General features: G+C 66.1%; 109 protein-coding genes and 1 tRNA gene (1 of these 110 only partly in view). 30 read left to right on the top strand and 80 right to left on the bottom strand.

Annotated features, from left to right (window positions below):
* Nucleotides 1-1118, top strand: the 3' portion of a protein-coding gene (locus ABE485_RS09340; RefSeq protein ID WP_346515005.1) for an acyl-CoA dehydrogenase family protein. Its footprint begins 34 nt before the window's first position; 1118 of the gene's 1152 nt are visible here — the last part of the coding sequence; its start codon lies off the left edge, out of view; it ends in the stop codon at nucleotides 1116-1118.
* On the opposite strand, the gene ABE485_RS09335 is transcribed toward ABE485_RS09340, so the two are convergent.
* The 8 genes from ABE485_RS09335 to ABE485_RS09300 all read right to left on the bottom strand — a co-directional run bounded on the left by ABE485_RS09335 (nucleotide 1111) and on the right by ABE485_RS09300 (nucleotide 9595).
* The gene (locus ABE485_RS09335; RefSeq protein ID WP_346515004.1) at nucleotides 1111-1761 is read right to left on the bottom strand and encodes a TetR/AcrR family transcriptional regulator; all 651 of its coding nucleotides are present in this window, start codon (nucleotides 1759-1761) and stop codon (nucleotides 1111-1113) included. The two genes, ABE485_RS09340 and ABE485_RS09335, sit on opposite strands and share 8 nt — an antisense overlap.
* A gap of 5 nt (nucleotides 1762-1766) precedes the next feature.
* Nucleotides 1767-2921, bottom strand: coding sequence for a thiolase family protein (locus ABE485_RS09330; RefSeq protein WP_346515003.1), 1155 nt, complete (start codon nucleotides 2919-2921; stop codon nucleotides 1767-1769).
* Nucleotides 2918-4762, bottom strand: coding sequence for an AMP-dependent synthetase/ligase (locus ABE485_RS09325; protein ID WP_346515002.1), 1845 nt, complete (start codon nucleotides 4760-4762; stop codon nucleotides 2918-2920). The genes ABE485_RS09330 and ABE485_RS09325 overlap by 4 nt, the downstream gene beginning before the upstream one ends.
* Entirely contained in the window at nucleotides 4759-5553 is a 795-nt protein-coding gene (locus ABE485_RS09320; protein WP_346515059.1) for an ABC transporter ATP-binding protein, read from the bottom strand. Before ABE485_RS09320 ends, ABE485_RS09325 begins: the two co-directional genes overlap by 4 nt.
* A gap of 64 nt (nucleotides 5554-5617) precedes the next feature.
* Entirely contained in the window at nucleotides 5618-6799 is a 1182-nt protein-coding gene (locus tag ABE485_RS09315; protein WP_346515001.1) for an ABC transporter substrate-binding protein, read from the bottom strand.
* Between the two features lie 52 nt (nucleotides 6800-6851).
* Complete coding sequence (locus tag ABE485_RS09310) at nucleotides 6852-7889, bottom strand: branched-chain amino acid ABC transporter permease (RefSeq protein WP_346515000.1); 1038 nt, start codon at nucleotides 7887-7889, stop codon at nucleotides 6852-6854.
* Between the two features lie 3 nt (nucleotides 7890-7892).
* Complete coding sequence (locus ABE485_RS09305) at nucleotides 7893-8771, bottom strand: branched-chain amino acid ABC transporter permease (RefSeq protein ID WP_346514999.1); 879 nt, start codon at nucleotides 8769-8771, stop codon at nucleotides 7893-7895.
* Nucleotides 8771-9595 carry an ABC transporter ATP-binding protein gene (locus ABE485_RS09300; RefSeq protein ID WP_346514998.1) on the bottom strand — a complete coding sequence of 275 codons (825 nt, stop codon included), beginning with the start codon at nucleotides 9593-9595 and terminating at the stop codon, nucleotides 8771-8773. Before ABE485_RS09300 ends, ABE485_RS09305 begins: the two co-directional genes overlap by 1 nt.
* A gap of 254 nt (nucleotides 9596-9849) precedes the next feature.
* On the opposite strand from ABE485_RS09300, the gene ABE485_RS09295 reads away from it, so the two are divergent.
* Entirely contained in the window at nucleotides 9850-10653 is an 804-nt protein-coding gene (locus ABE485_RS09295; RefSeq protein ID WP_346514997.1) for an enoyl-CoA hydratase/isomerase family protein, read from the top strand.
* Between the two features lie 2 nt (nucleotides 10654-10655).
* On the opposite strand, the gene ABE485_RS09290 is transcribed toward ABE485_RS09295, so the two are convergent.
* The 3 genes from ABE485_RS09290 to ABE485_RS09280 are packed head-to-tail and all read right to left on the bottom strand — an operon-like array spanning nucleotide 10656 to nucleotide 13644.
* Nucleotides 10656-11441, bottom strand: coding sequence for an enoyl-CoA hydratase/isomerase family protein (locus ABE485_RS09290; protein WP_346514996.1), 786 nt, complete (start codon nucleotides 11439-11441; stop codon nucleotides 10656-10658).
* The gene (locus tag ABE485_RS09285; protein WP_346514995.1) at nucleotides 11438-12649 is read right to left on the bottom strand and encodes a CaiB/BaiF CoA transferase family protein; all 1212 of its coding nucleotides are present in this window, start codon (nucleotides 12647-12649) and stop codon (nucleotides 11438-11440) included. Before ABE485_RS09285 ends, ABE485_RS09290 begins: the two co-directional genes overlap by 4 nt.
* Before the next feature lie 20 nt (nucleotides 12650-12669).
* Nucleotides 12670-13644 carry a Bug family tripartite tricarboxylate transporter substrate binding protein gene (locus tag ABE485_RS09280; protein ID WP_346514994.1) on the bottom strand — a complete coding sequence of 325 codons (975 nt, stop codon included), beginning with the start codon at nucleotides 13642-13644 and terminating at the stop codon, nucleotides 12670-12672.
* Nucleotides 13645-13766: 122 nt separating this feature from the next.
* Between ABE485_RS09280 and ABE485_RS09275 the strand changes: the two genes are divergently transcribed.
* On the top strand, nucleotides 13767-14705 hold the full coding sequence (locus ABE485_RS09275) for a LysR family transcriptional regulator (protein ID WP_346514993.1): 939 nt from the start codon (nucleotides 13767-13769) through the stop codon (nucleotides 14703-14705).
* A 3-nt stretch (nucleotides 14706-14708) separates the two neighbouring features.
* On the opposite strand, the gene ABE485_RS09270 is transcribed toward ABE485_RS09275, so the two are convergent.
* The 11 genes from ABE485_RS09270 to uvrB all read right to left on the bottom strand — a co-directional run bounded on the left by ABE485_RS09270 (nucleotide 14709) and on the right by uvrB (nucleotide 24289).
* Nucleotides 14709-15593 carry a methylglyoxal synthase gene (locus tag ABE485_RS09270; protein WP_346514992.1) on the bottom strand — a complete coding sequence of 295 codons (885 nt, stop codon included), beginning with the start codon at nucleotides 15591-15593 and terminating at the stop codon, nucleotides 14709-14711.
* 167 nt (nucleotides 15594-15760) lie between these two features.
* A complete protein-coding gene (gene iscX / locus ABE485_RS09265; RefSeq protein WP_006225292.1) occupies nucleotides 15761-15955 on the bottom strand; it encodes a Fe-S cluster assembly protein IscX in 195 nt (64 codons plus the stop codon).
* A complete protein-coding gene (gene fdx / locus ABE485_RS09260; protein WP_013394592.1) occupies nucleotides 15955-16296 on the bottom strand; it encodes an ISC system 2Fe-2S type ferredoxin in 342 nt (113 codons plus the stop codon). The genes iscX and fdx overlap by 1 nt, the downstream gene beginning before the upstream one ends.
* A gap of 9 nt (nucleotides 16297-16305) precedes the next feature.
* The gene (hscA, locus tag ABE485_RS09255) at nucleotides 16306-18168 is read right to left on the bottom strand and encodes a Fe-S protein assembly chaperone HscA (RefSeq protein WP_346514991.1); all 1863 of its coding nucleotides are present in this window, start codon (nucleotides 18166-18168) and stop codon (nucleotides 16306-16308) included.
* A gap of 72 nt (nucleotides 18169-18240) precedes the next feature.
* The gene (gene hscB, locus ABE485_RS09250; protein WP_346514990.1) at nucleotides 18241-18753 is read right to left on the bottom strand and encodes a Fe-S protein assembly co-chaperone HscB; all 513 of its coding nucleotides are present in this window, start codon (nucleotides 18751-18753) and stop codon (nucleotides 18241-18243) included.
* A 3-nt stretch (nucleotides 18754-18756) separates the two neighbouring features.
* A complete protein-coding gene (iscA, locus tag ABE485_RS09245; protein ID WP_346514989.1) occupies nucleotides 18757-19080 on the bottom strand; it encodes an iron-sulfur cluster assembly protein IscA in 324 nt (107 codons plus the stop codon).
* Nucleotides 19081-19082: 2 nt separating this feature from the next.
* Nucleotides 19083-19487: a Fe-S cluster assembly scaffold IscU gene (iscU, locus tag ABE485_RS09240; protein ID WP_006225297.1), complete on the bottom strand. Its 405-nt coding sequence runs from the start codon at nucleotides 19485-19487 to the stop codon at nucleotides 19083-19085.
* A gap of 33 nt (nucleotides 19488-19520) precedes the next feature.
* Nucleotides 19521-20732 carry an IscS subfamily cysteine desulfurase gene (locus tag ABE485_RS09235; protein ID WP_346514988.1) on the bottom strand — a complete coding sequence of 404 codons (1212 nt, stop codon included), beginning with the start codon at nucleotides 20730-20732 and terminating at the stop codon, nucleotides 19521-19523.
* 18 nt (nucleotides 20733-20750) lie between these two features.
* Complete coding sequence (gene iscR / locus ABE485_RS09230) at nucleotides 20751-21290, bottom strand: Fe-S cluster assembly transcriptional regulator IscR (RefSeq protein ID WP_043517520.1); 540 nt, start codon at nucleotides 21288-21290, stop codon at nucleotides 20751-20753.
* A gap of 191 nt (nucleotides 21291-21481) precedes the next feature.
* Nucleotides 21482-21973 carry a low molecular weight protein-tyrosine-phosphatase gene (locus tag ABE485_RS09225; RefSeq protein ID WP_006386176.1) on the bottom strand — a complete coding sequence of 164 codons (492 nt, stop codon included), beginning with the start codon at nucleotides 21971-21973 and terminating at the stop codon, nucleotides 21482-21484.
* Between the two features lie 249 nt (nucleotides 21974-22222).
* Nucleotides 22223-24289, bottom strand: coding sequence for an excinuclease ABC subunit UvrB (uvrB, locus tag ABE485_RS09220; RefSeq protein ID WP_346514987.1), 2067 nt, complete (start codon nucleotides 24287-24289; stop codon nucleotides 22223-22225).
* Between the two features lie 75 nt (nucleotides 24290-24364).
* On the opposite strand from uvrB, the gene ABE485_RS09215 reads away from it, so the two are divergent.
* Both ABE485_RS09215 and lexA read left to right on the top strand, forming a co-directional pair.
* Nucleotides 24365-25564, top strand: a complete 1200-nt coding sequence (locus ABE485_RS09215) for an amino acid aminotransferase (protein WP_346514986.1) — start codon at nucleotides 24365-24367, stop codon at nucleotides 25562-25564.
* Between the two features lie 156 nt (nucleotides 25565-25720).
* Nucleotides 25721-26371, top strand: a complete 651-nt coding sequence (gene lexA / locus ABE485_RS09210) for a transcriptional repressor LexA (RefSeq protein ID WP_346514985.1) — start codon at nucleotides 25721-25723, stop codon at nucleotides 26369-26371.
* 97 nt (nucleotides 26372-26468) lie between these two features.
* On the opposite strand, the gene lon is transcribed toward lexA, so the two are convergent.
* The 5 genes from lon to ABE485_RS09185 form a co-directional block, all read right to left on the bottom strand.
* The gene (gene lon, locus ABE485_RS09205) at nucleotides 26469-28919 is read right to left on the bottom strand and encodes an endopeptidase La (protein ID WP_346514984.1); all 2451 of its coding nucleotides are present in this window, start codon (nucleotides 28917-28919) and stop codon (nucleotides 26469-26471) included.
* Nucleotides 28920-29176: 257 nt separating this feature from the next.
* Nucleotides 29177-30475: an ATP-dependent Clp protease ATP-binding subunit ClpX gene (gene clpX / locus ABE485_RS09200; protein ID WP_346514983.1), complete on the bottom strand. Its 1299-nt coding sequence runs from the start codon at nucleotides 30473-30475 to the stop codon at nucleotides 29177-29179.
* Between the two features lie 102 nt (nucleotides 30476-30577).
* A complete protein-coding gene (clpP, locus tag ABE485_RS09195; protein WP_346514982.1) occupies nucleotides 30578-31231 on the bottom strand; it encodes an ATP-dependent Clp endopeptidase proteolytic subunit ClpP in 654 nt (217 codons plus the stop codon).
* A 4-nt stretch (nucleotides 31232-31235) separates the two neighbouring features.
* Nucleotides 31236-32546 carry a trigger factor gene (gene tig / locus ABE485_RS09190; RefSeq protein WP_346514981.1) on the bottom strand — a complete coding sequence of 437 codons (1311 nt, stop codon included), beginning with the start codon at nucleotides 32544-32546 and terminating at the stop codon, nucleotides 31236-31238.
* A gap of 165 nt (nucleotides 32547-32711) precedes the next feature.
* Nucleotides 32712-33467, bottom strand: a complete 756-nt coding sequence (locus ABE485_RS09185; protein ID WP_346514980.1) for a M48 family metallopeptidase — start codon at nucleotides 33465-33467, stop codon at nucleotides 32712-32714.
* Nucleotides 33468-33728: 261 nt separating this feature from the next.
* Here ABE485_RS09185 and ABE485_RS09180 point away from each other — a divergent pair, with 261 nt between their 5' ends.
* Nucleotides 33729-34274: a TIGR00645 family protein gene (locus ABE485_RS09180; protein WP_346514979.1), complete on the top strand. Its 546-nt coding sequence runs from the start codon at nucleotides 33729-33731 to the stop codon at nucleotides 34272-34274.
* A gap of 96 nt (nucleotides 34275-34370) precedes the next feature.
* Here the strand turns inward: ABE485_RS09180 and ABE485_RS09175 are convergent, their stop codons facing one another.
* From ABE485_RS09175 to ABE485_RS09155, 5 genes are all read right to left on the bottom strand, one after another.
* On the bottom strand, nucleotides 34371-34577 hold the full coding sequence (locus tag ABE485_RS09175; protein WP_006220187.1) for a cold-shock protein: 207 nt from the start codon (nucleotides 34575-34577) through the stop codon (nucleotides 34371-34373).
* A 333-nt stretch (nucleotides 34578-34910) separates the two neighbouring features.
* Nucleotides 34911-35474 (bottom strand): DUF924 family protein, encoded by a 564-nt coding sequence (locus ABE485_RS09170; RefSeq protein WP_346514978.1) that lies wholly within the window; start codon nucleotides 35472-35474, stop codon nucleotides 34911-34913.
* A 139-nt stretch (nucleotides 35475-35613) separates the two neighbouring features.
* Nucleotides 35614-35817 carry a cold-shock protein gene (locus tag ABE485_RS09165; RefSeq protein WP_006220190.1) on the bottom strand — a complete coding sequence of 68 codons (204 nt, stop codon included), beginning with the start codon at nucleotides 35815-35817 and terminating at the stop codon, nucleotides 35614-35616.
* A gap of 371 nt (nucleotides 35818-36188) precedes the next feature.
* A complete protein-coding gene (locus ABE485_RS09160; RefSeq protein WP_346514977.1) occupies nucleotides 36189-36509 on the bottom strand; it encodes a hypothetical protein in 321 nt (106 codons plus the stop codon).
* A gap of 93 nt (nucleotides 36510-36602) precedes the next feature.
* A complete protein-coding gene (locus ABE485_RS09155) occupies nucleotides 36603-37001 on the bottom strand; it encodes a hypothetical protein (RefSeq protein ID WP_346514976.1) in 399 nt (132 codons plus the stop codon).
* Between the two features lie 128 nt (nucleotides 37002-37129).
* Here ABE485_RS09155 and ABE485_RS09150 point away from each other — a divergent pair, with 128 nt between their 5' ends.
* Nucleotides 37130-37429 (top strand): DUF2513 domain-containing protein, encoded by a 300-nt coding sequence (locus ABE485_RS09150; RefSeq protein WP_346514975.1) that lies wholly within the window; start codon nucleotides 37130-37132, stop codon nucleotides 37427-37429.
* A 20-nt stretch (nucleotides 37430-37449) separates the two neighbouring features.
* On the opposite strand, the gene ABE485_RS09145 is transcribed toward ABE485_RS09150, so the two are convergent.
* From ABE485_RS09145 to ABE485_RS09135, 3 genes are all read right to left on the bottom strand, one after another.
* Nucleotides 37450-37722, bottom strand: a complete 273-nt coding sequence (locus tag ABE485_RS09145) for a hypothetical protein (protein ID WP_346514974.1) — start codon at nucleotides 37720-37722, stop codon at nucleotides 37450-37452.
* Between the two features lie 149 nt (nucleotides 37723-37871).
* Nucleotides 37872-38258 carry a RidA family protein gene (locus tag ABE485_RS09140; RefSeq protein WP_346514973.1) on the bottom strand — a complete coding sequence of 129 codons (387 nt, stop codon included), beginning with the start codon at nucleotides 38256-38258 and terminating at the stop codon, nucleotides 37872-37874.
* A 26-nt stretch (nucleotides 38259-38284) separates the two neighbouring features.
* Nucleotides 38285-39442: a DSD1 family PLP-dependent enzyme gene (locus ABE485_RS09135; protein ID WP_346514972.1), complete on the bottom strand. Its 1158-nt coding sequence runs from the start codon at nucleotides 39440-39442 to the stop codon at nucleotides 38285-38287.
* 123 nt (nucleotides 39443-39565) lie between these two features.
* On the opposite strand from ABE485_RS09135, the gene ABE485_RS09130 reads away from it, so the two are divergent.
* Nucleotides 39566-40480 (top strand): LysR family transcriptional regulator, encoded by a 915-nt coding sequence (locus ABE485_RS09130; protein ID WP_346514971.1) that lies wholly within the window; start codon nucleotides 39566-39568, stop codon nucleotides 40478-40480.
* Between the two features lie 14 nt (nucleotides 40481-40494).
* Here the strand turns inward: ABE485_RS09130 and ABE485_RS09125 are convergent, their stop codons facing one another.
* Together ABE485_RS09125 and ABE485_RS09120 are read right to left on the bottom strand one after the other, a co-directional pair.
* Entirely contained in the window at nucleotides 40495-40893 is a 399-nt protein-coding gene (locus tag ABE485_RS09125) for a RidA family protein (RefSeq protein WP_346514970.1), read from the bottom strand.
* Between the two features lie 39 nt (nucleotides 40894-40932).
* Nucleotides 40933-42138 carry an MFS transporter gene (locus ABE485_RS09120; protein WP_346514969.1) on the bottom strand — a complete coding sequence of 402 codons (1206 nt, stop codon included), beginning with the start codon at nucleotides 42136-42138 and terminating at the stop codon, nucleotides 40933-40935.
* A 94-nt stretch (nucleotides 42139-42232) separates the two neighbouring features.
* Here ABE485_RS09120 and ABE485_RS09115 point away from each other — a divergent pair, with 94 nt between their 5' ends.
* Both ABE485_RS09115 and ABE485_RS09110 read left to right on the top strand, forming a co-directional pair.
* Entirely contained in the window at nucleotides 42233-42817 is a 585-nt protein-coding gene (locus ABE485_RS09115; RefSeq protein ID WP_346514968.1) for a TetR/AcrR family transcriptional regulator, read from the top strand.
* 102 nt (nucleotides 42818-42919) lie between these two features.
* A complete protein-coding gene (locus tag ABE485_RS09110; RefSeq protein WP_346514967.1) occupies nucleotides 42920-43228 on the top strand; it encodes a hypothetical protein in 309 nt (102 codons plus the stop codon).
* Between the two features lie 17 nt (nucleotides 43229-43245).
* On the opposite strand, the gene ABE485_RS09105 is transcribed toward ABE485_RS09110, so the two are convergent.
* The gene (locus ABE485_RS09105) at nucleotides 43246-43503 is read right to left on the bottom strand and encodes a hypothetical protein (protein WP_346514966.1); all 258 of its coding nucleotides are present in this window, start codon (nucleotides 43501-43503) and stop codon (nucleotides 43246-43248) included.
* A gap of 97 nt (nucleotides 43504-43600) precedes the next feature.
* A complete protein-coding gene (locus ABE485_RS09100) occupies nucleotides 43601-45241 on the bottom strand; it encodes an intermembrane transport protein PqiB (protein WP_430795406.1) in 1641 nt (546 codons plus the stop codon).
* Between the two features lie 216 nt (nucleotides 45242-45457).
* Between ABE485_RS09100 and ABE485_RS09095 the strand changes: the two genes are divergently transcribed.
* A complete protein-coding gene (locus ABE485_RS09095) occupies nucleotides 45458-45943 on the top strand; it encodes a GNAT family N-acetyltransferase (protein ID WP_346514964.1) in 486 nt (161 codons plus the stop codon).
* Here the strand turns inward: ABE485_RS09095 and ABE485_RS09090 are convergent.
* From ABE485_RS09090 to ABE485_RS09050, 9 genes are all read right to left on the bottom strand, one after another.
* Nucleotides 45940-46248, bottom strand: coding sequence for a DUF3892 domain-containing protein (locus ABE485_RS09090; protein WP_346514963.1), 309 nt, complete (start codon nucleotides 46246-46248; stop codon nucleotides 45940-45942). The two genes, ABE485_RS09095 and ABE485_RS09090, sit on opposite strands and share 4 nt — an antisense overlap.
* Nucleotides 46249-46314: 66 nt before the next feature.
* Nucleotides 46315-47172 carry a 3-deoxy-8-phosphooctulonate synthase gene (gene kdsA, locus ABE485_RS09085; protein WP_346514962.1) on the bottom strand — a complete coding sequence of 286 codons (858 nt, stop codon included), beginning with the start codon at nucleotides 47170-47172 and terminating at the stop codon, nucleotides 46315-46317.
* Between the two features lie 93 nt (nucleotides 47173-47265).
* On the bottom strand, nucleotides 47266-47829 hold the full coding sequence (locus tag ABE485_RS09080; RefSeq protein WP_346514961.1) for a cytochrome b: 564 nt from the start codon (nucleotides 47827-47829) through the stop codon (nucleotides 47266-47268).
* A gap of 125 nt (nucleotides 47830-47954) precedes the next feature.
* Nucleotides 47955-48695, bottom strand: a complete 741-nt coding sequence (gene aqpZ / locus ABE485_RS09075) for an aquaporin Z (protein ID WP_346514960.1) — start codon at nucleotides 48693-48695, stop codon at nucleotides 47955-47957.
* Nucleotides 48696-48970: 275 nt separating this feature from the next.
* A complete protein-coding gene (locus ABE485_RS09070; protein ID WP_346514959.1) occupies nucleotides 48971-49555 on the bottom strand; it encodes a glycerol-3-phosphate responsive antiterminator in 585 nt (194 codons plus the stop codon).
* 2 nt (nucleotides 49556-49557) lie between these two features.
* The gene (locus ABE485_RS09065) at nucleotides 49558-51114 is read right to left on the bottom strand and encodes an FAD-binding oxidoreductase (RefSeq protein WP_346514958.1); all 1557 of its coding nucleotides are present in this window, start codon (nucleotides 51112-51114) and stop codon (nucleotides 49558-49560) included.
* Nucleotides 51115-52791: a glycerol-3-phosphate dehydrogenase/oxidase gene (locus ABE485_RS09060; RefSeq protein ID WP_346514957.1), complete on the bottom strand. Its 1677-nt coding sequence runs from the start codon at nucleotides 52789-52791 to the stop codon at nucleotides 51115-51117.
* Nucleotides 52788-54329, bottom strand: coding sequence for an FGGY family carbohydrate kinase (locus ABE485_RS09055; RefSeq protein ID WP_346514956.1), 1542 nt, complete (start codon nucleotides 54327-54329; stop codon nucleotides 52788-52790). Before ABE485_RS09055 ends, ABE485_RS09060 begins: the two co-directional genes overlap by 4 nt.
* Nucleotides 54326-55783 carry an MFS transporter gene (locus ABE485_RS09050; protein WP_346514955.1) on the bottom strand — a complete coding sequence of 486 codons (1458 nt, stop codon included), beginning with the start codon at nucleotides 55781-55783 and terminating at the stop codon, nucleotides 54326-54328. The genes ABE485_RS09055 and ABE485_RS09050 overlap by 4 nt, the downstream gene beginning before the upstream one ends.
* Before the next feature lie 358 nt (nucleotides 55784-56141).
* On the opposite strand from ABE485_RS09050, the gene ABE485_RS09045 reads away from it, so the two are divergent.
* Entirely contained in the window at nucleotides 56142-56750 is a 609-nt protein-coding gene (locus ABE485_RS09045; protein WP_346514954.1) for a hypothetical protein, read from the top strand.
* Nucleotides 56751-56805: 55 nt separating this feature from the next.
* A complete protein-coding gene (locus tag ABE485_RS09040) occupies nucleotides 56806-57345 on the top strand; it encodes a hypothetical protein (RefSeq protein WP_346514953.1) in 540 nt (179 codons plus the stop codon).
* A gap of 62 nt (nucleotides 57346-57407) precedes the next feature.
* Here ABE485_RS09040 and ABE485_RS09035 read toward each other — a convergent pair whose 3' ends face one another.
* Entirely contained in the window at nucleotides 57408-57602 is a 195-nt protein-coding gene (locus ABE485_RS09035; RefSeq protein ID WP_346514952.1) for a hypothetical protein, read from the bottom strand.
* 301 nt (nucleotides 57603-57903) lie between these two features.
* Nucleotides 57904-57990: transfer RNA gene (locus tag ABE485_RS09030), tRNA-Leu, on the bottom strand.
* Nucleotides 57991-58037: 47 nt separating this feature from the next.
* Between ABE485_RS09030 and dapC the strand changes: the two genes are divergently transcribed.
* From dapC to ABE485_RS09005, 5 genes are all read left to right on the top strand, one after another.
* Nucleotides 58038-59234, top strand: coding sequence for a succinyldiaminopimelate transaminase (gene dapC, locus ABE485_RS09025; RefSeq protein WP_346514951.1), 1197 nt, complete (start codon nucleotides 58038-58040; stop codon nucleotides 59232-59234).
* Between the two features lie 24 nt (nucleotides 59235-59258).
* Entirely contained in the window at nucleotides 59259-60080 is an 822-nt protein-coding gene (dapD, locus tag ABE485_RS09020) for a 2,3,4,5-tetrahydropyridine-2,6-dicarboxylate N-succinyltransferase (RefSeq protein ID WP_008159467.1), read from the top strand.
* Nucleotides 60080-61219 (top strand): succinyl-diaminopimelate desuccinylase, encoded by a 1140-nt coding sequence (gene dapE, locus ABE485_RS09015; protein ID WP_346514950.1) that lies wholly within the window; start codon nucleotides 60080-60082, stop codon nucleotides 61217-61219. Before dapD ends, dapE begins: the two co-directional genes overlap by 1 nt.
* Nucleotides 61220-61325: 106 nt before the next feature.
* The gene (prmB, locus tag ABE485_RS09010; RefSeq protein ID WP_346514949.1) at nucleotides 61326-62222 is read left to right on the top strand and encodes a 50S ribosomal protein L3 N(5)-glutamine methyltransferase; all 897 of its coding nucleotides are present in this window, start codon (nucleotides 61326-61328) and stop codon (nucleotides 62220-62222) included.
* A complete protein-coding gene (locus ABE485_RS09005; protein ID WP_346514948.1) occupies nucleotides 62219-64153 on the top strand; it encodes an ABC-F family ATP-binding cassette domain-containing protein in 1935 nt (644 codons plus the stop codon). Before prmB ends, ABE485_RS09005 begins: the two co-directional genes overlap by 4 nt.
* Nucleotides 64154-64234: 81 nt before the next feature.
* Here the strand turns inward: ABE485_RS09005 and ABE485_RS09000 are convergent, their stop codons facing one another.
* From ABE485_RS09000 to ABE485_RS08990, 3 genes are read right to left on the bottom strand one after another with little or no spacing between them, the layout of a single operon-like run.
* Nucleotides 64235-64540, bottom strand: a complete 306-nt coding sequence (locus tag ABE485_RS09000; RefSeq protein WP_346514947.1) for a chorismate mutase — start codon at nucleotides 64538-64540, stop codon at nucleotides 64235-64237.
* A 5-nt stretch (nucleotides 64541-64545) separates the two neighbouring features.
* The gene (locus ABE485_RS08995) at nucleotides 64546-66840 is read right to left on the bottom strand and encodes a UvrD-helicase domain-containing protein (protein WP_346514946.1); all 2295 of its coding nucleotides are present in this window, start codon (nucleotides 66838-66840) and stop codon (nucleotides 64546-64548) included.
* Nucleotides 66837-67967 (bottom strand): DesA family fatty acid desaturase, encoded by a 1131-nt coding sequence (locus ABE485_RS08990; protein ID WP_430795408.1) that lies wholly within the window; start codon nucleotides 67965-67967, stop codon nucleotides 66837-66839. Before ABE485_RS08990 ends, ABE485_RS08995 begins: the two co-directional genes overlap by 4 nt.
* Here ABE485_RS08990 and ABE485_RS31225 point away from each other — a divergent pair.
* A complete protein-coding gene (locus ABE485_RS31225) occupies nucleotides 67893-68069 on the top strand; it encodes a hypothetical protein (protein ID WP_430795409.1) in 177 nt (58 codons plus the stop codon). The two genes, ABE485_RS08990 and ABE485_RS31225, sit on opposite strands and share 75 nt — an antisense overlap.
* Nucleotides 68070-68396: 327 nt before the next feature.
* On the top strand, nucleotides 68397-68792 hold the full coding sequence (locus ABE485_RS08985) for a hypothetical protein (RefSeq protein WP_346514944.1): 396 nt from the start codon (nucleotides 68397-68399) through the stop codon (nucleotides 68790-68792).
* On the opposite strand, the gene ABE485_RS08980 is transcribed toward ABE485_RS08985, so the two are convergent.
* Together ABE485_RS08980 and purN are read right to left on the bottom strand one after the other, a co-directional pair.
* Nucleotides 68776-70035: an RsmB/NOP family class I SAM-dependent RNA methyltransferase gene (locus ABE485_RS08980; RefSeq protein ID WP_346515058.1), complete on the bottom strand. Its 1260-nt coding sequence runs from the start codon at nucleotides 70033-70035 to the stop codon at nucleotides 68776-68778. The two genes, ABE485_RS08985 and ABE485_RS08980, sit on opposite strands and share 17 nt — an antisense overlap.
* 787 nt (nucleotides 70036-70822) lie before the next feature.
* On the bottom strand, nucleotides 70823-71479 hold the full coding sequence (purN, locus tag ABE485_RS08975; protein WP_346515057.1) for a phosphoribosylglycinamide formyltransferase: 657 nt from the start codon (nucleotides 71477-71479) through the stop codon (nucleotides 70823-70825).
* A gap of 134 nt (nucleotides 71480-71613) precedes the next feature.
* Here purN and ABE485_RS08970 point away from each other — a divergent pair, with 134 nt between their 5' ends.
* The 4 genes from ABE485_RS08970 (at nucleotide 71614) to coaBC (ending at nucleotide 77379) form a co-directional block, all read left to right on the top strand.
* Nucleotides 71614-72579 carry a bifunctional riboflavin kinase/FAD synthetase gene (locus ABE485_RS08970; protein ID WP_346514943.1) on the top strand — a complete coding sequence of 322 codons (966 nt, stop codon included), beginning with the start codon at nucleotides 71614-71616 and terminating at the stop codon, nucleotides 72577-72579.
* On the top strand, nucleotides 72569-75430 hold the full coding sequence (gene ileS / locus ABE485_RS08965; protein WP_346514942.1) for an isoleucine--tRNA ligase: 2862 nt from the start codon (nucleotides 72569-72571) through the stop codon (nucleotides 75428-75430). The genes ABE485_RS08970 and ileS overlap by 11 nt, the downstream gene beginning before the upstream one ends.
* Nucleotides 75431-75432: 2 nt before the next feature.
* Nucleotides 75433-75963: a signal peptidase II gene (lspA, locus tag ABE485_RS08960; protein ID WP_346514941.1), complete on the top strand. Its 531-nt coding sequence runs from the start codon at nucleotides 75433-75435 to the stop codon at nucleotides 75961-75963.
* A gap of 219 nt (nucleotides 75964-76182) precedes the next feature.
* Nucleotides 76183-77379: a bifunctional phosphopantothenoylcysteine decarboxylase/phosphopantothenate--cysteine ligase CoaBC gene (gene coaBC / locus ABE485_RS08955; protein ID WP_346514940.1), complete on the top strand. Its 1197-nt coding sequence runs from the start codon at nucleotides 76183-76185 to the stop codon at nucleotides 77377-77379.
* A 112-nt stretch (nucleotides 77380-77491) separates the two neighbouring features.
* Here the strand turns inward: coaBC and ABE485_RS08950 are convergent, their stop codons facing one another.
* The 6 genes from ABE485_RS08950 to ABE485_RS08925 all read right to left on the bottom strand — a co-directional run bounded on the left by ABE485_RS08950 (nucleotide 77492) and on the right by ABE485_RS08925 (nucleotide 82933).
* Complete coding sequence (locus ABE485_RS08950; protein WP_346514939.1) at nucleotides 77492-78481, bottom strand: Bug family tripartite tricarboxylate transporter substrate binding protein; 990 nt, start codon at nucleotides 78479-78481, stop codon at nucleotides 77492-77494.
* 117 nt (nucleotides 78482-78598) lie between these two features.
* Nucleotides 78599-79288, bottom strand: coding sequence for an AroM family protein (locus ABE485_RS08945; RefSeq protein WP_346514938.1), 690 nt, complete (start codon nucleotides 79286-79288; stop codon nucleotides 78599-78601).
* A complete protein-coding gene (locus ABE485_RS08940) occupies nucleotides 79285-80214 on the bottom strand; it encodes a DUF1177 domain-containing protein (RefSeq protein WP_346514937.1) in 930 nt (309 codons plus the stop codon). The genes ABE485_RS08945 and ABE485_RS08940 overlap by 4 nt, the downstream gene beginning before the upstream one ends.
* Complete coding sequence (gene pepE / locus ABE485_RS08935) at nucleotides 80211-80915, bottom strand: dipeptidase PepE (protein WP_346514936.1); 705 nt, start codon at nucleotides 80913-80915, stop codon at nucleotides 80211-80213. Before pepE ends, ABE485_RS08940 begins: the two co-directional genes overlap by 4 nt.
* A gap of 69 nt (nucleotides 80916-80984) precedes the next feature.
* Nucleotides 80985-81752 (bottom strand): IclR family transcriptional regulator, encoded by a 768-nt coding sequence (locus tag ABE485_RS08930; RefSeq protein WP_346514935.1) that lies wholly within the window; start codon nucleotides 81750-81752, stop codon nucleotides 80985-80987.
* Between the two features lie 140 nt (nucleotides 81753-81892).
* Nucleotides 81893-82933, bottom strand: coding sequence for a metal-dependent hydrolase (locus ABE485_RS08925; RefSeq protein WP_346514934.1), 1041 nt, complete (start codon nucleotides 82931-82933; stop codon nucleotides 81893-81895).
* 106 nt (nucleotides 82934-83039) lie between these two features.
* On the opposite strand from ABE485_RS08925, the gene ABE485_RS08920 reads away from it, so the two are divergent.
* The 3 genes from ABE485_RS08920 to ABE485_RS08910 all read left to right on the top strand — a co-directional run bounded on the left by ABE485_RS08920 (nucleotide 83040) and on the right by ABE485_RS08910 (nucleotide 84962).
* Nucleotides 83040-83678, top strand: a complete 639-nt coding sequence (locus tag ABE485_RS08920; RefSeq protein WP_346514933.1) for a DedA family protein — start codon at nucleotides 83040-83042, stop codon at nucleotides 83676-83678.
* Between the two features lie 13 nt (nucleotides 83679-83691).
* Nucleotides 83692-84216: a hypothetical protein gene (locus tag ABE485_RS08915; protein WP_346514932.1), complete on the top strand. Its 525-nt coding sequence runs from the start codon at nucleotides 83692-83694 to the stop codon at nucleotides 84214-84216.
* A 95-nt stretch (nucleotides 84217-84311) separates the two neighbouring features.
* The gene (locus ABE485_RS08910; protein ID WP_346515056.1) at nucleotides 84312-84962 is read left to right on the top strand and encodes a dUTPase; all 651 of its coding nucleotides are present in this window, start codon (nucleotides 84312-84314) and stop codon (nucleotides 84960-84962) included.
* Nucleotides 84963-85031: 69 nt separating this feature from the next.
* Here the strand turns inward: ABE485_RS08910 and ABE485_RS08905 are convergent, their stop codons facing one another.
* From ABE485_RS08905 to ABE485_RS08880, 6 genes are all read right to left on the bottom strand, one after another.
* Nucleotides 85032-86144: an NADH:flavin oxidoreductase/NADH oxidase gene (locus ABE485_RS08905; RefSeq protein WP_346514931.1), complete on the bottom strand. Its 1113-nt coding sequence runs from the start codon at nucleotides 86142-86144 to the stop codon at nucleotides 85032-85034.
* Nucleotides 86145-86251: 107 nt separating this feature from the next.
* On the bottom strand, nucleotides 86252-87022 hold the full coding sequence (gene ehuA / locus ABE485_RS08900) for an ectoine/hydroxyectoine ABC transporter ATP-binding protein EhuA (RefSeq protein ID WP_346514930.1): 771 nt from the start codon (nucleotides 87020-87022) through the stop codon (nucleotides 86252-86254).
* Entirely contained in the window at nucleotides 87019-87690 is a 672-nt protein-coding gene (gene ehuD / locus ABE485_RS08895) for an ectoine/hydroxyectoine ABC transporter permease subunit EhuD (RefSeq protein WP_346514929.1), read from the bottom strand. Before ehuD ends, ehuA begins: the two co-directional genes overlap by 4 nt.
* Nucleotides 87687-88340: an ectoine/hydroxyectoine ABC transporter permease subunit EhuC gene (ehuC, locus tag ABE485_RS08890; RefSeq protein ID WP_346514928.1), complete on the bottom strand. Its 654-nt coding sequence runs from the start codon at nucleotides 88338-88340 to the stop codon at nucleotides 87687-87689. The genes ehuD and ehuC overlap by 4 nt, the downstream gene beginning before the upstream one ends.
* Before the next feature lie 9 nt (nucleotides 88341-88349).
* Nucleotides 88350-89264: an ectoine/hydroxyectoine ABC transporter substrate-binding protein EhuB gene (gene ehuB / locus ABE485_RS08885; protein WP_346514927.1), complete on the bottom strand. Its 915-nt coding sequence runs from the start codon at nucleotides 89262-89264 to the stop codon at nucleotides 88350-88352.
* 177 nt (nucleotides 89265-89441) lie between these two features.
* Entirely contained in the window at nucleotides 89442-90596 is a 1155-nt protein-coding gene (locus ABE485_RS08880; protein ID WP_346514926.1) for an ABC transporter substrate-binding protein, read from the bottom strand.
* A gap of 291 nt (nucleotides 90597-90887) precedes the next feature.
* On the opposite strand from ABE485_RS08880, the gene ABE485_RS08875 reads away from it, so the two are divergent.
* Both ABE485_RS08875 and ABE485_RS08870 read left to right on the top strand, forming a co-directional pair.
* Nucleotides 90888-91313 carry an OsmC family protein gene (locus ABE485_RS08875; protein ID WP_346514925.1) on the top strand — a complete coding sequence of 142 codons (426 nt, stop codon included), beginning with the start codon at nucleotides 90888-90890 and terminating at the stop codon, nucleotides 91311-91313.
* A gap of 132 nt (nucleotides 91314-91445) precedes the next feature.
* Nucleotides 91446-92735 carry an Nramp family divalent metal transporter gene (locus ABE485_RS08870; RefSeq protein ID WP_346514924.1) on the top strand — a complete coding sequence of 430 codons (1290 nt, stop codon included), beginning with the start codon at nucleotides 91446-91448 and terminating at the stop codon, nucleotides 92733-92735.
* A 126-nt stretch (nucleotides 92736-92861) separates the two neighbouring features.
* On the opposite strand, the gene ABE485_RS08865 is transcribed toward ABE485_RS08870, so the two are convergent.
* Both ABE485_RS08865 and ABE485_RS08860 read right to left on the bottom strand, forming a co-directional pair.
* A complete protein-coding gene (locus ABE485_RS08865; RefSeq protein WP_346514923.1) occupies nucleotides 92862-93083 on the bottom strand; it encodes an XRE family transcriptional regulator in 222 nt (73 codons plus the stop codon).
* Nucleotides 93084-93237: 154 nt separating this feature from the next.
* Nucleotides 93238-93882 carry a TetR/AcrR family transcriptional regulator gene (locus ABE485_RS08860; protein WP_346514922.1) on the bottom strand — a complete coding sequence of 215 codons (645 nt, stop codon included), beginning with the start codon at nucleotides 93880-93882 and terminating at the stop codon, nucleotides 93238-93240.
* A gap of 134 nt (nucleotides 93883-94016) precedes the next feature.
* On the opposite strand from ABE485_RS08860, the gene ABE485_RS08855 reads away from it, so the two are divergent.
* Nucleotides 94017-95300 carry an MFS transporter gene (locus ABE485_RS08855; RefSeq protein ID WP_346514921.1) on the top strand — a complete coding sequence of 428 codons (1284 nt, stop codon included), beginning with the start codon at nucleotides 94017-94019 and terminating at the stop codon, nucleotides 95298-95300.
* 44 nt (nucleotides 95301-95344) lie between these two features.
* Here the strand turns inward: ABE485_RS08855 and ABE485_RS08850 are convergent, their stop codons facing one another.
* The 11 genes from ABE485_RS08850 to ABE485_RS08800 form a co-directional block, all read right to left on the bottom strand.
* Complete coding sequence (locus ABE485_RS08850) at nucleotides 95345-96073, bottom strand: ABC transporter ATP-binding protein (protein WP_346514920.1); 729 nt, start codon at nucleotides 96071-96073, stop codon at nucleotides 95345-95347.
* Complete coding sequence (locus tag ABE485_RS08845) at nucleotides 96070-96873, bottom strand: ABC transporter ATP-binding protein (RefSeq protein ID WP_346514919.1); 804 nt, start codon at nucleotides 96871-96873, stop codon at nucleotides 96070-96072. Before ABE485_RS08845 ends, ABE485_RS08850 begins: the two co-directional genes overlap by 4 nt.
* Nucleotides 96870-97958 carry an ABC transporter permease subunit gene (locus tag ABE485_RS08840; RefSeq protein WP_346514918.1) on the bottom strand — a complete coding sequence of 363 codons (1089 nt, stop codon included), beginning with the start codon at nucleotides 97956-97958 and terminating at the stop codon, nucleotides 96870-96872. The genes ABE485_RS08845 and ABE485_RS08840 overlap by 4 nt, the downstream gene beginning before the upstream one ends.
* On the bottom strand, nucleotides 97955-98806 hold the full coding sequence (locus ABE485_RS08835) for a branched-chain amino acid ABC transporter permease (RefSeq protein ID WP_369818557.1): 852 nt from the start codon (nucleotides 98804-98806) through the stop codon (nucleotides 97955-97957). Before ABE485_RS08835 ends, ABE485_RS08840 begins: the two co-directional genes overlap by 4 nt.
* A 229-nt stretch (nucleotides 98807-99035) precedes the next feature.
* Complete coding sequence (locus ABE485_RS08830) at nucleotides 99036-100181, bottom strand: branched-chain amino acid ABC transporter substrate-binding protein (protein ID WP_346514917.1); 1146 nt, start codon at nucleotides 100179-100181, stop codon at nucleotides 99036-99038.
* Between the two features lie 243 nt (nucleotides 100182-100424).
* Entirely contained in the window at nucleotides 100425-104246 is a 3822-nt protein-coding gene (gene putA, locus ABE485_RS08825) for a trifunctional transcriptional regulator/proline dehydrogenase/L-glutamate gamma-semialdehyde dehydrogenase (RefSeq protein ID WP_346514916.1), read from the bottom strand.
* Nucleotides 104247-104397: 151 nt separating this feature from the next.
* Nucleotides 104398-105093, bottom strand: a complete 696-nt coding sequence (locus ABE485_RS08820; protein WP_346514915.1) for a PqiC family protein — start codon at nucleotides 105091-105093, stop codon at nucleotides 104398-104400.
* 54 nt (nucleotides 105094-105147) lie between these two features.
* Complete coding sequence (locus tag ABE485_RS08815; RefSeq protein ID WP_346514914.1) at nucleotides 105148-106812, bottom strand: intermembrane transport protein PqiB; 1665 nt, start codon at nucleotides 106810-106812, stop codon at nucleotides 105148-105150.
* 38 nt (nucleotides 106813-106850) lie between these two features.
* Nucleotides 106851-108167: a paraquat-inducible protein A gene (locus tag ABE485_RS08810; RefSeq protein WP_346514913.1), complete on the bottom strand. Its 1317-nt coding sequence runs from the start codon at nucleotides 108165-108167 to the stop codon at nucleotides 106851-106853.
* Entirely contained in the window at nucleotides 108167-110479 is a 2313-nt protein-coding gene (gene clpA, locus ABE485_RS08805; protein ID WP_346514912.1) for an ATP-dependent Clp protease ATP-binding subunit ClpA, read from the bottom strand. Before clpA ends, ABE485_RS08810 begins: the two co-directional genes overlap by 1 nt.
* A gap of 55 nt (nucleotides 110480-110534) precedes the next feature.
* Nucleotides 110535-111942 (bottom strand): penicillin-binding transpeptidase domain-containing protein (locus ABE485_RS08800; protein ID WP_346514911.1); only part of this gene is annotated, 1408 nt, incomplete at its 5' end.

Raw genomic sequence — 111942 nt, 5'->3', positions numbered from 1 at the left:
AACTGCAGCACAGCATCCGCCGCTTCATGCAAAGCGAAGTGGCCCCCATCGTCGCCCGGCACGAAAAAGCGCGGACGTTTCCGTTCGAGCTCATGCCCCGCCTGGCCGCGCTGGGCTACCTGGGAGGCAACCTGCCGGAAAGCGACGGCGGGCACGGCATCGACATGCCCACCTGGGCCATGATGATGGAAGAGCTGGGCTACCACTGGCTGTCGCTGCGGACCATCGTCAACATCACCAACGGCTCCATCAAGCGCCTTGCCGCGCACGGCACGCCGGCGCAGAAAGAGAAGTACCTGAAGCCGCTGATGGAAGGCCGGCTGAAGGCCTGCACCGGGCTCACGGAACCCAACACCGGCTCCAACATCGCCGGCATCCAGACGCGCGCCGACCTGGTCGGAGACGAATGGGTCATCAATGGCCGCAAGCTGTGGATCACCAACGGCTGCGACGCGGACTTCGCGATGGTGGTCGCGCGCACCTTCAGCCCCACCTGCGAAGGCAAGCTGTCCACCTTCATCGTCGAACGCGCCATCGCCAACTACGACGTGCGCAAGCTCGACACGATGGTGCTGCGGTGCTCGGGCACGGCGGAGCTGGGCTTCAGCGACGTGCGCATTCCACGCGAGAATCTGGTCGGCGAGGAAGGCGCGGCGCTGGCCGGCACGCTGAAGGGCCTGGACGCCGCGCGCCTGAACATCGCCATGGGCGCGGTCGGCGCCGCGCAGGCTGCCCTGGACATGTCCATCGACCATGCCAGGCAACGCGAGCAATTCGGGCGTCCCATCGGCAGCTTCCAGCTCGTGCAAAAGCACATCGTCGACATGACCGTGCGCGTCGAGGCGGCGCGCGCCCTGGGCATGCGCGCCGCCCACGCGCTGGAAGCGGGCAAGGACGTGCGCCAGGCCTGCTCCATCGCCAAGCTGTACGCCACCGAGGCTGCTCACGAGGTTGCGAGCATGGCGCTGCAGGTGCACGGCGGGCTGGGCTATTCCGAGGAATACCCCATCGAACGGATCTTCCGGGACACGCGCGGCGGCATGATTCCCGAAGGCACCACCGAGATCCAGACGCTGATCGCCGGGCGCGAAATCCTCGGCATGAACGCCATCAGCTAGTCTGGCCGGCGTCGAGCGGCCACGCCCCCGCCCCCGCCGGCAGCGCCGGCAACGACGCCTGCAGCATCGCATCGATGAACGCGGCGGGCGCCAGCCGCCCGCCCGGCTTGTACCACTGCACCGTCAGGTTCATCGCCCCCAGCACGCAGCGCTTGATGACGCGCGCGTCGCCCCGGATCAGCCCCGCGTTCACCGCCGCGGCCACCACCGACTGCCACATCTCCTCGTAGCGGTCGCTGAGCACCTTCACGGCCGCCTGGCTGGGCGCGGACAGGCTGCGCCATTCGTACACCAGCGCATTCATCGCGTCTCCGCCGGCCCCGTGCAGCATGCTCCACATGTGGACGCGAAACAGCGCCGCCAGCCGGTCGGCCGGTGCGCCATAGCAGGCCAGCGCGCGGTCGCCATGGTCGATCACTTCCTGGATGCCGTTGTTCATGACCGCCACCAGGATTTCTTCCTTGCTGCGGAAATGATGGAACAGGCTGCCCGATTGCAGCCCGACGGCGCGCGCCAGTTCGCGAACCGTGGTGCGCTCGTAGCCGTGCTTGCTGAACAGCCTGCCGGCCGCCAGCACGAGCTCCCGGCGCCGCTCCGTATCCGAGCCGTCGTCGCGCGACGCGGCAGTTCCGGTCTTGCCCATGCGGCTCACAGCCTCTGGATGATGGTCGCGGTCGCCATGCCGTGGCCGATGCACATCAGCTGCATGCCCAGTTCGCCCTCGGTGGCCTCCAGCCCCGCCAGCATCTTTCCCATCAGTCCCGCCCCCGTCGCGCCCAGCGGATGCCCGTGCGCGATCGCGCCGCCCCACGGATTCACGCGCGACAGGTTGGCGCCCAGTTCGCGCTGCCAGGCCAGCACCACGCTGGCGAACGCCTCGTTGATCTCGATCCAGTCGATATCGTCCAGCGCCAATCCCGCGCGCGACAACGCCTGACGCGCGGCGGGAATCACGCCCGTCAGCTGCATCACCGGATCCGATCCGACCACCACGCGCGCCAGGAACCGCGCCCGCGGCCGCAATCCGTCGGCCAGCGCCGTGTCCTTGTCGGCCAGCAGCACCGCCGCCGCGCCGTCCGCAAGCTGGCTCGCATTGGCCGCGGTCACGCCGCCCTGCCCCGGCGCACGCATGGCCGGCGCCATGGCCGCCATCCGGGCTGCGTCCGTGGTCTCGCGGATGCCTTCGTCGCGTCCCGCCTCCTGCGTCGGACCCGGCAACAGCTCGGCATGCAATCCGGCGCGCGCCGCGGTCCACGCGCGCGCGTGGCTTTCGCGCGCCCACTGGTCCATCTCCGCCTGCGACAGCCCCCAATGGCTGGCGATCCGTTCCGCGCTCTCGATCTGGTGGATCAGCGGATAGCGTTCCAGCAGCGCGGGATTCAGGGATTCGAAGCCGCGAAACTCGCCCTGGCCCAGCGTCACGTCCAGGAACATCGGCACGCGGCTCATGCTTTCGACGCCACCGGCCACCACGTAGCGCATGTCGCCCGCCGCGATCGCCTGGGCGCCGAAGTGGACGGCCTGCTGGCTCGAGCCGCACATGCGGTTCAGCGCCACGCCCGGCACGGTTTCCGGCAGGCCGGCCAGCATCGCCGACAGCCGGCCGATGTTGGCGCCCTGCTCGCCCGCCTGGCTGACGCAGCCCGCGATCAGATCCTCAACCTTGTCCCCCGGCAGGCCGGCGCGTCCCAGCAGCCCCTGGACGGTCTGGGCCAGCAGCGCATCGGGGCGCGTCTGCGCCCACCAGCCGCCGCGCCGCCCGAAAGGCGTGCGCACCGCTTCCAAGATCACGGCTTCATTCATGCCGTCGTCTCCTCAACGTAGAGCGTTTCGATTTCGTCCGCATAGGTGCGATAGATGCTGGCGCGCCGGACCTTCATCGTCGCCGTCACCTCGCCGTCATCGTGGTCCAGCTCCTTGGTCAGCAGATGGAAACGCTTGATCTGCGCCACCGGCGCCAGCCCGGCGTTGGCGCGCGCCACCTCCTGCTGCACCAGTTCGCGCACCTGCGGGCATTCGGCCAGCGAGCGGAAATGCGTGAACGCGATGCGTCGCGACTCCGCCCACTTCCCGACCGTGTCGAATTCGAGCTGGATCAGGGCCGACACATACTTCCGGCCGTCCGCGATCACGATGCACTCCTTCACATACGGACTGCCCTTCACCGCGTTTTCGATCTCGGACGGCGTCAGGTTCTTGCCGCCCGCGGTGATCATGATGTCCTTCAGGCGGTCCACGATGCGCACGCGCCCGTCATCCTGGGCCACCACGTCGCCGGTGTGCAGCCAGCCGTCGCGCACGGTGTCGGCCGTGGCGTCGGGGTTCTTGTAGTACCCCTGGAACACCATGTCGCCGCGCACCAGCAGTTCCCCCGCCTCTCCCATGCGCCATTCCACGCCCAGGATAGGTTCGCCGACGGTGCCCACCTTCACGCGGTCCGGGTGCTGCCCGAAGATCATCCCGGTCGACTCCGTCAACCCGTAGACCTCGACCAGCGGCACGCCCAGCGTGCGGAAGTAGCGCACCACGTCCTGCGGTATCGGCGCCGCGCCCGTCATCGCCACCCGCACGCGGCGCAGTCCGATGAAATTGCGCAGCGCGCGCAGCACCAGCCAGTACCACAGCCAATAGGTCAGCCGTTCCCCGGGACGGTACTGCCGGGCGGATTTCTCAAGGAACGGCGCGCATTGCGCAAGCGCCTTGCGGTACAGCCACTGCTGCAAGGGCCGGGCTTCCTGCATCTTGATCGAGATCGCCGCGTGCAGCTTTTCCCATATGCGGGGAACGCCCAGGAAGATCGTTGGCGCGACCTCGCGCAGATCCTCCTGCACGGTGCGGATCGATTCGCCGAAATTCACCTGCGCGCCCAGGTAGATCGGCACGAAGGTGGACAGCATCTGCTCGGCCACGTGGCACAGCGGCAGGTACGACAGATGCACGCTGGACGCATCCATCGACAGCCGCTCGGCGATGCCCGGCGCCACGCCGCGCATGTTGCCGTAGCTCAGCATCGCGCCCTTGGGCTTGCCCGTCGACCCTGACGTGTAGATCATCAGCCCGGTGTCATCCAGCCGCTGGGCATCCAGCGATGCGTTCAAGCCGGCCAGCTCGGCGGCCTCGCGCCCGCGGCCGTCGGCCTCGACCTCGGCGAATGTCGCGATGCGCGCGCGGTCCTGCACCGAATATGAGCGCAGGCCCTTGGTTTCCATCACCACGATGCGCCGCAACAGCGGCAGCCGGGCGGCCACCTGCAGCACCTTGTCGGTCTGTTCCTGGTCCTCGCACACCACCAGCTCCACGTCGGCGTGCTCCAGCACGTAGCCCATTTCCTCGGCCGGGCTGGTGGAATAGACGCCGACGGCCACGCCGCCAGCCGCACCCGCGCCCATCTGGGTCAGCAGCCATTCGACGCGGTTGTCCGAGACGATCGCCACCCTTGCGCCGGCGCTCAGGCCCAGCGCGCGCAGGCCCAGCCCCACGTGGCAGGCGCGCTGCCAGTATTCGGCCCAGGTCAGGGGCTTCCAGATGCCGAAGTCCTTTTGACGGATGGCGATCGCCGACGGCTGCCGGCGCGCCTGTTCGCGCAGCATCTGCGGCAGCGTCAGCGCCGGCCAGGCGCCCGGGTCGGTATGCGCGTCCATCATGACAGCCAGCGCTTGCGGCGCTTGTAGTGTTTGATATCGCGAAAGCCGCGGGCCTCGCCCGATCCGCCCACGCCCAGGTAGAACTCGCGCACGTCGGGGTCCGCCGCCAGCCGCTCGGCCGTGCCGTCGATCACCACCTTGCCCGTCTCCATGATGTAGCCGTAATGCGCCACCGCAAGCGCCACGGACGCGTTCTGCTCCACCAGCAGCATCGACACGCCCTGCTCGGCATTGATCCGCGCAACGATGGAAAAGATGTTTTCGACCAGCATCGGCGACAGGCCCAGCGACGGCTCGTCCAGCAGCATCAGCCGGGGCTGCGCGATCAACGCCCGGCCGATGGCCAGCATCTGCTGCTCGCCGCCCGACAGATAGCCGGCCAGGCCGCGGCGCCGTTCGAACAGGCGCGGGAAATAGCCGTAGACCAGGTCGAAATCCACCCTCGCGCCGGCTCTTCCGGTCAGCGCGTAGGTCGCGGCCACCAGGTTCTCTTCCACGGTCAGGTCTTCGAACACCCGGCGCCCCTCCATCACGTGCGCCAGGCCCGAGCGCACCAGGTTCTGCGGCCTGGCGCCCGCGGTATCGCCGCCATTGAAGACGATCTGCCCGCGCACCAGCGCCCCGTCCTCCAGGTCCAGCAGCCCGGACACCGCTTTCAGCGTGGTCGACTTGCCAGCCCCGTTGCTGCCCAGCAGCGCCACGATGCTGCCTGCGGGCACCGACAGCGACAAGCCGCGCAGCACCTGCACCGCCTTGTTGTAGACGACCTCGATGTTATTGATATCGAGCACCGCCGGCGGCGTGGTTGCGCCGGCGGTTGCTGCGCGCGCGTCATGTCCCGGGTTCACGGCAGCCTCACTTGAGCACGATCCAGTCCGACGCCGGCACCATCTGCTTCTGCTTCACGTCGGCGCGGTAGATCCGGCCCACCGGAATGGAATTGCCCTTGATGGTGATGGGCACGCCGATCAGGCCGCCCGTATCGAAGTCCTTGATGCCGTCCAGCGCGGCCTTCATGTTGGCGGCGGTCAGGTCCTTGCCGGCGTCCAGCGTGCGCTTGGCCACTTCCGAGAACAGCATGGCGGCCAGGAAGCCCTGCATATAGCCGGTGCTCTGGTATTGCGGGCGCATTTCCCGGATCTTCTTGAGCATGGGCGCGTCCGCCGCCGTGTCGTAGTAGTAGCGGTACGGCATCACGCCCATGAAGCCTTCGGCGTCTTCGCCCATCTGCATCACGGTGGAATTGTCCATGGTCCAGAACGTGCCCATGTAGCGCGTCTTCAGGCCCATGCGCTTGCCCTGTCCGACGAACTCCGGAATCGGCGCCAGCACGTAGCCGTGGAAGATCGTGAAGTCCGGGTCGGCGCGGCGCAGCTTGATGACCTCGGTCGACACGTCCACGCTGCCGGGCGGCGTCATGATTTCGGTGGCGACCTTCAAGCCCAGTTTCTCGGCCACCGCGCGCGAACTGGCGATCGGGTCGCGGCCGAATTCGGTATCCGAGTACACGAACGCGACCTTGGCCCCCGGCTGCTCCTTGGCGATGTAGCGCAGCAGGATGCCGAACATTTCGGTGTAGTCGGGCCCCAGCATGAACTGGGCGGGATACTTCGCCGGGTCATTGAGCTCGGTTGCGAATGACGCGCCGGTCATCAGGATGTCGCCCGTCCGGTTGAGTTCGGCGTTGATGGTCTTGGAAAAGCCCGTCGAATCGCCGTAATAGAAGTTCACCTTGTTCTGGCTGGTGATCTTCTTGAACGCGGCCACCGACGCGTCCACCTTGTAGGCCGTATCTTCGGGCACGTAGCGCAGCTTGCGGCCCTGGATGCCGCCCTGGTCGTTGATGATCTTCACGTAGTCCGTGATGCCGGCGTGGATGCCCTGGCCGGCAAACGCGAACACGCCGCTCAGCGGAATCGATCCGCCCAGCACCAGATCCTCGGCCGCCTGGGCCGCGGGCGCCGCCGCCAAGGCCGCCGCCAGGCCCAACGGGGCCAACAACCTCGATAAACCGCTGCCTATCCGGATGCGCTTCATGGTTTGTCTCCTGGGTCTTATGGGTAGCCGCCGTCACGTCGGGTGCGAAACGCTACGTGCGAAATGGCCAGAGGTGAAAGAATCGGCGCACGCGCCGCCAGATTTCCGCGAGCCCATGCGGCTCGAAGATCAGAAAGCCCACGATCAGCAGGCCGAACACGATGGTGCGCACGGGCGAGATCAGCCGCAGCGCATCGCCGCCCACGGGCAGCCAGCCTACGACCAGCTTGAGGAACTCCGGCACCATCGTCATGAAAATCGCGCCCAGGATGGATCCCAGGATCGACCCCATGCCGCCCACGATGATGGCGGCCAGGAAGAAGATGGACATGATCAGCGGAAAGCTCTCGGGCGTGACCACGCGGAAGAAATACGCCCACAGCCCGCCAGCCACGCCCGCGTAGAACGACGACAGGCCAAAGGACAGCAGCTTGTAGCGCAGCAGCCGGATGCCCAGCACCTCCGCGGAAATGTCGCGGTCGCGGATGGCGATGAAGGCGCGGCCGATGCGCGTGCGGAACAGGTTCGCCGCGCCCAGCACCATCAGCGCCGTCACGGGCATGATCAGCCAGTAGATCTTGAACGAGGTGTCCAGGTCCATGCCCAGCACGCGGGCCGGCGGCACCTGCAGGCCGGTGGTCCCGCCCGTGAACTGCCAGTTCGCAAACACGAAATGCGCAATGAACGAGGCCGCGATCGTGGCGATGGCCAGATACAGCCCCTTTACCCGCAGCGAGGGAATGCCGACCAGCAGTCCGCCCAGCATCGCCACCACGCCCCCGCCCAGCAGGTTGACCACGACCGGCGTGCCCAAACGCAGCTCCATCACCGCCACGGTGTAGGCGCCCAGCCCCATGAATGCCGCCTGCCCCAGGCTGACCAGGCCGGTATAGCCGGTCAGGATGTTCAGCCCCGTCGCGCTGGCGATGTTGATCGCCACCAGGCACGCCAGGTACAGCCAATAGGCGTTCGCCATGAAGGGAAACAGCACCAGCGACGCCGCCAGCAGCGCCAGCCACACGTGCTGGGTGCGCGTGTCGAACAGCGCCTCGTCGGCCAGGTAGGTCTGCTTGGCGGTCGCGATACGCATGGATCAGAGCCTCTCGATTTCACGGGTGCCGAACAGGCCGTACGGCCTGGCCATCAGCACCACCACCAGCACGATGAAGGTGGCCAGCAGCTTGTACTCGCCCCCCATGTAGGCCCCCGCCCAGGCTTCCAGCAGGCCGATGAAGATGCCGCCGACCAGCGCCCCGGCCACGCTGTCCAGGCCGCCCACGATCACCACCACCAGCACCGACAGGCCGAACACGCCCATCGATGAGGAAATCCCGCCGATGGCGCCCACGATCACGCCGGACACCGCGGCGATCGCACCCGCCGCCACCCAGGCCAGCGAAAACACGCGCGGCACGTTGATGCCCATGGCGTAGGCCGCGCCCTGGTCGGACGCCGTGGCGCGCAGCGCCACCCCGCCGCGCCAGTAGCGGAACACCACCAGCACCAGCAGGGCCAGCACCACCGCCACCCAGAAGCCGTAGAAGACCTTGGGCGCGACGAACGCCTCGCCCACCATGACGGGCGCGCGCGGCATGAATTCGGGCAGGCGGCGCTGGTCGGCCGTCCAGATGAGCTCGACCGCGCCCACCAGGATGGAGGCCAAGCCCACGGTGATCATGAAGACGGAGATCGGCGATTCGCCCAGCATCGGCCGTATCGTCAGGCGCTCGACCACCGCACCCAGGGCGCCGGACACCACCACTGCGCCGACGATGGCCAGCCAGATCGGCCACGCCATTCCCGTGGCGAACGCGTAGAACACGTAGGCGCCCAGCATCAGGAATTCGCCGATGGCGATGTTGACCACCCGCGTCGCCTTGTAGACGATGACGAACGCCAGCGCGGCCAGGGCATACAGGCCGCCGCTGCCCAGTCCGGCCAGCGTGACCTCCAGGAAGAACAGCCAGTCCATCAGGCCGCCTCCCGCAGCCGCCGGCGCAGGTCGCCCACGTCGCCCGCGCCCAGGTACGCCTTGATGACCTCCGGATTGGCCTGCACCTCGGACGGCGTGCCGTCCGCGATGACCTGCCCGAAGTTCAGCACCACGACGTGGTCGGACAGATCCATCACCATGCCCATGTCGTGCTCCACCATCAGCACCGTCACGCCCCACTCGGACCGCGCATCCAGGATGAAGCGCGCCATGTCGTCGGTTTCCTCGCGGTTCATGCCCGCGACGGGTTCGTCCAGCATCAGCACCTTGGGATTCATCGCCAGCGCCCGCGCCAGTTCGACGCGCTTTTGCAGCCCGTACGACAGCGCCGCCACCGGCGCGTGGCGGATGTGGTCGATCTCCAGGAAGTCGATGATGCGTTCTTCGATGTCCGCCCGCAGCGCCATTTCCTCGCGACGCGCGCGTCCCAGATAGAACAGCGCGTCCAGCACATTGGTGCGCAGGTGCGCATGGCGGCCCAGCTTGATGTTGTCCAGCACCGTCATGCCGCGGAACAGGGCGATGTTCTGGAAGCTGCGCGCCAGGCCGAGCTTGGCGCGCTCCGGCGCGGGCATGCGCGTGATGTCGCGCCCTTCAAAGCGGATCTGCCCCGATGCGGGCCGGTAGAAGCCGGAGATGGTGTTGAACAGCGAGGTCTTGCCGGCGCCGTTCGGGCCGATGACCGTGGTGATGGACCCGGGCGCCACGCGAAAGCCCACGCCGGTAAGCGCCTTGACCCCGCCGAACGCCAACGTCACCCCATCCGCCTCCAGCAAGGCAGGCCTGTCGGACTGATCCACCATTTGTCTCCTCGCTTTTTTTGCGAAGTTTTCTCGCCGCCTGGGGCGGACATTTTTTACGACGGTGAACCTGGCGAACCCGCGAGGCAGGAGATGCAACGAACCTGTCTTTACCTACGCCAGTACAGCGCCGGAAAATCGTTCTATGCGTTACGCTAAGCGTGCTCAAAACAAAACCAAGCAAGCGCTCGGTTCAGACCATAGCATCGCGGTTTTTGGATCGACAGTTGGTATTTACCCGAAAACGGAGACAAGCCATGACCCAGGAACTTCCGGTGTTCCAGACGCTGCTGCTGGAGACCGACGGCGCGCTCGCAACCATCACGCTGAATCGCGCGGACACCCTCAACGCCATCGACGTCGCCATGGCCCGAGACTTGCTTCGGGCCGCGCAATGGATCGAAACCCGCGACGCGGTGCGCGTCGTCGTGCTGCGGGCGGCAGGCAAGGCGTTCTGCGCGGGCGGAGACATCGGCATGTTCACCGGAGAGCCCGCGACGGTGCGGGCCACGCTGTCGGATCTGTTCACGCCGCTCAACGATTTCATCGCGCGGATCGCGCGCATGGAAAAGGTGTGGCTCGCGCAGGCGCATGGCGTGGCTGCGGGCGCCGGCCTGTCGCTGGTGCTGGCGTGCGACCTCGCCATCGCCGACGCGGGCACGCGCTTCATGACGGCCTACCTGAAACTTGGCGCCACGCCCGACGCCGGCATGACGCACGGCCTCATGCGCGCCGTGGGCCCCAAGCGCGCGCTGGACCTGCTGCTTAGGCACGACGCCTTCACCGCGGACGACGCGCTGGCATGGGGCATCGTCACGCGGACGGCGCCGGCCGGCACCCTTGCCGACGCGGCGCAGGCTTACGCGCAAGACCTCGCCCGCCATGCGCCGCACGGCATCGCGGGCGCCAAGGCTCTGCTGCGTACCGCCGCGCATGCTTCGCTGGAAACGCAGCTCGCCGAAGAAACGGCGCAATTCCTGCGATCCGCGGCACGCGCGGATTTTTCGGAAGGCGTCACGGCTTTCCGCGAAAAGCGCCCTGCCCGCTTTACCGGCCAGTAGCGCTAGCGCGGCTCGGCGGCGCGGGCCCAGTCCGGCGCGCGCTTCTGCACGAAGGCGCTCAAGCCTTCACGGGCCTCGGGCGTGGCGGCGGCGTTGCAGAACACCTCAACCGCCGTGGCGACCCTGCGCCGGTATTCATTGTCGTTGCTGTACACGAAGGCGCGCCGGCCCATCGCCAGCACCTGCGGCGGCTTGTCCGCCAGCGACCGCGCCAGGGCGCGCGCCTCGTCCAGCAGCCTCGCCTCGGGCGCAAGGCGCGTCACCAGTCCCATCGCGTGCGCCTCTTCGGCGCCGAAGGTGCGGCCGGTAAACAGCAGATCGAACGCCCGGTGTTTGCCGACGATGGCCGGCAGGTGCACGTAATGGATGGCGGGCAAGACGCCGACGTCGATCTCCGGATAGCCGAACGTGGCGGTGTCGGCGGCCACGATCATGTCGCTGGAAATCGCCACCGTCATGCCGCCGCCGCGCACGGCGCCGGACACCACCGAGATCGACGGCTTGGTCAGGTTGAACTGCGCGTCGTACAGCTTGATGTACAGCTTGGTCAGCAGCTCGTGCACGCGCGCGGGCGCGCTCTGCACCAGCTTCTTCATGTCCAGGCCGGCGCAGAACCGTCCGGGCAGGCCGCTGGCCAGCAGCACCGCGCGCACGTCGGGATCCGCGTTCGCCCGCTCCAGCGCGCCGATCAGTTCGTCCAGCACGTCCACGTCCAGCGCATTGACGGGCGCATGGCACAGATGGATCTCCGCGATGCCGTCGCGGACTTCATAACGTAGATGCTTCATGCCGCGCCTCCATTGCGGGTGTTCTGCTGGACGCTTCCGTCGGCCAGCATCGCTTCGATCTCGGATTGCGTATAGCCCAGTCCGGCCAGGACTTCGCGGCTGTGCTCGCCCAGCATCGGCGCCGGCAACGCGGCCTGGCGCCGCTGGCGGCCGAACCGTATCGGCAGTCCCACGTTCCGCACTTCGCCCAGCACCGGATGCTGGCTGGTCACGATGAGCTCGCGCGCAGCGACCTGAGGATGAGCCAGCGCCTGGTCCAGCGTATGGATCGCGGAGCACGCAATCCCCGCGGGCTTGAGCAGTTCCAGCCATTGCGCGACCGTGCGCGTTTCGATCCGCGACTGCACCAGGGCAACGGTCGCATCGAAGTTCCTGACGCGATCGGCATTGGTCGCGAACTCGGTCGCGTTCACATGATCCTGCAGCCCGGCAACCGCGCAGAAGCGCTGCCATTGCGCATCGTTGCCCACGCCCAGCATCAGGTCGCCGTCGGCGGCCCGGAAGGCCTGGTATGGGCACATCGCCGGATGGCCGGTGCCCATGCGGCGAGGCACCTTGCCCGTGCGCCAATAATTCTGCGCCATGTAGGACATCAATCCCATTGACGTATCGAGCAGCGACACGTCCAGGTACTGCCCCTCGCCCGTCTGGCTGCGTTCCAGCAGCGCGGCCAGGATGCCGCTCAGCGCGAACGAGCCCGTGCCCAGGTCCACCGGCGAAAAGCTGGCGCGCGCAAAGTTTCCGCCCGGCTCGCCCATCGTGCTGATCATCCCGCTGAAGGCCTGCAGCATGACGTCGTAGCCCGGCTCCTCGCCCATCGGGCCCTCGCGGCCGTAGCCCGAGATCTCGCAATACACGATGCGGGGATTGATGCCGCGCAGCGTCTCGTAATCCACGCCCAGGCGCGCGGCGGTCTTGCCGCCGAATCCCTGCAGCACCACGTCGGCCTGCGCGGCCAGCCTGTGCACGACGGCGCGGCCCTGTTCGGTCTTCAGGTCCACCGCCAGGCTGCGCTTGTTGTGATTGACCGCCAGGAAGGTCGCCGACTCGCCGGCGTCCTGCGGCAGCCAGGCCCGCGTGTCGTCGCCCGTGCCCACGGGCTCGACCTTGATGACGCGCGCGCCCAGCTCGCCCAGATACTGCCCGCAGAGCGGTCCCGCCAGCACCTTGCTCAGGTCCAGGACCGTGATGTTCTTCAATGGAGTCATGCGATTCTCGCCCGGCGTATTCACTGTTCGGCCTTGAGCCCGATGGTGTTCGCGGCCTGCGTCCACTGGGCGGTTTCGTGCTTGAAGAATTCGTCCAGGCTCGCCGGCGCCACCTGGAACGCCTCCGCGCCGCGCTCCTGCATCGCCTTGCGGTAGGCCTCGCTGGCCACGACCTTGGCAACGGCGGCGCGCAGCTTCTGCACCACGTCGTCCGGCGTGCCCGCGGGCGTCTGCAGCGAGAACCAGAACTTGAGGTCCAGGCTGGGATAACCGGCTTCCTTCAGCGTCGGCACATCCGGCAGCAGCGGCGAGCGTTGCGCGGACGTGATCGCCAGCGCCTTGAGGCGCCCGCCCTGCACCTGCCCGATGCTGGTGGACATGCTGTCGAACAGAAAGTCGACCTGCCCGCCGATCACGTCGGTCACGGCATTGGCGCTGCCCTTGTAGGCCACGCCCACCGCCTGGAAATTCGCCAGCTTCTGCAGCGATGCGCCGTACACGTGCGGCGAGCTGCCCGGCCCGAACGTCGCGTAGCTCAGTCCATGCGGCGCGCTGCGTCCGCGCTCGACCAGCTCGGCCAGCGTCTTGACGGGCGTGCGCTCGGGGTTGACGACCAGCAGGTTGGGCATGGCGCCCGTCGTGCCGACGGGCACGTAGTCCTTCAGCGGATGCATCTTCGCACTGGGATACATCAGCGGATTGATGGCCTGCATGGCCACCGTGTTGTGCATCAGCGTGTAGCCGTCGGCCGGACCGTTCAGGACGCTCTGGTAGCCCACGTTGCCGCTCGCGCCCGGCTTGTTCTGCACGATGACCTGCTGCCCCAGTTCGCGCGCCAGCGGCTCCGCCACCAGGCGTGCGATGAAGTCGGTCGGCCCGCCCGCGGAAAACGGCACGACCAGCGTGATGGGCTTGGACGGCCAGTTGTCGGCGACGGCCGGCGCCGCCACGAATGCCGAGGCCAGGCACGCGGCAAGGATTTTGTTGAGCGTCATGATGTCTCCAGTGTTTTTTATCGGGATGGCGCTCATTATCCGAAGCGGCTTGATATATTAGAAATACCGTTTAAATATGCAGGCCATAATAAAAAAGTGATGGCCCTTCCGGAGCGCCGCCCATGTCCATGTCCATTCGCGCGATGCAATGCTTTGTCGCCGTGGTTTCAACGGGTTCGATCAGCCGCGCCGCAGCCGCCCTGCACGTGGCCCAGCCGGCGCTGAGCCTGCTGATCCGGAATCTGGAGGAAGATCTGGGCGTGGTGCTGCTGCATCGCAGCGCCCGGGGCGTCACGCCGACTGCCGCCGGCTCGCGCCTGCTGGCGCACGCCCGCGAGATCCTGGGCCGCATCGACGCGGCGCGTGCGGATGTGCGTGAAGACCTGAGCGCGCCGCGCGGGACGGTGTCGGTGGCCATGTCGATGTCCATGGCCAAGCTGCTCACCGTGCCGCTATTGCGGTTCAGCCTTCAGCACTGGCCCGGCGTTTATCTGAAGATCATCGAGTCCAGCACCGGGTACATCCCGGGCTTCGTCAGTTCAGGCCATGCCGACCTGGGACTCACGTTCAGCGACGAGGCGTCCGTCGACCTGCGGTTCCAGCACCTGATCGACGAAGAACTGGTGGTCGTGTCGCCGCCGGCCGCCAAGCCCGGCAGGAAACCGGCATCGGAACTGGCCGCGCTGCCGGCCATGAGCCTGCGCGCGCTAGCGGCGTTGCCGCTGGTGCTGCCCGGCAGTCCCCACAGCCTGCGCCGCTTGCTGGATCAATACCAGCAGCGCGAACGGGTCGAATTCCGCATCATTGCCGAGGCCAACGCCATCCCGCAATTGATCGAACTGGCCCAGGCCGGGGTTGCGCACACGATCCTGTCGCACGAGGCCGTGCGCCAGGAAGCCAGCCGCGGCGACGTGGTGCTGCGCCGCATAGGCAAGCCCAGATTGACCCGGCCGGTGTTTCTTTGCCGCTCGGACGTCCTGCCGGTGTCGATGGCGGCGTCGGCCGTCGCCGACCGCATCGCCCACATCATCACGCAATCGCGTCCCGCGTCGCCCGCTTAGCGGTCAGATGATCCGCTTTTCAACGGCTTGCGCCCAGCGCCGCGCCACCGTGGGCGACGTCGCGCAAGTGGCCGACTCCGTGACCACGCGCACCGCGCGTTCCAGCAACTGGATGTCGGCTTCGTGCTGGCGGGCCACGTGCGGGTCTTCAAAGAAGATGACGCGCTGGCATTGGTGCTCGAGCACCAGTTCCGCGATCTGCGCGTCGCCGCCCAGCGGCCCGCTCAGGTAGCGATGCACCCAGGGGGTGTCCTTGGGCCAGCCGCGCGACCAGGCCAGCTCGTTCAGGCGGCCGCCGGTGGTGCCCGTGGCCACGCGCCGCGCAAAGCGCGACAGGACGTCGAAGTGCTCGCTGGCGAAGGCGACCATTTCATCCTTGAGCGCATCGTGGGCGATCATCGCCAGCGTCTGCCCCGTGAAGTTGAAGTGGCGCGACACCGAGGCGTCCGGCGCCAGGCCGGCATGGATGCGTTCGACTTCCATCCATTCGATGGCGCCGGCCAGCGTCGAAATGAACGGGCGGCCGTGCGTGATGCACTGGCGCTTGAGCGCCAGCGCCTCCGGGAAAATCGACGAAGGATCGACGGGATCGATCAGGTAGATCGCGCCGTCGAACGGCGCCTGCCCGTCGCGCCCTTCGGTCACGCGCGCCACCAGCTTCATCAGGCCGCCCTCGCGGCCATAGGGATAGCGGATCAGCCCGCCATAGCCCTGCAGCATGCCCTCGCGCACGATCGCGTCATGGGTGCGGCCCACCGTGTGCAGCTGCACGCCCAGTTCACGTATCGTGGACGAGCACGCGCGCAGCCAAGTGAACAAGGCGGCATCGGGGGTTTCATGGTGCAGTCGATTGGCGGCCAGGCCAAAACGCAATTGGGCAGCGGGCATCGGTAGACTCGGGCTGGTAAGGACAACGTACGAATCCCCGATGATACCGTGGCCATCGCGACCGCGGCATGTCAGCCCTGGACTCCGCGCGCGCCCACGTCACGCCAGCCGCGTTGCGGCCCGCGCAAAAAAAACGCTCCACCAGGGAGCGTCTTCAGGCTTGGCGTTCAGTCCGCCTCGTCGATCCAGGCCATCTGGATGGCCTCCAGGATCTTCTCGCCGCAATGGGCGGGATCATCGCTGAATTCCGGCAGCGCCATGACCCATTCGCGCAGCTGCGTGAACCGCAGCGTCTTGGGGTCCACGTCCGGGTGCGCGTCCACCAGCGCGGCGGCGATATCGTAGGTGTCGGTCCACTTCATCAATGGCCCTCTTTCGCGTGGTTGATCGTGTACTTGGGGATTTCGACCGTCAGGTCGGCATCGGTCACCAGGGCCTGGCACGACAGGCGCGACGTCGGGGTCAGGCCCCAGGCCTTGTCCAGCAGGTCTTCTTCATCGTCCGTCGCGTCTTCCAGGGACGAATACCCTTGCTTCACCACCACGTGACAGGTCGTGCAGGCGCAAGAAAGCTCGCAGGCGTGCTCGATGTCGATATGGTTGTCCAGCAGCACCCGGCAGATCGACACGCCCTTGGGCGCGTCTTCGATCACCGCGCCTTCCGGGCAATAGTCGGGATGAGGCAATACAGTCAGTTTCGGCATAGCTTTTTATCAGGCGATTTCGTCAAGTTTGCGGCCGGCCAGCGCGGCGCGGATGCTGCGGTCCATCCGGCGCGCGGCAAATTCGTCCGTCGCGGCGGACAAGGCCTGCACGGCCTCGGTCACCGTGTCCACATCCTGGGCTTCCTGCGCCGCGATCGCGGCCTGGAGGCACTCGTCCACCCGCTTGCGCTCGTCGGCGTCCAGCAGGTCCCCGTCGACGGCCAGCGCCGCCTGCACGGACTCCACCAGCTGGCGCGCATCCACCTGCTGTTCGCGCAGCATGCGGGCCTTGGCGTCGGTATCGGCCTGGGCCACGCTGTCGGCCAGCATCCGCGAGATTTCATCGTCCGACAGGCCGTAGGACGGCTTGACGGACACCATGGCTTCGACGCCCTGGCTCTGTTCACGCGCGGTCACGCTGAGCAGACCGTCCGCGTCCACCTGGAAGGTCACCCGGATGCGGGCCGCGCCCGCCACCATGGGCGGAATGCCGCGCAGTTCGAAGCGCGCCAGCGAACGGGAATCCGCCACCAGGTCGCGCTCGCCCTGCACCACGTGGATGCTCATGGCCGTCTGGCCGTCCTTGAAGGTCGTGAATTCCTGGGCGCGCGCCACGGGGATGGTGCTGTTGCGCGGAATGATGCGCTCGACCAGCCCGCCCATGGTTTCCAGGCCCAGCGACAACGGAATCACATCCAGCAGCAGCCAGTCTTCACCGGGCGCGCGGTTGCCTGCAAGCAGATTGGCCTGCAGGGCCGCACCCAGCGCCACGACCTGGTCAGGATCCAGGTCGGTCAGGGGCTCGGTGCCGAAAGCCCGGGCCACGGCGGCGCGCACGACGGGCATGCGCGTCGCGCCACCCACCATGACGACGCCGCGCACGTCCGCCGCCTTGAGCGACGCATCGCGCAACGCGCGGCGGGCGCAATCCAGCGTGCGCTCGATCAGCGGCTGGGCCAGTGCTTCGAACTTGTCGCGCGTCAGGACCAGATCGACCTCGCGGCCGCCCGACAGCGTCAGCTTGAGAGCAGCCGTGTCGGCGTCGGACAGGGCCTCGCGGGCGGCGCGCGCCGCCATCAGCAGGGCTCGGCGATCCGCGTGCGACAAGTCGCCCGCGCTCAGCGTGGCCACGGCGTGATCCGCGATCAAGGCGTCGAAATCGTCGCCACCCAGCGCGGTGTCGCCGCCGGTGGAAATCACTTCGAAGACGCCCTGCGTCAGGCGCAGGATGGAAATGTCGAACGTGCCGCCGCCCAGGTCGTACACGGCGTACACGCCTTCGGCGGCGTTATCCAGCCCGTAGGCAATCGCCGCCGCGGTCGGCTCGTTCAGCAGGCGCAGCACGTTCAGCCCGGCCAGCCGCGCCGCGTCGCGCGTCGCCTGGCGCTGGGCATCGTCGAAATAGGCCGGCACGGTGATGACTGCGCCCACCAGGTCGTCGCCCAGCACGTCTTCGGCGCGCTGGCGCAGCACCGCCAGGATCTGCGCCGAAACTTCGACCGGGCTCAGGTCGCCCTGGGCCGTGCGGATGCGCACCATGCCGGGCGCGTCCACGAATTCATACGGCGCGCGCGAGGCGCGGGCCTCTTCCAGCGAACGACCCATGAAGCGCTTGACCGACACCACCGTGTTCAGGGGGTCTTCGGCCTGCTGGGCCAGCGGCTCGCGGCCGGTGGTGACCTTTCCGTCAGGGAAATAGCGCACCGCCGACGGCAGCAAGGCGTGGCCCTGGGCGTCGGGCAGCACTTCGGCAACGCTGCTGCGCACCGCCGCGACGAGCGAATTGGTGGTGCCCAGGTCTATCCCGACCGCCAGCTTGCGCTGGTGCGGCGCGGGCGACTCGCCGGGCTCGGATATCTGCAATAAGGCCATGATTCTATTTTTCTGGTCAGTAGGCCGCGCTGTGCCGGCGTCCGCATCGCGGGCGCCGCAGCGCGCCTTTGGCTATCCAGCGGGCTGCACGTGCGCCAGCTCTTGCGCCAGCTTTTCCACGAACATCCATTCCCGCACCTTGAGCCCGGCCGTCGCGTAGTCTTGCTCTTCGTCCAGCAAACGGGTCAGCGTGGCGCGCATTTCGGTGCGCGCGTCGTCCAGTTCGGATTGCAGTGCCTGCAAGGCGCCGTCGTCCTCGCGCGCATCGTCCAGCATTTCGCGCCAGGTCATCTGCTGCATCAGGAAAGCCGTGTCCATGGACGTGTTGCTTTCGGTCTGCAGGTCCACGCCCGCCTGTTCGCACAGGTAGCGCGCGCGCAGCAGCGGATCCCTCAACTGGCGATAAGCCTCGTTGGCGCGGGCCGCCCACTGCATGGCCACGCGGCGTTCCGCGGGGCTGGCCGTGGCGTAGCGGTCGGGATGCACCTGTGCGGCGACGGTGCGCCAGGCGCTTTCGAGCGCCTTGGCGTCCAGGTCGAAGCGCGCCGGCAAGCCGAACAGGCTGAAGTGATCGTCACCAGCCAAGAGTTACACCGTGAACGACTCGCCGCAGCCGCAGGTCGCCTTTTCGTTGGGGTTGCGGAACTTGAAACCTTCGTTCAGGCCCTCGCGGGCGTAGTCGAGCTCCGTGCCGTCGAGGTAGGACAGGCTCTTGGGGTCGATGAAGACCTTCACGCCGAAGCTCTCGAACACGACGTCTTCCGACTCAACCTCGTCGACGTACTCCAGCTTGTAGGCCATGCCGGAGCAGCCCGTCGTCCTAACGCCGAGCCGCAAGCCGATACCCTTTCCGCGCTTCTGCAAGTAGCGGCCGATATGGGTGGCAGCCTGTTGGGTCAGGGTAACGGACATGATCAGCCCGCCACAGCTTCGGCCGGGACCGAGTGCTTTTCTTTGTAGTTCTGCACCGCGGCCTTGATTGCGTCTTCAGCCAGGATGGAACAGTGAACCTTCACGGGCGGCAGCGCCAGTTCTTCGGCGATCTGCGTGTTGCGGATGTTCATCGCCTGATCCAGCGTCTTGCCCTTGACCCATTCGGTCACCAGGGAGCTGGACGCAATGGCCGAGCCACAGCCATAGGTCTTGAAGCGCGCGTCTTCGATCACGCCGGCCTCATTGACCTTGATCTGCAGCTTCATGACGTCGCCACAGGCCGGCGCGCCGACCATGCCGGTGCCCACCGACTCGTCCGACTTGTCGAACGAACCGACGTTGCGCGGGTTTTCGTAGTGATCCAGGACTTTGGTGCTGTAAGACATGTTAATTCTCCACGTATTTCAAGGCGCGGGCGTTTAGTGCGCAGCCCACTGCACGGTGTTCAAGTCGATGCCTTCCTTGGCCATTTCCCAAAGCGGCGACATATCGCGCAGCTTGCCAACCCGGCTCTTGATCAGTTCAACCGCAAAATCCACTTCCTGCTCGGTCGTGAAACGGCCCAGCGTGAAACGGATCGAACTGTGCGCCAGTTCATCGTTGCGGCCCAGGGCGCGCAGCACATAGGACGGCTCCAGGCTGGCCGAGGTGCAGGCCGAACCGCTGGAAACGGCCAGTTCCTTGATCGCCATGATCAGGGACTCGCCTTCGACGTAGTTGAAGCTGACGTTCAGGTTGTGCGGCACGCGCTGGTCCATGTCGCCGTTCAGGTAGACCTCTTCGATCTCCGACAGGCCGTTCCAGAGGCGGTCGCGCAGCATGCGGATGCGTTCGTTCTCGGTGCCCATTTCCTCGCGGGCCAGGCGGAAAGCCTCGCCCATGCCGACGATCTGGTGCGTGGCCAGGGTGCCCGAGCGGAAACCGCGCTCATGGCCGCCGCCGTGCATCTGCGCTTCGATGCGGATGCGCGGCTTGCGGCGCACGTACAGCGCGCCGATGCCCTTGGGGCCGTAAGTCTTGTGCGCCGAGAACGACATCAGGTCGACCTTGAGCTTTTGCAGGTCGATTTCCACCTTGCCGGTCGCCTGCGCGGCGTCCACGTGGAAGATGATGCCCTTCTCGCGGCAGATTTCGCCCAGCGTTTCCACGTCCTGGATCACGCCGATTTCGTTGTTCACCATCATCACGGACACCAGCACGGTGTCCGGACGCAGCGCAGCCTTGAAGACATCCAGGTCGATCAGGCCGTTGTCCTTGACGTTCAGGTACGTGACCTCGAAGCCCTGGCGCTCCAGTTCGCGACAGGTGTCCAGCACGGCCTTGTGCTCGGTCTTGACGGTAATGATGTGCTTGCCGCGCTCGGCGTAGAAATTCGCGGCGCCCTTGATGGCCAGGTTGTCGGACTCGGTTGCGCCGGAGGTCCAGACGATTTCACGCGGGTCGGCGTTGACCAGCTTGGCGACTTCCTCGCGGGCGCGCTCCACGGCTTCTTCGGATTCCCAGCCGAACGCATGGCTGCGCGAAGCGGGGTTGCCGAAGTTTTCGTACAGCCAGGGCACCATCTTGTCCACGACGCGGGGGTCGACGGGCGTCGTGGCCGAATAATCCAGATAGATCGGGCGGGTGGTCATTTCTACAACTCCTACTTCTTATACGGTGGCATTGGCCGCGACGGTGGTGGTCGGGGCGTTGGCGGCGTTGGCGCCTCCCACCCGGTTCACTCGCACCGCGCAAGCCTGCGCTTGATTGCTGGCTTCCTGCAATTGGCGTACACGCTGCTGATCAACCAGATCTTGCAGGGACACCGAATCCAGGTAATCCACCATCTTGCGATTCAACGTGGCCCAGAGCTCGTGCGTCATGCATTTGCCCGGCTTGCCATCGTTGCCGCTCGTACAGTCCCGCTTGCCGCCACAACTGGTGGCGTCCAGGGGCTCGTCGACGGCAAAGATGATGTCGGCGACCGTCACGTTGCGCGCCAGGCGGGCAAGAGAATAGCCGCCACCCGGACCGCGCACGCTGTCCACGAGTTCGTGGCGGCGCAGTTTTCCGAATAGCTGTTCCAGATAGGACAGCGAGATGTTCTGACGCTGGCTGATGGCCGCAAGAGTGACCGGACCGCTATGCTGCCGCATAGCCAGATCGATCATGGCAGTCACGGCGAAACGCCCTTTGGTAGTTAGCCGCATGGTGGGTTCCCTGTGATTCGGCAATGGCCGCCGGCGAATCCAGCGGGCCAATACCCGAGTAATTGGCTCAAGTATAGCCTATTCCCGACTAATTTGGTATGGCTCCTGGCTAGAAAAAACCGCGCATTTGCGCGGTTTTTCACTGCCATGTGCCTTGGGAACCACGCCGTGCGCGGCTCCTAGCCGTGCAATCAAGCAGCCTGGTACTGGGTGGCGCGCTTACGGACCAATTCGAGAACACCCTGACAGGCGTCTTCAAGGTAGTCCAGGACCTTGCCAAAGCCGTCTGCGCCGCCGTAATAAGGATCGGGCACGGTGGCCTCTTCGAACTCATTGGCAAAGCGCATCAGCAGCATCAGCTTGTGCTGATAAGCCTTGGGGCATTGCTGCTGCATGGCGGACAGGTTGTCCCAATCCATGGCAAGAATCAGGTCGAAATCGCGGAAATCTTCCGCGGTGACCTGACGCGCCTCACAGTGGGTGATCTCGTAGCCGCGCTTACGTGCAGCAGCCTGCGCCCGGGCATCAGGCGCCTCGCCGATATGAAACGCGTGCGTGCCCGCGGAGTCGATGCGCACGACATCGCCCAAACCCGCGTCATTCACCAAATGGCGAAACACGCCCTCTGCGCTCGGCGAGCGACAGATATTGCCCATGCAAACGAAAAGTACCTTGGTCATCATGAGAGCAAGTGTGCGGGAAAACCCGAGATAAGGCAAGCTTTTTTTGCGGCTGCGCAATTGATCAAAAGCAAATCTGTCCCTGTTCTTTTGTCAACTAAATCATGACCTTGGAACACACTTTTCAAGTAGATGATGAAAGCTTCCCGACAGCAATTTCCGTGATTGCGACAACATGATTGCAACGCAGCACATTTAGGCGCAATTCAGCAGACAGTCAGCGAAAAGACACATTCAGATACTTTCCTGCGCCTACACCGCGCCATCCAGCAGCACCCTTTGCTTCAGGGCATTCAAGGAATCCCGGGCAGCCGCAGCCTGCTCGAACTCGAGATTCCTCGCGTGGTCCATCATCAGCTTTTCCAGGCGCTTGATTTCGCGGGCCAGCGCCTTCTCGTCCTTCAGCAGTTCGGCAGGCACCGCGGCTTCCAGCGCATCGTGCTGGGCCGGTGCGACGATGCCGTCGATCAGTTCGCGCACCGCCTTCTGGACGCCACGCGCCGTAATGCCGTGATCGGCGTTGAACTGGATCTGCTTGGCGCGGCGGCGGCTGGTTTCTTCCATGGCGCGCTGCATCGAATCCGTAATGCGATCCGCGTAAAGAATGGCGTGGCCGTTCAGGTTGCGCGCCGCGCGCCCGATCGTCTGGATAAGGCTGCGCTCGGAACGCAGGAACCCTTCCTTGTCGGCGTCGAGGATGGCCACCAGCGACACTTCGGGTATGTCCAGCCCTTCGCGCAGCAGGTTGATCCCGACCAGCACATCAAACGTGCCCAACCGCAAGTCGCGCAGGATCTCGACGCGTTCGACCGTATCGATATCAGAGTGCAGATAGCGCACCTTCACGCCGTGCTCGCTCAGGAAGTCGGTCAGATCTTCGGCCATGCGCTTGGTCAGAGTGGTGACCAGCACGCGATCGCCCTGCGAGACGCGGGCCTTGATCTGGCCCAGCAGGTCGTCCACCTGCGTGCGGGCAGGCAGCACCTCGACAACCGGGTCGACCAGGCCGGTTGGACGCACCACCTGCTCCACCACGTTGTCGGTGTGTTCCTTTTCATAGGCGGCCGGCGTGGCGGATACGAATACGCACTGGCGCATCCGCGCCTCGAACTCTTCGAGCTTGAGCGGGCGGTTGTCCAGCGCCGACGGCAGGCGAAAGCCATACTGGACCAGGGTTTCCTTGCGCGATCGGTCGCCGCGATACATGGCGCTCAGTTGGCCGATGGTGACGTGGCTTTCGTCGATGAACATCAGCGCGTCGGACGGCAGGTAATCGATCAGGGTGGGCGGCGGATCGCCCGGCGCCGCGCCGGACAAGTGGCGGGAGTAGTTTTCGATGCCTTTGCAGAACCCCAGCTCCTGCAACATTTCCAGATCGAAACGAGTGCGCTGCTCCAGGCGCTGGGCCTCGACGAGGTGGCCGTCGTCGACGAACCGTTTGACGCGTTCGCGCAGCTCTTCCTTGATGGTTTCGATGGCGCGCAGCACGGTGTCGCGCGGCGTCACATAGTGGGAGCCCGGGTACACCGTGAAGCGCGGCAGCTTCTGGCGGATGCGTCCCGTCAGCGGATCGAAGAGTTCCAGGCTTTCGATTTCGTCGTCGAACAGCGTCACGCGCAATGCGAGTTCCGCGCTTTCCGCCGGGAAGATGTCGATGGTTTCACCGCGCACGCGGAATACCCCACGCGTGAACTCCGCGTCGTTGCGGGTGTACTGCATGGCGACCAGGCGCGCGAGGATCTCGCGCCGGGCTATCTGGTCGCCGGCCCGCAGGATCAGCACCATCGCGTGATAATCGCCGGGATTACCGATACCGTAGATGCACGACACCGTGCCCACGATGATCGTGTCGCGGCGCTCCAGCAGGCTTTTCGTGGCCGACAGCCGCATCTGCTCGATGTGTTCATTGATGGACGAATCCTTCTCGATGAACAGGTCGCGCGTCGGCACATAGGCTTCCGGCTGGTAGTAGTCGTAGTAGGAGACGAAATACTCCACCGCGTTCTTCGGGAAGAACTCGCGCATTTCGGCGTAGAGCTGCGCGGCCAGCGTCTTGTTGGGCGCCAGCACCAGCGCCGGGCGCCCCAGGCGCGCGATGACGTTGGCCATGGTGTAGGTCTTGCCCGACCCGGTCACCCCCAAGAGCGTCTGGAACATCAGGCCGTCTTCGACACCCTGCGTCAGCCCCTCGATGGCCGTGGGCTGGTCCCCCGCGGGCGGATAGGGCTGGTAAAGATGAAACGGGCTGTCTGGAAAATCGACGAATCCCGGACCTGCGGCGGGTACCCCCGCGCTCGGGTCTATTGCGCTCTTAGGCATGCTAGACTGTTCCAGGGTAAACCCCCCATTATCCACAGCACCTCGTACTGCGTCCACCCACCTCATCAGAGTCCCATGAGCACCCTTTTCGATTCCGTCGAGCTCGCGCCGCGCGACCCCATTCTTGGCCTGAACGAACAATACAACGCGGACACCCGCCCCGGTAAAGTGAACCTGGGCGTGGGCGTGTATTACGATGATCAGGGACGGATCCCCCTGCTGGGCGCCGTACGCAAGGCTGAAGCCGCCCGCATCGAAGCCGCGGCTGCCCGCGGCTACCTGCCGATCGAAGGCATCGCCGGCTACAACAGCGGCGCGCAAGCCCTGCTGCTGGGCAAGGATTCCGCACTGGCCGCAGCCGGCCGCGTGCTCACCACCCAGGCGCTGGGCGGCACCGGCGCATTGAAGATCGGCGCCGATTTCCTGCACCAGCTGCTGCCGGGCTCCAAGGTCCTGATCAGCAACCCCAGCTGGGAAAACCACCGCGCCCTGTTCGAGCGCGCCGGTTTCGAAGTCGGCACCTACGCCTACTACGACGCCACCACTCGCGGCCTGAACTTCGAAGCCATGCTGGCCGACCTGAAGGCCGCGCCCGCCAAGACCATCGTGGTGCTGCACGCGTGCTGCCACAACCCCACGGGCGCCGATCCCACCGCTGACCAGTGGAAGCAGATCGCCGCCGTCGTCAAGGAAAACAACCTGGTCCCGTTCCTGGACATCGCCTACCAAGGGTTCGGCGACGGCCTGACGGAAGACGCCTCGGTCGTGCGCATGTTCGCCGACCTGGACATGACCATGTTCATCAGCTCCTCGTTCTCGAAGTCGTTCTCGCTGTACGGCGAGCGCGTCGGCGCGCTGACGGTCGTTGCCGGCAGCAAGGAAGAAGCCACCCGCGTGCTCAGCCAGCTGAAGCGCGTCATCCGCACCAACTACTCCAACCCGCCCACGCACGGCGGCACGGTGGTCTCGACGGTGCTGAACACGCCCGAGCTCTTCGCCCTCTGGGAAGAAGAACTCGCCGGCATGCGCGAACGCATCCGCCTGATGCGCAAGCAACTGGTCGACAAGATCAAGGAACACGGCGGCAAGCAGGATTTCAGCTTCGTGCTGAATCAGCGCGGCATGTTCTCGTACTCGGGCCTCTCCGCCGCGCAAGTGGATCGCCTGCGTGAAGAACACGGCGTCTACGCCGTGTCCAGCGGCCGCATCTGCGTGGCTGCCCTGAACAGCGGCAATATCGACAAGGTGGCAGCCGCCATCGCCGCGGTGCTGTAAAACCCGCCGCATGCTGGCCGGCACTTCCCGGCCCTCGCAAAAAACGGGACCTTCGGGTCCCGTTCTTATTTGCGGCCCACCAGCTTGCTTTTTTAGGCTGCGTCCCCCAGAATGGCGCTGTATATATGTACAGTCCGCTAGCACCGGATCATCGCCATGGCCAGCAAACTCACGGATCGCCAACAACAAATCCTGGATCTCATCAGGCAAACCGTCACGCGCACCGGTTTTCCGCCGACGCGCGCCGAAATTGCCCAGGCGCTGGGATTCCGCTCTCCCAACGCCGCGGAAGACCACCTGAAAGCGCTGGCCCGCAAGGGGGCTATCGAACTCACCGCCGGCGCTTCGCGCGGCATCCGCCTGAAGGACGCCTCGGCCGCTCCCGCGCAAGCCTCGCTGCCCATTCCCGCGCTCGCGCAGCTGCTGCTGCCGCTGGTGGGCCGCGTCGCTGCAGGCAGCCCCATACTGGCCGCCGAACACGTCGAACGCGAAGTCGGCGTGGACCCCAGCCTTTTCGCCCAAGCGCCCGACTACCTGCTCAAGGTGCGCGGCATGAGCATGCGCGACGCCGGCATCCTTGAAGGCGACCTGCTGGCCGTCAAGAAGGCCTCGGAGGCCCGCAACGGCCAGATCGTCGTGGCCCGCCTGGGCGACGACGTCACCGTCAAGCGCCTGCAGCGCCAGAACGGCCATATCGAACTTTTGCCCGAAAACCCCGACTTCCAGCCCATCGTGGTCGAAGCCGACCAGGACTTCGCCCTGGAAGGCATTGCGGTCGGCCTGATCCGCACCCAGCCGCTGCACTGACTCCCGCGCTGCCAGCCACAAAAAGAAAACCCCGCTGACGCGGGGTTTTCTTTGTTGGAGGCCCTGTTTCCAGGGCCGCCTTGCGCTCAAGGCGCCATCAGTGCTTCAGGACGGGGTCGGTGGAACCCGGTTCTGCCGGTTTGGCCACCAGGGGCTCCTTGACCGCCTCTTCCTCTGCCAGGGGCTCGGGCAGACGCTCCAGGGCAAGTTCAAGCACCTTGTCGATCCAGCGCACCGGCACGATCTCGAGATGGTTCTTGACGTTGTCCGGGATCTCCGCCAAATCCTTGACGTTTTCTTCCGGGATCAAGACCGTCTTGATGCCGCCACGATGGGCCGCCAGCAGCTTTTCCTTCAGGCCGCCGATGGGCAACACTTCGCCGCGCAGCGTGATCTCGCCGGTCATGGCGACATCGGCGCGCACCGGGATGCGCGACAAGGCCGACACCATGGCGGTGGTGATCGCGATACCCGCGGACGGGCCGTCCTTGGGCGTGGCGCCTTCCGGCACGTGGACGTGCATGTCGTGCTTTTCGAACACGCTGTCGGCAAAGCCCAGCCGGCGAGCCCGCGAGCGCACAACCGTACGCGCCGCCTCGACCGACTCCTTCATCACGTCGCCGAGCGAACCCGTGCGCTGGATGACGCCCTTGCCGGGCATGTCCGCGACTTCGATCGTCAGCAGATCGCCGCCGACTTCCGTCCACGCCAGACCCGTCACCTGGCCGATCTGGTTTTCCTTTTCGGCCATGCCGAACGCGTAGCGCCGCACGCCCAGGAAGTCGCTGAGGTTGTCGCCCGTGACATTGACCGGCTTGACCTCGACGGTCTTGCCTTCGGCCTTGGCGCGGTCGTTCTGGGTCAGCAACTGCTTGATGACCTTGCGGCAGATCTTGCCCACTTCGCGTTCGAGCGCACGCACGCCGGCTTCGCGGGTGTAGTAGCGCACGATGTCGCGCAGCGCGCTGTCATCCACGGTCAGCTCGCTATCCTTCACGCCGTTGTTCTTCATCAGCTTGGGCAGCAAATGGTCGCGGGCAATATGGATCTTTTCTTCCTCGGTGTAACCCGACAGGCGGATCACTTCCATGCGGTCGAGCAGCGCCGGCGGAATGTTCAGCGTGTTGCTGGTCGCCACGAACATGACGTCGGACAGGTCGAAGTCGACTTCGATGTAGTGGTCCTGGAACGTGTGGTTCTGTTCCGGATCCAGCACTTCGAGGAGGGCCGACGAGGGGTCGCCGCGGAAATCCATGCCCAGCTTGTCGATTTCATCAAGCAGGAACAGCGGGTTGCGCACGCCGACCTTCGACATGTTCTGGACGATCTTGCCCGGCATGGAGCCGATGTACGTACGGCGATGGCCGCGGATCTCGGCTTCGTCGCGCACGCCGCCCAACGCCATGCGGACGAACTTGCGGTTCGTCGCCTTGGCGATCGACTGCCCCAGCGACGTCTTGCCGACGCCCGGAGGGCCGACCAGGCACAGGATCGGCGCCTTCACCTTGTCCACGCGTTGTTGCACGGCAAGATATTCGAGGATCCGTTCCTTGACCTTTTCAAGGCCATAGTGGTCGTTGTCCAGCACCGTCTCGGCGTTGCTGATCGAGTTGTTGATCTTGCTCTTCTTTCTCCAGGGGAGATTGATGAGCGTATCGATGTAGTTGCGCACCACGGTGGCTTCGGCCGACATGGGCGACATGAGCTTGAGCTTCTTGAGCTCGGCATCGGCCTTCTTGCGCGCCTCTTTGGGCATGTGAGCGGCGATGATCTTCTTTTCGAGCTCTTCGATGTCTGCGCCCTCTTCGCCTTCGCCCAGCTCCTTCTGAATGGCCTTGACCTGCTCATTCAGGTAGTAGTCGCGCTGGCTCTTTTCCATCTGCTTCTTCACGCGGCCGCGAATCCGCTTCTCGACCTGGAGGATGTCGATTTCGGTTTCGAGCTGGGTGAGCAAGCCTTCGAGGCGTTCGGACGTGCCGACGATCTCGAGCATCTTCTGCTTTTGCTCGAGCTTCAGGGGAAGATGCGCGGCGATCGTATCGGCCAGGCGACCGGCATCATCGATGCCAGCCAGCGAGGTCAGGATCTCCGGGGGGATCTTCTTGTTGAGCTTTACGTATTGCTCGAATTGAGCAACGATCGCGCGGCGCAGGGCTTCGGTTTCGGAGCCCTGGATGGCGTCCGGTTCGATGGGCGACACCTGGCAGGTGAAGTGCGAATCGGCATCCTCGATGGTGTTGATGCGGGCGCGCTGGGTGCCCTCGACCAGCACCTTGACGGTGCCGTCGGGCAACTTGAGCATCTGCAGGATGCCAGCGACGCAGCCGATTTCGTAGACGTCTTCGGGCGTGGGGTCATCCTTGCCGGCGGACTTTTGAGCCACCAGCATGATGCTTTTGCCCGCTTCCATCGCAACCTCGAGCGCGCGGATGGAGCGCGGACGGCCGACGAACAGCGGGATGACCATGTGCGGGAACACGACGACGTCGCGCAGCGGCAGCAGGGGAAGGTCGATCGGGTCGGAAGGCAGGGTCTGGCTGGCAGACATATGGGGTTCCTCTGTATGACTCGGCGTATCGGGGACGGGGTGCCAGGGAATACCCGAGCAAACTCGTCAATTACGTCTGTTATGGGAACAATAGCCGAAAATTCAAGATCCTCGGCGCCTGGATAACCAAAAGGCCAAAAAAAGCCCTGAATGCGCTTTCAGTATGCGGCCGCCAACGCTGCGAGAAAAGCGCGTTTTGATGGATGCGGCGCCCTAAGGCAAAAAAACCCGTTACGGGAACGGGCTTTTTTGAAATATCAGGCTGCCGCGTCGCGGACTTCGCCGCGTTCCGGTTTTTCCGGTGTGGCGGTTTCGTCGGCGTAGATCAGCAAGGGCTTGCCCTCGCCTTCGATGGCGCCCTCGTCGAGCACCACACGCTTGACGTTGCCTTGGGAAGGCAGGTCATACATGGTGTCGAGCAGCGCCTGTTCGATGATGGACCGCAGGCCGCGGGCACCCGTCTTGCGCTTGAGCGCCTTGCGGGCGATTGCCTTGAGCGCGGCAGGCCGCACGTCGAGCTCGGCGCCTTCCATGGCGAACAGCTTCTGGAACTGCTTGAGCAAGGCGTTCTTGGGCTCGGTCAGGATCTGGACCAGGGCCGCTTCGTCCAGTTCGTCCAGGGTGGCGACAACCGGCAGGCGACCGACGAGTTCGGGGATGAGGCCGAACTTGATCAGATCTTCGGGTTCGACTTCGGAGAAGAGCTCGCCCACGCCGCGTTCCGACTTGGCACGCACGGAAGCCGAGAAGCCGATGCCAGACTTTTCGGTGCGGTCGCGGATGACCTTTTCCAGTCCGTCGAAGGCGCCGCCGACGATGAACAGGATGTTGGTCGTATCCACCTGGACGAAGTCCTGGTTGGGATGCTTGCGGCCGCCTTGCGGGGGCACCGAGGCGACCGTGCCTTCGATCAGCTTGAGCAGTGCCTGCTGGACGCCCTCGCCCGACACATCGCGGGTGATGGAGGGGTTGTCGGACTTGCGGGAAATCTTGTCGATTTCGTCGATGTAGATGATGGCGCGCTGCGCCTTTTCCACTTCGTAGTTGCAGTTCTGCAGCAACTTCTGAATGATGTTTTCGACGTCTTCGCCCACGTAGCCCGCTTCGGTCAGCGTGGTGGCGTCGGCCATGACGAAAGGCACATTCAGCATGCGCGCCAGCGTCTGCGCCAAAAGCGTCTTGCCGGACCCGGTGGGGCCGATCAGCATGATGTTGCTCTTGGACAGCTCGACTTCGTCGCCCTTGATTTCGCCGTGGCGAATGCGCTTGTAGTGGTTGTAGACGGCCACGGCCAGCATGCGCTTGGGCGAGGTCTGCCCAATGACGTACTGGTCGAGGAAAGTCTTGATTTCAGCCGGAGTGGGCAGCTCGGAACGAATCGCCGCGCGCGCGGTTGCCTGCGCTTCCTCGCGGATGATGTCGTTGCACAGGTCTATGCATTCATCGCAGATGAATACCGACGGACCCGCGATCAGCTTGCGGACTTCGTGCTGGCTTTTATTGCAAAACGAGCAATGCAGCACTTTTGCGTCTGCCGATCCCTTTTTTTCAGGCATATTTCTTTCGTATCTCAGGTAAAGATGCGCCAGACCGGGTAAAGGGCCTAGCGCATGCGCTTACTCAAACATGATGGCAGCGGGTCTGGATCAACCGGGAAGTCAGCCTTCGGAACGGGAGGCCATGACCTTGTCCACCAGTCCATACGATACCGCATCTTCGGCCGACATGAAGTTGTCACGTTCCGTGTCCTGCTCGATGCGCTCCATGCTCTGCCCGGTATTCGTGGACAGGATGCGGTTCAGGCGCTCGCGCAGGTCCAGGATCTCGCGAGCCTGGATCTGGATGTCGGAGGCCTGCCCTTGGGCGCCGCCGGACGGCTGGTGGATCATGATGCGCGAATTGGGCAGGGTGAAGCGCTTGCCCTTCTTGCCTGCCGCCAGCAGGAACGCGCCCATGCTGGCCGCAAGGCCCGTGCACAGGGTGGAAACGTCCGGCTTGACGAACTGCATGGTGTCAAAGATGGCCATTCCCGCGTACACCGACCCGCCAGGCGAGTTGATGTACAGGGAAATGTCCTTGTCAGGATTCTCCGATTCCAGGAACAGCAACTGCGCCACAACCAGGTTGGCCGTGGCGTCGTTGACCGGCCCCACCAGGAAAATGAGCCGTTCGCGGAGCAGGCGCGAATAGATGTCGTAGGCGCGTTCGCCGCGCCCGGACTGCTCGATCACCATGGGAATGTAGCCCAGGCCGGTGGGGGTCACCGAAGACCCGCCATTCATTGCCGCATAGAAATCGGTGAATCTCTGCATAGTGTTACGCCATCCCCATCAACTGATCAAAAGGCACCTTTTCGTCGGTGACCTTGGCCTTTTCCAACACGTGCGCGACGACGTTGTCTTCCAGCACGATAGCCTCGATTTCAGCACGACGCTGGCGGTCAGCCAGGTAATAGCTGACAACCTGAGCGGGTTGTTCGTAGTTCTGGGCGAATTCTTCGATGCGCGCGCGAACTTGCTCGGGCTTGGCTTGCAGCTGGGCTTGCTTGACCAGTTCGGACACCAGCAGGCCCAGGCGGACGCGGCGTTCGGATTCGGTCGAGAAGGCTTCAGCCGGGATCGGCACGGATTCGGCGTTCGGCACGCCGCGCTGCTTCAGTTCTTCGCGGGCAGCGGCGACACGGCCTTGCACGTCGTTGTCGACCAGGGCCTTCGGCACGTCGAACTTGCCGGCTTCGACCAGGGCGTCCATCACGCTGGACTTGGTGCGGCCTTGCGAGCGCACCTTGACTTCGCGTTCGATGTTGCTGCGGATGTCGGCCTTCAGCTTTTCGACGTCGCCTTCAGCCTGGCCGAGGGACTTGGCGAATTCGCTGTTCAGTTCGGGCAGGACGCCTTCAGCCACTTCCTTGATGGTGATGGTGAATTCGGCGGTCTTGCCGGCGACTTCGACACCTTGGTAGTCATCAGGGAACTTGAGCTGGAAAACCTTGGTTTCGCCAGCCTTCAGGCCGCGGGCGGCTTCTTCGAATTCCGGCAGCATGCGGCCTTGGCCGAGCACGAACGGGAAGTCTTCGGCCTTGCCGCCTTCGAAGGGCACGCCGTCGATGGTGCCGGCGAAGTCCAGGGTCACGCGATCGCCGTCGGCGCTGGCGCGGCCTTCGCGGGCTTCAAACGTGGCGCGCTGCTTGCGCAGGACGTCCAGGGTCTGTTGCACTTCGGCGTCGGTGACGGCCGTTTCGTAGCGGGTGACGGCCAGGGTCGACAGATCCGGCACGGCGACTTCAGGGTAGACCTCGAACGTGGCGGTGAACGCCAGCGTGTCGTCGGAAACGCCTTCAGTCTTGGGTTCGAGGTTCGGGGCGCCAGCGACGCGCAGCTTGGCGCCGTCGATGGCTTGTTCAAAGGCACGGCCAACTTGGCTATTGATCACGTCGTAGCGGATGCTGGGGCCATGGCTGCGCTCGAGCATCGCCAGCGGCGCCTTGCCCGGGCGGAAACCGGGCACCTTGGCGTTGCGGGCCACGCGCTTCAATTGCGCCTGGACTTCCTTTTCGACGTCGGCCACCGAGACGGCCAGATCAACACGGCGCTCCAGGCCGGAGAGGGTTTCAACCACAGGCTGCATTAAAAGACCTATTTTCCGAGAGATGAGATTACGGGCGGATAAACGCGGCATTTTACCGGAAACTTCCGGATCCCTGACGCAAAGGGGCGCGAGCCCCGGATTTGCCCGGATGCTCGCGCCCCGTTTTTCGCCCCAAAGTGGCGCAAAAAGCGCTTGCCGGCAGCCTTATTTGGCCTTGGCGATGCGGTCTTCGATGTGCTGGGCACGCTTGGCCGAGGACGGGTGCGAGCTCATCATATCGCTCTTGCCGCCGTCCAGTTCAGCCAGTTTCTGGAATGCCGTCACGAGGCCGCGGGTATTGAGCTTCTTGGCCTGCAGCTGATCGAACGAATAATCGTCCGCGGCGCTTTCCTGCGATTGCGAGAATTGCGCGTTGATGAACTTCTCGGTCAGGTCGCCCAACTGGGAAGAGCTCAGCGCGGCGACGGTCGAGCCGCCCGCAGCGCCGGCGGCGTCGCGCGCGGCCGAGACGGTGTAGGCGGTCTGCATCGCCTTCTTGGAATGGCCCAGCGCCACGTGGCCGATTTCGTGGCCGACCACGCCCAGCACTTCGTCATCCGTCATCATGTCCATCAGGCCGCTGTAGACGCGGATGCAGCCGTTGGCCATGGCCCACGCATTGACGTCCTTCGTGATGTAGACCTTGTAGTTCGCTTTCTGGCCGTTGACCGTGCCGCCCAGCGACTTGGCGATCTTCTGCAGGCGCGCATCGTACTTGCTACCCGGCGCAGCGATCTTTTCCTGCGAGTCGCTCTGCGCGCAAGCCTTGTCCGACAGGGTCTTGATCTCGGCGTCGCTCAGCGTGGCGGCCTGGACCACCTTGGCGCCGGCGCCCACGAGCCCCCCGATATCCAGCGCGTGCGCAACCGAATAAGGCGCGAGCGCAATAGCCAATGCGGCGACGGTATAGCGAACTTTCATGGGAACAAACTCCTATTGACTTGTTCTATGCAAACGAGGCGGCAATTCTATATACGCCAGTAGCTTTCGAAGTATTTCGGCACAGAGTTTCGCAAATGCGAATTTCGCTTACAGAAAAGCCGAGCAGACCACACCCTGGCGTGCTAGGAGCCGCACCTTTCTGACCAATTTCGGTCATCAAAAACAACTGCCGCCCGCCTCATGGCATTGATAGAATTGCCGCCGCGCTTTTTTTCGCAAACAACATTGGCTCGCACCCACATGAACTCGAATCCCCCTCCCCGCCTAGGCCTGCTCCCCAGCCTGATCTTCAGTTCCCGCTGGCTCCAGCTGCCGCTCTACCTGGGCCTCATCGTCGCGCAGGGCGTGTACGTCATGCTGTTCCTGAAGGAGCTCTGGCACCTGCTCACCCACGCCAACAGCTTTGGCGAGATGGAGATCATGCTGCTGGTCCTGGGACTGATCGACGTGGTCATGATTTCGAACCTGCTGGTCATGGTGATCGTGGGCGGCTACGAGACCTTCGTGTCCCGCCTGCGCCTGCAAAACCATCCGGACCAGCCGGAATGGCTGAGCCACGTGAACGCAAGCGTGCTGAAGGTGAAGCTTGCGATGGCGATCATCGGGATCTCGTCGATCCACCTGCTGCGCACCTTCATCGAGGCGGGGACCATCGGCACACCGAACGCGCGCTTCACCGAGGCCGGCGTCATGTGGCAGACCATCATCCACGCCCTGTTCATCCTGTCGGCGCTGGGGATTGCGCTCGTGGACAAGCTGTCGACCAGCGGCTCGGGCAAGCACTGACGCGCACGGCACAAAAAAAGCCCCCACGCCTTGCCGCGTGGGGGCTTTTTTATAGGTAGAACGCCGAGAGGCCCCGAACGCGCTACCCAATGGATCTCAGGTCGCCACCTTGATGTTCTTGGCGCTGGGACCCTTGGGGCCGGTTCCAACCTCGAAGGTGACCCGTTGGTTTTCCTGTAGCGACTTATAGCCCTCGCTGCGGATTTCGGAATAGTGAGCGAAAAGATCCTTGCTGCCGTCGTCGGGCATGATGAAGCCATAACCCTTTTCGGCGTTGAACCACTTGACGATGCCGGTTGCCATGGAATGTCCTTGAACCTAGAGAAGCGATTGCTCGCGGGGCGCCAGATCATCAAGGATGGGAGAGGATAGCAACCGCAGCACTACTGACGGCGACCAAGGGGAACGCAGACCGCGTCGCTTGAGAATCTCGCTGAAACCAGTGTATTGGTGAACGCCGAAAAACGTCAAATATCCAGAGCGGTCACGCAGGGCAGAACGAGGAGCGCAACCGCTGCAAACGGCGGCAATCCAGCGCATTTCAATCTGCATATTTTCAACTTGCCACGTGCCGATACAGGTGGATACCGAGCCGTGCGCACCGCGGACGATGGATGGCTTGCGGGACAGCCGGACCTAGCCGGAAAATCCGCCGGACTGCAGGAACTCGCGTTCGGCCTGGGACGTCTGCCTGCCCAGGGCTGCATTGCGATGCGGAAAGCGTCCGAAGCGCTTGATGATGTCGCGGTGCAGGACCGCCCAGCGCAAGGACTCGGCGCCCAGGGGCTCCATCAGCGCGATACACCGGTTCTGCGCCGCCAGGTTCTCGGCATGTTCGAACGGCAGATAGAAGAACTGCCGCAGTCCGGTATCCACTTCAAGGTCGTGTCCAGCCGCGATGGCGTGTTCGGCAAAATGCTGGGCCAGCGGATCCGTGGCGAACATGTGCGCGGTATCGCGATAGGCATTGCGGGGGAACTGGTCCAACAGGATCATCAATGCAAGCGCGCCCGTGGCGTCGTCCAGCCAGCCATCCAGACGACGGGCCGCGGCGGCCAGGTGCGCAGCCTCGAAGCGCGTGCGGAACTCGGCGTCAAATGCCGCGCTCTTGCTGAACCATTGCTGGGGGCCCGCATCGAGCCAAAACGCGACCACATCCTGCGGCTGCGTGGAAATGGGAGTCATCGAACTGGTAGTCATGGCGGCGGCGAATGGTGGGTGCGAAAAGGCGCGCTGCTGCGCCGAGCGCGCGATCAAGGCCGGCGGCAGCCGGACGCATGCCGCGCCCAAAAACAAAAAAAGCCCCGCTAGGGGGCTTTTTTGGCGAAAAATCAGAACCTTACAGGACCTGAATCTTCGTGGCTTGCGGGCCCTTGGGGCCATTGGCCGTCACAAAGCTGACGCGCTGGTTCTCTTCCAGAGACTTGAAGCCCGAGCCCTGAATTTCGGAGAAGTGAGCGAACAGATCCTTGCCACCCGCTTCCGGGGTGATGAAGCCATAACCCTTTTCCGAATTGAACCACTTAACGACGCCGGTTTCCATACTGTATTTCCTAGAGATAATGGGCAAATGCCCGGAGGTCACGAATCAATCAAGGAGGGGACAGTAGAACAATAACGCTGAGCCGGAAAAGGCACGGCACTGAACGAAAATCGCAACGCTTGTGATCGTGTGCCGACACTATCGTTATGTTCCCCTCACAAGTCAACATAATCCTAAAAAATGCGTGCCAATAATGCAACAAAGAGAAACTGCACAGAAAATTCGCACGTTTTCATAGGCAAAACGAAGTCCTGTATAGGTGTTTACACCCACACATCATAAAAAAACAAACTAGGCTTATATAAATGCCATCAAAAGCGCGTACAACCTTCAATACGCCGTTTGGATGACACCATGGTTTGCCGTCAGGCTTACTCTTCGATAGGTAAACCCAACAGGTCGAGTGCCGCGCCGAAAGCATCGGGACCCGAGCAAAGGAAAACCGCCACGTCGCCGGGGTTCATATTTTCCAGGACTTGGTCGATCTGTTCTTGCGCATTATCAACATTGTCGACATTGGCAGCGTGTATGTCCGCTCCGGCTTCGACTTTTTCGCGCGGCACGATGTCTGCAATCGCATTGAGATCAGTGACGCCCACGACAACGTAGGCGCTGATGCTTTCGCCATCCAGCGTGGTGTGCAGCTCAACGCCGCCCGCTACGTCGGCAACATGCCGACTGAGTATTTCCATGATCCATCTTCCTTGACTTGCGGGCGTGGCCCGCCTGGGCACGCACCGTGTAGGTGCACACGCACGCCCAGGCGCGACTATAACAGCCTTCGGCTAATGCTTCTTGACAATCGGACCAAGCGCCTGCCGGGCCGCCCCCGACGTGGCGGCGACGCTGCGGCTGCGCACCCCTGCCGCGGCCAGGACGCGGACGAGGGGCTTCTGGGCGTCCAGGAAGGCCTGCTTGTCGTCGCCGGCGAGCTTGCAGATGAACATCTGGGCCTGAAGCTGCGTGCGGCGCGCCTTGCGGTTGTCGGCCTCTTTGGCAAGCCACTCGCCGATCCACGCCGCGGCAGCCTCGGCGTCGCCCTGCAGCTTGACGTGGCCAAGCAGGTCGAACACCGTCACGCCGTCGATCCGTTCGTCTGCGCCGCGCGTTAGAAAGAGCTTGGCAGCCTGGCCCGTGTAGCCGGGGATGACCGCGAGGCAGTCCCGTTCTGCGGGTTTCTTCATAGTGTCTGTGTGTATGTCGGTTATCGAGAACCCTGGACTGTAACCCGGCGCCGGCGACTGTCCTATTGCTGCAGCGGAACTCTGCTATCGTCGGCCTGTACTTTTCTTATCCCTACATGGTGGACATCATGCAACGCGATTTCGATCTGGTCGTCACGATCCTGGGCGCCCTGCGCGACGCGCCGGGCCCCAACCTGAGCACACACGATATCAAGAACGCCGCGCTGGCCCCTCATCCCGAGGAACAGGGCCTGCAGCTGATTGCGCATCACCTGGACCTGCTGGAAGACGCCGGGCTGGTCAAGCAGATCAGCGAAACCGCGGCGACGGCCGGCGCGACGCGCTGGCGCATCACCTGGAAGGGCTACGACGCCCTCGAGCAGGATGAAGACGACGAAGAGGACGAGGAGTTCGACGCCGAAGAATGAGGCGACGCGCGCGCGGCGGTTCAGCGGCGCTGCAGGATGCGCCGCGTCAGCAGCGACGCCGCCGCGCCGATCACCAGGCTGAACATGAAGGCGGCGATCGACAGCATCGCTGCCAGATCGCTGAATCCCCCGTGGCGCGCCAGCGCCAGCACCGCCGCGAAAACCGCCGCCGCCAGCACGGCGACGCCCAGCAGCGAGCCTTTGAGCGAGCGCAGGCGGCCGCACAGCGCCCCGCCCGCCAGCGAGGCAGCCACGACGGCGGCCATGGACCAGAACAGATACTCGTAGTGCATGGGGACGGTCTCCGCCGTAGGCATTGAGGCGACCGCATTATAGGCGGCGCCCCCTCCCCCCGCAGCCCGTGTGCCGTGCGCCATAGGCGGAATGCACGGCAGTCGCTTCCCGCGCCACGCCGGCGCCGCGGCCCACGCACCGGCCGCACTCAGGCCAGGGCGACGACGCTGATCTCCACCAGCGCGCCATAGTGCAGTTCCCGCGTGGGCACGATCGCGCGGGCCGGGCGATGGGCGCCGAAGCATTGTTCGTAGACGCGATTGACCTCGTCCCACAGTCCGACGTCGGGAATGTAGACCGTGACATTGACCACTGCGGACAGCGATGAGCCCGCGGTTTCAAGGATGGCCTGAACGCTGCGCAGCGCCTCCCTGGCCTGGTCGGCGGCGCCCGACGCAAGCGCCGGCCGGTCGCCGGGCGCGGCAGGGGGAAGAAAACCCAATTGGCCGGAAACGAACACGAAGCCGTTGGCGCGCACGGCCTGCGAGTAATGGCCCGCAGGCGGGGTCGCCTTGGGCGTGTGGATGATTTGCATGCCTGGTTCTCCTTGTGTCGGCCGGCTTACCAGCCGCGAAAGCGTTCCCAGTGCGCCACCACTTCCGTGGCGCCGGGGCGCACGACTTTGTAGGCGTCGTGCTGGGCGCAGGTGGCGCACGCGTGATTGGGAACGATCCGCAGCTTCGCGCCGATCGGCAGGTCGGGCAGGACGGCGCTGCTGCCGGGGCGCAGCTTGATGATGCCCTGCTCCTGATTGGTTTCGGCGAGCAGCACGTCCGGGTAGACCTTGCCGTCGACGTCGCACACCAGCCCGTACAACTGGTCCACGGGCTGCTTGGCGGTGCCCCGGTCGCGCGACATGGCCATCCATCCAGCGTCGACCAGAATCCATCCCTTGTCCGGCTGATGGCCGATCACGGTCGTCAACACGGTGGCGGCGATGTCATCCACTTTGCACACGCCCAGCCCGGCCATGACCAGGTCGAAAAAGACATAGACGCCGGCGCGGACCTCGGTCACGCCTTCCAGGCTGCGCGCAAAATGGGCCGTGGGCGTGGAACCGACACTGACCACCGGGCACGGCAGGCCCGCGGCGCGGATGGCCTGCGCGCACCCGACGGCGGCCGCGCGCTCCTGCTCGGCCATGTCCGCGATCGCCTCCAGGCTGCGACAGCCATAGGACTCGCCCGCGTGCGTCATGACGCCGCGCAAACAGGCGCCTTCGTCGTGGAGCACCCGGGCGATCGCCAGCAGGTGCTCGGTATCCCCGGGCTGCACGCCGGCGCGATGGCCGTCGCAATCGATCTCGATGAGAGCTGGAATGGCATCGCCAGCCGCCTTGGCGCGCGCCGACACCGCGCGGGCCGCCTCGATGCTGTCGACCACCACCGTCAGGTCGACGCCGCGTTGGCGCAGGGCCAGCACGCGCTCCAGCTTGGCCGGCGACACGCCGACCGCGTAGAGCAGGTCCGTGACGCCCGCCGCGGCGAACTGCTCGGCCTCCTGCAGCGTCGACACCGCAGCGGGCCCCTGGGGCGTAGACATCACCCGGCGGGCGACCTCGATGGATTTGGGCGTCTTCAGGTGCGGGCGCAGCTGCACGCCATGGGCGGCCATCAGCCCGTTCAGGCGATCGATATTGCGCGTCATGCGCGATTCGTCGAGCACCAGGCAAGGTGTTTCCAGGGTGTCCAGGGTGGACGCGGCGGCGTCGTGGGTCATGAAAGCCTCTGTGGGGAGTCGGATGGCGGACGCGAAGCAGCGGCGCCGGGATGCACGCAGTATGGCGCGGACGGGCACCCACGTGTTTAATATGAAGTTAATTCTCTATTAATCCTATACTGAATGATTACTACCGATGACCTGCGCTTCTTCCTGACCCTGGCCGCAACCAGTTCGCTGGCGCAGGCGGCCCGCGCCCTGGACGTGACGCCCCCGGCAGTCACGCAGCGCCTGCATGCGATGGAAAAACGTTTGGGCGTCCGGCTGGTCAACCGTTCCGGACGCGGCACCGCCCTGACCGACGAAGGCCGGCTGCTGGCTTTACGGGCCGGCCAGATATGCGGGGAGCTGAACGACCTGGCCGACGAGCTTGCAGGCCGGCGCGGCGTGGTGGCCGGCCATTTGCGCGTGGTTGCGCCGCTGGGATTCGGCCAGCGCTACATCGCCGGGCTGGTGGCGGACTTTCGCCAGCGCAGCGAAAACGTCACGGCCAGCCTGACGTTGTCGGACGGGCCTCCTCGCCTCGCTTCCGACAACTGGGACGTCATGGTGCATATCGGCGAACTGCGCGATTCCACGCTGGTCGCCTACCCGCTGGCGCCCAATCGGCGGATCCTGTGCGCCTCGCCCGCCTACCTGGCGCGGCGCGGTGCGCCCGCCAAGCCGGAAGACCTGCGCGACCATGACTGCATTGCCCTGCGTGAAAACGACGAGGACGTGACGCTGTGGCGATTCAAGCGCGGCCGCGGTCCGGCCGTGGGCGTGCGCATCGCGCCCGTGCTGTCCAGCAATACGGGCGCAACCGCCCTGGAATGGGCGTTGGCCGGACATGGCATCGTCGCGCGCTCGGAGTGGGATGCCGCGACGCATCTGCGCACGCGCGCGCTGGTTCCCTTGTTGCCGGGCTGGAGCCTGCCCGACGCGAATGTGGTGGCGCTGGTGAAATCACGGCAGGAACTGTCCGCCCGCACCGCGGGCTTTTTGTCGTGCCTGCGCGCCGCGTTCGAGGCGCCGCCCTGGCGCGACGCGGCGCCCTAGCGCCCCGGAACCGTTCAGTCCAGCATCGCTTCCGCTTCGATCTCGACCAGCCATTCCGGCAGCGACAAGCCGCTGACGACGATCCACGACGACGGCGGTGGATCGACCTTGAAACGGTCGCGCAGCGCCTGCGCGATGACTTCCTGCTCGCCCTTGACGGTGTCGCAGATGTAGATGCGCAGCATGATGACCTGCGCCAGCGTCGCGCCGGCGGCGGCCAGCACGCGTTCGACGTTGTCCAGCGCGGCTTCGGTCTGCACCTGCAGCCCCGGCCCGACCGTCCGCTCATGCACGTCGATGCCCACCTGGCCCGACAGCAGCATGCGGCGCTGCCCCGTGACGATGACAGCCTGGCTGAATCCGTACTGCACGGAGTTGAAAACGGTGTCGGGATTGACGACGGTTCGGGTCATGATCTTCTCCTGGAGTCGCTGCTTGCCGCGTCGGCCATTCTAGCAACGGGCCTCTTGCGCAGGGGTGTCGCCCGCCGCCCGGCGACGCGCGCCCGGCAGCGCAACCAGCAGCACCACCGCGCCCGCGCCGGCGGCAGTCCAGAAACCCGCACCGACGCCGTGATGATCGACCACCCAGCCCGCCATCGCCGCGCCCGCCGCCACGCCAGCGCCCAGCCCCGTCACCAGCCAGGTCAGCCCTTCCGTCAGCCGGCTTGCCGGCACGCTGCTTTCGACGAGCGCCATGGCGATGATCATGGTGGGCGCGAACGACAGCCCGGCCACCAGCACGCCCAGCGACAAGGTGAGCAGATCGTGCACGAGCAGCAGGGGCAAGGTCGTGAACGCCGTCACCGCGGCCGCCAGCGCCAGCAACCGCGCAAGCGGCATCTGGAATTTCAGCACGCCGAACACCAGGCCCGCGACGCAGGATCCCAGCGCGTAGGCGGACAGCACGAGGCTTGCTCCCGCAGGGAAGCCCTGCTGCCGGGCGAACGCCACGCTCAACACATCGATGGTCCCGACGATCACGCCCATCGCCGACATCATGGCCAGCAGAGGACGCATCCTGGGCATGCGCAAGACCGAGGCCTGACGGCCGGATTCGCGGAACTGCACCGCGGGCGCCGTGGCGCGCTGCATGACGAACGCGGTGACGCCGACAGCGAGCAAAAGTGCCGCCGCGAGCGGCCCCGCCTGCGGGAACAGACCCACGCACAGGCCCACCGCAAGCGGCGGCCCGACGATGAAGCTCAGTTCATCCGCGACCGATTCCAGCGCGTACGCGGTGCGCAGTTCGGGCTGGTCGCGGTAAATCTCCGTCCAGCGCGCACGGATCATGGCGGGCATGCTGGGCAGGCTGCCGGCCAGCGCGGCGAAAACGAAGAGCACCCAGTCCGGCGCGCCCCAGTGCACGCTGGCGGACAAGCCGATCAACGCCAGGACGCAGATGCCGGCGGCCAGAGGCAGCACCTTGCCCTGCCCGTAGCGATCCACCAGGCGTGAAATGCGGGGCGCCAGCAGCGCCGTCGCCAGGGCGAAAACGGCCGCCACCGCGCCCGCGAGGGTGTACGCGCCGCGCACCTGCGACAGCATCGTAATGATGCCGATGCCCGTCATCGGCAGGGGCAGGCGCGCGATGGCGCCGGCCAGCACGAAGCCGGCGGCGCCGGGCGCCTTGAACAATTCACGATAGGGATTGGGCACCGGGGACCTTTGAAGCGGGAGTAGACGGCGGGATCGTATTCACATACATTGCGTATGTCAATTCACCTACGCAACGTATGTCCAGGGGAACACAATGCCGCCGTCCCGCGCCGAAATGATCGAAACCACCCGCGCCAAGCTGATTTCCGCCGCCCGGCAGGCATTCCGCACATCCGGCTATGCGGCCACTTCCATGGACGATTTCACCGCGGGCGCCGGGCTCACGCGCGGCGCCTTGTACCATCATTTCGGCGACAAAAAGGGACTGCTTGCCGCCGTGGCCGAACAGATCGACGGCGAAATGGACCACCGGCTGCATGAAATTTCCCGGCAGGCGCCGGACACCTGGAGCGCATTTCGCGGCCGCTGCCGCGCCTACCTGGAAATGGCGGGCGAACCGGAAATCCGGCGCATCGTCCTGCAAGACGCGCGCGCGGTGCTGGGGCCGGTTCCGGCCGGGGCGCAGCAGCAGTGCCTGTCTTCGCTGAGCGCGCTGCTGCAGCGGCTAATGGAGGAAGGCGTGGTGGAGCCGGCCGACCCGCCAGCCCTGGCCCGGCTGATCAACGGCAGCCTGGTCGACAGCGCCTTCTGGATTGCCGAGGAAGGCGAATCCGGAGCGCGGGTCGAACAGGCTCTGGAAGCGCTGGATCTGCTGTTGCGGGGCCTGCTGCGCAAGTGATCCGCAACGCCGCCGCGCGGCCCGGATCGACCAAACGCGGTATGGATCGGCCCGCTGCGCTTTGCTACGCTGGTGCAAACCTGAATAGGCAGGGTTATGACCATGAGCAACAAGATTCGAGTCCTGTGCATCCAGCCTTCCACGGTGTCCGCGCGGTTCGCGTTCCTGTCGATTGCGCTGAAATGGTCGATAGGCGCAACGCCCCGCCCTTCCCGCCTGCGCATCGGGCCGCATGACCTGGAGCCCGAAGGCTCGGAAGCGGCCTTCTGGCAGTTCGCCGTCCGCCATGCCCTTTCCAGCCAGTCCATCCTGGTTACCCGCGGCGACCACTGGGACGTCTCCGCCAGCGTGGACGGCGACGAAGTCCACGCGTTCGGCAGGAAGTTCGCACTGAGCCAGTGCCTGTTCTGACCTGACCGCGCTGGCGCCTACGCGCCAACCTGGCCCTTGCGGTGATACGACGCCATCTCCTCGGCCGTCCAGCGCTGCCGGGCCTCATCCTGGCAGCAGGTCCGATACACCAGCGCTCCCACGTCCAGAAACCGCTCCACGTCGGCGTCCGACAGCTTGCCCTCTACCTGCAGCAAGCAATCCGCCAATGCGGAAAGAACGCCATCCCAACCGTCAAATTTACCTGGCGCGACAGGCTGAGTGATCATGCGCGCCATCATTTCGCTATGGTCCATGCTGAATCCCCCCTCTGACGCGGCGTTTCGCCCCAAACCGCCCTAGAAACGCCGCCCAATCCGTCAGCAAACCGCGTGCCCGCGCGTGGCGACGCGGTCACGGCGCCTGCGTGCGTCCCGGGGAGGAATTGGAGGCTCGCCCGCGCAGCAGCGAATCGGGATGGGCCTGGAGGTAATCCGACAGTTCGCGCAGCGACCTGGCCGTCCGGGACAGTTCCTGCAGCAGCATTCCCGTATTGAACGGCAGGCCCGCATCGGGATTCAGCAGGACGCCCACCGCGCCCAGGGACTTGCTTGCCTGGCGCAGCATTGCCGTCGCCTCGGGTGCAACCTGCGAGTCCAGGCGCTTCGCCAGGCTGGCGGCGCCGCGCAGCACATTGCCCAATTCGGCGCCCAGCGCGTCCAGCGGCATGCGTTCAAGCTTGGTCAGGATGCCGTTGAGCTGCAACTGCAGTTGATCGAGGTTATTGGGCACCGTCGGGATGAACGGCGCATCCTCCATCTTGAACACCGCCGGCGTGGCGTCCGGGAACACCGCCATTGCCACATACAACTGGCCGGTCAGCAGGTTGCCGATGCGCAGTTGCGCGCGCAGGCCATGGTCGATCATCGCTGCCATCAGCCTGCCCGTGGGATGCTCGTTGGTGGACCCCGAGAATTCCTTGATTTCCTCGAAAGTCCTGGCGCCCAGGCGCTCGGGATACAGCGTTGCCCCCACGACCGCATAGAACTGGTTGGTCGTCTTGTCGAGTTCGAGCGCAATGGAATCGACCTGTCCGATCGAAGCGCCAAAGGCATCGATCGGAGCGCCCGCCACCAGGCCCCTGACCGACTGGTCGAACCGCATGCGGATCCGCATCGGCGTGCCGTCCGGCTGGGCACGGGCAGCGCTTTCCGAGGGAAAGATGACAAACGCCGAATTCGCCTTGGCCGCCGCGTGCCCGCGCGCGCCGACCGAATCGAACGCCACTCCCCCGATGATGACCGAGAGCAGCGACTGGGACCGTACCTCAAGGCCACGCGCGTCCACCGAAAAATCCACGCCGCTGGCGTTCCAGAAGCGTGTGCCTTCGTTGACGTAGGCATCATTGGGCGCGTCGACGAATACCTGCACGTCGACGCCCTCGCCGCGGCCATCCAGCTGATAGCCGACCACCTGGCCCACGGCGATGCGACGGTAATACACCGGCGATCCGATATCCAGCGAACCGAGGTCTTTGGCCTTCAGCGTGAAACGCTTGCCGGGCCGGTCCTGGGTCACTTCGGGCGGCACCTCCAGGCCGGTGAACGAGAACTTGCTGGCCGGCGCCCGCGGATTGCCCCCGGCCGGGTCCAGCCCGATATAAGAGCCGGACAGCAAGGTGCTCAGGCCCGACACGCCGCTCAGGGTCAGGCGCGGCCGCACGACCCAGAACGCCGTGCCTTCGTGCAGCAGTCCGCCCGCCTCCTTGTCCAGCCGGATCGTCGCGACCACCCCGGTGCGGTCCGGATTCAGGGCCACGCGCTGGACGATGCCGACGTTCACTTCCTTGTAACGGACCTGCGTCTTGCCGGCCTCCAGGCCTTCGGCCGTCTGGAAACTGATCGTGGCGACCGGACCCGCTTGCATCCAGACGCGGACCACCAGCAGCAATCCGCCCAGCGCCGCGATGATCGGCACCAGCCAGATCCAGGAAAACCGGCGGCTGCGCCGGCCAGGCGGAGTCGTTTTACCAGCGGCAGGATCAGTCTCGGGCATTGAGAACATCCTTTGGAAACGCGCGTCCGGTTGTCAGTGCCCTGCCCCACCGATGCGCCGACAAGAAACGCATCCCGGGGGCAGCACACCAGGCACAATCCCTTCAAAGGGTCGCGCCGGGCTGCCCGCCGCGCAACAAGGGAATTCCCGATGTCGCCGCCAGCCAGGCGCCTCAATACAAGGTAGGATAGCCATCCCAAAAAACAGGAAACATCCGTGACCATCGAAATCCGTCCCGCCGCCCCGTCGGATGCGGCCCAGATCCATGCCTTCATCACCGAGCTGGCGGTCTATGAACGCGCCGCGCATGAGGTGATCGCCAGCGCCGATGACGTCGAGCGCACCCTATTCGCCGAAGGCGCGCCGGCCAAGGCGCTGATGTGCCTGCTGGACGGCAAGGCCATCGGCTACGCCGTCTATTTCTACAGCTATTCCACGTGGCTGGGCAAGAATGGGATCTATCTGGAAGACCTGTACATCACGCCCGAACAGCGCGGCATAGGCGCCGGCCGGGACCTGCTGCGCCGCCTGGCGCAGGAAGCCGTGGCGAACGGTTGCGGACGCCTGGAATGGAGCGTGCTGGACTGGAACCAGCCCGCCATCGATTTCTATCAGTCGATCGGCGCGCTGCCGCAGGACGAGTGGGTGCGCTACCGGATGGCCGGCGACGCGTTGCGCAATTTCGCGGAAGGCCGGCGCTAGAACTCGGGAAGGTCGAACAGCGTGTGCAGGGTGGAGCTGGGCACGGGCACCGACGCGAGATGCTCGCGCCCGTCGTCATCCACAAGCACGCGCACCGCGCGCGATGCGACGGTCAGGCCGTCGACGCTGATGGCGGTTTCGACTTCGGCCCCGTCCTTGATGAGCTCGATGACCTCGGAGGCGGCGGCCGTCATGGGTTCGGTGACCCAGCCCGGCACGCCGCGCACGGCCTGGCCCAGGCGCACGTAGGCGATATGTCCGCTGACCGATTCCTTGCGAACGGCGACGATCACATACAACGACATCCAGGCCTCCCTAATGTGTGGCCTGGATCGTATAACAACTTGGCGTCTTCAGGATGAACGCCAGCGTCAGGGTTCGATATCGATAGGCGCAAAGGACTTCACCAGGTCATCCAGCATCTTGAGCTGGGTCAGGAAGGGTTCAAGCTTGTCCAGCGGCAATGCGCTGGGGCCGTCGCATTTCGCGTTCTTGGGATCGGGATGGGCTTCCAGGAACAGGCCCGCCAGGCCGACCGCCATGCCCGCGCGGGCCAGGTCCGCCACCTGTGCCCGGCGGCCGCCCGAGGCCGCGTCCAGGGCCGAACGCTGTTGCAGCGCATGCGTCACGTCGAAGATCAGCGGACGATTGCCCGTCACCTTCTTCATCACGCCAAATCCCAGCATGTCCACGACCAGGTTGTCGTAGCCGAAGCTTGTTCCACGGTCGCACAGGATCAGCTTGTCGTTGCCGGCTTCGGTGAATTTCTCGACGATGTTGAGCATCTGGGTCGGGCTGAGGAACTGCGGCTTCTTGATGTTCACCACGCGCTGCGTCTTGGCCAGCGCGACGACCAGATCGGTCTGCCGCGCCAGGAATGCCGGCAACTGCAGGATATCGGCCACTTCCGCGACCGGCGCAGCCTGCCAGGGCTCGTGCACGTCGGTGATGACAGGCACGCCGAATTCCTTCTTCACGGCCTCGAAGATCTTCATGCCTTCTTCCAGGCCCGGTCCGCGGTAGGAATGGATGGACGAACGGTTGGCCTTGTCGAACGAGGCCTTGAACACGTAGGGAATCCCGAGCTTGCGGGTCACGCGCTGGTATTCCTCGCAGGCGCGCAGCGCGAGGTCCAGGGATTCGAGCACATTGATGCCGCCGAACAGCACGAAGGGCCGATCGTTCGCGCAGGCGATCGAGGAAGAAATTACGACTTCAGGGGCGGTCATGATGGATGAATCCTGTAGAAATGAGGCAGGTGATAGTGCGTAATGTACAACCTGCCCACCCAGGACTTCATCCCGGCGCCGCAGCGCCGGCCCTCAGCGGCGGGCAAGCATGCGCCGCAGCACGCCGTCGCGCAGGAAGTAATGGTGAAACAGGCCTGCCGCGGCGTGCACCAGGGCAAGGACCACGATCGACCAGGCCACGGTGTCGTGCAACCCGCCGATGAAGCGGCGCTGCTCGTGGGCGATGGGGATCAGCGTGGGCACGTCGAACAGGCCGAAGAACGCGAAGGGCTCGCCCTGCGCCCAGCGGAACAGAAAGCCCAGGATGATCTGCGCGGCCATCAGCAGGTACAGCAGGCCGTGTACGCCTGCACCAGCCACCCTTACCCACCCGGCGCCCGCCGGCGGCAGACGCCGGCCCGCGCTCAGGCGCCAGACGACCCGCAGGACGAAGACGGCGGCAAAGGCCAGTCCGAACGAGATATGCAAGGATTGCAGCAGGCGCCGCGTGGGCGTCCCCCGAGGAAGCACCCCCCAGATTTCGGCCAGCGCGAACAATCCCAGCACCAGCGCGGCGGTAAGCCAGTGCAGGACGATCGTGGTCGTGTCATAACGGGCCGGATCGGTTTGCGCGGGGGAGTAAATGGGTGTCGTCACGGGATACGCCTGCTGTCGGGAAACTGGCCCGCAAGCGTATTGAGATACGGCTGACTACGTCCTGATGGCGGCGTAGCCCGATGTCGGAGCCTGCCCTGCCGCCAGGCGGCGACAGGGGCAGGCGCCTACGCGATGTTATCGCCCGTGGCGCGCAAGATCCGTTCCGATGCCGGCTCGCTGACCAGCCGGTAGGCGAGCGCGCCGATGATCGCCCCCGCGATCGGCGCGACCCAGAACAGCCACAGCTGCTCGATCGCCCAGCCGCCCACGAACAGCGCGGGCCCGGTGGAACGCGCCGGGTTGACCGACGTATTGGTGACGGGGATGCTGATCAAGTGAATGAGCGTGAGCGCAAGGCCGATGGGAATGGCCGCGAATCCGGCGGGCGCGCGCTTGCTGGTGGCCCCCAGGATCACGAACAGAAAGCCGGCGGTCAGCACGACCTCGGTCACCAGCGCGGACAACATCGTGTACTTGCCGGGGGAGTAGGCGCCGTAGCCATTCGCGGCAAAGTGGCTGGCCTTCAGATCGAAACCCAGCTTGCCGCTGGCGATGGTGGCCAGCACCGCCGCCGCCACGATGGCGCCCAGCACCTGGGCAATGATGTAGGGAAGGATTTCGCGCGCGGGAAACCGGCCGCCCGCCACGAGGCCCACGGTGACGGCGGGATTGAAGTGCCCGCCCGAAATATGCCCCACCGCGAACGCCATGGTCAGGACCGTCAAGCCGAATGCCAGGGCCACGCCTGCGAAACCGATGCCCATCTCGGGAAAGCCGGCGGCCAGCACCGCCGCACCGCATCCTCCCAGGACCAGCCAGAACGTGCCAAAGAACTCCGCACCGCAACGCTTGGATAGCGAGTACATTTCCACTCCTTGAAAATGAAACCCCAACGGTATCGCCAAGCGCAAATTGGAAGGTTAAAGAATTGACAATCTTGACCATTCTTGTAGGCGCTGGAGGCGGCATGGCTGCCTCGGACAAGATAGCCGGGATGGCCATGCCGCGCAATCCCGCCGAAGGGCGACGCGCAAAGGCGCATGTGGCCCGCACCGTTCCCGCGGCCATGGGCGGCGCGTGACCGGTTGAGAAAGCCGGCGTGGAACGCCCGGCGGACCCGGCCGGGTCCGCCGGGCAGGCGTCAGCGCCTGAACTGGCTGGCGTCCAGGCTCCATAGCGTATGTTCGCTGGTCGACACCCCCACCGCCCCATGCCGGATCGCGATGCCCACGTCCGTCTGATTGCAGACAAAACCCGATGCGACGATGGGCGGCAAGGCCTTGAGATCCTGCGCGGCCATGTGCGCCAGCATCGGCGCCGGCATCAGCTGCACCAGGTTGGGATCGCTCTGCTCCAGCGCCTTGACGCTGCGCGGCCAGGTCGAGCGGTCCGTCACGAACACCTTCTGCATGGTCACCATGCCCGCCCGGTTGGCGCGCTGGATGGTGGCGACCCGGGTGGACACCAGGCTGGCCACGCCGATGTCCGCCAGGTACTCCACCCCGCCCTTGTCTTGCGACAGCCCCTCGCAGCTGTCGATATTGACGATGGCGAACTTGCCCGCCCGGTTGAGCGTGGCGATCACCGGCGCGAGCTTGCGCAATTCGACATTGGCCACGATCGCGATCTCGGCCGCGCCGCCCACGAAGGTGTTGATCTGCTCCACCCCGTAGAGTGTCGCGATGACCGGATGCCGCGCCAGGCACGCCCCGAATGATCTGTCCATGGTTATCGTCCACTCCGCTCGGGAACCAGCTGGTCGCCCAGTCCGAGCTTTCCAGGGTTGAGAATGTTCTGCGGATCGAGCGTGCGCTTGATCGCCTGCAGGACCTGAAACGCGCTGCCCAGCGACTCCTGCATGTACGGAGCCCGAAGCAGGCCCACGCCATGGTGGTGGCTGAGCGCCGCATTGTATTTAATCAGCACCGCGTTGGCCGCATCCCACGCCTGCCGGTACCACTGGGCCCGGCGGCCGACGTCCACGTCGCCGCGCAGCGAAAAATACAGGCATGCGCCGTCCACGTAGGCATGCGACTGGTGCGCCGACCCCGCCAGGGTGCCCGGCACTGCATTGACGGCGTCCACGACCTCTCGATAGATGGCGGCAAGGTCGCTCCAGCGGCCGGCCATTTCCAGCGTGTCGGCGACGAACCCGGGGCTGCGCTTGAACCCTTCCGCGCTCTTGCCCGTGAGATAGCGCGTTTCCAGCCAGCGCTCGAAGATCGCGTCGCCGTCGAGCTTCTCGCCCAGTTCCTGGCATGCGCCTTCGCTGATTTCCATGACGGCGTCCACCATCTGGCGCGCGCCCTCGTCCGCGATCAGCAACACGTTCAGGTCCGGCCGGTTGAACTGCACGCCGCTTTCCAGTTCGTCGTACAGGCGCAGCGCGGCGGGGTTCGCCCCGCGCTGCATGATCTCGCGGCAGGCGTCCAGGCCGATGGCGAAGGTCTTGAAACCATACGCGATCGCCCGGCCATAGTCCGGCAGGCGATGCAACTTCAATCGCACGCGCACGATGACGCCCAGCGTGCCTTCCGACCCGACGAAGACCTGCTGCAGGTCCGCGCCCAGCGCGGCCCGTGAATAGCCGCCGACGGTGATGAGGCTGCCGTCGGCCAGCACCACGTCCATGCCGAAAACCATGTCCTCGATCTTGCCGTAGCGGGTAGACAGCTGGCCCGCCCCGCGGCATGCGACCCAGCCGCCCACCGTGCTGATGCCAAACGACGACGGCCAGTGCCCCATCGTCAGTCCGTACTCGCCCTGGATCGTCTGTTCGAAGATGTCGCCGAACATGCCGGCCTCGACTTCGACGATCTGGCTCTCGCGGTCCACGCCGATCAGCCGGTTCAACTGGCAGACGTCCAGCACGATGCCGCCGCGCACCGGCAGCGCGGCGCCGGTCACGTTGCTGCGGCCGGCGGATACCGTTAGCGGGATGGCGCCTTCGTTTGCGATCCGCATGACCGCCTGCACCTGCTCGACGGTGGACACCTTGACGATGACGGCCCGCGGCGTGGCCGGCTTGCCGGCGGTTTCGGTCATCATCGAACCGGCCCACCAGTCCCGCGTCCAAGCCACGACATCGCCCACATCGGTCAGCACTTCGTCGGACGCGCCGCGCAGGGCGTCCACCTGCCTGTCGGAAACGCTGACGGGATCGCGCTGCAGGCCGGGCTCCGAACCCATGCCCGCCAGCGCCGCCGCGTACGCGGGCGGCGTGTGCGCCCCCACCACATAGTTGCCGCGGTTGTAGCCGCGCTTGATGGCTTCTTTGCTGATCATTCAATCGTCTCCCATGAGTACGGATTTTTCGCGCCGGACCGCAGCCAGGTAGTCTTCGACCTGCTGCGCGACGGCGGTTTCGGAAAGGCCCAGTTCGGCCTGCAATAGCTGGCCCACGCGCGCGGCGGCGCGGGCCGAGGCGTCGCGCGCCATCAGCCGCGCCCGCATGCGCCGCGACAGCACGTCCTGCACGGTGGCCGCCAGTTCATGGCGCGCCGCATATACGACTTCGGCCTCGGTGTAGGGCAGGCCCTCGACGATGGGCGCCAGCAGCTCCGGCCGGGCCTGCATGATGTCGCTGACAAAGCGGGCTTCAGTGCCGTAGCGCTCGCCCAGGTGCGCCGACAGGCCGCCCGACGCCACGATCGCCTGCGGGTCGTAACCGGCCGCGCCCAGCAGGTACGCCCGCCGGGTCACGCATCTGGCCTGCTTGCCGATGACCTGCTGGGCCGCATCGATGGTCTGCTCGGCCATGTGGCGCGAGGTCGTCAGCTTGCCGCCCACGATCGTGACCAGCCCGTCCGCCGCCACGCGGATCTCGTGATTGCGCTTGATCTCCAGGGTCTTGCCGCCGGGCGGCGCGACCAGGGGCCGGCAGCCCGCGATGCTGCCCACCACGTCCTCGGGCTGCAGATCGGTCTTGAGCGCCGAGCGCGCACCCTCCAGCAGGAAGTCCAGCTCGCGCCGCGTGCAGTGCACGTCGTCGAGATCGCCTTCGTAGTCTTCATCGGTCGTGCCCAGGTACGACACGTTGCCCCAGCGCGTGATCGTGGCGCGGCGGCTGCGGCCCGGAACCGGAATGGTCACCGTGCAGTCGTTGCGCACCTTCAGCCACGGCACCGCCACGTGCACGCCCTTGGCCGGCCGTATGTGCAGGGCCTGGGCGTCGTCCTTCCTGGCGCCGTTCCAGTCCCGCAGCCACACGCCCGTGGCCATGACGACGGCGCCGGCGCGCGCCCGGATCTCCTGTTGTCCCGCCTGCACGATCACGCCGTCCACCTTGCCGTGCTCATTGCGCGTCACCTCGATCGCCCTGGCGTGGTTGACGACCACGGCGCCGTGGAACGCCGCGCTGCGCGCGACGGCCAGCGTCAGGCGCGCGTCGTCGACGCGCGCATCGAAATACAGGAATCCGCCCAGCAGGCCTTTGTCCTTGAAGGTTGGACAGTGCGACAGCACTTCGGCCGGCGTCAACTTCTGGTGCAGGATGCCCTCGCGCCAGCCCCCGGCGATGTCGTAGGTCCACAGCAGGCTTTCGAACGCCTTGGACAGGCGCTTGTCGAAGACCCCGTCCCTTTCCAGGATCGGGAATAGGAACGGCAGGCGCTGCACCAGGTGCCTGGCGTTGCGCCGCAGGCGCTGGCGCTCGTGCAGGGAATGCCGCACCAGCCCCAGGTTGCCCTGTTCGATATACCGCAAGCCGCCATGCACCATCTTCGACGACTTGGAGGACGTGCCGGACGCGAAATCGTCTTTTTCGATAAGCGCCACGCGGTATCCGCGCAGGCTGGCGTCCAGCGCCGCATAGGCGCCCGTGATGCCCCCGCCCACGATGAGAATGTCGAAGCGTTCGCTGCCCAACCGGTCCAATTGCTCCTGCCGTATCAGGCGTAGTGGTTCGGTGCTCGTCATGTCGGCCTGATCCTTCCCAGGCTTTCTGGATAGCCACCCCATCATGTTTCCAAGGCCTCCTGCCTGTCATGCTTGAATTGATCGACGTGCGCCAGCTCGGCCTGCACGCGGGCATGCCACAGCGCGCGGCGGCGTGCCCGCTGCGCGGCATCCAGGACGGGTTCGAACACCGCGTCCGTGACCGTCGTCTTGCGGGCTTCCTGCAGCGATTCCCACATCAGGCCCGATGAGCCCGCCAGGAACGCCGCGCCGCGCAGGCTCGCGCGGTCGGCCTCCTGCATACGTCGTATCGGAATGCCGATCAGGTCCGCCTGGATCCGCAGCAGCGGATCGCTGCCGGCAAGTCCGCCGCCGACCACCAGTTCCGACACGCGCACGCCGGACGCTTCTTCGTCGGCCTCGATGCAGCTGGCGACCGAATGGGCGATGCCCTCGAGAATGGCGTAGGCGATTTCGGCCTGCGTTGTGGACATCGACACGCCGGTCAGCGACGCCCGTGCGCCCGCCTCCATCCTGGGCACGCGCAGCCCCGTCAGCGCCGGCACGAACGTGACGCCCCCCGATGACGTCGCCGTCGCCGCCAGCGCGGAGATTTCGCGCGCGTCCTTGAACCACTTCAGCTTGTCGCAGACCCAGTTCAACGCCGAACCGGTCGTGGCGACGAAGGTCTCGACCGCGTAGTGCGAAACTTCATGCTGCCGCCGCGCGGTCATGGTCAGCGATCCGGCCAGCCGGCCGGAATTGGCGGGAGGTTCGCTGCCCACGATCAGGTCCACGAAACTGCCCGTGCCATGCACGCACATCGCCTGGCCCCGATCCAGGCAGCCGAGCCCAACGGCGCCCGCATGCTGGTCTCCGGCGCAGGCGAGGATGGGCACGTCGATGCCCAACAGTTCCGGACGGGTCTGCCCGAAATCGTCGGCGTCCTGGCGCAGGGCGGGCAGCAAAGCGGCCGGAAAACCCAGCGCTTCCACCCACGCTTCGTAGTAGCCGTGTTCAGCAAGGATGTACGCGCCGGCGGACGTGGCGTTCGTCGGCGTGGTCACGCACTCGCGCCGCTGCGAAAAATGCCAGAGCAGCCAGCTGTCCACCGTGCCGAAGGCCAGCCGGCCCTCGCGCCAGGCCTGCGCCACGCACGGCGTGTCCCGCAGATGGCGCGCCGCCCAGAGATAGAGCGACCGGACGCCCACCGGCCGCCCCACGCGCGTCAGCAGGCGCTGATCCCATTCCGGGGCCAGCGCGGCCAGCTCGTCGACGTAGCGCGTGTCCTGCCACACCATGGCCGGCGCCAGCGCCTTGCCGCTATGCGTGTCCCACAGCACGGCGGTGGCGCGCTGCGTCGCGATCGCCAGGGCGACGATGTCCAGACCGGCGCGGGCCGCCTGCGTGATCGCGCCGCGGCAGACCTCGATGGTCTTGCGCAGGATGTCGTCGGCATCCTGTTCAACAACGCCGGGCCTGGGAGACTCGACCTGGAGCGGCAGATATTCCAGGCACGACACGTGCCCGTCGGCCGCCACCACTGCCGCCCGGGTGCCGGATGTGCCCTCGTCTATGGCAAGAATCACTGGCTGTTTTGTCATCGCGAGGCCTTTCCGATCGCGGGGTCCAGGGAGGAAAGCGGCGCATCGTCCTTGAACTGCGGCGCGCCGGCTTCGTTGTCGGGATTGATCGTCGTACGGGTCGGATCCCACCGGATCGCAAAGCAGATAATGCTGGCGATCAGGGGAACGACCGAGAGGATCAGGAAGGTCTTTTCCAGGCCGTAACTTTCGCGGAAGATCGGGAACACCAGCAGGCCGATCGCCGCGCCCGTGGATCCGAGCGCTCCGATGATGCCGTTGGCGCCCGCGCGCAGCTCGCTGCGGAACGACAGCGACGACAGGCTCTTGCCGTTGGCTCCCGGACCGCCGGAGTGGAACAGGATGAACAGGGACGGCACCACCACCGCCAGCCACAACGGCATCTTGCCGTGGAACGTGCCCAGGAGCAGCAGCATCAGGAATACCGCGGCAAAGCCGATCGCGGATGCGCGCCGCAGGCCCAGCTTGCGGCCGATCCAGGGCGACATGAACCCGCCGAAGATGCCGAACACGTTGAACACCAGCGCGCCGATGGTCGCGTAGATGAAGTCCTTGCCGAACAGCGCGGCGCTGATCAGGGGCAGATACCAGCCCACCGCGAAGTACTGGATGGACTGCCCGATCTGCACGGTGGCCGCCAGGATCGTGCGCGGCAGATATACGCCGCGAAAGATCAGCAGCACATTCGCAAGGCCGCGCCTGGCCAGGTTGACGACCGGCACCCGTTCATCGAGCGGCGCCGCCGCGAAGGGCTGGCCGTAGATGCGCGTCATCGCCAGCGCCGCGTCTTCGACCCGCTCCTTGCGCGCCAGCCAGATGGGGCTTTCGACCATGTAGCGCATCTGTAGCGTCAGGATGACAAGCGCGAAGATGGCGGTGGCGGCGACCGAGTAGCGCCAGATCGAATCGCCCACGTCCCACGAGAAAAACAGCATGGCCAGCAACAGGTTCGTGCACACGGCCGAATACCACATGCCTTGCCAGGTGTTCAGGCGGCTCTTGAACCTGGCGGGCGTGAACTCGGCCAGGACGGCCATGGCGATGGCGAAGTCGATCCCGTAGGCCGCACCCACGAAAAAACGGCCCGCCAGGATGACTTCAAAGCTGGGCGCGAACATCACCAGCACCGCGCCGATGACCGCCAGGAACTTGGCGATGATCAGCGGCCGGATGCGGCCCCAGCGGTCCGCCATCCAGCCGCCGATCGGATTGAATGCGATGGCCACCCACGCGGCCAGCGAAGTCATCAGCGCCACCTGCCCGGCCTTCAGGCCGAGGTCGCGCGTCATGGGGCCAAGCCCCGCGCTCAGCGCGGAGTTGGCAAAGGCGTCAAGAAACAATCCCCCCAGCGCGAGCCACCAGATAAGGCCGGCTCGGCCCGTGATGCCTGGGCGAGAATCGATATAAGCGATGACATCGTCGATGCCACGTATTTTTACGGTCGATGAATGCACAGTCGTCTCCTCTTGGAATTATTTCTGTAAGAGGTCGACGCAATCTGCGCGCGATAAAAGACCAACTTACAGATGGTCTTTTATCTAAATCTGTGCGGTGACTTTATGGACTATCCCGGAGCGTGTCAAGGTGGTTGGGCATGAGGAAAAACCCCCGTAACGCATGCGCGCGCCCGATGTGTGTCCGCGCATTTGCGGGCAAGGATTCGCATTGCTGCGCCACAGTGTTTCAACGATCTGGCGCAAGGTTTCGGCCCTCGTTGCGCCCGGGCAACTATGCCCTGCGCGCGCGCGGCTCCCGGTAAAATGTCCCATATATAGGGACTAAAAAATGACTCTCAGTGCGACGTCTGAAAGCATGACCAACGAGGACGCGGTCCGCCTGGCAACTGCATGGGCCGCCCGCAATCACGCGGATGCGCAACGCAGCGCGGCTTTCGCCGCCCAGTGGCACCAGGATGCCCCGCCTCACCTTTTGCAGGCCGGCGAACTTCACCGGGAACTGGAATTCTTCTTCCGGGCCGCCGCGAAAGACGCCGTCTATTGGCAATCCGTTGGCGACTTCACCGAAGAAGCCACCGGCGTGTGGGGCCTTCAAGCCTTGAAGGCGCTGGGCTGCCTGAACCTGGCGGGACTCGTCGCTGCGCTGATTCTCTTTCCCACCCGAGGCACGATGTTCGCCACCGTGGGCGTACTTGGCGCGGGACTCCTGTTCCTGCTGGGTCTGCTCCTGGCCTGGCCGTCGATTCGGCTGGCATCCCTGTCGCGCAGTCTTGCCGGCACGTCTTCGGCCATGCACAGCCACAAGGCGGGCACCGCGTCGACCTGGGAACAGCTTCGGGCGGCCAACGCCGCCGATCCCAACGTCGGCCGCAAGGAACGCAAACTGGCCGAGCGCCTGGCCTGGGCCATGACGGGCGCCGCCACCATCGGCTGTATCGTTCTTATCGCTTCAGTGTGGTTGTAGCGGCCGCGCTTGCCGGCCAGACTTTGAACGCCATTGCGTCCTTATCGGAGGCCCCGTGAAGCTGCTTCTCGCCTTTGTCCCCTTCGTTGCCTTCGCGCTGCTGGAGCACAGGCTGGGGGCACACCCCGCGCTCGTGGCGGCCACCGCCGTGTCCGCCCTGCTGGTCATCCGGGACCGGTTCATTCTTCATGCAGCGCCAAAGACGCTGGAAGTCGGGTCGCTGATCCTCTTCGGCGCACTGGCGTTCGCAACGCGATTCCCGGCATTCGCTCCCTCCATCCTGAGCGTCCGGCTTCTGGTGGATGCGGGCCTGCTGGCGATCGTGCTGGGATCGATCATCGTCGGCCGGCCCTTCACGCTGCAGTACGCGCGTGAACGCGTATCGCCGGAAGTCGCCGCGAGCCCCATGTTCCGGCGCACCGCGACCAGGATCGCGATGGCATGGGCCGCCGCGTTTGCGGTCATCGTCCTGGCGGACCTGGCCATGATGTATGTCCCTGCCGTTACCGCAGTTGTCGGCACCGTGGTCATCCTGGCCGCCCTGGGTGCGGCGGCCTGGTTCACCGCGTGGCTGCCGAAGTCGGTGAGACGATAGGCCGAAAGACAAGATGCGTGGCGATCGCACTTGAACATGGCGATCCCGCTTGATCCAGGCGCTCAGATCCCGCCATGCGCGATGCCCGGCATCAGCAGCACGACCAGCACGCCCACGATGGCTGCAAAAAGAAGGGATGCCATCCAGCCGTGCTTCTTGTAGAGGGCGATGAGCACCACCGCTCCGCCGGATATGCACAGCACGAAGAGCAGGAACGCCGAACTGGGGAACGAAGAGAAATGGCGGATGAGTTCCATGGCCGCACCTCCAGCTCAATGCCGAACGACTTCAGCATTTCACAACCGCAAGCGGTTTTCAATTTGGAGGGCAGGCGGTTGAACCCGAGCTAAACCTGGAGTTAGCCTGGAGTTAGCCTGGATTGGTCCTGGGGATTTGCTGGGGATTTTCCTGGCCGGGGGCCAGATCAGGCGACGATGGGCCAGGCGACTGCGAATTTTTCTGAAAGTCTTCGTTTTTGGCAGCCTGCCCGTACCCTAACCTACCGCTAAACCATTGATTTGAAAGGCTTAGCGCCTGCCCATCAACGGAAAAAAATCTTGGTGCGAAGGAGGGGACTCGAACCCCTACACCTGTTACGGCGTCAGGACCTAAACCTGGTGCGTCTACCAATTTCGCCACCTTCGCAATAGGCCAAGCCCGCTATTGTAGCTTGCTTGTTAAAATCTTGCGTCATGAATCCGCGCCTCGATGCCCTACACCCCTATCCGTTCGAAAAACTGCGGGCTTTGCTGGCCTCCGCCAGCTCGCAGCCGGACGGCCTTGCGCCCATCAATCTGTCGATAGGCGAGCCTAAGCATGCCGCGCCGGAGCGCGTGGCGCAGGCCATCCGCGACAGTCTCGGCGGGCTGTCCGTCTACCCTTCCACCAAGGGAGACCCCGCCCTGCGCGGGGCGATCTCGGAGTGGCTCGCGCGCCGCTACAGCATTCCCGCGCCAGACGCCGAAACGCAGGTGCTGCCGGCGCTGGGTTCGCGCGAGGCGCTGTTTGCGTTCACCCAGACCGTGATCGACCCGTCGGCCGGGTCGGTGGTGATCTGCCCCAATCCGTTTTATCAGATCTACGAAGGCGCCACGCTCCTGGCGGGCGCCACGCCCTACTTCGTCAATGCCGACCCGGTGCGCAATTTCGCGCCCGACTGGAACCAGGTCCCCGATGACGTCTGGAAGAAGACGCGCCTGGTGTTCGTGTGCTCGCCGGGCAATCCCGCCGGCAACGTCATGTCGCTGGACGAGTGGGAATCGCTCTTCGAACTGTCCGACCGCCACGGTTTCGTGATCGCGTCCGACGAGTGCTATTCCGAAATCTACCTGGACGAGGGCAATCCTCCGCTGGGCGGGCTGCAGGCGGCGCGCCGCCTGGGCCGCGACGACTACCGCAACCTGGTGGCGTTCTCCAGCCTGTCCAAGCGCTCCAACGTGCCGGGCCTGCGGTCGGGTTTCGTGGCGGGGGACGCCGCGCTGATCGGCCGATTCCTGCTGTATCGCACGTATCATGGCAGTGCGATGAGCCCGCTGGTGTCCGCGGCAAGCGTCGCGGCCTGGACGGACGAGGCGCACGTGAAGGAAAACCGCCGCCAGTACCGCGAAAAATTCGACGCGGTCGTGCCCATCCTGCAGAAAGTGCTGGATGTGTCGCGCCCGCAGGCTTCTTTCTATCTGTGGGCCGCCACGCCGGGCGCCGACACGGCCTTTGTCCGCGACCTTTATGGCCGCACCGGTGTTACCGTGCTGCCGGGAAGTTTCCTGGCGCGCGAAGCGCATGGCGCCAATCCGGGCCATGGCCGCATCCGCATCGCCCTGGTAGCGCCTTTGGCTGACTGCGTGCAGGCAGCCGAGCGCATCGCCCATTTTGTCCATACTTCTGTTTGATCAACCTTTAAAAGCTGAGCCGCTATGACTCTCGACCTGCAGACCACCATCGAAAAAGCCTGGGATGACCGGGCCAACCTGTCGCCCACCGACGCCAGCGCCGAAGTGCGCGAAGCGGTCGAGCACACCATCGACGGCCTGGATCTGGGCCGCCTGCGCGTGGCCGAGAAAATCAATGACGACTGGGTCGTGCACCAGTGGATCAAGAAGGCCGTGCTGCTGTCGTTCCGCCTGAACGACAACGCCATCATGGGCCAGGCTCCCCTGCAGTTCTACGACAAGGTGCCGCTCAAGTTCTCGGAATTCGGCGACAACGCCTTCAAGCAGGGCGGCTACCGCGTGGTGCCGCCGGCCGTGGCCCGCCGCGGCTCCTACATCGCCCGCAACGTGGTCCTGATGCCCTCCTACGTGAACATCGGCGCCTACGTCGACGAAGGCACCATGGTCGACACCTGGGCCACCGTCGGCTCGTGCGCGCAGATCGGCAAGAACGTCCACCTGTCGGGCGGCGTGGGCATCGGCGGCGTGCTGGAGCCGCTGCAGGCCAACCCCACCATCATCGAAGACAACTGCTTCATCGGCGCCCGCTCGGAAGTCGTGGAAGGCGTGGTCGTGGAAGAAAACTCGGTCCTGGCGATGGGCGTGTTCCTGTCGCAAAGCACCAAGATCTATGACCGCGCCACCGGCAAGATCACCTATGGCCGCGTGCCGTCGGGTTCGGTCGTGGTCCCGGGTTCGCTGCCGTCGGCCGACGGCACGCACAGCCTGGCCTGCGCCGTGATCGTCAAGCGTGTCGACGCGCAAACCCGCGCCAAGACCAGCATCAATGATCTGCTGAGGGCTTGATGAGCAACGCGGCCGTACTTGATCTGGTCAAGGACCTGATCGCCCGCCCGTCGGTCACGCCGGCGGATGAAGACTGCCAGGCGGCGCTCGCCGCCCGCCTGGAACGCATCGGCTTCACCTGCGAGACCATCGCGCAGGGCGGCGTCACCAATCTGTGGGCCCGGCGCGGCAGCGCCGCGCCGCTGACGGTCTTTGCCGGCCACACCGACGTGGTCCCGCCGGGGCCGCGCGAAAAGTGGAACAGCGATCCCTTCGTGCCCACCGAGCGCGACGGCTGGCTGTACGGCCGCGGCGCGGCCGACATGAAGAGCTCGATCGCCGCCTTCGTGGTGGCGGCCGAGGAATTCGTGGCGGCCCATCCGCAGCATGACGGCTCCATTGCCCTGCTGATCACGTCCGACGAAGAAGGCCCGTCCATCGACGGCACCGCCATCGTCTGCGACGCGCTGAAAGCGCGGGGCGAGCAGCTCGACTACTGCATCGTGGGCGAGCCGACCTCGGGCGACGTCCTGGGCGACACCTGCAAGAACGGCCGCCGCGGCTCCTTGTCGGGCAAGCTCACGGTCAAGGGCATCCAGGGCCACGTGGCCTACCCGCACCTGGCGCGCAATCCTGTGCATCAGTTGGCCCCGGCGCTGGCCGATATCGTCGGCATCGAATGGGACCAGGGCAACGAGTACTTCCCGCCCACGACGTTCCAGGTGTCGAACCTGAATTCGGGCACTGGCGCCACCAACGTGGTGCCGGGCGAAGCGGTTGCGCTGTTCAACTTCCGCTTCTCGACCGCCAGCACGCCCGAAAGCCTCAAGCAGCGCGTACACGCGGTGCTGGACAAGCATGGCCTGGAGTACGAACTGGACTGGGAACTGGGAGGTGAACCCTTCCTGACCCCGCGCGGTTCGCTGACCGACGCGCTGGTGCAGGCGATCCACGCCGAAACCGGCGTCACCGCCGAACTGTCCACCACCGGCGGCACGTCCGACGGCCGCTTCATCGCCAAGATCTGCCCGCAGGTCATCGAGTTCGGTCCCGGCAACGCCACGATCCACAAAGTCAACGAGCGGGTCGAAATCGCCTCGCTGGAGCCGCTCAAGAACATCTACCGGCGCACGCTGGAAAACCTGCTGCTGCCCAAGTGATGCCTGCCGGCGGGGGAAGCCCCCCGCCGCGCCCTGCCCGCTCGCCGGGCCCAGCCCCCGCCAAAGGGGGCGTTTTTCCCCTCGGGCGGTGAACCGAATGCCTACTATGAATCAAACCTCCCGCGAAGAACTGCAGACCGTGCGCGACCTGATCCGCTACGGCGTGTCGCGCCTGAACGGCGCCCAAGTGGCGCTGGGCCACGGCAGCGACAATGCCTGGGACGAGGCCGTCTACCTGACGCTGCACGCCCTGCACCTGCCGCTGGACACCCTGGAACCGTTCCTGGACGCCCGCGTGGTCCGGGAAGAACGCGAGCGCGTGCTGGACCTGCTGGATCGGCGCGTGACCGAGCGCGTGCCCGCCGCGTACCTGACCAACGAAGCCTGGCTGCGCGGCCACCGCTTCTACGTGGACAAGCGGGTGATCGTGCCCCGCTCGCCGATCGCCGAGCTGCTGGACGAAGGCCTGTCGCCCTGGGTCCAGGACGCGCTGGCCGTGGAAAACGTGCTGGATATGTGCACGGGGTCCGGCTGCCTGGCCATCCTGTCGGCGCTGGCCTTTCCCTATGCGCACGTGGATGCCGTGGATGTCTCTTCGGACGCGCTGGACGTGGCGCGCCGCAACGTCGACGACTACGGGCTGGCCGATCGGCTGGATCTGCACCAAAGCAACCTGTTCGACAACCTGCCGGCGCGCCAGTACGACGTGATCGTCTGCAATCCGCCCTACGTGAACAGCGGCTCGATGAACGTCCTGCCCCAGGAATACCTGCACGAGCCGCAACTGGCGCTTGCCGGTGGCCACGACGGCATGGACCTGGTGCGCCGCATCCTGGCCGCGGCCCCGCAGTTCCTGACGCAGGAGGGCGTGCTGGTGCTGGAGATCGGCCATGAACGCGACTTCTTCGAGGCCGCCTTCCCGCAATTGTCCCCTGTCTGGCTGGACACCGAGGAAGCCTCGGACCAGCTTCTGCTGCTTACCCGCGAGCAACTGAGCCTGTGATACGCGCTACTGGATTGACCCTGCGCCGCGGCACGAAAGTGCTGCTGGACGGCGCTGAATTCGTCGTGAACCCGGGGGAACGGGTCGGGATCGTCGGCAAGAACGGCGCGGGCAAGTCCTCGCTGTTTGCGCTGCTGACCGGCGCGCTGGACCTGGACGCCGGCACGCTGTCCGTGCCGGTGGGCTGGCGCATCGCCAGCGTCGAACAGGAACTGCACGCGGATGAACGCCCTGCCCGCGAGTTCGTCATCGACGGAGATACCCATCTGCGCGCGCTGCAGGCGCAGCGCGCCGGCCTCAGGGACGACCAGGGCACCGAGATCGCCGAAGTGGAAGCGGCGCTGGTGGAAGCCGGCGCCTGGAGCGCGCCTTCGCGCGCCGAGCAACTGCTGGCCGGCCTGGGCTTCAAGCCCGCCGAATGGATGCAGCCTGTCGAGAGCTTTTCCGGCGGCTGGCGCATGCGCCTGGCGCTTGCCCGTGCGCTGATGGCGCCGTCCGAGCTGCTGCTGCTGGACGAACCCACCAACCACCTGGACCTCGACGCCATGCTGTGGCTTGAGAAGTGGCTGGGCGCCTACGAAGGCACCGTCATGCTCATCTCCCACGACACCGAGTTCCTGGACGCGGTCGCCAAGTCCATCCTGCATTTCGACCATGCCAAGCTGATCCGCTACCGCGGCGGCTACGGCGACTTCCTGACCCAGCGCGCCGAGCGCCTGCGCCAGACCAGCATCGCCTACGATCGCCAGACCCGAGAGGCGGCCCGTCTGCAGGGCTTCATCGACCGCTTCAAGGCCAAGGCATCCAAAGCCAAACAGGCGCAAAGCCGCGTGAAGGCGCTGGCGCGCATGCAGGTGCTGGCGCCGCTGCAGGCCGAAGCGGGCATTGATATCCGCATCCCCTCCCCTGAACAGGTGCCCGACCCGCTGCTCACGCTGGAAGGCCTGTCGGCGGGCTATACGGACGCCGCCGGCAACGCGGTACCCATTCTGCGCGACGTCACGCTGATGGTGCGCGCGGGCAGCCGAGTCGGTGTGCTGGGCGCCAACGGCGCGGGCAAGAGCACGCTGATCAAGACGCTGGCCGAAGAAATCCCCGTGCAGGCGGGCGAACGCCGCGCCTCCCGCGGCCTGGCCATCGGCTATTTCCATCAGCACCAGCTCGACATGCTGGACGTGGACAGCACGCCGATCGCGCATCTGGCCCGCCTGGCGCCCGAGGCGCGCGAACAGGAACTGCGCAACTACCTGGGCGGATTCGGATTCTCCGGCGATACGGTGACCAGCAAGGTCGGCCCGATGTCAGGCGGCGAAAAGGCGCGCCTGGCGCTGTCGCTGATCGTCTGGCAAAAGCCCAACCTGCTGCTGCTGGACGAACCCAGCAACCACCTGGACGTGGAAACGCGCGAGGCCCTGGCCACCGCGCTGGCGGACTTTGGCGGCAGCATGCTGCTGGTTTCCCACGACCGGCACCTGCTGCGCACGACCGTGGACAGCTTCTGGATCGTGGCCGACGGCGCCGTGCGCGAATTCGACGGCGACCTCGAAGACTACCGGGACTGGCTGGCGGCCCGCAATGCGGGCGAGCGCGCCGAAGCGCGCGAAAGCGCCGCTGCCGACGGCGAACCCGTCGTCGACCGCAAGGCGCAGCGACGCGCCGACGCCGAACAGCGCCAGCGCCTGTCCGCCTTGCGCAAGCCGCTGGAATCCAGGCTGGCCAAGGTCGAATCCGAAATGGAAAAGCTGCGCGCAAAACTGCAGGCGCTGGACGCGGTGATTGCCGATCCGGACCTGTATTCCGACGCGCGGCGCGCCGAACGGCAGAAAGTCATGGCGGAACACGGCGAGCACGGCAAGCGCATGGACGAGCTGGAAGAGCAGTGGCTGGAGCTGCAGGGCTCGCTGGAAGAGATAGACCAGAGCGTGGCCTGATCGGCGAGGCGGCGCAGGCCGCCGCCAAAGCGGCGCCCGACGGCTTGCACAGGCAGGCCTCGCGCGCCGCTTTTTAATGCGTCACGAATACGGACGCTCGCGCAGGCGCGTGTGGTTGTCGATCACGGTGTCGATCACTTCGCGCAGGATGGTTTCGGCCAGGGCGGGCGGCACGCCCGCCTCGAGGGCCAGCCGGCGGATGCGCTCGACCTGCTGGGCCTCGCGCTTGGGATCCACCAGGTCCATGCCATGGTTGGTCTTCAACTCGCCGATCATGTCCGTGCAACGGAACCGCACGCCCAGCAGCAGCATGATCTGCTGGTCGATTTCATCGACTTCGGCGCGCAGCGACGCCAGCTCGGATTTGGGAGAATCGTTGTTGGCCATGTGTGTCAACCCTGAACAATGTCGAGCTTGGCGATGCCCAGCGCCAAGGTCTTGGCGCCTACGTCGCGGAAATGGATTTCCGCCTGCGCGTCCTGTCCCGCGCCGCTCAGGCCGATGATCGTGCCATCGCCAAACCGCGCGTGACGCACGCCCTGCCCTACACGATACTGCTTGTCGCCGACCGTGACGCCGGTGGCAACGCCACGGGGTTGACGCGGCGCAATGGTATTGGTCGGCTTGCGGCCAAACGCATCGCCGCGGTTGCCGCCCCCCCAGCCCGCGCCCGTGGCGCTGACCGGCGCCAGCCCTGCCTTGGGCGTCAGCCACTTCAGGTGCTGCTCGGGGATTTCGTCCAGGAAGCGCGAGCGCATGGCGTAGCGGGTCTGGCCGTGCAGCATTCGGCTCTGCGCCAGGCTGATGTACAGGCGCTGGCGCGCGCGGGTGATCGCCACGTACATGAGGCGGCGTTCTTCTTCCAGCCCGGACGGCTCCAGGATGCTGTTTTCGTGCGGGAACAGCCCTTCTTCCAGGCCGGTGATGAAGACCGCATCGAACTCCAGGCCCTTGGCGGCATGCACCGTCATGAGCTGGACGGCGTCCTGGCCCTGCTGGGCCTGGTTGTCGCCAGCTTCGAGCGCAGCGTGGGACAGGAACCCCGCCAGCGGCGTCAGACCCGTCCCCGCCACGGCGGGCGCATCCACCACGCCCGGCATGAGCGTGGATGAGGTGTCTTGGTCGGGCACCACGCCGGCCGGCAGGCCGTCGTAGTTTTCCTCGGACGCGAACACGGCCGCGGCCGTGATCAGTTCGTTCAGGTTTTCCAGGCGTTCGGCGCCTTCGCGCTCAGCCTTGTAGTGGGCGTTCAGCCCGCTGGCCTCGAGCATGTGCTCGACCATTTCGGGCAGCGGCAGATCGCGGGTCTCGTCGATCAGCCGATGGATCAATTGGGCGAACTGGGCCAGGTTGGAGCCGCCCTTGCCGCCGACCAGCGCCACCGCCGCGTACAGGCTGGTGTCGTGCGCCCGGGCCGCGTCCGCCAGCTGCTCCAGCGTGCGCGCGCCGATCCCGCGCGTGGGGAAATTGACGACCCGCATCCACGAGGTGTCGTCGTGCGGGTTGGCCATCAGGCGCAGGTAGGCCAGTGCGTGCTTGATTTCCTGGCGCTCGAAAAAGCGCAGGCCGCCATAGACCTTGTACGGAATCCCGGCCGAAAAGATGGCGTGTTCGAGCACGCGCGACTGCGCGTTGCTGCGATACAGGACGGCAATTTCGCGGCGGTCGCTGCCTTCGTGGATCAGGGAGCGGATTTCATCCACGATCCACTGCGCTTCCATGCCGTCGGAGGGCTGCTCGATGACGCGCACCGGCTCGCCTTCGCCCTGGTCGGTCCAGAGATTCTTGCCCAGGCGGCCGGTGTTGTGGCCGATCAGCGCATTGGCCGAATCCAGGATGTGGCCGAAGGACCGGTAGTTCTGCTCCAGGCGGATCACGGTGCCATGCGCGTAGTCGCGCTCGAAATCGGCCATGTTGCCGACGTTGGCGCCGCGGAACGCGTAGATGGACTGGTCGTCGTCGCCCACCGCGAAGATGGACGCGCCCCCGCCCGCCAACAGGCGCAGCCACTTGTACTGCAGCGTATTGGTGTCCTGGAACTCGTCGACCAGGATGTGGCGGAAACGGCGCTGATAGTGCTCGCGCACGGGCGCATTGCGCGACAGCAGTTCGTAGGCGCGCAACAGCAGTTCGGCGAAGTCGACCACGCCTTCGCGCTGACACTGGGCCTCGTAGAGCTGGTAGATCTCGATCAGGCGGCGGCGATGGGCGTCGTAGGCCTCGACGTCGGACGGACGCAGGCCTTCTTCCTTGGCGCCATTGATGAAGCGCTGCACATCGCGGGGAGGATACTTTTCGTCGTCGACGCCGTTCGCCTTCATGAGGCGCTTGATCGCCGCAAGCTGGTCGGTGACGTCCAGGATCTGGAAGCTCTGCGGCAGGCCGGCATCGCGATGATGCGCGCGCAGCATGCGGTTGCAGAGGCCGTGGAAGGTGCCGATCCAGAGGCCGCGCGTATCGATCGGCAGGATGGCCGACATGCGCGCCAGCATTTCGCGGGCGGCCTTGTTGGTGAACGTGACCGCCAGAAGCCCAAAAGGCGAAGCCTGGCCGGTTTGAATCAGCCAGGCCATGCGGGTGGTGAGCACCCGGGTCTTCCCGCTGCCCGCCCCGGCCAGGACCAGGGCGTGCTGCGGTTCTAACGTTACTGCGGCGCGTTGTTCAGGGTTGAGCTTCTCTAGCATCATGCCGCGTAGCGGCGCAGATGTTGAGCGAACTGCTCAAGCCCGGCGATGCCGCTTTGCTGGGCGCGCTGGCACCAGGCCTGCAGGTCATGAAGGAGCTGTTCGCTGCTGGCGCTGGAGCTTTCCCAGATGCGGCCGAGTTCACGGCGCATCTGCACCAGCGTCGAGAGCGACTTGTTCTGGGCGATGGCCTTGTCCACGGCGGCCAGTTGCTCGGGCTGCAGGATGTCCTCGTTGCGATGGATGGCGCGGCGCACCTGGTGCAGCTTGGTCCAGCCGCATTCGGCATTGCCTTCCTGGCGCGAGGCTTTCAGCTTGGCCATTTCTTCGCGGGCGGCGCTCTTGATCACGTCCGCATAGCGGGCCATGACTTCGTAGCGGTGCGTGATCACGCCTTGCAGCGTGCGCAGGTCGATGCCGGTGCGGGTGTCGTCCAGCTTCAGCTTGGGCGCAACCTTCTTGATCTTGGCCAGGCCGAAGAACTTGAGGATGTTGATGTAGCACCAGCCGATGTCGAATTCGTACCACTTGGCCGAGAACTTGGCCGACGTGCCATGGGCATGGTGGTTGTTGTGCAGCTCTTCGCCGCCGATCACGATGCCCCAGGGGAACACGTTGGTGCTGGTGTCCGGGCTGTTGTAGTTGCGGTAGCCCCAGTAGTGGCCAATGCCGTTGACGACGCCGGCCGCCCAGAAGGGAATCCAGGCCATCTGCACCGCCCACACCGTGACGCCGACGGCGCCGAACAGGGCCACGTCGATGGCGAGCATGGTCAGCACGCCCCACAGGCTGTGCTTGCTGTAGACGTTGCGCTCGAGCCAGTCGTCAGGCGTGCCGTGGCCGAACTTGGCCATGGTTTCCTTGTTGTTCGATTCTTCGCGGTACAGTTCCGCGCCGCGGAACAGCACCTTCCAGATGCCGAACAGGATGGGCGAGTGCGGGTCACCTTCCTTTTCGCATTTGGCGTGATGCTTGCGGTGAATGGCCACCCATTCCTTGGTGACCATGCCGGTCGTCATCCAGAGCCAGAAGCGGAAGAAGTGCATGACAGCCGGATGCAAGTCCAGACCGCGGTGCGCTTGGCTGCGATGGAGAAAAACCGTGACCGAAACAATCGTGATGTGCGTCACGACCAAAGTGAAAACGACGATCTGCCACCAAGTCGCTTGGGTCAGGCCGCCGGCAATGAAGGAGAGGATGTAATCCATAAAGCTGTTATGAGCCTCGCTTGAGAAGTGGCTGAAGTTTAGCTTACCTTAGCCGTCTGATGACAATCTAGTTTCAAAATAGTTATTGAGAGAAATCAAGGACTAAGCAGCGAATCTGAGCAAAAAAGCCCCGTCTCGCGGCGGCTGCGCAACCGCAAGACCCGGCATGGCCAGGATTCGGCCCCTGGGGCCGCCCCGGCGCGGGTGCGCAGGGGATTCGCCATGGAGACGTTTTGGCCACAATTCCCGATTAAAGTTCCTGTCAGGCTCGCCTGCAGGCTTGTAGGCGCCGCCGGACGGGCGCACACTGCACGCCCAATCGCCCTGCACATTGTCTCTTTTGCCCCACTGATGCTGCTCGAATCAATGCGTCCCTGTTTCTACCCCGCCCTGGCCGCCCTCGCAATGACGCTAGCGTCCCCCGCCGGCGCGCAAACGCTGAAGTCGGGGGACGTTGCCGTCCTGGCTTCCTACTATGAGATACGCGGATCGGATTGCCTGGCGCTGCGAGCGCCGCGGGTGTCCATCACCCAGATGCCGTCCCTGGGCAAGGCCAGCATCCTGCAGACGCGCGGGCAATCCAGCGATTCCGGCCGCTGCGCGTACAAGTCCGTGCCGGTGGCCCAGGTGGTCTACCAGGCCGGACAGCCGGGTTCCGACACCCTGTCCTGGGAAGTGAAATACCAGAACAAGGCCATCGGAACCCGCCGCTACAGCGCGACCGTGGGCGTCACGCCGGGTCCTTGACCCCGATTTCCTCGTCAACGTCCGCCTCGACGGCCACGTCCTCGGATTCCACGGCCTCGGCGGCATCCGCGGCGGCGCCCTTCTTTTTGCGCTCGAAGACCGCGGCGAAGAAGCCGTCGGTGCCGTGCACATCCGGGCGCAATTGCACGTACGGGCCTTCCAGCTTCAGCGTTTCGCAACGGGCCGCCAGGATTTCAGCCGCGTCCAGGCGCTCGAAGTCCGGATGGCCGGCCAGGAAGCGCTCGGCCTGCGCCTCGTTTTCCTCTTCCAGCAAGCTGCAGGTCGCGTAGACCAGACGGCCGCCCGGCGCCACGCAACGGGCGGCGCTGTTCAGGATGCGCTCTTGCAGTTGGCCCAGCTCGGCCAGCGCTTCGGGGTGCTGGCGCCATTTCAGGTCCGGATTGCGGCGCAGGGTGCCGATGCCGCTGCAAGGCGCGTCGACCAGCACGCGCTGGGCCTTGCCGGCCAGGCGCTTCACGCGGGCGTCGTTTTCATTGTCGATGACCACGGGCACGACGTTCGACAGGCCGCTGCGCGCAAAGCGCGGCTTGGCGCGCGCCAGGCGGGCAGCCGACACGTCGAAGGCGTACAGGCGGCCGGTCGACCGCATCAGGGCGCCCAGCAGCAGGGTCTTGCCGCCCGCGCCAGCGCAGAAATCGATGATCATCTCGCCGCGCCGCGGCGCGACCAGCAGCGCCAGCAACTGGCTGCCTTCGTCCTGGACCTCGATGCTGCCGTTCTCGAACTGCGGCCAACGGTTGATGGCGGGACGGCCCTGCATGCGGATGCCCCACGGCGAAAACGGCATGGCGACCGGCTCGTAGCGGCCGGCGCTTTGCTGCAGCTCAGCCAGCATCTCGTCGCGCTCGGTTTTCAAGGGATTGACGCGCAGGTCCAGGCTGGCCTGGCGGTTCAGCGCTTCGATCAGCGTTTCCGGGCTGTCCATGGCGCCAAGGCGTTCGTCCAGCCAATCTGGGATGCTGCCGCGCACCGCCCGCGGCAAGGTCGCCAGGTCGATGCGCGAGACGCGCTTGAGCCATTCCGCTTCGGCCGCGTCCATGCCGTCTTGCAGGGCTTCGGCGCCCAGCGTGGCATTCAGGCCCAGGATGGCCAGGCGGCGCGAAGCGGGACCGACCCCGCTTTCGCCGTACTGGCGGTAGCGGCGCAGGTGGCGCAGGACGTCATAGACGGCCTCGGCGACTTCGGAGCGGTCGCGCGCGCCCAGGTTGGGGTGCTGGCGCATCCAGTGCGACAACGAGGCGTCGGCCGGATAGGTCCACTGCAGGATTTCGCCCAGGACGCGCTGCACCTGGTCGATGCGGATGGCGGCATGGGACTGGCGCGGGCGATTGAATTGCGGCTTTTGCGGCGCCTGTTCGCGGTCGCCGCCGAAGGAGGAACGCGAATCGGGACGGCCCTGGCCTTCGCGGCGCTCGGAACCGTAGGAACCGCGATCACCACCACGGCCTTCGCCACGCTGCCCGCCGCCGAACGACGCGCGCGAGTCCGGACGGCCCTGGCCTTCACGGCGCTCGGAGCCGTAGGAACCGCGATCACCACCACGGTAGTCGCCGCGCTCGCCGCCGAAGGATTGGCGCGAGTCCGGGCGGCCCTGGCCTTCGCGGCGTTCGGAACCGTACGAACCGCGTTCGCCGCCGCGGCCTTCGCCACGCTGCCCGCCGCCGAACGACGAGCGCGAGTCCGGACGGCCCTGGCCTTCGCGGCGCTCGGAACCGTACGAACCACGTTCGCCGCCGCGGCCTTCGCCACGCGGCGCGTCAAAGGACGGACGCGGGGAAGGACGGCCGCCGGCGCGCTCTTCGCGCGAGCTGTTGCCCCGGTCGGACCGTTCACGTGGCTGGGACTCGCGGGCGTCGCCCTTGGGGCGGGAGAAAAAGGACCGACCATCGCGTCCTTCGGAGGCTGCCCTCGGGGAGCCTGCCGGACGGGAACGCGGAGATTGGGGTTTAGTCATGGTGTATTCCAGAGGGACGGACGGTATCCGCCCGAAAAAAGCGATTCGGGGCCGCTCAGGCGGCCGGCGACCAGGAGAAAAGGCGGGCCGGATCGCCTTGGACATCCACGCGATGGTCGCTGGTCAGGGTAACCCGGCCTTCGGCCAGCCAGCGCACCGCGGCGGGGAAAGCCTGATGTTCCACCGCCAGCACGCGATTGGCCAGCAGTTCCGGCGTGTCGCCCGCCAGGACGGGCACGCAGCCCTGGGCGATGATGGGACCATGGTCCAGCACCGGGGTCACGAAATGGACGGTGCAGCCATGCACCCGCACGCCGGTCGCCAGCGCCTGCGCATGGGTATGCAGGCCGGGGAACGCCGGCAACAGCGACGGATGGATATTGACCAGCCGCCCGGCGTAGTGATTGACGAAGCCTGGCGTCAGCACGCGCATGAAACCGGCCAGGATGACGTAGTCGGGCGCATAGCGGTCGATTTCCGCGGCGAGCGCTGCGTCGAAGGCTTCGCGGCTGGCGTAGTCCTTGTGGTACAGGGCGGCGGTGGGGATGCCCTGCCCGGCGGCCCATTCCAGTCCGGCCGCGTCGGGACGGCTGGCAATGACGGCGGCGATGTCGGCCGGCCAGCCTTCGTTGCGGCAGGCCTCGGCCAGCGCCTGCATGTTGCTGCCCCGCCCCGAGATCAGGATGACGAGGCGGCGCTTGGTAGAAGAAATTTCCGGCAAGATGAAGAATTCCAAGGGAAATCGGGCCTGTCCGCCCCCCGGAATCCGGCGCGCAAAACGGCCAGCGCGCGCGGCGGAGGTGGGATAGGAACAAACCCGTAATCCAAAATTGTAAACTCTCGCTCGTGAAACCATCGCTGCGCATCTACCGATCCCTGCCCCCGCCCGACCGCCGCGCCCCTTGCGCGCTGACGATCGGCAATTTCGACGGCGTCCACCGCGGACACCAGGCCATGCTTGCACGCGTCTGCCAAGTCGCCCGCGAGCGTGCGCTGACGCCCGCCGTGATGACCTTCGAACCGCATCCGCGGGAGTATTTCGCCACCCTCAACCAGCGTCCCGAACTGGCGCCCACCCGGATTTCCGGGCTGCGCGACAAGCTGGCCGCCCTGGCGCGCTACGGCATTTCGCAGGTCGTGGTCGAGCGCTTCAATGCCCACCTGGCCGAGATGTCCGCCAATGCCTTCATCGAGCAACTGCTGGTGCATGGCCTGCAGGCCAAATGGCTGCTCGTGGGCGAGGACTTCCGCTTCGGGCACAAGCGCAGCGGGGATATCGATCTGCTGCGTGAAGCGGGCATGGTGCACGGCTTCGAGGTCCAGACGCTGGCGGACGTAACCGACCGCCAGGGCCATCGCATCTCCAGTTCGGAGGTGCGCACCGCGCTGGCGGTGGGCGACCTGGAACGCGCGCGCCATCTGCTGGGGCACCCCTTCCATATCAGCGGGCACGTGATCCACGGCCAGAAACTGGGCCGCACGCTGGGCTTTCCCACGATGAACCTGCGGGTCGCCGAGAGATGCGCCGCGCGATCCGGCATCTATATCGTCCAGGTCTACGGGCTGGCCGACCGCGCCCTGCCCGCCGTGGCCAGCCTGGGCGTGCGCCCGACCGTCGAAGACCGCGGCCGCGTGCTGCTCGAGGCGCACCTGCTCGACGAGACCGTCAATGCATACGGTAAACTCGTACGCGTCGAATTCCTGCAAAAGCTGCGGGACGAAGAAAAATTTCCTGATCTCCCTTCCCTGACTGCCGCCATCGCCGAAGACGCGCGAAACGCGCGCGCCTATTTTGCCGTTCATGGACTATAAAAAGACCCTCAACCTGCCCGATACCCCCTTCCCCATGCGGGGCGACCTTGCCAAGCGCGAGCCCGCCTGGATTTCGCAATGGGAGGAAAACCACGTCTACCAGGCGATCCGGGCGGCCAGCCGCGGCCGGCCGCGCTTCGTGCTGCACGACGGCCCGCCCTATGCGAACGGCGACATTCACATCGGCCACGCGGTCAACAAGATCCTGAAGGACATCATCGTCAAGAGCCGCAACATGGCCGGCTATGACGCGCACTACGTGCCGGGATGGGACTGCCACGGCATGCCCATCGAGATCCAGATCGAAAAGAAGTACGGCAAGCACCTGCCCGTGGCGGAAGTGCAGTCCAAGGCTCGCGCCTACGCGCTCGAGCAGATCGACCGCCAGCGCAAGGACTTCAAGCGCCTGGGCGTGCTGGGCGAGTGGGATCGTCCGTACATGACGATGAACTTCAGCAATGAAGCTGACGAAATCCGCGCCCTGGGCCGCATCCTGGACAAGGGCTACGTGTTCCGCGGCCTGAAGCCCGTGAACTGGTGCTTCGACTGTGGCTCGGCGCTGGCCGAAGCGGAAGTGGAATACGCCGACCGCGTCGATCCGGCCGTGGACGTCGCCTTCCCGTTTGCCGAACACGGCAAGCTGGCGCAGGCCTTCGGCCTGGAGTCCGTGGACGACGGCGCCATCGTCATCTGGACGACCACGCCCTGGACCATCCCGTCCAACCAGGCGCTGAACCTGCATCCGGAAATCGAATACGCGCTGGTGCGCGTGTCGCCGGCGCCCAAGTTCGGCCCCCTGCTGCTGATCGCCAAGGAACGCGTCGAAGCCTGCCTGAAAGCCTGGAACCTGGAAGGCGAAATCATCGCCACGGCGCCCGGCCAGGCGCTGTCGGGCATCGAATTCCGCCACCCGCTGGCGCAGTTCAACGCCGCCTACGACCGCAAGGCGCCCGCCTACCTGGGCGACTACGTGACCGCCGACTCCGGCACGGGCGTGGTGCACTCCGCCCCCGCCTATGGCATCGAGGACTTCGTGTCGTGCAAAGAGCACGGCATGAAGGACACCGACTTCATCAGCCCGGTCATGGGCGACGGCAAGTACGTGGACAGCCTGGCGCTGTTCGGCGGCCTGTCCATCTGGGACGCCAACCCCAAGATCGTCGAAGCGCTGCAGGAAGCCGGCGCGCTGATGCACGTCGAAAAGCACAAGCACAGCTACATGCACTGCTGGCGCCACAAGACGCCGATCATCTACCGCGCCACCAGCCAGTGGTTCGCGGGCATGGACGTCGCCCCCAAGGACGGCGGCCCGACCCTGCGCGAATCGGCGCTGGCCGGCATCGACGCCACCGCCTTCTTCCCGGCCTGGGGCCGCGCGCGCCTGCACGCCATGATCGCCAACCGTCCGGACTGGACGCTGTCGCGCCAGCGCCAATGGGGCGTGCCGATGGCCTTCTTCGTGCACAAGGAAACCGGCGAACTGCATCCGCGCACCCCTGAACTGCTGGAACAGGTGGCGCAGCGCGTCGAGCAGGGCGGCATCGAGGCCTGGCAGGCGATCGAGCCGCGCGATCTGCTGGGCGACGAAGCCGACCAGTACGAAAAGAACCGCGACACGCTGGACGTCTGGTTCGATTCGGGCAGCACGCACGCCACGGTGCTGGGCGGCAAGGACGGCGAATTCGCCGGCTCGCACGGCGCTGAACTGGCCTGGCCCGCCGACCTGTACCTGGAAGGCTCGGACCAGCATCGCGGCTGGTTCCATTCGTCGCTGCTGACCGGCTGCATGCTCTACGGCCAGCCGCCCTACAAGGCGCTGCTGACCCACGGCTTCGTGGTGGACGGCCAGGGCCGCAAGATGAGCAAGTCGGTGGGCAACGTGATCGCCCCGCAAAAGGTATCCGACTCGCTGGGCGCGGAAATCCTGCGCCTGTGGGTGGCTTCCACCGATTATTCGGGCGAACTGTCCATCTCCGACGAGATCCTCAAGCGCGTGGTGGAAGGCTACCGCCGCATCCGCAACACGCTGCGCTTCCTGCTGGCCAACCTGGCCGACTTCGACGCGGTGTCGCAGGCCGTGCCCTATGGCGACCTGTTCGAAATCGACCGCTATGCGCTGGCCATGACGGCGCAGATGCAATCGGAAGTGCAGGCCAACTACGAGCGCTATGACTTCCACCCGGCGGTGTCGCGCCTGCAGACCTTCTGCTCGGAAGACCTGGGCGCGTTCTACCTGGACATCCTGAAAGACCGCCTGTACACGTCGGCCCCCGGCAGCCTGGCCCGCCGCTCGGCGCAGACGGCGCTGCTGGACGTCACGCAGACGCTGCTCAAGCTGATGGCTCCGATCCTGTCGTTCACGGCGGAAGAGGCCTGGAAGGAACTGGTCGCCTCGGCCCTGAAGAACCAGGCCGACGCGGCGCGCACGACCATCTTCACCGAGGTCTACCACGCGCTGCCGCCGTTCGCCGACGCCGACGCCCTGACGGCCAAGTGGACGCGCCTGCGCGCCATCCGCGCCGAAGTCCAGCGCAAGCTGGAAGAAGTGCGCACGGCCGGCGACATCGGTTCGTCGCTGCAGGCCGAAGTCGACCTGTACGCCAATGGCGAAGACCAGCAACTGCTGGCCAGCCTGGGCGACGACCTGCGCTTCGTGCTGATCGTGTCGCGCGCCACCGTGCACGCGGGCGAAGGCGAGACCACCATCCAGGTCACGCCGTCGGCGCACAAGAAGTGCGAACGCTGCTGGCACTGGCGCCTGGACGTGGGCCAGGACGCGAACCATCCCGAGATCTGCGGCCGCTGCGTCTCCAACCTGTTCGGCTCGGGCGAAGCCCGCGACAAGGCTTGAACATGGCCCGCCCCTCCGAAAACGGGGTGACGGGCGCCGCCCCCACCCGCGCCGCACCGGCGCGCGTGGGCGGCTGGCTGGCGCTGGCCGCGCTGATCATCGTGCTGGACCAGCTGACCAAGGTCTACTTCAACACCGCTTTCCAGTACGGCGAACGCGTCAACATCCTGCCGTTCTTCGACTTCACGCTGGTGTTCAACCGCGGGGCCGCCTTCAGCTTCCTCGCATCCGAAGAAGGCTGGCAGCGCTGGCTGTTCACGGGCCTGGGCTGCGTGGCCGCCGTGGTGATCATCTGGATGCTGCGCCGCACGCACGGGCAGCCGCGCTTCAGCCTGGCGCTGACGCTGATCCTGGGCGGCGCCATTGGCAACGTCATCGACCGCGTGGTGTACGGCCACGTGGTGGATTTCCTGCTGTTCTACTGGAAGGACTGGCAGTTCCCCGCCTTCAACCTGGCGGACGTCGGCATCACCTGCGGCGCGGTGCTGCTGGTGCTGGACGAACTGCTGCGCGCCCGCAAGCCGCAGGCCTGACCTTCGGGCAATCCGGCCCCCGGCGCGCTCGCGTCCGGGGCTGAATCTTCAAGCCCGTTCCGGACGGCTTTTGTCTTGGCTTTTGTCCTGGCTTTTGTCCTGGCTTTTGTCCTGTTTGACGCCCCCTGAATGCATGACGAACGGCGCGATGCGGCAATGCAGAATAAAATCACCCTCCATTCCTCGTTTTCACGGCGCTGAACCCGCCGCTCCGCCCTCATGCTCGATCTCGCCCGCAAACGCATCGTCCTCGGACTGACCGGGGGCATCGCCTGCTACAAAATCGCCGAGCTGGTGCGGCGCATGACCGAACAAGGCGCCACGGTGGACGTGGTGATGACCGAGGCGGCCACGCACTTCATCACGCCGGTCACCATGCAAGCCCTGTCGGGCCGGCCGGTGTTCGTGGATGCATGGGATGCGCGCGTGCCCAACAACATGGCGCACATCGACCTGACGCGCGGCGCGGATGCCGTGCTGATTGCCCCCGCCAGCGCCGACTTCATGGCCAAGCTGGCGCACGGCATGGCCGACGACCTGCTTTCCACGCTGTGCCTTGCGCGGGCCTGTCCGCTGCTGGTGGCTCCCGCCATGAACCGCGAAATGTGGGCCAACCCGGCCACGCAGCGCAATGTCGAACAACTGCGCGCCGATGGCGTCAGCGTGCTGGGCCCCGCCGCCGGCGAACAGGCCTGCGGCGAAACCGGCGACGGCCGGATGCTGGAAGCCCACGAGCTGCTGACCGACCTGATCGCCTTCTTCCAGCCCAAGCTCTTGGCCGGCCGCCACGTGCTGCTGACCGCCGGCCCCACCTCCGAACCCGTCGACCCCGTGCGGGTGCTGAGCAACCGCTCGTCCGGCAAGACGGGCTACGCCCTGGCGCGCGCCGCGCGAGAGGCCGGCGCCCGCGTCACGCTGATCACCGGCGCCACTTTCCTGCAGGTTCCGCGCGGCGTGACCGCCCTGCCGGTCACCACCGCGCGCCAGATGCATGACGCCGTGATGGCCAGCGTCGGCGATGCCGACATCTTCATTGCCGTGGCCGCCGTGGCCGACTGGCGCGTGAAGAACGTCAGCACCCAGAAGCTGAAAAAAACCAGCGAAGGCGGCGGCGCGCCCCTGATGGAATTCGAACCCAACCCGGACATCCTGGCCGAAGTGGCCAAGCTCGAAAACGGCCCGTGGTGCGTGGGCTTCGCCGCCGAAACCGAAAAGCTGGCCGAACACGCGGAAGCCAAGCGCGCGCGCAAGGGCATCCCGCTGCTGGTGGGCAACCTGGCGCACAAGGTCATGGACGCCGACACCACGGAACTGGTGCTGTTCGATGCCCAAGGCGCGCATCCGCTGCCCGCCGGCGACAAACTCGACGCCGCGCGCCGCCTGATCGCCGAAATCGCCGCGCGCATGCCTGCCTGACCAGCCGCCCGCGCCCTGCCCCCCCGGCAAACGGCAGGACCCAAAAAAAACGCCAGATCCACCGAGGATCTGGCGTTTTGCTTTGGCGGCTGCGAAGCCGGGCCGGCGCGGCTTACTGCTCCAGGCTGATGTTCGCGGCCTTGACGATATCGGCCCATTGCTTGCGGTCGTTTTCCAGGAATTCGGCGAACTTCTCGGGCGTCATGCCGGTAACGGGTTCCGAACCCAGGCCAGCCATCTTCTCGATGAGCGCGGGCTGCTTGAGCACGTCCTGCAGGGCCGCATAGTAGGCAGCCAGCACGTCGGCAGGCAGGCCGGCCGGGGCAAAGACGCCTTGCCAGGTCGGCATGTCGAAGCCCTTCAGGCCCTGCTCGTCCAGCGTCGGCACGTTGGGCAGCTGGGCTGCGCGCTTGATCGACGCCACGGCGATGGCCTTGACCTTGCCTTGCGAGGCCAGCGGGGCAGCCGTGGAGATGTTGTCCATCGTCATCGCAATGTGGCCGCCCAGCAGGTCGGTGATGACGGGCGCGGCGCCGCGGTAGGCGGCGTGCGGCACCTTCACGCCCAGCTTGTACAGCATGGTCTCGGCGATCAGGTGGTTGGAGATGCCGACGCCGGCGGTGCCATAGGTGGCCGCCGGGGTCTTCTGGAAGTATTCCTTCAGTTCGGCCAGGTTGTTGGCCGGCACGTCCTTGTTCACGATGACCACGTTGGGCTGCACGGCCGCCAGCGTGATCGGCGTGAAGTCGGTGGGCTTGTAGTTCGTGCCCTTGGGGTTCAGGACATGGGTGATGGCCATGGAACCGGCGGCGGCGATGCCGATGGTGTAGCCGTCGGCGGGCGACTGGCTCAGGCGGTAGGCCATGATGTTGCCGCCGGCGCCGGCCAGGTTCTCGACGACGACCGGCTGGCCCAGGCGCTGCGATAGCGGCTCGGCCAGCAGGCGCGCGAGCGTGTCGGCGGAACCGCCCGGCGCGAAGCCGACCAGCAGGCGCACGGGCTTGGCGGGTTTCCAGGCGTCGGCGGCAAGCGCCGGCGTGGCCGTCAGCGCGGTGACGGCGAACAGTGCGCCAGCGGCGCGGTGCAGGGTACGGCTGAACATGAAAAACACTCCCAACAAATGATTGACGAAGACAGCTTCGTCTCCTCTCGCCGCTCGCCCGGACCGGCCGCAGGGTCTGACCATGCGGCCGGGGCTTCGGGACAGCATCCGGCGGCGTTATTCCAGTATTTGCGCAAGCGCCTGCGCGACCATGCGGTTGGACAGCAGCACCGGGCGGCCCGATGCGCGGGCCACGGCCTGGCGCATGTGTTCGGCATAGCCCATGCAATGCATGACGATCAGGTCGCAGGCCGCCAGCTCGCGGCCGGCGGCCTCGAAGTTGCGCGCGGCCTGCGCGGCGTCGGCCTCGTACGGCGAGGCGTGCACCACGTGCGTGCCGCACTCCAGCGGCACCACCATGTGAAAGGCATCGACCTGCGCTTCCAGCGGCACCACCAGGCCGACCTTGCGGCAATGCTGCGACAGGCCGGCGACCAGATGGTCCACAACCTGCTGCGGTTCCACGACCAGGGTGCGCATCGGCGCGATGGCCGTGCCGGTGCATAGCGGCACCAGCACGTCGTAGCCCTCGCCGTCCGCCTGCCGCATCACCTGCGCGAGGCGGGCTTCGGCGGCGGCGGCGTCCAGTTCGATCTGTGCGCCGTCGCGCATGCGCGTGGCGAAACGGTATTCGCCGGGGCGCGGCGCCAGGGCGGCGAGCGCGGCCGCGTCCAGGTCGTCCAGCGCGCCGAATTCATCGATGCGCACATGCGCGCCCAGCAGCGGCGCCATCTCGGGCACCACGTCGCTGCGCGGCGATTGGCCGATGGTGAAGAACGCCACGCGGCGGGAAGCGCGCGCGCTCATTGCGCGGCGCCGTCAGCGCGGCCCACGGTCTGCAGGTGCGCCATCGACCCGTAGCGGGCCTGCAGCGCGCTCCATTCGGCGTCGTCGAAAAAGGTCATCGTGCGCTGGCCATACAGTTTGGCGATCTCGATGCAGAAGCGCATGGCCACGTCGGCGTCCACCGCGTTCGTGACGCCCGTGGCGCAACCCGGCACGGTGGTCTGCGCCGTCAGCGCCACGCCCACGACGGGCGCGTCCGTGACGATCGTCGGCTGCATCAGGGAGTTCACGTGCCAGAGCCCGTTTTCGTAGGGCGTGATGTCCTGCGTCGTCAGCGGCAGCGTCACTGGCAGCTCGCCGCTGACCCAGCCCATGACGTCGAGCATGGTTTCCGGGATGCGCAGCAGATAGCCTTGCTTGGCCACCGGCGTCAGCGCGACGCCGCGCTTGTTGACGAGGCGGTTGCCGCGCGTCGTGTCCACGGACAGGATCGCGTCCATGCGCGGGTCGACTTCGTGCGACATCATTTCGCGCATCGGAAACGGCGAGCGCATCATCGGCACCGGGTGATGCGGCCGGGTGCCGGCGCGCGGGCAGATATGGGTGCGGATGCGCACCGTGCCGGGCATGACGTCGCCCTGGCGGGCCATGGCCATCAGCTTGAGCGCGGCGGCAATGGCCACCACCGCCCCGTCGCTGTCGGACACCAGGCCGGTGACGGCGGGACGGGCGCCGATGCCGCCCAGCCGGCCCACGATGCCCAGTTGCGGCGCCGATGCATCGGCGCCGGGAATGACGATGGACAGGAACTCCGTGGCGGCGCCGTCTCGTTCGAGGCGGGTCACTTGCACTTCGCAGTCGCCGGCGGCGCGCAGGACCTGCGCGACGGCCTCGCCCGTGACGTGCGCGGACGACAGCAGTTCGATGGTGTCGATGACCTGCTTCATGCCGGGATCTCCACGGGGCCGGGGCGGAACATGCGCGGTTCTTCGTGGCCCTTGAACAGCGGCGCATCGTGCGGGCCGACCAGCGCGATCTTGTGGCCGCGCACGCGCAGCGCGGCGCCTTCCGGCAGGCCCAGCACGGGCATGGACGGATTCAGCGTGCAGTACTCCGCCAGGCGCTGGGCGCGCGTTTCCCCGCGATGGCCCGGCGGATGGGCGTTGGTGTAGTGCGGGTTGATCTGGAAGGACAGCAGGCCCAGCGCATCAAAGCCCTGCGGATCCGTGATCGGCATGTCGTTCGTCGTGCAGATGGTCGGGCAGGTCAGGTTGGAACCCGCGCTCCAGCCCAGATAGGCCGCGCCTTCGCGCACGCGGCGCGTCACGACGTCAAGCAGGCCCTGGCGGCGCAGCTGGCCCAGCAGGTTGAACGTGTTGCCGCCGCCGACGATGATGACCGCCGCGCCGTCGAGCGCCGCGACCGGATCCGGGGCGCGGTGCAGGCCCTGGATGCCCAGGCCGGTGTCCGCCAGCGCCGACGCGACCAGCGCCGTGTAGTCGTCCCAGTTGCGCGTCACGCCCGCGTACGGCACGAACACGGCCGGCGCGCCTTGCGGCAGGGACTCGATCAGTTCGCGGATGTCGGCCATGGCGTGGACCAGGTAGCCGGCGTCGCTGCTGGAATTGCTGAGAAGCAGAAGGTTCATGGAGAAGGTTTCCGGTAAGGAGATTTTCTGGCGGCGTCCCCTGCGGGACGCCGCCGCGGATTCAGGGGATCAGGTCAGCCAATAGGGATCGTTCAGCTCGCGGCCCAGCGCCGCCACCTGGTCGAGCACGGATTCGCGCAGGCGCGCCACCCGCGCGGCGTCCGCCTGGAAGGACACGAAAGACAGGCACAGCCCCCGCAATTCCCCGGTGGCCGGATCGCGCACCGCGGCGGCCACGGCGCCGATGCCGGGCATGGCCTGGTCGATGGCGACGCCGCAATGGTCCGCGCGGGTCTGCGCCACCAGGCGGGCCAGGTCGCCGACGGTGGCGGGGCAATCGCGCCCTTCCACCGGCAGGGGCTGCGAAGCGTCCGCGCCGTACAGCGCCTGGAACTCGGCGTCGGTCAGCCGGGACAGCAGCGCCCGCCCCATTGCGGTGCCCGAGGCGGCGCGGCGCGATCCGGGCGGCGACAGCACCTGCACGGGGTGCGAACCGTTCAGCCGCTGCAGCACGACCGTCTCGCGGTGATTCAGGGTGGACAGGTAGGCGGTAAGCCCGCTGTCGTCCGACAGGCGCGCCAGCACGGCGCGGCAGGCCTCGTCCAGCGGAGTGGCGGCCATGCCCGCGCGCACGGCCTGGGTCAGCAGCGTGCCGGGACGATAGCGGCGGGTGGCCGCGTCCTGGTCGAGCATGCCGTAGTTCTGCATCTGGTTCAGCAATCGCGAGGCCGTGCTCTTGGGCATGGCCAGCCGGGCTGCGACTTCCGTGAAGCTCAATTCGGCTGCGCCTTCCGCGTAGAGCGAAAGCACGCGTTGAACGCCGTCTAGAATACTCATGCTTGTTCCATAAAACGGAACCATAGTTCCTTAATATCGAACAAGAATAATGCAAGCAGTGGAAACAGGTCAACCAGCGCGAATCATGAAAAAAGCCCCCGCATGCGGGGGCCTTGGCCAGGCGACGCGGAACGGCCGCGCTAGCGGGTGGTCAGCTCCGACCATTGGGCCAGGGGCAGCGGCGGCTGGGCATGCAGGATGCGACCCAGCACCAGCTTCAGTTCAGCCCACCCGCCGCGGTCGCTCGGCCAGACGGAAGGCGTCACCGGCTTCCAGGCGCCATCGGCGGTCCGTTCGGCCATCTTGAAGCGGAAGGTGTAGTGACCGGCCATGCCCATGCGTAGGTCCGACACCACCAGGGCATCGCCGATGGCGTCATATCGCAGCCAGTCGTCCGTGAACCAGCGTAGCCGATCGTGCAGCGGCACGCCCGCCAGCGCCTGGCCGATGTCCAGGTTCAGCGGCAGGCGCAGCCATTCCGGCGGATCCCGGTCGAACAGGCTGCTGACCGACTCGTAGTAGTGGCCATCCGGCGTCTTGGCGATCACGCGCCACACCAGGGTATTGAACGGCATGGGGATGGCTCTGAGTTCGGCGGCGGCGATGCCCTGCTCCTGCATGGCGTCGCGCACGCGGTGCTCGGCCGCCATGCGCCCCGCCAGGCCGAAGCCCAGGTAGGCCGTGCTGAAGATCAGCGCCGCAACCAGGAATCGACGCGCGGCGGGCTTCAGTCCGAAAGCGATCGCGAACAGCACCGCCGCCAGCAGCGGCACCGTGTAGACCGGATCGATGATGAACACCGCCGACCAGCTCTCCGGTATGGCCGCCAGCGGCCAGAACAGCTGTGTCCCGTAGACGGTGAAGGCGTCCAGGATGGGATGCGTCACCAGCACCAGCCACAACGTCAGGAACAGCCGTCTTCCGCTGTAGGGCGCCTGAGGCCAGTATTTGCGGATCAGCCAGGCAAGCAGCATCGCCAGTCCGGTCAGCACGAAAACCGAATGCGAGAAGCCGCGGTGATAGGTCATGAGCGACACGGGATCGGGATAGCTCATCAGGACGTCCAGATCCGGCACGGTGGCCAGGGCCGCGCCGTAGATCAGCGCCCGCCTGCCCTGAACACGCCCCAGCATGGCGCCCTGTATGCTGGCGCCCAGCACCGCTTGTGTAACTGAATCCATGGTTCTCCAACGTTGAGCTTGCGCCATTTGGCCTAGACGCCCTGCGGCGGCCCGCGCAGGCGTTAACATACCCGATTGCGTTCAGCTAATTTTCAACTTCGCATTCATGGACCAATACATCACCGAAATCGGCCAGTTCATCGAGGCCAACCAGGCCTGGGCGGGGCCCATCACCTTCCTGCTCACGCTGGGCGAGTCCATGGTACTCCTGGGCCTTTTCATTCCCGCGACCGCCCTGATGCTGCTGACGGGCGGCCTGATCGGGTCCGGCACGCTGGCGCCCGGAGGCATCCTCGCCTGGGGCATCGCCGGCGCCATCGTCGGCGACGCGCTGTCCTACGGGCTGGGCCGCTGGCTGGGCCCCGGCGTGCTGCGCCGCTGGCCTCTCAAGCAACAGCGCACCGGCGTGGCGCGCGCCCGGCTGTTCTTCTACCGCTACGGCTTTGCGTCGGTCCTGATCGGCCGTTTCCTCGGCCCCATCCGCTCCACCATTCCCACGGTCGCCGGCGTGATGGGCATGGCGCACAGCCGCTTCCAGCTGGCGAACGTGCTGTCCGCCGTGCTCTGGCTGCCACTGATGCTGGCGCCGGGCTACATCACCGCGCGCAGCCTGGGCGCTGCCGAAAACGCCCAGCAGATCGCCATGATGATCGGCGCGGGCCTCTCCGTTTTGCTAGGATGCGGGCTACTGCTAGCCATGCTGCGCAAGCGCCGCCAACCGGTGCGCGTGCGGCGGGGCAACTGAACCGGAGAGCCTGATGGCCATTGATGGCGAGCCCAAGAACGGCGATTTCGCGCGCTACATCGAAACCCTGACGCGCACGGGCGCCGCTGCGCCCGGCCGGGAATCCGATCGACGCGATGCCCGCCGCGAAGCGCCGCCACGGCCCGCGCCTGCCACGCCCGGCTCGCTGTCCGACGCCCCCTGGGGCAACGCCGCGCCGCCGCCCCTGCAGTCGCGGAACGCCCCTTCGCCCGGCGCCACCGCGCCCGGCCAGGCCGACGAAGCCACGGTCTCGCTGGCCCGGCGCGCGCGCCAGCGCAAGCTCGGCGTGGTGCTGACGGTGGCGGGCATGCTGGCCGGCTGGGCGGCCGTCAACATCGGGTTCCGCGCGCTGCACAATCCCCGCTTCGACATGGACGAGCTGCTGCCCGCCCTCTTCCTGGCGTTCTTTGCCTTCATGCTGTTCAAGGCGGCCAGCGGCGCGCGCAATCCACGCAAGACGCCCCTGGAAAAACTGCCGCCGCTGACGCCTTCGTCGTACCGCAAGGACGGGGGCTGAGGCCGGACGGACGGCTGGCGCATTGGTGCTAACATTTCCGCCCAGTCGCAAAGACCCCCACGAATACCGGAGTGAAAGTGAATAACGTTGTCGGATTGAACCAGGCCCAGGCGGCCACGATGCTGAAGCTGCAAGGCCACCTGAACAGCATGATCAATCCGGACTGGATCAACGGCGGGGCCCGCTTCCTGCGCGCCGCCTTCGTCGAATCGGCCGAGGCCCTGGAACACTACGGCTGGAAGTGGTGGAAGAAGCAGACCATCGACCTGCCCCAGGTGCAGATGGAGCTGGTGGACATCCTGCATTTCTACCTGTCGCACACGATCGTCCAGGCGGGCGGCGACGTCGAGGCCGCCGCGCGCGCGCTGGTGGCCGACCTGGCCTCGCCCGGCACCGTCGCGCTGGACGGCAAGTCCCATGCGCTGGACGCGCTGAACGTGCCTGAACTGCTGGAGCTGATCGGCGGCCTGGCGGTCTGCGGCCGCGCCAGCTTCAAGGTCCTGGAACAGACCATGACCGCCTGCGAGATGAGCTGGAACGACGCCTACACGCAATACGTGTCCAAGAACGTGCTGAACATCTTCCGCCAGCAGCACGGCTACAAGGAAGGCACCTACATCAAGATCTGGAACGGCGAGGAAGACAACGTCGTGCTGGCCCGCCTGCTGTCGCAGCAGGATCCCGCCAGCGCCGATTTCGCCGACGTCCTGCATCGCGAGCTGGAACTGACGTACTCGCGCCTGTAAACCGCGCGACGCCGGGCCAGAAAAAAACGCCGCATTGCGGCGTTTTTTGCGTTGGCGACGCGGCCTTGCCTATCGCTGGCCGAAGCGCGTCTCGCCGAACAGGGCCTTCAGTTCACGCGGCTGCGAGCGCCAATACTGGCGCGGCGCATCGACCTGGCCGCCCAGTTGGGCGGCGGCATGCCAGGGCCAGCGCGGATCGTAGAGCATCCCGCGCGCCAGCGCGATCATGTCGGCCTGGCCTTGCGCGACGATGTCCTCGGCCTGCTGCGCCTCGGTGATCAGGCCCACGGTGATGGTGGGCATGCCGATCTTGCGCTTGATCTCGTCGGCGAACGGCACCTGGTAGTTCGGCCCCACCGGGATCTTCTGCTGCGACGACACGCCACCGCTGGACACATCGATGAATTCACAGCCGCGGGCTTTCAGCGCCTGCGCGAACACCAGCGTCTGTTCAAGGTCCCAGCCGCCGTCGACCCAGTCGGTGGCGGACACGCGCACGCCCAGCGCCACCTCGGGCGGCGTGATCTCACGCAACGTCTGGAAAACTTCCAGCGGAAAGCGCATGCGGTTTTCCAGCGAGCCGCCATAGGCGTCGTCGCGCCGGTTCGCCAGCGGCGACAGGAACTGGTGCAGCAGGTAGCCGTGCGCGGCGTGCAACTCGATGGCGTCGAAGCCCAGCCGGATGGCGCGGCGCGCGCTGTCGACGAACGCGTCGCGCACGCGCTCGAGGCCGGCGGCATCCAGCGCATGGGGCGCGGGTTCATGCGCATTGTGCGGCACCGCCGACGGCGCCCATCCCTGCCAGCCGCCTTCGCTGGCCGGCACGAGCTGGCCGCCGTTCCAGGGCGCGTCGCTGGAGGCCTTGCGGCCGGCATGGCCCAGCTGGATGCCCAGCTTGATGGGCGAGTAGCGGCGCACCGCCGCGACCACCTTGCCCAGCGCGGCCTCGGTTTCGTCGGACCACAGGCCGAGATCTCCCGGAGAAATGCGGCCGTCGGGTTCCACCGCGGTGGCCTCCGTGAACAGCAGCGCGGCGCCGGACAATGCCAGATGCCCCAGATGGATCATGTGCCAGTCGGTCGCGCGGCCTTCTTCCGCCGAGTATTCGCACATGGGCGCAATGACGATGCGATTGGCCAGTTGTACGTTGCCGATTGACGTGGTGCTGAACAGGTGACTCATGCGTGAAACTCCGGAGCATTGGACGCCACAGCATAGCGCCCGCGCGCCGAAAGGGCAGCAATCCCGGGGCCTGCGGCAGGGTTAAACCCCGCCGGACCGGCGCATGCCTATTGCCCTTCGATCACCGAATCCAGGAACTGGCGCGTGCGCGCCTCTTTGGGCTGGCTGAACAGCACCGACGATTCGGCGTCCTCGACGATGTTGCCCTGGTCGAAGAACAGCGTGCGGTCGGAACTGCGCTCGGCGAATTTCATCTGGTGCGTGACGATGATCATGGTCATGCTGCGGCGTGCCGACAGGTCGCGCAGGATCTGCAGGATGCCGCCCACCAGTTCCGGATCGAGCGCGGAGGTCACCTCGTCGAACAGCATGATTTCCGGACACATCGCCAGTGCGCGCGCAATGCCCACGCGCTGCTTCTGTCCGCCCGACAATTGCGCGGGATAGACGTCCAGCTTGTCGCCCAGCCCCACCATTTCCAGGTATTCGACGGCGCGCTCGCGCGCCTGGTCCCGGGACATGCCCAGCACATGCAGCGGCGCTTCCATGGCGTTGCCCAGCGCGGTCATGTGCGGGAACAGGTTGAAGTGCTGGAACACCATGCCGATCTTGCCACGCACCTTGCGCAGGTACTCGGAGTTCGGACCCGCCGGACGGCCCTGCTCGTCGGTCCACATCGGCTGGCCGTCGATCTCGATGTCGCCGCTGCTGGGCCGGTCCAGCGTCATCAGCACGCGCAGCAAGGTGGACTTGCCCGACCCCGAGGGGCCGATGACTGCCACCGTCTGGCCCGCCGGAATCTCCAGGTTGATGCCGCGCAGGACTTCCAGGTCCCCGTAGCGCTTGTGCAGATTCTTGATGTTCACGCTGGCGCTCATCGCTTTCCTCCATATCGTTGCAGGCGGGCCTCCAGGCCGCGCACGCCCCATGCCGCGACCAGGCTCAGCGCCAGGAACAGCACGCCCACCAGGGTCAGGGGCTCGGTGTACCGGAACGTCGAGGATCCGATCATCTTGCTTTGCTGCAGCAGTTCGACCACGGTGATGGCCGACAGCAGCGGCGTGTCCTTGAACATCGCCACCAGGTAGTTGCCCAGCGCCGGCACCACGGGCGGGATCGCCTGCGGCAGGACCACGCCGATGGCGGTACGCCAGCGCGACATGTTCAGCGCCGTGGCCGCTTCCCACTGGCCGCGCGGCACCGCCTCGATGCCGGCGCGGTAGACCTCGGCGCAATACGTGGCGTAATGCAGGCCCAGGGCCACGATGCCGGTCATGAGCGGAGACATCCGCGCCCCCGTCAAGGGCAGCACGTAGAACAGGAAGTACATCTGCACCAGCAGCGGCGTGCTGCGCACGAACTCGATGAAAAAGGCCGTGGGCAGCGACACGATGCGCAGGCGGGATCGGCGCAGCATCGCCAGCACCAGGCCCAGCGTGACGGCCACCAGCATCCCCATCACCGTGGCCTGGATCGTGATGACCAGCGCGGAACCCAGCGTGGGCAGGATTTCCAGGGCGAAAGACCAGTCGAATATCGGTGTCATCGGACGCGGACCCTCCGCTCAAGCAGGCGCACGCCTGCCGTGATCAGCAGCGCCACCGCGAAGTACATCAGGAGCATCAGCGTGAAGATCTCGGTGGTGCGCAGGGTTTCGCTGCGCAGCAGCTGGCCGCGGAACGTCAGGTCGGTGATGGTGATCAGCGACACCAGCGCGGTGTTCTTCAGCAGTTCGATCAGCAGGTTGCCGGCGGGCGGCAGCATGGCCGGCACGGCCTGCGGCAGCACGATGCGGCGCATGATCTGGCCGCGCGTCAGGTTCAGCGCCACGCCCGCTTCGCGCTGGCCCGGCGGCACGGCACGGATGGCGCCGCGCACCACTTCGGCGCCATACGCCCCGGCATTCAGCGCCAGCACCACGATGCCCACCAGCATGGCCGGCAGTTGGACCCCGAACAGCGGGAGCACGAAGTAGAACCAGAAGAGCTGCACCAGGGCGGAGGTGCCCCGGAAGACTTCGACATAGACCGACGCCAGCCACCGCACCGGCGTCGCGGACGACAGGCGGCCCATGCCGGACAGCAGCGCCAGCGGCACCGCCAGCACGACCGCGCCGGCCATGATCTGGAGCGTGACGGCCAGCCCCTCGAGCAGGGGCGGCACGAGCTCCGCGATATGTTCTGAGATCAACTGCATCGGCGCCCCTTATTGCCCGGCGCAGAGCTTGGCCGCCGTGACGCCCTGGGGCAGTTCCTGCTCGGTGAACCCGAACGGCTCCACCAGCTTCTTGTGTTCGTCGGTGCCGATGAGCTTGGCCAGTTCGGCGTTGAAGGCTTCGGCGAAGGCCTTGTCGTCGGTGCGGAAGGCATAGGCGCCGTAGCCGCGCACGCCCTTGCCGTCGATCACGGGATCGGTGAAGGGATCGGCCTTTTCCAGCCCGCTGCCCGCCTGCGTCTTGCCCATCAGGTCATTGATGGTCAGCGCCGTGGCGGCATAGGCGTCGGCGCGGCCGGCCTGCACGCCGGACAATGCGCTGACCGCGTCCGGGAACACCACGACCTGGCCCGACGGGATCTTCACTTTCTCGGCATAGTCGCCCTCGATGGCGCCCACCACCACGCCCAGCCTGGCGTCCGGATTCTTGGCGACGTCTTCATAGCTGTGCAGGTTCTTCGGGTTGCCCTCCTTCACCAGAAAGGCCTCGCCCACGCCGTAGGTCGGGTTGGAAAAAGCCACCTGCTGGCAGCGTTCGGGCGTCACATACATCCCGGCCGCGATGATGTCGAAGCGCTTGGCGGCCAGTCCGGGGATCAGCGAGCCGAACTCCGTCAGCACGCCCTCCACTTCATTGATGCCCATGCGCTTGAGCACGACGCGGGCGATCTCGACGGATTCGCCCGTGACCTTGGCTTCCTTGCTGTCCATGTAGGCGAACGGCGCCTCGTTGGCGTAGCCGATCCGGATCTTGCCGGCGGCCTTGGCGGCTTGAAGGGTGCTGGTCCCTGCGGCCGGGGCGGCGCCCGCCGCGGGGGCCGGCTTGTCCGAACCCGAATCGGAGCAGGCGGCCAGAATGCCCAGGCTCAAGGCCAACAGCAGTCGTCTGGATCGAAGCAAGGTCATGGATATTTCTCCCGTATTTATTTCTAGGTGCATGGCTTCACTAAAAATAATACGCTATTAAATGATTTCTACACGAATGATACAGACGCAAAAAAGCAGGCCTAAGCCTGCTTTTGAGGTCCGTTGCCCTATGGCGGGTTAGAACACGTTACAAACGGTAGGGAGATATGGCACCGTTTATTCGGCGTACGAGAACCGTCCATTCTTGACGATGCCCATGACCCGCGCGCGCTCGTCGAAACCCTGGTGGTTGTCCTTCGAGATATTCAGCACGCCGTTGGGCACGACCAGGTCGCGCGTGCTTTCCAGCGCATCGCGCAGCGCCACGCGGAACGCCGGCGTCCCGGGCTTGGCGCCCGTCTTCAGCGCCCGCGCCACCGCGGAATCCAGCAGCATCCAGGCGCCGTAGGCATCGCCGGCAAACTGCGTCAGCGTGTTGGGGCCGTACTGGTGCTCATACTTGTCGGCGAACTCCACCGCCACCTTCTTGACAGGGTTGGCGTCCGGCAATTCGCGCGCCACGACGCCAGGCCCGGTCGGGAACAGCGTACCCTCCACGTCCTTGCCGCCCACCTGCAGGAACTCCAGCGTGCCGATGCCGTGCGTCTGGTAGATGGCGCCCGTGTAGCCGCGTTCCAGCAGCGTCTTCTGCGGCAACGCCGAAGGCGTGCCGGCGCCGGCGATCAGGACGGCGTCCGGCTTGGCGGCGATGACCTTCAGCACCTGGCCCACCACCGACGCATCGGTGCGCTGGAAGCGTTCCTGCGCCACGATCTTCAGGTCCGAGCCCGCCGCGGCGGAGAACTCTTTCCACCAGCTGTCGCCGTAGGAATCGGCGAAACCGATGAAGGCCACGTTCTTCAGGCCCTTCTTCTTCATGTCCTCGACCAGGACGGTCGCCATCAGCGAATCGTTCTGCGGCATCTTGAAGGCCCAGGCGCGCTTGGGATCGGACAGCGGCTCGACGATGACGCTGGACGCCGCCAGCGCAATCATCGGCGTGCCGGTTTCGGCCAGCACATCCAGGCCCGCCAGCGCGGCGGCCGTGGTGTTGGGGCCCACGATGGCGTCGACCTTGTCTTCCGAGGTCAGCTTGCGCATGTTCTTCACGGCGCGGCTGACGTCCGTGCCGTCGTCCAGGACCACATAGCGCGCGGGCTCGCCGCCCAGCGTGTTCGGCCACAGCCGGATCGCGTTATTGGTCTGGATGCCGATGGCGGCGGCGGGACCCGTCGTGGACACGTCCACGCCGATGACGATTTCGGCGTGGGCGGACAGGACGGGAACCGCCAGCGCGACGGCGCAGGCGTAGCGGGCAAGAATGCGGGACATGACAACGGCTCTCGGGAAGGTGGTGAGGGATGCCGCTATTTTGCCTCATGCCCGGCGCGCGCCTTTTGCGCGGCCGCATGGCCACCTTGCGCGCGACGTCGCGTGCCCTCTGCACGCGGGGCCCGTTACATCGGCTTGCCGTTGCGTACGGCCGTTTTCCGCGTCGGGCATGCGGGTGCGCCGTATCATCGACGATGCCGCCTGAGGCAAGGCGAACCGCCCGCACCGGCGGACTCGCCTCCCCACCCCGGACGCGCCGCGCACGGCCGCGTTCCTTCACAGGAGTCACGTATGAAGAAAACCGCAACCGCCGCCTGGACGGGCGATCTGAAGACTGGCAAGGGCACGATTTCCACGCAGAGCGGCGCGCTCAAGAGCCAGCCGTACGGCTTCAATACCCGCTTCGGCGACACGCCGGGCACCAACCCCGAAGAACTGCTGGGCGCCGCGCACGCCGGCTGCTTCACCATGGCGCTTTCCAACATCCTGGGCGAGGCCGGCATGGTCGCGCAAAGCCTGGACACCAAGGCCGAAGTCACGCTGGACAAGGTCGACGACGGCTTTTCCATCACCGCCGTCCACCTGACCGTGGAAGCGGTCATTCCGGGCGCCTCCGCGCAAGCCTTCGAGGAAGCGGCGCGCAAGGCGGAAAAAGGCTGCCCGGTTTCCAAGGTGCTGAACGCCAAGATCTCCATGGACGCCAAGCTCAAGTCCTGATCGGGGGCATGTTCGGGTCCGGTCCCTTGAAGGGGCCGGATCATTGGCCCGCCCTATTCCGGGTTTGGGCAAAATCAATTTGACGGTCACCGGTCGCTTCTGGAAAATGAGAACCATTCTCAGGAGCATCGCATGACCGGCTTCATCTACGCGATATCGGGCGGCAACGCCGCCACGGCCCATGACCCACGGGTCACGGCAAACCTGCGCCGCATGGTCGGCTCCGGCATCCTGGTCGCCGTGGGCTACATCGACCCGGGCAACTGGGCGACGGATATCGCGGGCGGCAGCGGCTTCGGCTACGGGCTGCTCATGGTGGTGATCACGTCGGCCTTCCTGGCGCTGGGATTCCAGGTCCTGGTTTCGCGCCTGGCGCTGGCCACCGGCGAGGATCTGGCCACGCTGACGGCCCGGCACCTTTCCCCCCGCCTCGCCAAGGCCGCCTGGGTCGCGGGCGAAGCCGCCATCCTGGCCACGGCGCTGGCCGAGCTCATCGGCGGCGCGATCGCGTTGCGGCTGCTGTTCGGGCTGCCCCTGATCGCCGGCGTGGCCGTCACCGGCATCGGCACGTTCGCGGTATTGACGATGACCCGCGGCAACGCAGACCGGCACGAGCGCGTGATCGCCCTGCTGCTGTCCGTGGTGGCGCTGTCGTTCGTGTTCCTGCTGTTCAAGGCGAACCCGGCCTGGACCGAGGTGGCGCACGGGGTGACGGAAACAGGCAAGGCGCTGCGCGATCCGCAGGGGTTCCTGATCGCCCTGGGCATCCTGGGCGCGACCCTCATGCCGCACAATCTCTACCTGCATTCCGGATCGCTGGCGCAGCGCGCCCGGGACCTGCCCGCCGAAGCGCGCGGCTTTGCGATGCGCGTGGCGCGCAACGACACCATCGTGTCGCTGGGCGTGGCCATGCTGATCAATTCGGCCATCATGATCGTGGCCGCCGCGTCCCTGTCCGGCTCGGGCATGGCCGTTTCCAGCCTGGACGACGCCCATGCGGTGATCGGCCATACCCTGGGCATCGGCGCGGCCGTCGTGTTCGCGGTGGCGCTCTATGCCGCCGGGCAGAGCTCCACCATCACCGGCGTGCTGGCCGGCCGCATCCTGTCGCGGGGATTCCAGGTGCGCAGCAACTGGTCGGACCGCCGCCGCGCCCTGGTGACGCGGCTGGTGGCGGGCGCCGCCGCCGTGGGCCTGCTGGCCTTCACGGGCGGCCAGGATCCGGACGGCTTGCTGGTGCTGAGCCAGGTCATCCTGAGCCTGGCGCTGCCCTTCGCGCTGGGCCCGCTGGTGGTGCTGGCCTGCCGCAAGAGCCTGATGGGCAAATACGTGCTGCGCGGCGCCTGGGCCTGGGCCGCGATCGGCGCGACCGCAAGCATCATCGTGCTGGACGGCTATCTGCTGGTGGACATGGTGGCCTGAGGCCGGGCGGAATCGGAAGACGCCGCTGCCCGAGCCCGTCGCCAGAAGCAGGGGCCGGGTCCAGAGACGGCAAGACAAAAAAAACGCCAGCGGATGCTGGCGTTTTTTCTAGGCTGATGCTTGCGCTCAGTGGTGGGCGGAGACCACCGGGTGCTGCCTGCGGCCCGCGTCCATGTCGTGCAGGACTTCGCCCACTGCGCCACCCAGCGCCGCAAGGCGCACTTTCAGGCGCAGCCAGGCCGAGCGTGCGGTCGGACCGGACAGGGTTTCCGCCTTGATGGCCTCGCGGATCAGGGACCGCTCCAGCGCATCCGACATACGGGCATTTTTCAACGCGGTATCGCTCATGATTCTCTCCTTGAGAAAGCGCGATGTGGAACAACACGACCCCATCTTAGATCCGCGTTTGTTGCGCCGCAATAAAAATCACAAACATTTTTTTGCCCGTTGCGCAATGGGTACAAACACCACCATTACGGTGCATGCAGCACCCTATTTCGCACTAGTTTTGTGCGCCGTCCTCCGCCGTTCGGGTAGGCAGGTGGGCCTGGATCAGCTTGTCGGCCATGTCCGCCACCCTGCCTGCCGGCCCGCCTTCGCCAAACAGCTGGCTGGACACGAAGGCCCCTTCGATCAGCAGCAACAGGCCGTCGGCCAGCGCTTCGGGATCGGCCGCGCCCATTTCGGCGGCCATGGCGTTCAGCCGGCGACGCAGCTCCAGCTTATGGGCCACGGCGACCGCCCGGGCGGGATGGTCCTGCTCGGGGTATTCGACCGCGGCATTCGTCAGGCCGCAGCCCCGGTAGCCGTTCTGCACCGCCCGGCCGCCCAGGCCGGACAGGTAGTCCAGCAGTTGGGCCCGGGGGTCCCCCGGATGCGCCGCGCACGCGGCGTCAAAGCGCGCCCAGAATTCGGCGTCGTAGTCTCGAAGGTAGGCGGCAGCCAGTTCATCCTTGGATGAAAAGCTGCGGTACAGGCTGGGCTTGGTCACGCCGGCCTGGGTGACGATCGCGTCCACGCCCACCGCGCGTATGCCGTCGCGGTAGAACATTTCACGCGCGGTCTTGCGTATGCGGTCCGCCGCCAGCAGCGGCTTGGCGGCAGGCTTGCCGGAAGACGGGGAGGTGGCGGGAATCTTGCTGGCCATACTCGGCTCCTTTTCCACGGGGCGGCCGAAGAGAATCCCAGCCAGCCCCGAAAACAGGGTCGCCAAAAAAAGCTTGACGATGTTACTGACCGGTACGTACTATTCGCGAACCCTAATACGTACCGGTAAGTAACATGAGTATAGCCCAACCTCCCTTCCCCTTCCGGCGCGCCGGCCAAAAGTATGCGTTCGTGGTTGTAGCGGTCATTTTCCTTTCGCTGCTGGTCGCGGCCGGGCTGCGGTCTTCGCCCAGCGTGCTGCTGGTGCCGCTGGAGGAAGCCTTTGGCTGGAGCCGCAGCTCGATCTCGTTCGCCGCCGCGCTGGGCATCTTTCTGTACGGACTGGTCGGCCCGTTCGCCGCGGCCGCCATGGAACGCTTCGGACTGCGCCGCGTCCTGATCAGCGCGCTGATCCTCATGGCCGCGTCCAGCGCCATCAGCGCCTACATGACCGAGCCCTGGCACCTGCTCATGACCTGGGGCGTGTTCTCGGGCATCGGGTCCGGCGCGGTCGCCATCGTGATGGGCGCAACCGTCGTCAACCGCTGGTTCGTCAAGCACCGCGGCCTGATGATGGGGTTGCTGACCGCCAGCGCCGCCACCGGAACGCTGGTGTTCCTGCCCGTGCTGGCCGCGCTGGCCTCGTCGGGCGACTGGACGCGGGTGGTCTGGACCGTGGCCGGCGCAGCCGCCGCGCTGGTGCCGCTTGCCTGGTGGCTGGTGCCGGACCGCCCGTCCAGCGTGGGACTCGTTCCGTTCGGCAGCGATCCGCACGCCCAGCCTGCACCCGCCGCGCCGCGCACCGGCATGATCGCCGCCACCTTCGGGACCCTGGCCCGCGCCGCCAGGACCCGCACGTTCTGGTACTTGTTCGCCACCTTCTTCGTGTGCGGCTTCACCACGAACGGCCTGGTCGGCACGCACCTCATCGCGCTCTGCGGCGACCACGGCATGCCGGAAGTGCAGGCGGCGGGCCTGCTCGCCGTGATGGGCATCTTCGATCTGTTCGGCACGACCGCGTCGGGCTGGCTGACCGACCGCTACGATCCGCGCAAGCTGCTCTTCGTCTACTACGCGCTGCGCGGCCTGTCGCTGATGTACCTGCCCTACTCCGACTTTTCGTTCTACAGCCTGTCCATCTTCGCGATCTTCTTCGGGCTGGACTGGATCGCCACCGTGCCGCCGACGCTGCGCCTGACCACGGAAGCCTTTGGCGAACGCGATGCCTCCATCGTCTTCGGCTGGATCGTGGCGGGCCACCAGATGGGCGCGGCAAGCGCCGCGTGGATGGCCGGCGCCCTGCGTGATGCACAAGGCAGCTATCTGATGGCCTTCGTGATCTCGGGCGCGACGGGGCTTGTCGCTGCCGTGCTGGCGCTGATGATCGGCAGGAAGCGCGTCGTGGCGCAGCCGGCCTGAGTGAACCCGGCGCGGGGTGGCAAGCGCCGCCCCGCGCCTTGCGGCTACTCGGTCTCGCCCAGATACGCCGCTCGCACCTTGGGATCGTGCAGCATCTCGCGGGCCGGGCCCGACAAGGTGATCTCGCCCGACTCCATCACGTAGCCGCGATGGCTGTTTTCCAGCGCCAGGCGCGCATTCTGCTCGATCAGCAGGATGGTCACCCCTTCGCTGGCGATCGTGCGCACCACGTCGAAGACCTTCTCGACCATCAGCGGCGCCAGGCCCATGGACGGTTCGTCCAGCAGCAACAGCCTGGGGCGCGCGATCATGGCGCGACCCATCGCCACCATCTGCTGTTCGCCGCCCGACAGCGTCCCGGCCGCCTGCTTGCGGCGTTCGGCCAGACGCGGGAACAGCGTGAAGACACGGTCGGTGTCCTGCCGGATCTGCGCCGCGTCGCGGCGGATATAGCCGCCCATCGCCAGGTTTTCCTCGATGGTGAGCTGCCCGAAGATGCCGCGGCCCTCGGGCACCATGACCAGGCCCTTGCGCACCAGTTCATGCGACTTCTGGCCGCCGATCGATTGCCCCGCATAGACGATCTCGCCGCCGGCCAGCGGCACCAGGCCGCAGATGGCGCGCAGCGTCGTGCTCTTGCCCGCGCCATTGGCGCCGATCAGGCAGACCAGTTCGCCTTCGTCCACGCGCAGGTCGGTGCCACGCACTGCACGGATGCCGCCGTACGACACCTGCAGGCCGCGCAGCTCCAGTAGGGGTTGGGATGCCATCATGTTGCCTGGCCCTCGTTGTGGATGAGCGGGTCCTGGGCAGCCCCCGCGCCCAGGTACGCTTCAATGACCTTGGGATCGCGCTGCACCTGGGCGGGTTTGCCCATCGCCAGCACCTTCCCGTATTCCAGCACCAGCACGCGATCGCACAGGCCCATGACAAGCTTCATGTCGTGCTCGATCAGCAGCACCGTCACGCCGTCCGCGCGGATCTTCTCGACCAGCTTGCGCAGCACCACCGTTTCCGAGGCGTTCATGCCGGCCGCAGGTTCGTCCAGCGCCAGCAATTTGGGCTCGGTCGCGAGCGCGCGGGCGATCTCGAGGCGGCGCTGGTCGCCATAAGGCAACGAACGCGCGACGTCATTGGCGCGATGGCCGATGCCGACGTAGTCCAGCAGTTCCTGAGCGCGCGCCTCGATGGCGGCCTCTTCGGCGCGCGTGGCGCGGGTGCGCAACACGGCGCCAAGAACACCCGCCCGAGTGCGCATGTGGCGCCCGATCATCACGTTCTCGATGGCGCTCAGGTTGGCGAACAGGCGGATGTTCTGGAAGGTCCGGGCCAGTCCGGCAAAGGCGACCTCATGCGGCTTCTTGCCGGTCATGGTTTCGCCATTGAACGTGCAGGTGCCCTCTTCCGGGATGTAGAGGCCGGTCAGCACGTTGAACAGCGTGGTCTTGCCCGCGCCGTTCGGCCCGATCAGGCCGTAGATCTCGCCCTGCTCGATGTCGAAGCTGACGCCCGACAAGGCCTGCAGGCCGCCGAATCGCTTGCCCAGGCCCTGGGCTTGCAGCAGTTTGCTCATGCCGCGCCTCCCTGGGTCTTGGTCGCGAGTTCGCGCTTGCGCACCGCCGACGGCCACAGGCCGGCCGGACGGAACAGCATGACGCACACCATGGCCAGGCCGAACAGCAGCATGCGGATGCCCTCGGGATCCAGCACCACGGCGCCGAACAACATGTGCTGGACGGGTTCGACCACCGCGCGCAGGAATTCGGGCAGGGCCGCCAGGATCAGCGCACCCAGGATCACGCCCGGGATGTGGCCCATGCCGCCCAGCACCACCATGCACAGGATGGAGATGGACTCCATGAGCGAGAAGCTCTCGGGGCTGACGAAGCCTTGCATCGACGCGAACAGCGCGCCCGCCACGCCGCCGAAGGACGCGCCCATCGCGAAGGCCAGCAGCTTGATGTTGCGGGTATTGATGCCCATCGCCTTGGCGGCGATTTCATCTTCGCGGATGGCCTCCCAGGCGCGGCCGATGCGCGAGTTCTGCAGGCGCACGCAGACCAGGATGATGATCAGCGTCAGCGCGAGCAGCAGGTAGTAGTACTTCTCCGGCCCCGTGACCCGGATGCCCAGCAGGCTCTCCGTGCGGCCGAACGCAAACTCGCCCACCTTGAAGGTGTCGATGCGGTTGATGCCCTGCGGACCGTTCGTGATGTTGATGGGCGCATTCAGGTTGTTCAGGAAGATCCGGATGATCTCGCCGAACCCCAGCGTGACAATCGCCAGGTAGTCGCCCCGCAATTTGAGCGTCGGCGCCCCCAGCAGCACGCCGAACAGGCACGCCACCGCCAGCGCGATCGGCAGGATCGCCCAGAACGGCAGATGCAGGCCGAAATGCGGCGAAGCCAGCAGCGCCCACGTATAGGCGCCCACCGCATAGAACGCGATGTAGCCCAGGTCCAGCAGCCCGGCAAAGCCCACCACGATGTTCAGGCCCAGCGACAGCATCACGTACAGCAGCGCGAAGTTCAGGATGCGCACCCAGCTCTGGCCGGCCATGCCGATCACGAAGGGCAGCACCGCCAGCACGATGCCGATGAGGGCGATGCCGATGAGGTTGCGGGTGGAAAAGCCGCTATGTTTGAGAGAGGTGCTCATGCGCGGTCTCCCACGCGTTCACCCAGCAGGCCCGACGGACGGAAGATCAACACCAGCACCAGCACGAAGAACGCGAACACGTCCTGGTAGTGGCTGCCGAGAAAGCCCCCCGTCAGGTCGCCGATGTAGCCCGCGCCCAGCGATTCGATGATGCCCAGCAGCAGGCCGCCGGCCATGGCGCCGACCAGGTTGCCGATGCCGCCCAGCACCGCCGCGGTGAAAGCCTTCAGGCCCAGCATGAAGCCCATGGTGTATTGCGACACGCCGTAATAGGTGGCGACCATCATGCCCGCCACGGCGGCCAGCGCCGAGCCGATCAGGAACGCCGCCGAAATCACGGTGTTGATGTTCACGCCCATCAGGCCGGCCACTTCCCGATTCTGCGCGGTGGCGCGCATCGCCGTGCCCAGCCGGGTCTTGTGCACCACGGCCAGCAGGCCTCCCATGATCAGCGCCGCGATCACGACAATGGCGATCTGCAGCGTGCTCATGCGCGCGCCGGCGAACTCGAACACCTGCGGCGACAGCACCTGTGGGAAGTTCAGGTAGTTGCGGCCCCAGCCCATCATCGCCACGTTCTGCAGGATGATGGACACGCCGATGGCCGTGATCAGCGCGGCCAGGCGCGGCGCGCGCCGCAGCGGCCGGTAGGCCACGCGCTCGGCCGTCCAGCCCACCGCCATGCACAGGGGCACCGAGACCAGCAGCCCCACGCCAAGCACCACGAAGGCCGAGACGCCGGGATCGCCGCCCACCAGCGAAATGGCGATCGTCGTGGCCGCCATCGCGCCGATCATGACGACGTCGCCATGCGCGAAGTTGATCAGCCCGATGATGCCGTACACCATGGTGTAGCCAAGGGCGACCAGGGCGTACACGCTGCCTAGCGTGACGCCGTTAATCAGTTGTTGAATGAAGATATCCATAGGGGCCGCTGAATAAGCCTGGAAAAAACGCGCGTCGCGGCCAGGGCGCAATGGCCTGGCTTGGCGTGAGCGCGCCGCGGCGCCGGACGGCGCCTGCGGACAGAGCGGGCGGACCGTGGCGCAGCCAGGTTCCGCCCTCGTTCAACCCGCCTTAGTTGGCCTGGCTGACCATCGTTTCAACCATCTCCCACTTGCCGTTCTTGACTTCGTAGATGGTGACCGAGATTTCCTTCAGGTCGCCCTTGTCGTCATACGAGATGTGTTCGCTGGTGGCGCCCTTGCGGTTCAGCTTGGCCAGCGCCGGCAGGTACTTTTCGGGCTTGGCCGAACCGGCCTGCTCGATGGCGGTGATCATGTTCCATGCGCCGTCGTAGGCATACGGTGCATACACGCCGGGCGCCTTCTTGAAGCGCGCCTGGTATTTCTGCTCGAAGTCCTTGCCCGCGGCCATCTTGTCCAGCGGCACGCCCGCCAGCGAGGCGTAGGTGCCGTCGGCGGCGTCGCCGGCCAGCTTGATGAAGGTGTCGCTGCGGGTCATTTCGCCCGAGACCAGCGGCGCCTTCAGGCCCAGCGTGGCCAACTGGCGCTTCATCGGGCCCGACTGCGCATCCAGCCCGCCGTAGAAGATGGCGTCGGGCGCGGAACCCTTGATGTTGGTCAGGATGGCCGTGAAGTCGTTGGCCTTGTCGGTGGTGTATTCACGGCGCACGACCTGGCCGCCCGCGGCCTTGACCGCCTTTTCGACTTCGTCGGCCAGGCCCTGGCCGTAGGCGGTGCGGTCGTCGATGATCGCGACCTTCTTGGCCTTCAGGTTTTCCACCATGAATTTGCCGACCGCGGCGCCCTGCTGGGTGTCGCTGGTCATCATGCGGAACGTGGTTTCGTAGCCTTGCTTGGTGTATTCCGGCGACGTCGCCATGGCGATCTGGGGCAAGCCCGCCTCATGGTAGACGCGCGAGGCCGGGATGGTCGTGCCCGAGTTGAAGTGCCCCAGGATGCCGATCACGTCCTGGTCGACGAGCTGCTGGGCGACCTGCACGCCGACGCGCGGGTCGGCCTGGTCGTCGCGCGACACCAGCACGAACTTGGCCGGCTGGCCGTCGACCTTGATGCCCTTCTTGTTGGCTTCTTCCAGGGCCAGGTTCAGGCCGTTCTGCATGTCCTCGCCATAGTGGGACTGCGGACCGGTCAGCGGCGCGGCAAAGCCGAATTTGATGTCGGCAGCCTGGGCGGCGGCGGTCATGCCGGCGGCGGCAATGCTGGCGGCAAGAAGCTTCAAAGTGGTGCGGAACTTCATGGGGGTATCCTCCGATAGGTCGGACTTAAGGCCTTGTTATACCTGAGCTTTTAGCCAGGCTTTTGGTTTTTTTACTACCGCGGGCCCGCTGATCGACGGGTCCCGCGCATGCATTTTCTGCAAAGCCTGGATGCCGGATTGCGACAGCCAAGCCAGAGGTGCGACCGGATTTTGCTTCCAGTGCAACCTAGCCCGATATTGGAGATAACCCTTGGGTTCCCAAGGGTTACCCCTTGGTCACGATTACCCGATGGTCATGAGGCTGGCGTTGCCGCCGGCCGCCGCCGTGTTCACGCTGATGGACCGCTCGGTCAGGAGGCGTTCCGGCACATAGCTGGCGCCCGCCGCCAAGGCGTCGGGGGTCAGGCCATGCACCGCCAGGATCGCGCCCGGACGCTGCGCGATGCGCTGGTTCAGCGCCTGCAAGGCATCGCCATCGCCTTCGAACAGCACGGCGTGGTAATCCGCCTGGTCGATTTCGGCGTCGGCGAGAATGCCCGCCTGCCCCTGCTGCTCGGCGTCCAGCCCGGACAGCAGTTTCTGCGCCGCGGGCGTGTCCGCGAACCAGGCATGGTTGCCGGTCAGCCTGGCGACCGACCATTGGGCGCGCGCGCCGGCATCGGTGGCCGCCACGCAATACACCGCGCCGCGCGGCTCGACCATGTAGGTGTTGGTCTCGCCGGTGGGACCGGGCAGCGCGATCCGCTGCGGCAGCGGCGCCGCGGCATCCAGCGCCGGCGGCAGGCCCGCCGGGCGCGTGCCCAGCAGGCGGTACATGTACAGCGGGCCGCCCGCCTTGGGACCGGTTCCGGACAGGCATTCGCCGCCGAACGGCTGCACGCCCACCACGGCGCCCACGATGTTGCGGTTCACGTAGACGTTGCCGGCATGGACCTGGCCGGTCACGTGGGCGATGGTTTCGTCGATGCGGGTGTGCACGCCGAAGGTCAGGCCATAGCCCGTGCCGTTGATGGCGTCGAGCAGCGCGTCGAGTTCATCGCGCTTGTAGCGCACCACGTGCAGCACCGGGCCGAACACTTCGCGCGTCAGCTCGCTGATGTGGTCGATCTCGATGATGGTGGGCGGCACGAAGGTGCCATGGCGGCATTCGCCATTCAGTTCGACCTGGTCCACGCGGTGGCCCGCCGTGCGCATCGACTCGATGTGCCGCTGGATGCCGTTGCGCGCCTCGGTGTCGATGACCGGGCCCACGTCCACCGAGAGGCGGTCGGGGTTGCCGACGGCGAGTTCGCGCATGGCGCCGCGCAGCATCGTCAGCACGTGGTCGGCGTTGTCGTCCTGCACGCACAGCACGCGCAGCGCCGAGCAGCGCTGGCCGGCCGAATCGAAAGCGGAGCTGAGCACGTCGAACACGACCTGCTCGGACAGGGCCGACGAATCCACCACCATGGCGTTCTGGCCGCCGGTTTCCGCGATCAGCGGAATGGTATGGCCGTCGTCATCCAGCCGGTCAGCCAGCGTGCGCGCAATGATGCGCGCCACGTCGGTGGAACCGGTGAACATCACGCCGCGCACGCCGGGATTGGCAACCAGCTGGGCGCCCACGGTTTCGCCGCGGCCCGGCAGCAGCTGCACCGCGCCGGCAGGCACGCCGGCTGCATGCAGGATGGCCACGGCCTGCGCCGCGATCAGCGGCGTCTGCTCGGCCGGCTTGGCCAGCACGGTGTTGCCCGCAGCCAGCGCGGCCGCGACCTGGCCGGTGAAGATGGCCAGCGGGAAATTCCACGGGCTGATGCACAGCACCGTGCCCAGCGGGCGATGCGTGTCGTTGCTGAACTCGCGCTCGGCCTGGTCGGCGTAGTAGCGCAGGAAGTCCACGGCCTCGCGGACCTCGGCGATGGCGTTGGGCAGCGACTTGCCGGCCTCGCGCACGATCAGGCCCAACAGGGTCTGCATCTGCTCTTCGAGCAATTGCGCGGCGCGACGCAGGCACTGGGCCCGCTCGGCCACCGGCGTGGACTGCCAGATGGGCGCGGCGTTGGCGGCGGCACGCAAGGCAAGTTCGGCTTCGTCGGCCTGCGCTTCGATAACGTGGCCCACCACGTCGCGCAGATTGGCGGGGTTGCGCACTTCGATGGCCCGGGCGGCATCCCATACCTCGCCGCCCTCGCCCAGCATGGGCGCGGCGCGCCACGGCGTGCCGGCGCTGGCCAGCAGCGCGGCGGACAGCGATCCCAGGCGATGTTCGTTGCTCAGGTCCAGGCCGGCCGAGTTCGCGCGGGCGCCCTGCTGCAGATTGCCGTAGAGCTCGCGCGGCAGCGGAATCTTCTCGTGGGGCGCGCCCAGCGGCACGATGCGCGCGGCCGCTTCGACCGGATCGGCCACCAAAGTCTCGACCGGGATGCTGTCGTCGCCGATCAGGTTCACGAACGAGGTATTGGCGCCGTTCTCGAGCAGGCGGCGCACCAGGTACGCCAACAGCGTTTCGTGCGTGCCGACCGGCGCATAGATGCGGCACGGGCGGTTGAGCTTGCCCTGCGTCAGCGGTCCGACCACTTCGTCGTACAGCGGCTCGCCCATGCCGTGCAGGCACTGGAATTCATACTGGCCCGGGTAGTAGTTCTGCCCGGCCAGCTGGTAGATGGCCGCCAGCGTGTAGGCGTTGTGCGTGGCGAACTGCGGATACACGGCTTCGGGCGCGCCCAGCAGCTTGCGGGCGCAGGCCAGGTAGGCCACGTCCGTGTACAGCTTGCGCGTATAGACCGGATAGCCTTCCAGGCCGTCCACCTGGGCGCGCTTGATCTCGCTATCCCAGTAGGCGCCCTTGACCAGGCGCACCATCACGCGGTGACGGCTGCGGCGGGCCAGGTCGATCACGTAGTCGATCACGAACGGCGCGCGCTTCTGGTAGGCCTGGATGACGAAGCCGATGCCGTTCCAGCCCTCGAGTTCCGGCGAGAAGCACAGCGCCTCCAGCAGGTCCAGCGAGATCTCCAGGCGGTCGGCCTCTTCGGCGTCGATGTTCAGGCCGATGTCGTAGCTGCGGGCCAGCGCCGTCAGCGCCTTCACGCGCGGCAGCAGTTCGGCCATGACGCGTTCGCGCTGCGCGCGAGAATAGCGGGGATGCAGGGCCGACAGCTTGATGGAAATGCCCGGGCCTTCATAGATGCCCCGGCCGGCGGCGGCCTTGCCGATGGCGTGGATGGCCTGCTCGTAGGACGCGTAATAGCGTTCGGCGTCCTCGGCCGTGGTGGCGGCCTCGCCCAGCATGTCGTAGGAATAGCGGAAGCCGCGCGCTTCCATCTTGCGGTTGTTGGCCAGCGCCTCGGAAATGGTCTGGCCCGACACGAACTGTTCGCCCATCATGCGCATGGCCATGTTCACGCCCTTGCGCACCAGGGGCTCGCCGCCCTTGCCGATCAGGCGAGTCAACGCCTTGGACAGCGATTGCTCGCTGCTCACGGCGACCAGCTTGCCGGTGATCATGAGGCCCCACGTGGCCGCGTTCACGAACAGCGATTGCGAACCGCCCATGTGCGATTTCCAGTCGCCGCGCGCAACCTTGTCGCGGATCAACGCATCGCGGGTGGCGCGGTCCGGAATGCGCAGCAGCGCTTCGGCCAGGCACATCAGCGCCACGCCTTCCTGGCTGGACAGCGAGAATTCCTGGATCAGGCCTTCGACGCCGCCGCCGCTGCGCTTGCCGCGCAGCTTCTTGACCAGGCCAGCCGCCATCGCATGCACCTTTTCCAGGTTGGGCATGCGGGCCTGGCCCAGCAGCAGCGGAACGCATTCCGGTTCGGGGCGGCGGTACGCCGCGGTGATGGCCGCGCGCAGCACGGACTGCGGCTGCACGTCCTGGCCGAACTCGTAGAACGGCGGGGTCGGGGCCGAATGGCCTTCGGCCGTCTCTTCCTCGCTGGCCGCGTCAGCGCCCAGGTGGGACATCTCGGCGGGAAGATGGCCGCGCTCGATCTTGTCCAGGTAGGAAAGGATCGCCTGCTTGTGCAGCCAATGGGGCGTGCAGTTGAGCTTGTGGGCGGCGGCTTTCAGGCGGTCGCGGAGTGCGTCGTCGACTTTGACGCCGAGGGTCGTGCTGGCCATAAGAGATTGCTTCCTGTCGCATGGCAAAGGTAATACTGGGCCCGAACGAAACCCAGCATGGGTAGGACCGTATGCTAGACAGGTTGCAACCGCGTTTGTATTAAGGTTAACCCTAGGTCAACGCCAAGTTAACCGCTTGAGATCGCGAGGTTTATCCCGCACCGTCCCCGGTTTGGTCCTTCAGCGCGGAACATCCCATCATCTGTACCGAAGCGGTTCCGGCGGGCGTCTGGCCGCGGATCGCCGTAGCCATGACGCCGGCCAGGCTCACCACCGCCCGCTGCTGGGCGGCGATCAGGCTGGGCACGGCGGAATCCGCCACCGGTTCGGTAACGACGCTGCGGCACAACAGGCCGGAACCCTTCATGTTGACCGGACGCACCCGCCACGTCGCATCCAGCTGCGCCATGCTGCCCGAGACCAGCTCGAAGCGCTGCACATCCGTCTGCACGCGCCAGACAGGCGCGCCCGGGGCGGGCTTGACCACCTGGACATCCAGCGCGCCAAGCTCGCGCTTCAGGGCGTCAGACAAGGCGCCGCGCAGCTCGTCGCCCAGCGGCGAACTCCAACGCTCGGAGTACAGGGCCGACACGCTGCCGTCGCCGGTGCGCACCATCAGCTGGGGCTGGTCGGCCTGGGTGGAAATCGAAACGGCCTGCACCTCGATGAGAAACGAGGCGGTCGGCGCGCCGGGCGCCCGGGCGGCCGCGGGCGTCTGCAGGGTGTAGTAGTGCACGGGCGGCGACGAACCGCAGGCCGCAAGCGCGCCGGACAGGGCCAGCACGGCCAGCACGGCCCGGGGCCGCGACGCGCCGGCCGGGCGCCGGCCGGCTGGCGCGGCGTTCATCCGGGACTGGGTTGCGAAGCGAACGCAGCGTGAGAGTCGGCTTTTCATGGGTATCTAGTTCCTGACAGGGCCGGCGCCGGGGATGGGATCCGCGCCCCGGCCGCGCAGCAAGGCTTCGGGATTGGATTGCAGGAAGTCGGCAAGCGCCCGCAGCGAACGCGCCGCGCGGCTCAGTTCCTGCATCGCCCGTTCCGTGTTGACCGGCAGCGACGCATCCGAGGCCAGCAGCGCATTGATGTCGGCCATCGACTCCTTGGCCTGCCTGAGCATCTTCTGCGCTTCCGGCGCGACCTGCTTGTCCAGGCGGTTCATCAGCTTGGACGTGCTGGACAGCGTGGCGCGCAGGTCCTCGCCGATCTTGTCGAAGGGAATCTTCTCGATCTTGGCGACGATGTTGCTCACCTGCTGCTGCAGCTGGTCCAGGTTGCCCGGCACCGTCGGGATCAGCGCGGGCTCGGACATCTTGAACTCGACCGGCTTGGCGTTGGGGAAGTCGTCCAGCACCACGTAGAGCTGGCCGGTCAGCAGGTTGGCGGTGCGCAGTTGCGCCCGCAGGCCATGCTTGATCATGACACCCAGCAAACGGCCGCCCGCCACATCGCCGTCCTTGATGGCGCGCTCGCGCACTTCCTCATATACGCGTCCCAGGCGTTCCGGGTACAGCGTGGCGTCCACCAGCGAGTAGAAGCGCTTGGATTCCGGATCGAAGTCCAGCGTGATCTGCGTAACGTTGCCCAGCGTGATGCCGTTGAAATCGATCGGTGCACCGACGGTCAGGCCGCGGATCGACTGATCGAAACGCATCCGGATCGGGAAGGCTTCGCCGTCCGGATTGGCCTTGGCGGCAGCCTCCGTGGCGTACAGGTCGAAATTCGAATCGGCCGGCGCCTGCGCGCCGCCATCGCGGGCGGTCTGGACCGGCTCGAAGGCCACGCCGCCCACCGCCATCGACACCAGCGACTGCGTACGCACCTTCAGGCCATCGGCGTTGACGCTGAAATCCACGCCGCTGGCATTCCAGAAGCGCGTGCCGTTGGTGACGAACTTGTCGTTGGGCGCATCGACGAACACCTCGACATTCACGGCGGCGCCGTCCTTGTCCAGGCCATAGCCGATCACGCGGCCGACGTTGATGCGGCGGAAATACACCGGCGAACCGATATCCAGCGACCCCAGGTCAGAGGCCCTGAGCTTGAAGCGTTTGCCGGCGCGGTCATGGGTGACGGCGGGCGGGACTTCAAGCCCCTCGAAGCTGCGCTTGGTGGCCCGGTTGGACTCGCCCTTGCCCTCTTCCGCGTCCACGCCGATGTAGGCGCCCGACAACAGGGTGCCCAGGCCCGACACGCCGCTCACGTCAAGGCGCGGCCGCACCACCCAGAAGTTGGTGCCTTCACGCGCCAGGTCCGAGACTTCCTTGGCCAGTTCGGCCTGCACGACCACCTTGCTGCGGTCGGCGTTGAAGCCGATGGACTTGACCGTGCCGATGTTCACGTCCTTGTAGCGCAGCTGGGTCTTGCCGACCTCGAGCCCTTCGGCGGTGTTGAAGGAGATGGAGATGTCGGGCCCGGCCTGCATCCAGGTCCGCACAACCAGCGACAGGCCCATCAGCGCGGCCACCACGGGCACCAGCCAGATCCACGAGATCCGGCTCTTCTCTTTGCGCGAGATGGAGGGCGACGCGAACTTCTCTTCACCAGATCCGGGAGCTTGCTCGGACATCTACTCTTCCTTTTTTTGGACGGGGAACAACGGCCTTCCTAGCCCATTTCCTTACCGGCGACAGCTGCCGGCGAACGCCGGGCCTGCACCGGCGCTGATTCAATTTCACTCTGGCCTTCCAGGTCCCAGCTGCGGCGAAGATCGAAGCTCATGGCCGACAGCATGGTCAGGATGACGACAACGCCGAACGCGGCGGCGCCTGCCCCCGCGCTGATTTCCATCAAGCCCTGGAAATCGGCCAGCGCCGCCAGCAATATAACGACAAACACGTCCAGCATCGACCATTGGCCGATGAATTCCACCATTTGATACAGGCGGGTACGCGGCCGCAGGTTGGTCGTGCTGCGCCACTGCTCGGTCAGCAGCAGCAGGATAAGCGCAAGCAGCTTGGTCAGCGGCACCGCCACGCTGGCGATGAAGACGATCAGGGCGATATCCCACGAGCCCATTTCCCAGAGCTCGACCACGCCGCCCAGGATCGTGTGGGCGCTATCGCCCAGCACGGAGCTGACCTGCATCACGGGCAGCACATTGGCGGGGATGTAGAAAACCACGGCGGCCAGCAGCAGCGCCCAGGTCCGCGCCCGGTGATCGGGCTTGCGGTAATGCACCAGCGCGTCGCAACGCACACAGTGATGGTGTTCCTCGGGATCGGCGTCGCGCGGCAGCGCCTGCACCTGGCCGCACACGTGGCAGCCGGTCAGGACCACATCAGGACCGGCCTGGGGCACATGCACGGGCACCACGCCCACGCTTTCGGCGTAGCGCCACAGCACGTGGGGCGACAGCCGGCCCAGCATGGTGAGCAGGATGGTCAGGACGCCAAACGCGCCCAGCCCGATACCCGGCGACACCGCCGCCATGCCCGCCAGCTTGACCACCGCCACCAGCACGCCCAGCAGGAACACCGGCACCATGCACCAGGGCCGCAGAAAGCCAAGCAGGCGCATGGCGCCATGAAAACCGGCCGGTTCGCGGCCCCGAGACAAGGGGCCCAGCACCCACAGCAACACGGTAAGTTGCAGCAGCGGCAAGCCGAAGCCGGCCAGCCCGGTCATGACGGCAACCACCCAGTGGCCCTGGCGCCAGGTAATGGAGATGGCGTCCAGCAGGGACGCCTGCTGGACCATGCCCTGCACGGACATCGAAGCGACCGGGTAGGCGTTGGCCACCCCGAAGACGATCAGGGCGGAGATGGCGAGCGCCAGCCAATTGGACAAAGTAAGCCCGCTGTAGCGCCACAGTGTGGCGCCGCAGCGGGCGCAATTGGCAGTCTCGCCAGGTTCAAGCTGATGTCGGCGATAAATGCTTGCGCAGTGTTCACACTCGATCAGCGGCTGACGGTCCGCGGTCATCAGTCGACTAGTTCGACTTCCTGCTTGTCCGGCGCGTCCGACGAAGGCGGCTTGCCGCTGTCGTCGAAGTCCAGCGTAACCTTGCCCGACTCGTCCAGGTCCACGGTGACCGAACCGCCATCGACCAGCTTGCCGAACAGCAGCTCGTCGGCCAGCGCGCGCCGGATGGTGTCCTGGATGAGGCGTTGCATGGGACGCGCGCCCATGAGCGGGTCGAACCCCTCCTTGGCAAGGTGTTCACGCAGGCGCGTGGTGAATACGGCTTCCACGCGGCGCTCGTGCAACTGGTCTTCCAGCTGCATGAGGAACTTGTCCACCACGCGCATGATGACTTCGTGGTTCAGCGCGGCGAAGGGGATGATCGCGTCCAGGCGGTTGCGGAACTCGGGCGTGAACATGCGGCGGATTTCCGCCATTTCGTCGCCCACCATCCGCGAATTCGCAAACCCGATCGACGGACGGTTCAAGGTCTCGGCGCCCGCGTTCGTCGTCATGATGAGGATGACGTTGCGGAAGTCCGCCTTGCGACCGTTGTTGTCGGTGAGGGTGCCGTGGTCCATGACCTGCAGCAGGATGTTGAAGACATCCGGATGCGCCTTTTCGATTTCATCGAGCAGCAGCACGCAGTGCGGCTGCTTGGTGATGGCTTCGGTCAGGAGCCCGCCCTGGTCGAACCCCACGTATCCGGGAGGCGCGCCGATCAGGCGCGACACGGCGTGGCGTTCCATGTATTCCGACATGTCGAAGCGCAGCAGCTCGACGCCCAGCGTGAACGCCAGTTGGCGGGCCACTTCGGTCTTGCCCACGCCCGTGGGGCCGGAAAGCAGGAAGGCGCCGATCGGCTTTTCCGGCTTGCCCAGACCCGAGCGCGCCATCTTGATGGCGGCCGACAGCGCATCGATGGCGCCGTCCTGGCCGAACACCACCGTTTTCAGGTCGCGGTCCAGCGTGGCGAGCTTGCTGCGGTCGTCGTTGGAGACGGACTGCGGCGGGATGCGCGCGATCTTGGAGACGATGTTCTCGATGTCGACCTTGCCGATGACCTTCTTCTGGCGCGAACGCGGCAGCAGACGCTGCGCGGCGCCGGCCTCGTCGATGACGTCGATGGCCTTGTCGGGCAGATGGCGGTCATTGATGAAGCGCGCCGAGAGCTCGGCGGCGGCCGACAGCGCGGCAGCCGAATAGCGCACGCTGTGATGTTCTTCGAAGCGGCTCTTGAGGCCGCGCAGGATCTGCACGGTCTGTTCGATGCTGGGTTCGGGCACGTCGATCTTCTGGAACCGGCGCGACAGCGCATGGTCTTTTTCGAAGACGCCGCGGTATTCCGTGTAGGTGGTCGCGCCGATGCACTTGAGCTGCCCGGACGACAGGGCCGGCTTGAGCAGGTTGGAGGCATCCAGCGTGCCGCCCGAGGCCGAGCCGGCGCCGATCAGCGTGTGGATTTCGTCGATGAACAGAATGGCGTCGGGGTTGCCGCGGATCTGCTTGAGCACGCCCTTCAGCCGCTGTTCGAAATCGCCGCGGTACTTGGTGCCGGCCAGCAACGCGCCCATGTCCAGCGAATAGACCTGGGCGGCCTGCAGGACTTCGGGCACTTCTCCGCGCGTGATGCGCCAGGCCAGGCCTTCGGCGATGGCGGTCTTGCCCACGCCGGCTTCGCCAACCAGCAGCGGATTGTTCTTGCGGCGGCGGCAAAGCACCTGGATGACGCGTTCGACTTCGTGCTCGCGTCCGATCAGGGGATCGATGCGGCCAGCCAGCGCGGCGGCGTTCAGGTCGGTGGCGTATTGGTCCAGCGGCGACTGGCGGGAGTCGCCCTGTTCTTCACCATTGGGCTGTTGCTCTTTCTGCACGGCGGCGGACTCCACCTGCGGCTGTTTGGTAATGCCATGAGACAGGAAATTGACGACGTCCAGCCGCGTCACGCCCTGCTGTTGCAGGTAGTACACGGCATGCGAGTCCTTTTCGCCAAAAATGGCCACCAGCACGTTCGCGCCCGTGACAGGCTTCTTGCCCGTGCCGCCGGCGGAAACATGCATGATCGCGCGCTGGATGACGCGCTGGAATCCCAACGTCGGTTGCGTGTCGACTTCGGCGCCGCTCGGGATGACCGGCGTATTTTCCGAGACGAACTGGCGCAGGTTGCGGCGCAGGTCATCGAGATTGGCGGCGCATGCGCGCAGGACCTCGACCGCCGAAGCGTTGTCGAGCAACGCCAACAGCAGGTGCTCGACGGTAATAAATTCGTGCCGGGCCGAACGGGCCTCGACGAAAGCCATATGCAGGCTGACTTCAAGCTCTTGAGAAATCACGCTTCCTCCGTAACGCATCGAAGCGGGCTAATACACGATTCATATTCTATGCCGATCATGGCGTAACGCCAGCGATTTCAAAAACCACGCTGTCGTGGCGGCCATGTGTATCCATGACGGTAAGCGTATACCGGCCGTCCCGCGCCAGCACCAAATTAAACGGATGACCCGCCGCGCCATGACTTGCGACACGGCCATCGAGCATCCACCATACCTCGCCTTCGGCGCCCTGGACATCCACGTCCACCGCCACTTGGCGCATGCCAGGCACAGGCCGCAGCACCGAACCGCTGGCGACGCCGCCCAGGCGCAAAGGCCCCTTCGTGGCATCGGCGTAGCCGGCAAACGACGGCGGCGCCGTATCGTTGAGCGTCCAGGCCGCGCGCTGTTCAGGACACATTCCCGAGGGCACGCTGCCCAGCCTGTAGCCCAAGGGCCAGCACGTCACGGCCGCCTGCACCGTTTCGGGCTTGACGCGGACCTGCTGGGCGCCTTCCGGCAGCGCCGACACAATGTCGTGCAGTAGCGGCGCCGCCACATTCGCCCCGAAAAATCCCGGGTTCGGCGTGCCGTCCGGGCGTCCGACCCAGACGCCGATCGTCCATCTGTCGGTCACTCCGACGGCCCAGGCGTCCCGGAATCCGAAACTGGTTCCGGTCTTCCAGGCCAGTTGCCGCCCCGGACTGCCCGACTGGTAGAACGGCCGGTCGGGGTGACCGCCGCCTTCCAGGATATCTCGAACGATCCAGGCCGCGCCAGGACTCATCATACGGGACTCGACCCTGGGCTGCTCCGCCCTGAGCCGGGGCCGCCCCGAGACGCCGCCACGGGCCAGCGCACGATAAGCGCCGACCAGTTCTTCCAATGTGGTGCCGCCCCCGCCCAAAATCAAGCTCAAATTCGGTTCGGCGCCGGCGGGCAAACGTAACTTCACTCCGCCCGACAGCATGACAGAGGCAAAACTGACGGGGCCGACGCGGTCCAGCAGATCCACCGCCGGCACATTCAACGACCGCTGCAAGGCCTGCGCCACGCTGACGGGGCCGGAAAACGCCGCCTGGAAATTACCGGGCGCATAACCGCCAAACGACATCGGCGCGTCGATCAGCAGGCTTTCCGAGTGGATCAGCCCCTCGTCCAGCGCCTGGGCGTACAGGAACGGCTTGAGCGTGGAGCCCGGCGACCGCACGCCCCGCACCATGTCCACGTGGGCGTAGCGGGTATCGTCGGAGAAATCCGCGGACCCGGCATAGGCCTTGACCTCCAGGCTGTCGTTGTCCATCACCAGCACGGCCATCGATACCTTGGGCGGCAAGCTATCGACCCGATCCAGCAGCATTTGTTCCACCGACGCCTGCATATCCGCGTCCAGCGTCGACGTCACCAGCGGCGGCCGCGCGCCCGGGCGGCGCGCGCCGGGCGCGGCGCCGGCCTCCTGCAGCAGCCGCTGCGCCGCCAGGGGC

The sequence above is a fragment of the Achromobacter spanius genome (genome assembly GCF_039673305.1).
GTDB classification, from domain to species: Bacteria; Pseudomonadota; Gammaproteobacteria; order Burkholderiales; family Burkholderiaceae_B; genus Achromobacter; species Achromobacter spanius_F.
The sequence above is the reverse complement of the archived record's forward strand: the minus strand, read 5'-3'. Positions and strand labels throughout refer to the sequence as shown.

Excerpts from the sequence above, each read along its gene's own strand:
- ABE485_RS09335 (WP_346515004.1), bottom strand. The coding sequence starts at position 1,761 with ATGGGCAAGACCGGAACTGCCGCGTCGCGCGACGACGGCTCGGATACG.
- ABE485_RS09330 (WP_346515003.1), bottom strand. The coding sequence starts at position 2,921 with ATGAATGAAGCCGTGATCTTGGAAGCGGTGCGCACGCCTTTCGGGCGG.
- ABE485_RS09325 (WP_346515002.1), bottom strand. The coding sequence starts at position 4,762 with ATGATGGACGCGCATACCGACCCGGGCGCCTGGCCGGCGCTGACGCTG.
- ABE485_RS09315 (WP_346515001.1), bottom strand. The coding sequence starts at position 6,799 with ATGAAGCGCATCCGGATAGGCAGCGGTTTATCGAGGTTGTTGGCCCCG.
- ABE485_RS09310 (WP_346515000.1), bottom strand. The coding sequence starts at position 7,889 with ATGCGTATCGCGACCGCCAAGCAGACCTACCTGGCCGACGAGGCGCTG.
- ABE485_RS09305 (WP_346514999.1), bottom strand. The coding sequence starts at position 8,771 with ATGGACTGGCTGTTCTTCCTGGAGGTCACGCTGGCCGGACTGGGCAGC.
- ABE485_RS09300 (WP_346514998.1), bottom strand. The coding sequence starts at position 9,595 with ATGGTGGATCAGTCCGACAGGCCTGCCTTGCTGGAGGCGGATGGGGTG.
- ABE485_RS09295 (WP_346514997.1), top strand. The coding sequence starts at position 9,850 with ATGACCCAGGAACTTCCGGTGTTCCAGACGCTGCTGCTGGAGACCGAC.
- ABE485_RS09290 (WP_346514996.1), bottom strand. The coding sequence starts at position 11,441 with ATGAAGCATCTACGTTATGAAGTCCGCGACGGCATCGCGGAGATCCAT.
- ABE485_RS09285 (WP_346514995.1), bottom strand. The coding sequence starts at position 12,649 with ATGACTCCATTGAAGAACATCACGGTCCTGGACCTGAGCAAGGTGCTG.
- ABE485_RS09280 (WP_346514994.1), bottom strand. The coding sequence starts at position 13,644 with ATGACGCTCAACAAAATCCTTGCCGCGTGCCTGGCCTCGGCATTCGTG.
- ABE485_RS09275 (WP_346514993.1), top strand. The coding sequence starts at position 13,767 with ATGTCCATGTCCATTCGCGCGATGCAATGCTTTGTCGCCGTGGTTTCA.
- ABE485_RS09270 (WP_346514992.1), bottom strand. The coding sequence starts at position 15,593 with ATGCCCGCTGCCCAATTGCGTTTTGGCCTGGCCGCCAATCGACTGCAC.
- iscX (WP_006225292.1), bottom strand. The coding sequence starts at position 15,955 with ATGAAGTGGACCGACACCTACGATATCGCCGCCGCGCTGGTGGACGCG.
- fdx (WP_013394592.1), bottom strand. The coding sequence starts at position 16,296 with ATGCCGAAACTGACTGTATTGCCTCATCCCGACTATTGCCCGGAAGGC.
- hscA (WP_346514991.1), bottom strand. The coding sequence starts at position 18,168 with ATGGCCTTATTGCAGATATCCGAGCCCGGCGAGTCGCCCGCGCCGCAC.
- iscA (WP_346514989.1), bottom strand. The coding sequence starts at position 19,080 with ATGTCCGTTACCCTGACCCAACAGGCTGCCACCCATATCGGCCGCTAC.
- iscU (WP_006225297.1), bottom strand. The coding sequence starts at position 19,487 with ATGTCTTACAGCACCAAAGTCCTGGATCACTACGAAAACCCGCGCAAC.
- ABE485_RS09235 (WP_346514988.1), bottom strand. The coding sequence starts at position 20,732 with ATGACCACCCGCCCGATCTATCTGGATTATTCGGCCACGACGCCCGTC.
- iscR (WP_043517520.1), bottom strand. The coding sequence starts at position 21,290 with ATGCGGCTAACTACCAAAGGGCGTTTCGCCGTGACTGCCATGATCGAT.
- ABE485_RS09225 (WP_006386176.1), bottom strand. The coding sequence starts at position 21,973 with ATGATGACCAAGGTACTTTTCGTTTGCATGGGCAATATCTGTCGCTCG.
- uvrB (WP_346514987.1), bottom strand. The coding sequence starts at position 24,289 with ATGCCTAAGAGCGCAATAGACCCGAGCGCGGGGGTACCCGCCGCAGGT.
- ABE485_RS09215 (WP_346514986.1), top strand. The coding sequence starts at position 24,365 with ATGAGCACCCTTTTCGATTCCGTCGAGCTCGCGCCGCGCGACCCCATT.
- lexA (WP_346514985.1), top strand. The coding sequence starts at position 25,721 with ATGGCCAGCAAACTCACGGATCGCCAACAACAAATCCTGGATCTCATC.
- lon (WP_346514984.1), bottom strand. The coding sequence starts at position 28,919 with ATGTCTGCCAGCCAGACCCTGCCTTCCGACCCGATCGACCTTCCCCTG.
- clpX (WP_346514983.1), bottom strand. The coding sequence starts at position 30,475 with ATGCCTGAAAAAAAGGGATCGGCAGACGCAAAAGTGCTGCATTGCTCG.
- clpP (WP_346514982.1), bottom strand. The coding sequence starts at position 31,231 with ATGCAGAGATTCACCGATTTCTATGCGGCAATGAATGGCGGGTCTTCG.
- tig (WP_346514981.1), bottom strand. The coding sequence starts at position 32,546 with ATGCAGCCTGTGGTTGAAACCCTCTCCGGCCTGGAGCGCCGTGTTGAT.
- ABE485_RS09185 (WP_346514980.1), bottom strand. The coding sequence starts at position 33,467 with ATGAAAGTTCGCTATACCGTCGCCGCATTGGCTATTGCGCTCGCGCCT.
- ABE485_RS09180 (WP_346514979.1), top strand. The coding sequence starts at position 33,729 with ATGAACTCGAATCCCCCTCCCCGCCTAGGCCTGCTCCCCAGCCTGATC.
- ABE485_RS09175 (WP_006220187.1), bottom strand. The coding sequence starts at position 34,577 with ATGGCAACCGGCATCGTCAAGTGGTTCAACGCCGAAAAGGGTTATGGC.
- ABE485_RS09170 (WP_346514978.1), bottom strand. The coding sequence starts at position 35,474 with ATGACTACCAGTTCGATGACTCCCATTTCCACGCAGCCGCAGGATGTG.
- ABE485_RS09165 (WP_006220190.1), bottom strand. The coding sequence starts at position 35,817 with ATGGAAACCGGCGTCGTTAAGTGGTTCAATTCGGAAAAGGGTTATGGC.
- ABE485_RS09160 (WP_346514977.1), bottom strand. The coding sequence starts at position 36,509 with ATGGAAATACTCAGTCGGCATGTTGCCGACGTAGCGGGCGGCGTTGAG.
- ABE485_RS09155 (WP_346514976.1), bottom strand. The coding sequence starts at position 37,001 with ATGAAGAAACCCGCAGAACGGGACTGCCTCGCGGTCATCCCCGGCTAC.
- ABE485_RS09150 (WP_346514975.1), top strand. The coding sequence starts at position 37,130 with ATGCAACGCGATTTCGATCTGGTCGTCACGATCCTGGGCGCCCTGCGC.
- ABE485_RS09145 (WP_346514974.1), bottom strand. The coding sequence starts at position 37,722 with ATGCACTACGAGTATCTGTTCTGGTCCATGGCCGCCGTCGTGGCTGCC.
- ABE485_RS09140 (WP_346514973.1), bottom strand. The coding sequence starts at position 38,258 with ATGCAAATCATCCACACGCCCAAGGCGACCCCGCCTGCGGGCCATTAC.
- ABE485_RS09135 (WP_346514972.1), bottom strand. The coding sequence starts at position 39,442 with ATGACCCACGACGCCGCCGCGTCCACCCTGGACACCCTGGAAACACCT.
- ABE485_RS09130 (WP_346514971.1), top strand. The coding sequence starts at position 39,566 with ATGATTACTACCGATGACCTGCGCTTCTTCCTGACCCTGGCCGCAACC.
- ABE485_RS09125 (WP_346514970.1), bottom strand. The coding sequence starts at position 40,893 with ATGACCCGAACCGTCGTCAATCCCGACACCGTTTTCAACTCCGTGCAG.
- ABE485_RS09115 (WP_346514968.1), top strand. The coding sequence starts at position 42,233 with ATGCCGCCGTCCCGCGCCGAAATGATCGAAACCACCCGCGCCAAGCTG.
- ABE485_RS09110 (WP_346514967.1), top strand. The coding sequence starts at position 42,920 with ATGAGCAACAAGATTCGAGTCCTGTGCATCCAGCCTTCCACGGTGTCC.
- ABE485_RS09105 (WP_346514966.1), bottom strand. The coding sequence starts at position 43,503 with ATGGACCATAGCGAAATGATGGCGCGCATGATCACTCAGCCTGTCGCG.
- ABE485_RS09100 (WP_430795406.1), bottom strand. The coding sequence starts at position 45,241 with ATGCCCGAGACTGATCCTGCCGCTGGTAAAACGACTCCGCCTGGCCGG.
- ABE485_RS09090 (WP_346514963.1), bottom strand. The coding sequence starts at position 46,248 with ATGTCGTTGTATGTGATCGTCGCCGTTCGCAAGGAATCGGTCAGCGGA.
- kdsA (WP_346514962.1), bottom strand. The coding sequence starts at position 47,172 with ATGACCGCCCCTGAAGTCGTAATTTCTTCCTCGATCGCCTGCGCGAAC.
- aqpZ (WP_346514960.1), bottom strand. The coding sequence starts at position 48,695 with ATGTACTCGCTATCCAAGCGTTGCGGTGCGGAGTTCTTTGGCACGTTC.
- ABE485_RS09070 (WP_346514959.1), bottom strand. The coding sequence starts at position 49,555 with ATGGACAGATCATTCGGGGCGTGCCTGGCGCGGCATCCGGTCATCGCG.
- ABE485_RS09065 (WP_346514958.1), bottom strand. The coding sequence starts at position 51,114 with ATGATCAGCAAAGAAGCCATCAAGCGCGGCTACAACCGCGGCAACTAT.
- ABE485_RS09060 (WP_346514957.1), bottom strand. The coding sequence starts at position 52,791 with ATGATGGGGTGGCTATCCAGAAAGCCTGGGAAGGATCAGGCCGACATG.
- ABE485_RS09055 (WP_346514956.1), bottom strand. The coding sequence starts at position 54,329 with ATGACAAAACAGCCAGTGATTCTTGCCATAGACGAGGGCACATCCGGC.
- ABE485_RS09045 (WP_346514954.1), top strand. The coding sequence starts at position 56,142 with ATGACCAACGAGGACGCGGTCCGCCTGGCAACTGCATGGGCCGCCCGC.
- ABE485_RS09035 (WP_346514952.1), bottom strand. The coding sequence starts at position 57,602 with ATGGAACTCATCCGCCATTTCTCTTCGTTCCCCAGTTCGGCGTTCCTG.
- dapC (WP_346514951.1), top strand. The coding sequence starts at position 58,038 with ATGAATCCGCGCCTCGATGCCCTACACCCCTATCCGTTCGAAAAACTG.
- dapD (WP_008159467.1), top strand. The coding sequence starts at position 59,259 with ATGACTCTCGACCTGCAGACCACCATCGAAAAAGCCTGGGATGACCGG.
- dapE (WP_346514950.1), top strand. The coding sequence starts at position 60,080 with ATGAGCAACGCGGCCGTACTTGATCTGGTCAAGGACCTGATCGCCCGC.
- prmB (WP_346514949.1), top strand. The coding sequence starts at position 61,326 with ATGAATCAAACCTCCCGCGAAGAACTGCAGACCGTGCGCGACCTGATC.
- ABE485_RS09000 (WP_346514947.1), bottom strand. The coding sequence starts at position 64,540 with ATGGCCAACAACGATTCTCCCAAATCCGAGCTGGCGTCGCTGCGCGCC.
- ABE485_RS08995 (WP_346514946.1), bottom strand. The coding sequence starts at position 66,840 with ATGATGCTAGAGAAGCTCAACCCTGAACAACGCGCCGCAGTAACGTTA.
- ABE485_RS31225 (WP_430795409.1), top strand. The coding sequence starts at position 67,893 with ATGCAAGTCCAGACCGCGGTGCGCTTGGCTGCGATGGAGAAAAACCGT.
- ABE485_RS08985 (WP_346514944.1), top strand. The coding sequence starts at position 68,397 with ATGCTGCTCGAATCAATGCGTCCCTGTTTCTACCCCGCCCTGGCCGCC.
- ABE485_RS08980 (WP_346515058.1), bottom strand. The coding sequence starts at position 70,035 with ATGCGCCAGCACCCCAACCTGGGCGCGCGCGACCGCTCCGAAGTCGCC.
- ileS (WP_346514942.1), top strand. The coding sequence starts at position 72,569 with ATGGACTATAAAAAGACCCTCAACCTGCCCGATACCCCCTTCCCCATG.
- lspA (WP_346514941.1), top strand. The coding sequence starts at position 75,433 with ATGGCCCGCCCCTCCGAAAACGGGGTGACGGGCGCCGCCCCCACCCGC.
- coaBC (WP_346514940.1), top strand. The coding sequence starts at position 76,183 with ATGCTCGATCTCGCCCGCAAACGCATCGTCCTCGGACTGACCGGGGGC.
- ABE485_RS08950 (WP_346514939.1), bottom strand. The coding sequence starts at position 78,481 with ATGTTCAGCCGTACCCTGCACCGCGCCGCTGGCGCACTGTTCGCCGTC.
- ABE485_RS08945 (WP_346514938.1), bottom strand. The coding sequence starts at position 79,288 with ATGAGCGCGCGCGCTTCCCGCCGCGTGGCGTTCTTCACCATCGGCCAA.
- ABE485_RS08940 (WP_346514937.1), bottom strand. The coding sequence starts at position 80,214 with ATGAAGCAGGTCATCGACACCATCGAACTGCTGTCGTCCGCGCACGTC.
- pepE (WP_346514936.1), bottom strand. The coding sequence starts at position 80,915 with ATGAACCTTCTGCTTCTCAGCAATTCCAGCAGCGACGCCGGCTACCTG.
- ABE485_RS08930 (WP_346514935.1), bottom strand. The coding sequence starts at position 81,752 with ATGAGTATTCTAGACGGCGTTCAACGCGTGCTTTCGCTCTACGCGGAA.
- ABE485_RS08925 (WP_346514934.1), bottom strand. The coding sequence starts at position 82,933 with ATGGATTCAGTTACACAAGCGGTGCTGGGCGCCAGCATACAGGGCGCC.
- ABE485_RS08920 (WP_346514933.1), top strand. The coding sequence starts at position 83,040 with ATGGACCAATACATCACCGAAATCGGCCAGTTCATCGAGGCCAACCAG.
- ABE485_RS08915 (WP_346514932.1), top strand. The coding sequence starts at position 83,692 with ATGGCCATTGATGGCGAGCCCAAGAACGGCGATTTCGCGCGCTACATC.
- ABE485_RS08905 (WP_346514931.1), bottom strand. The coding sequence starts at position 86,144 with ATGAGTCACCTGTTCAGCACCACGTCAATCGGCAACGTACAACTGGCC.
- ehuA (WP_346514930.1), bottom strand. The coding sequence starts at position 87,022 with ATGAGCGCCAGCGTGAACATCAAGAATCTGCACAAGCGCTACGGGGAC.
- ehuD (WP_346514929.1), bottom strand. The coding sequence starts at position 87,690 with ATGACACCGATATTCGACTGGTCTTTCGCCCTGGAAATCCTGCCCACG.
- ehuC (WP_346514928.1), bottom strand. The coding sequence starts at position 88,340 with ATGCAGTTGATCTCAGAACATATCGCGGAGCTCGTGCCGCCCCTGCTC.
- ehuB (WP_346514927.1), bottom strand. The coding sequence starts at position 89,264 with ATGACCTTGCTTCGATCCAGACGACTGCTGTTGGCCTTGAGCCTGGGC.
- ABE485_RS08880 (WP_346514926.1), bottom strand. The coding sequence starts at position 90,596 with ATGTCCCGCATTCTTGCCCGCTACGCCTGCGCCGTCGCGCTGGCGGTT.
- ABE485_RS08875 (WP_346514925.1), top strand. The coding sequence starts at position 90,888 with ATGAAGAAAACCGCAACCGCCGCCTGGACGGGCGATCTGAAGACTGGC.
- ABE485_RS08870 (WP_346514924.1), top strand. The coding sequence starts at position 91,446 with ATGACCGGCTTCATCTACGCGATATCGGGCGGCAACGCCGCCACGGCC.
- ABE485_RS08865 (WP_346514923.1), bottom strand. The coding sequence starts at position 93,083 with ATGAGCGATACCGCGTTGAAAAATGCCCGTATGTCGGATGCGCTGGAG.
- ABE485_RS08860 (WP_346514922.1), bottom strand. The coding sequence starts at position 93,882 with ATGGCCAGCAAGATTCCCGCCACCTCCCCGTCTTCCGGCAAGCCTGCC.
- ABE485_RS08855 (WP_346514921.1), top strand. The coding sequence starts at position 94,017 with ATGAGTATAGCCCAACCTCCCTTCCCCTTCCGGCGCGCCGGCCAAAAG.
- ABE485_RS08850 (WP_346514920.1), bottom strand. The coding sequence starts at position 96,073 with ATGATGGCATCCCAACCCCTACTGGAGCTGCGCGGCCTGCAGGTGTCG.
- ABE485_RS08845 (WP_346514919.1), bottom strand. The coding sequence starts at position 96,873 with ATGAGCAAACTGCTGCAAGCCCAGGGCCTGGGCAAGCGATTCGGCGGC.
- ABE485_RS08840 (WP_346514918.1), bottom strand. The coding sequence starts at position 97,958 with ATGAGCACCTCTCTCAAACATAGCGGCTTTTCCACCCGCAACCTCATC.
- ABE485_RS08835 (WP_369818557.1), bottom strand. The coding sequence starts at position 98,806 with ATGGTGTACGGCATCATCGGGCTGATCAACTTCGCGCATGGCGACGTC.
- ABE485_RS08830 (WP_346514917.1), bottom strand. The coding sequence starts at position 100,181 with ATGAAGTTCCGCACCACTTTGAAGCTTCTTGCCGCCAGCATTGCCGCC.
- putA (WP_346514916.1), bottom strand. The coding sequence starts at position 104,246 with ATGGCCAGCACGACCCTCGGCGTCAAAGTCGACGACGCACTCCGCGAC.
- ABE485_RS08820 (WP_346514915.1), bottom strand. The coding sequence starts at position 105,093 with ATGAACGCCGCGCCAGCCGGCCGGCGCCCGGCCGGCGCGTCGCGGCCC.
- ABE485_RS08815 (WP_346514914.1), bottom strand. The coding sequence starts at position 106,812 with ATGTCCGAGCAAGCTCCCGGATCTGGTGAAGAGAAGTTCGCGTCGCCC.
- ABE485_RS08810 (WP_346514913.1), bottom strand. The coding sequence starts at position 108,167 with ATGACCGCGGACCGTCAGCCGCTGATCGAGTGTGAACACTGCGCAAGC.